This is a genomic window from Stenotrophomonas sp. HMSC10F06 (assembly GCF_001807865.1).
Taxonomy (GTDB): domain Bacteria; phylum Pseudomonadota; class Gammaproteobacteria; order Xanthomonadales; family Xanthomonadaceae; genus Stenotrophomonas; species Stenotrophomonas bentonitica_A.
The window spans coordinates 114,442-226,480 of sequence record NZ_KV791259.1 but is presented as its reverse complement, the minus strand read 5'-3'; the positions used below and the strand labels follow the sequence as shown (position 1 = coordinate 226,480).

The following is a 112,039-nucleotide window of genomic DNA, read 5'->3' as shown; positions in this document are numbered from 1 at the left end:
CGGCAATCTCGACGTGGTGGGCAAATTTGACACCAACCAGGATCTGACTCTCCGCGGTGCCGACTAAGACCTTCCAACGCGGTGACCTGATCGGTCACCCCTTCAACGATCCGGGCCTGCTCCAGCAGGCGCTGACGCATCGCAGTGCCGGCACGCCCAACAATGAGCGGCTGGAATTCCTCGGCGACAGCATCGTCAACATGATGGTGGCCCAGGCGCTCTACGAACGCTGGCCCAAGGCCGACGAGGGCGCGCTGACCCGCGCCCGTGCCGAACTGGTGCGCGAGGGCGCGCTGGCGGTGATCGCGCGCGAGCTGCACCTGGGCGAGCGCCTGATCCTGGGCCCGGGCGAGATGAAGACCGGCGGCCATCGCCGCGACTCCATCCTGGCCGATGCGCTGGAAGCGGTCGTCGCCGCGATCTACCTCGATGCCGGCTTCGCCGCCTGCCGGACCGTGGTGCTGCCCTGGTTCACCGCCTCGATGCAGGCCCTGCCGGCCACCGGCAAGCCGGAGAAAGACCCCAAGACCCGACTGCAGGAATGGCTGCAGGCGCGGCAGAAGGCATTGCCCCTGTACGAGCTGGTGTCAGAATCGGGTGACGATCACGCCAAGACCTTCCGGGTACGCTGCGGCGTAACCGACCCCGCTGTCAGCACCGAAGGCGAAGGTGCCTCGCGACGGCTGGCCGAACAACAGGCGGCTGCCGCCGCCCTCGAGCAACTGGATTCCAAGTGAACGAAGCAACCCCCCATCGTTCCGGCAGCGTGGCCGTCATCGGTCGCCCCAACGTCGGCAAATCCACCCTGACCAACGCCCTGGTGGGCGCCAAGGTCAGCATCGTCTCCAACCGGCCGCAGACCACGCGGCACCGGCTGCTCGGCATTGCCAGCTACCCGGAAGGGCAGATCGTGCTGGTCGACACCCCCGGCCTGCACCGTGCGCAGAAGCGCGCCATGAACCGGGTGATGAACCGCGCCGCGCGCGGCTCGCTCGAGGGCGTGGACGCCGGCATGCTGGTGATCGAAGCCGGCCGCTGGGACGAGGAAGACACGCTGGCCTTCAACGTGCTCAGCGACTCGGGGATCCCGGTGGTGCTGGTGGTCAACAAGATCGACCGGCTCAAGGACAAGGGCGCCCTGCTGCCGTTCCTGCAGCAGGTCACCGAGGGCCGCACGTTCGCCGCGGTGCACCCGATCTCGGCGCAGAAGCGCAATGGCCTGGAATCGCTGGTCCGCGACCTGATGAAGCTGTTGCCGGAAGCCCCGCCGATGTTCGGCGAGGACGAGATCACCGACCGCAGCCAGCGCTTCCTCGCCGGTGAGCTGGTGCGCGAGCAGCTGATGCGCCAGCTCGGCGAAGAACTGCCGTATGCGACCACGGTCGAGATCGAGCGCTTCGTCGAAGATGGCAACCTGCTGCGCATCGGTGCGGTGATCTGGGTCGAGCGCGAAGGCCAGAAGGCGATCGTGATCGGCAAGGCCGGCACCCGCCTGAAGGAGATCGGCGCCAAATCCCGCCTGCAGATGGAACGTCTGTTCGGCGCCAAGGTCTTCCTGGAAACCTGGGTCCGGGTGCGCGAAGGCTGGTCCGACGATGAAGCCGCGCTCAAGGCGTTCGGCTACGAATAAGCCGGCCCCTCCAACCCCGGGCGGTTGAACCATGCGCATCGAGGATGAGCCGGCGTTCGTGCTCCACGCCCGCCCGTGGCGGGAAACCAGTCTGCTCGTGGAGGTGCTGACCGAGCAGTACGGCCGGATCGGGGTGCTTGCCCGAGGCGTATCCAGCCCGCGCAGCCAGGCGCTGCGCGCGGCCCTGCAGCCATTGCAGTGGATCCGCCTGACCGCCGTGCAGCGGGGCGAGCTGGCCCAGCTGCGCGGGGCCGAGGCCCTGGACGCTGCGCCACGCCTGACCGGCCAGGCGATGCTGGCCGGGTTCTACATCAACGAACTGCTGATGCGGCTGGCGCCCCGCCAGGACCCGCTGCCCGAGCTTTACGACCATTACGCGCAGGTCCGCGCACGGCTGCGCGATGGCGAGCCGCTGGCCTGGACCCTGCGCCGTTTCGAGCGCGACCTGCTGGAGGCCCTGGGCTTCGGCTTCGATCTGCTGCACGGCAGCGATGAGGAGCCGGTCGACCCGGCCGCACGGTATGAGCTGGACCCGCAGGAGGGGCCGCGCCGGCTGCTCAGCGACCGCGGTGTGGATCAGCGCCGTGGCACCGCGACCGGCAGTGCGTTGCTGGCGCTGGCCGCCGATGAGCTGCCCGGGCCCGAGGATCTGGGCAGCCTGCGCCGGCCGATGCGCGCGGTGCTGATGCACCACCTGGGCGGGCGAGGGCTGAAATCCTGGGAAATGCTGGAGGACCTGGCGCGACGGGGCACCTGAGCGCCGGCGGCCCGCGGCGGCGTTGCGGGGGGACTCACGCGGCAACGCTGCACGCGCTGCCGCCCGTGCTCACTGCAGCAGGGCGTCGACCGCCACGCGAAAGCGGCTCTGCGCCCCGGTGGAGTCCGGGGCCTGGTGCAGCTGGCGGACCGCCCGGGCCAGGCGCGCGGCGCCGACAAATCCGCAGCTGGCCTGCAGCCGATGCAGCTGGCCGCGCAGGGCCCGCACATCGTCCTCGCGCAGGGCCTGGGCCACCGCGTCGCGAACCCCGGGCAACTCGGCCAGGAACAGCTCGCGCAACGCGATGAGGTGGTGGCGCTGCCCGTTCAGCGCGGCCAGGGCCGTGGTTTCGTCCCAGTCCTGGCGCTCGCCCTCCGCGTCCTCGGCGTCGGCAAGCACCGGGGCGGACAGGCTGCCAGCGGTATGCACCAACGCGCGGCGGACGGCCTTGAGCAGGTGCTCACGGCTCAGCGGCTTGACCAGGGTTTCACTGAAGCCGGCATCGCGCAGCCGCGAATGGATCGAGGTGTCGCCATCGGCGGTATGTGCCAGTGCCGGCGTGTCCGGCCGCGAGCGGCGCAGCTCCTGCAGCAGTTGGGTGCCGTTACCGTCGGGCAGGTTGACGTCGATCAGCCACAGATCATGTTGGTTGCCACGGGCGCGGTCCATGGCCGTGGCCAGGGAATCGGCGGTATCCACCTGCGCCGGCAGGGTTTCCAGCGCGGCCTTGAAGAAGCCGCGGCTGATGGTGTCGTCCTCGACGAGCAGGAATCGGGGCATGGGATCCCTCGGGGTCATCTGCATTGGGGCTGCCTCCATGTCAGCTGCGCCCATATTAAACGCGAAGTCCCCGCCTGCAAGCGGTTTCAGCGGGCGGCAAGTCAGTTGGCAGTTGGTATCTGCGACAATACGCACCCTTTTTGCCCGCAGCCTGTTGCCACGTGGCCCGAACCCGCTCCCGCCTCGACCGTACTCCCTTCCAGACCGACATCCTCGACCTCAGCCATGACGGCCGTGGCGTTGCCCGCCGCGACGGCGAGGGTGGCAAGGTCACCTTCATCACCGGCGCGCTGCCCGGTGAGGTGGTGACCGCCGAGCCGACCGCGCGCAATCGTCATTTCGATGAAGCCCGGACCATCGAGGTCGTACAGGCCTCGCCGCAGCGGGTGACCCCGCGCTGCCCGCATTTCGGCGTCTGTGCCGGCTGCGTGCTGCAGCACCTGGAAGAGTCGCAGCAGATCGTGGCCAAGCAGCGGGTGCTGATCGACAACCTGACCCGGATCGGCCACGTCACCCCGGGCACGGTGCTGCCGCCGCTGGTGGGCGACAGCTGGGGCTACCGCCGCAAAGGCCGCTTCTCGGTGCGCCGCGTCGAGAAGAAGGACAAGACCCTGGTCGGCTTCCGCGAGCTGGACCCGCGTTTCGTCGCGGACCTGAGCCAGTGCCTGACCGTCATTCCGGAAATCGGGATGAAGGTCGGCGTGCTCTCCGAGTTCATCGAGACCCTGGACGGCAAACGCGACATTCCCCAGATCGAATTCATCGCCGGCGATGACGCGATCATGCTGACCATCCGCCATATGCAGCCGCTCAGCGATGCCGACCGTGCCGCGTGGATCGCCTTCGGCCAGGCACACGGTTTTGCGATCTCGCTGCAGCCCGGTGGCGTGGAGTCGGTGCAGCCGCTGTGGCCGGCCGAGGTGCCGTTGTCGTTCAAGCTGGCGCCGTGGGATGTCGAGCTGGCGTTCCGCCCGCTGGATTTCATCCAGGTCAATGCCAAGCTCAACGTGCAGATGATCGCGCACGCGCTGGCCCTGCTCGATGCCGGTCCGGACGAGCGCGTGCTCGATCTGTTCTGCGGGCTGGGCAATTTCACCCTGCCGCTGGCGCGCACCGTGCGCAACGTGGTCGGCGTGGAGGGTGATGCCGGCCTGGTGGCGCGTGCGCGTGAGAACGCGGTGCGCAACGGGCTGGAGAATGCCGAGTTCCATGCCGCCGATCTGACCCAGGACCAGCGCCAGGCCTCGTGGATGCGCCAGGGCTTTGACAAGCTGCTGCTGGATCCGCCGCGCTCGGGCGCCATCGAAGTGCTGCAGCAGCTGCCGCTGAAGCAGTTCAAGCGCATCGTCTACGTAAGCTGCCATCCGGGCTCGCTGGCGCGCGATGCCGGCTACCTGGTCAACGAGCAGGGCTTCACCCTGGTCTCGGCCGGCGCGATGGACATGTTCCCGCACACCGCGCACGTGGAAAGCATCGCGGTGTTCGAAAAGCGCTGATCAGCGCCCGTCCCCGGGCGCGGCGTTCTGCCACTGGCCGTGTGCGTCGAACACATAGGTCTGCGGTTCGGTGCCGCGCTCGGTCGCATCCCCGGCGGTGACAGTGCAGCGGATCTCCGGCGCCTCGGTGCTGCGCAGTTCGCAGTCGTCGATCGCGAAGATCTGCAGGCGTTGCTGGAACGCGCGCAGTTCCTCGCGGGTGGCGGCATCGTCGATGGACGCAGCACGGCGATCAAGCTGCGCATTGAGCAGCTCGCGGACACGTTCGCGCGGGGGCACCGGCGCGTCGACATCGGCGCGCTGCATCGCCCAGCCCATGCCCTGCGGAACGAAGCGCAGCATGCGGTAGCGGTTCTTGAGGCCGATCTCCATGCCGACCAGGCAGTCGTATGCACCGGCGAGCGTGGTGCTTGTCCAGCACGGGCCATGTTCGAACCGGCGAGGGGTGAACATCGACTGCAGCAGCAGATCCTGGGTAGAGGTGGCCGGCGTCTTTTCCGCCTCGACCATGGCCATCACCGCCGCCTCGATCTGTGCAGGCGTGGGCGGCGAGGCGGCGAGCGCGCCCAACGGCAGCACGGTCAGCAGCAGGGCGGGGAAGAGCGGTTTCATCGGGGCGTCCTTGCAAGGCAGCCGGGCAGTATAGAAGCACGCCGTGGCCGCGGTGCCGCGATCGCCGCATACTGTGCGCATGGGCATTGAAATCGAACGCAAATACCTCGTCACCGGTGAGGGCTGGCGCACCGCTGCGCACGCGGTGATCCCGATGGCACAGGGCTATCTCAACGACGCCGCCTCGCTGGAGAGCGGCGCGCAGAAGGCATCGGTGCGCGTGCGCATCCAGGGCGCGCAGGCCTTCCTCAACATGAAGTCGCGCGAGATCGGGCACACCCGGCAGGAGTTCGATTATCCGATCCCGGTGGAGGATGCGCGCGCGTTGCTGGCGCTGTGCGTCGGCGGGCTGATCGACAAGCGCCGGCACCTGGTCGAGCACGACGGGCTGCTCTGGGAGGTGGACGAATTCCTCGGCGAGAACGCCGGGCTGGTGGTGGCCGAAGTGGAGCTCGAGCACGCCGAGCAGACGGTCACGCTGCCCGAGTGGGCAGGCGAGGAAGTCACCGACCAGGTGCGCTATTACAACCTGGCCTTGGCAGCGCACCCCTTTTCACGCTGGTCCAGCGCTGAACGCGGCTGATCCGCGGCCCTTGTGAAGCGGCCTTTCCGCCCACAATCTGGCCAGATGAAAATCGATATCTGGTCGGATGTGGTGTGCCCCTGGTGCTGGATCGGCAAGCACCGGTTCCAGCAGGGACTGGCGTTGCTCGGCGCTGACGCGCCCGAGGTGGAGGTGCATTGGCACCCGTTCATGCTCGATCCCGACGCCGGCACGGCCCCGGTACCGCTGCGCCAGGCGTACGCGGCCAAGTTCGGCAGTGCCGAGCGCACCGAACAGATCCTGACCCAGACCCAGGCCGCGGCGTGCGCCGAGGGCCTGCCGATGGATTTCAACCAGGGCCAGGTCCGGGTGACCACGCTGCCGGCGCACCGGCTGATGTGGCTGGCCGGGCGTGAAGGCGTCCAGGCCGAGGTCGGCGAGGCACTGTTCCGCGCGCATTTCGTGGAGGGCCGCAACCTGGCCGACCCCCAGACCCTGATCGCCGCCGGCGCCGCCGGCCGGCTCCAGGCCGAGCGCATCACCGCGCTGCTGGAAGGAGAGGAGGGGCTGGAGGAGATCCAGGCGCAGCTGGCGCAGGCGCAGCGCTTCGGCATTCAGTCCGTGCCCACCTTCGTGATCGACGATAAATACGCCATCCAGGGGGCCCAGCCACCGGAGGCGTTCGCCCAGGCCCTGCGCCAGATCGCGGCCGAACGCACGCCTGCAGGCCCTGCGGGGCACGGCGATGGCTGCGGCCCGGACGGTTGCGAGGTCTGACGCTGCGCGCGGGTTCTGCGACAATGCGGCAGTGCGCCATGGTGGCGCCCCGTATTGGAGACACCCCATGCTCGTGATCGGCGTTGCCGGGACCGAACTCACCGCCCAGGAACGCGAGTGGCTGCAGCACGACGCCGTGGCCGGCGTCATCCTGTTCAAGCGCAACTTCGCCTCGCGCGAGCAGATCGCCGAGCTCTCGGCGGCCATCCGCGCCGCCGCGCCGCGCCCGCAGCTGATCTGCGTGGACCAGGAAGGCGGCCGCGTGCAACGCTTCCGCGAGGGGTACAGCGCGCTGCCGCCGCTGCAGGGCTTCGATGCGCTGTATGCCTCCGATCGCGAGACCGCGCTGGCCCTGGCCGAGCAGCACGCCTGGCTGATGGCCAGTGAAGTGCGCGCCAGTGGCGTGGACCTCAGCTTCGCCCCCGTCGTCGATCTGGGCCGTGGCAACCTGGCGATCGGCAATCGCGCCTTCAGCGCGGACCCGCAGGTGGTCGCAGCGTTCACTGCCGCCTATGTGCGCGGCATGCACAGCGTTGGCATGGCCGCCACGCTCAAGCATTTCCCCGGGCACGGCACCGTGCTGGAAGACACCCATTTCCACGACGCCAGCGACCCGCGCTCGCTCGATGAACTGCGCGCGCTGGACCTGATCCCGTTCGCGGCCGGCATCGCCGCCGGCGCCGATGCGGTGATGATGGCCCACGTGGTCTACCCGCAGGTCGCGCCGGAGCCGGCCGGCTACTCGCCACGCTGGATCCAGCAGATCCTGCGCGAACAGATGGGCTTCCGCGGCGTGGTCTTCTCCGACGACATCGGCATGGCCGCTTCATTCGCCGCCGGTGGCGTGAAGGCGCGCGTGGATGCACACCTGGACGCCGGTTGCGACGTGGTGCTGGTCTGCCACCCCGAACTGGTGGAAGAATCGCTGCGCGCCGTCGAAGCTCGCACCCTCAACACCGCTGCGCTGCTCGGCCTGATCGGCCGCGGCGCGCTGGGCTGGGACGGCCTGCTGGCCGATTCCCGCCACGGCACCACCCAATCCCGTTTGCTTGACACCCTTGGAAGAACCGTCTGATGCCCAACCTCACCATTTCCCAGGCCCTGGCCCAGGCCGACCTGCTGGTCGACCGTCCCACCATCGACAAGGCCATCGCTGGCATCGCCGACGCCATCGCGCGCGACTACAAGGGCGAGGTCCCGCTGTTCCTGTCGATCATGCACGGCGCGCTGCCGTTCGCCGGCCAGCTCGCACTGGAACTGGGCGCACGCGGCCAGGACGTGCAGTTCGATTACCTGCACGCCACCCGCTACCGCGGTGAAACCACCGGCGGCGACCTGGTCTGGAAGCACAAGCCGGCCACCGCGCTGTTCGGCCGCCGCGTGCTGCTGGTCGATGACATCCTCGACGAGGGCTACACGCTGCAGGGCGTGCGCACCTGGTGCCTGGAGCAGGGCGCCACCGACGTGCGCATCGCCGCGCTGACGGTCAAGCTGCACGACCGCGCGCTGCCGGACGTCAAGGCCGACTACGCCGGCATCGACCTGCCGGACCGCTATGTGTTCGGTTTCGGCATGGACGTCAACGAAACGCTGCGCTGCGTGCCGGCCATCTACGCGATGAAGGAATGATGGAACACATTTCCCTTGCCGTCATCGGCGGCACCGGCGTCTACAAGCTGGCCCAGCTCGACGATGTGAGCAGCCACCAGGTCCAGACGCGCTACGGCACGCCGTCCGGCCCGATCCGCGTCGGCACGCTGCTGGGTCAGCGCGTGGCCTTCCTGGCCCGCCATGGTGAAGGCCACTCGCTGCCGCCGCACAAGATCAATTACCGCGCCAACCTGGCCGCGCTGCAGCAGATTGGCGCGCAGCGTGTGCTCGCGCTCAACACGGTCGGCGGCATCACCGAACTGTTCGGCCCGCGCGTGCTGGCCTGCCCGGACCAGCTGATCGATTACACCTGGGGCCGCATCTCCACCCTGTGCGAAGAGCCGGGCACCGACGTGCTGCACGTGGACTTCGGCCACCCGTACACGCCGATGCTGCGCAGCAAGGTGCTGGCCGCGGCGAAAGTGACCGGCGTGCGCCTGCAGGACGGTGGCTGCTACGGCGCGACCCAGGGCCCGCGGCTGGAAACCAATGCGGAAATCGCGCGCATGCGCCGCGATGGCTGCGATCTGGTCGGCATGACCGGCATGCCCGAAGCCAGCCTGGCCCGCGAGCTCGGCCTGGACTACGCCTGCCTGGCGATCGTGGCCAACTGGGCCGCCGGCTGTGGCGATGGCGATGAAATCACGATGGCCGAAGTGCTGGCCAATGTGGACGCCGCCTCCTCCGGCCTGCCCGAATTGATCGGTGAATTGGCACGGGGGTGATTGTCATTACCGTACAAGGTTTGCATACTCCGCCAGTGCGCTGGTTGAGCGTACACCACCCATTCATAGAAGAAGGTCTCGCATTACCATGCCGAACGGTACCGTCAAGTGGTTCAACGACGCCAAGGGATTTGGCTTTATCTCGCCGGAGGACGGCAGCGCCGACGTCTTCGCGCACTTCTCCGCGATCAACTCCAAGGGCTTCCGCAGTCTGCAGGAAGGCCAGAAGGTCACCTATGACGTGACCCAGGGCCCGAAGGGCGCCCAAGCCTCGAACATCGTGCCGGCTGAGTGATTTTCTCGGCTGCGCATTGAAAACCCCGCTTCGGCGGGGTTTTTTTTCATCAGTGAGTCCCCCATGACCCCTCGTCGCACCATCGCCATCGTCGGTTACGGCACCGCTGGCCAGGCCCTGTCGATCCTGCTTTCACGTGACCATCACCAGGTGCACGTGTTCGAGCGCGCGGCGCGGCCCGGTCCGGTCGGGGCCGGCTTCCTGCTCCAGCCGACCGGGCTGGAGGTGCTCTGGCAGATGGGGCTGCTGCCCGCGGTGATGCAGCACGGTGCCCCCGTGCGCCGCTTGCACGGCCAAACCCCGTGCGGGCGCACGGTGATGGACATGCGCTATGCCGACTTGAATCCAGCGCTGCACGGCGTGGGCATGCAGCGCGGTGCGCTGTTCTCGCTGCTGGCCGCTGCGTGGGAGCAGCCGGGCAATCTGCAGCCCGCTACGTCCATCGTCGAGGTGAACACCGCGCAGGGGCGCGTGCGTGACGCACAGGGGCGCTGGCATGGCCCCTATGATCTGGTGATCGCCGCCGATGGCGCGGCCTCGTCGCTGCGTGCGCAGGTGCAGGGCACATCGCTTGACCGCGAATACCCGTGGGGCGCGCTGTGGTGCCTGCTGCCGCGCGGCGATTGGCCGCACATCGATGAGCTGCGCCAACGCTATGTGGCGGCGCGCAAGATGATCGGGCTGCTGCCGGTGGGCACGCGACCCGGCAACGATGAGCCGCAGTTGAGCTTCTTCTGGAGCCTGCCACGCGACCGGTTCGCCCAGTGGGAGCGTGACGGCATGGCGCGCTGGCTGGATGAGATCGCCACATTGTGGCCGCAGGCGCACGCGCGGTTGGCGGGCGTGTGTGAACCCACACAGTTGGCTCGCGCCGGGTATCGCGACGCGGTGCTCGCGCGCTGGCACCGCGAGCGGCTGGTGCTGGTGGGGGACGCCGCCCACGCGATGAGCCCCCAGCTGGGGCAGGGCGTGAACATGGCGCTGATGGACGCACTGGCGTTGCGCGATGCACTGCGCGCGCACGCTGATCGCGACAATGCGCTGCAGGCCTACCAGGCACAGCGCCGCGCGCATGTAGCGATCTACCAGTACTGGAGCCGCTGGCTGACGCCGTTGTTCCAGTCCGAACGGGATGGCCTGGCGCGCGCCCGCGATGTGCTGTTCCAGCCGATGGGCCGCATCCCGGGCGGGCGTGGACACATGCTCCGCGTCCTCAGTGGAACGCAGCGCGGCTGGCTCGGCAGACTGCCGTTGTCGCCCGCGTTCATGCAGGCGATGCACGGGCTGCAGGACACGCGCGAGCGCGACAGCATCTGCTGATAGCCCCGCGTAGCAGTGCATCGCAGCGGATGTGAAGGCGTGAATAACATCCATTGACGGTGGACTCACCGCCCACGTGGGACAACACTCAGGCAAACGCAGCGTGCATGTGGTTCATCCATGCGCGACCTGCTGCTTCCACGGACGCGCTGTCCGATGCCTGATCGCTTGGAGCCCCGCGACTGCGGGGTGGTAGGGTGGGGCTGCGTTTGCGACCTACGGTCCGGTGGACCGATCGCAACCCAAGGAGATTGAAATGCTGTTCTCGGCCGAAACTCTGGAAAGTGAAATCCGCAAACTGCGCGGACTGCTGCAGATGCTGCATGAGGATCAGCCGGACGTGATGGAAGACGTGTTTGAGTTCCATGTCACCAGCCTCATCACGCACGCTGCGCCGGAACACCACCCGCGCATCCGCAGCGCTGCCCATGAGATGTTGACCGCGATCCAGCGGCAACCGGTGCGGCCCAATCCGAATGCACCGGATATCCGGTTGATGCCCAGCCTGCTGGCCTCCGCTGCCTGATGCAGGCAAGGTAACTGCGTCACCGACGTCGCGCGCTGTCCGGATCAGCGCGCCGGCAACGCGATGGCCTGGTCCTCGACGCAGGCCACCAGCCTTTCGCCCGAGGCCAGTACCGGTGCGATGCCGGCAGTGAAGCCCGAGAACGCCGGCAGTATCGTCATTCCCTCGCGCATCCAGAACGCTGGCCAACGCCGCTGCATGCCCGGCAAGCGGGCCAGCGGATGCAGGTGACCACACAGCACATGCAGCCCTGGCTGCGGCTGCGGTGCATGACGCAGCAGGAACGGTCCTTCCTGGATACGCTCGCCCAGCAGTTCGATGCCCAGGTCGGCCTTGGGCAGCACACGGTCATGATTGCCTTCCATTGCACCGATCCACAGCTGTGGATGCTGCTCGCGCCATCCCTGCCACTGGCGGTACCACGCAGCGCGGTGCGCAGCGCCATGCAGCACGTCGCCGAGTATCCACAGATGGCGGATGGCGCGCTGCTGCACCACGGTGCCCAGACGCTGCAGGTCATCGGAGGTGCCGCCACTGGGCAGGCCGATGCCCGAACGCCGGAACAGATCGGCTTTGCCCAGGTGAAGATCGGCGATCAACAGTGCATCGCGCGCCGGCCAGTACAGCGCACGCGCACCGAGCAGATGGACGCTTTCGCCGGCGAGGGTGATCGGCAGTTCAGGCGCCATGGCGCTTCTCCAGTTGCTGTGCGGCGCGCAGGACGCGGGTCTTCCAGTCTTCGTTGCTGAGCTGGCCGCGCAACCGTTCCGCCCAGAGCGGGAAAGACAACGGTCCCAGGCTGGTCGGATGCTGCACGCTCAGCGTTCGGGCCTGGCAGCTCGACAGAGCGCGGGCCAGGCTTCCCAGATCGAGTTGATCGTGCAGCACTTCGTGTTCGGCCAACGTCAGCAGGATGTGATCCGGATCGTGCTGGCGCAGCACGTCGTACAGCAGCCCGCTGGAGGCCTGCAGCTGGCGCAGGCTGCGCGGCGTGCGGCCGGGCAGTGCCGGTACGAGCATGCCTGACACCCGCGCGATATCGCGGAACTGGCGCCGCGCCAGTTCGCCCAGGTTGAGGCTCTCGCGCAGATCGGTGAGCAGTCCCTCCGGCGCCAGCAGGGTGCGTACGCGCGCTGCATCGAGTTCGACCGGGCGCGCCGGTGCGAGCACGAAGCCATAGTCGTTGGCCGCGTAGCCGAAGGTATTGCTGTGCTGTCGCGTCCAGCGCAATGCCATCAGCGCGGCCAGCCCTTCATTCACCTGGCGACCGGCGAAGGGATACACGAACACGAACTGGCCATCGCGACGCCGCACGTGTTCCACCAGCAGCAGCTCCGGACCTGGGAGGACGGACAGGCGCGTCTGCAGCGCGAGCAGCGGCGCCAGCCAGCGCATCTCCGGGCTGTCGGCAGGGCGGGCCAGCACCGTTTCCATTTCATGGCCCAGCGCGTCGGACAGTGGCAGCCGGCCGCCCTGCCAGCGCGGCACCACGCCATCGCCGCCCCGGGCCAGGCGCACATACGCGGTCAGGTTCTCCAGCCGCACCAGTTCCAGCAGGCGACCGGCGAACTGGAAGCGATCACCGGGGCGCAGCCGGCTGAGGAACTGCTCCTCCACCGCACCCAGCCGGCCGCCGCGCAGGAACTGCACCATGACACTGCCATCGCTGGTGATGGTGCCGATCGACAGCCGGTGCCGCAGCGCGACGCGACGGTCGTGCACGCGGTAGATGCCATCGTCATCGCGCACCACCTTGTGGAAGTCCGGGTACTGCGACAGCGCGCGGCCGCCCTGCACGATGAACTCGAGCACGCCCTCCCAGTGCGTGCTGTCCAGCCCGGCGAACGCGTGCGTGCGCCGCACCTGCTCCAGCAGCGCGTCCGGATCGAAGCCGCCGCCCAACGCGCAGCTCACCGCGTGCTGCGCCAACACATCCAGCGACAATCGCAGCGGCCGGCGGGCTTCGATGTGCCCCTGGGCCAGCGCGCGACGCGCGGCGGCATACTCCACCAGCTCCAGCGCGTGCGAGGGCACGCACACGATGTGCCCGGATTCGCCGGGGCGATGCCTGGCGCGCCCGGCACGCTGCAGCAGCCGCGCGATGCCCTTGGGGCTGCCGATCTGCAGCACCTGGTCGACACTGGGGAAATCGACGCCGAGATCCAGGCTGGAGGTGGCGACCACGCAGCGCAGGCGGCCTTCGCGCAGGCCCTGCTCGGCGGCGCGGCGCAACGCCGGGTCCAGTGAGCCATGATGCAGTGCGAGGGTATGCGGGTCTTCCGGCCACACTGCCGCCAGCGCCTGGTGCCAGAGTTCGGCATGGGCGCGGGTGTTGGTGAACAACAGGCTGGTGCGCACCGTGAGCAGCTTCTCCAGCACGCGCTGCAGCTGCGACAAGCCCAGGTGGCCGGCCCAGGGAAAACGCTCGCCCTGCGCGGGCAGCAGTGTTTCCACGCTGACCGGACGGGGGCGTGCGCCGGCCACCAGCGGCGCGTCGGGCACGTCGGGCAACAGCACCTCGCGCGCCTCCTCCAGATTGCCCAGCGTGGCCGACAGCCCCCATACCTGCAGGGCGGGCAGGGCGTCGCGCAGGCGGCGCAGATTCAACTGCAGCAGTACGCCGCGCTTGTTGCCCAGCAGTTCATGCCACTCATCCACGACCACGCAGCGCAGGTGCTGCAGGCGGGCCATCGTGTCGGGGTAGCTGAGCAGCAGGGCCAGTGATTCGGGCGTGGTCACCAGCACATCCAGCCGACCCTCGCGCGCCAGTCGCTTGTCGCGCGCGCTGGCATCGCCGGTGCGCAGGCCGACCTGCCAGTCCAGCCCGAGGGCATCCAAAGGCTCGCGCAGCGCGCGCGCGGTATCGGCGGCCAACGCCCGCAGCGGGGTGATCCACAGCACCTGCAGGACCGGCACTGGTGTCTTGGCACGGCCACGCGTGGTGCGTGGTGGCGGATCGTGCAGCGCCTGCAGCAGCGGCCCGCCGAACATCGCCAGCGTCTTGCCGCTACCGGTGGGTGTGTGCAGCAGGCCCGAGTCGCCCGCCAGGTAATGCTTCCACATCGCTTTCTGGAACGGCAGCGGCGCCCAGCCCCGGCTGGCGAACCACGCTGTCAGGCGGGCCATGGCCTCCCGTCGCGTCACCGCGCCAGTGCCTGCAGCTGGGCCAGCGTGTCCGCTTCGCTGGCCGGTTTGTCATGCCGCCAGCGCAGGATCCGCGGAAAGCGCACGGCGATGCCGGACTTGTGGCGCTTGCTGCGGTTCACCGCCTCGAAGCCGAGCTCGAACACCTGCTCGCCACGAACGCTGCGGACCGGCCCGAAGCGCTCGATCGTGTTCGCGCGGATCCAGCGGTCCAGCGCGAGGATTTCCTTGTCATCCAGGCCCGAGTACGCCTTGGCCACCGGCACCAGCGTCTGGCCATCCCACACGCCGAAGGTGTAATCGGTGTACAGCGTACTGCGGCGGCCATGGCCGGACTGGGCATAGATCATCACCGCATCGATGGTCAGCGGCGCGATCTTCCACTTCCACCAGTCGCCGCGCCGGCGTCCGGCCTGGTAAACCGACTCGGCGCGCTTGAGCATCAGCCCTTCCACGCCACGCTCGCGGGCCAGGTCGCGCTGCAGTGCCGCCGTGTGCCAGTCCGCCACGCTGAGCGCCGGTGACAGCCGCAGGCGCGGGTCGTCCAGCGTGGCCAGTACCTCGGCCAGGCGCGCCCGCCGTTGCGAGAGGGGCAGGGCGCGCAGGTCTTCACCGCCCAGCTCGAGCAGATCGTAGGCAAGCACGCGCACCGGCGTATCGCGCAGTGTCTTCGGGCCGGGCTTGAGTCGCTGGATGCGGGTCTGCAGGGCGGTGAAGGGCAGCGGCAGATCGTCGCCGTCCGCCCAGGCCAGCAGCTCGCCATCGATCACGCAGCCATCGGGCAACGCCATCGCTGCCGCCTCGATCTCGGGGAAGCGACCGTCCAGCCGCTCCTCGCCACGCGACCACAGCGCGACCTCACCCTGGCGGCGCAGCACCTGCAGGCGGATGCCATCCCACTTCCATTCCAGCAGCCAGTCGTCGATCGGGCCCAGCGTGTCGACCTCCGCCTCCAACGGCGATGCCAGGAAGAACGGGTAGGGTTGCTGGCGATCCTCGGGGCGCTCTTCGGGGGACAACAAGGCGGCCAGCAGGCCCGGCGCGGGCACCCAGCTGCCGAGCATGCGCTGGGCAATGCGTGCGATGTCGATGCCCGACCATTCGGCCAGCGCCTGCTGCACCAGCCGCTGTGACACGCCCACCCGCAGCGCGCCGGTCAGCAGCTTGTTGAACACCAGCCGCTCATCGAAGGCGAGCTGTTGCCACGCCCCGGTGACGGCGGCATGACGCACCGGCTCGGGCTGATTGGCCACCGGCAGCAGCTTCTGCTCGATCCAGTCGGCCAGCCCGATATCCGCGCCGGCCTGCGCCGGATCATTCATGAGCAGGGTCAGCGTCTCGGCCAGATCGCCAACCTGGTCATAGCTGTCGTCGACCAGCCAGGCGGGCGTATCGGACAACTCGGCCACCCACGCACGCAGCTCGGCGTTGCCGGCGATCTTCTGGCGCGCGCTGGTGACCTTGCCGCCGGCCAGCAGGAACAGGGCCCATGCGGCGTCGTGCGCGGGGGCCTGCTGGAAGTAGCGCACCAGCGCGGCGCGTTTGTCGCCGGTCGCGGTGCTGCGGTCCAGCTCGCTGTAGAGCGCGGCAAAGCGTTTCATTCTTCGTCCCCGTAGCCGGTGGCGAAGGCCTCGGCGGCGACGCCACGCTCGCGCAGGAAGCGGATCAGCGCGTCGGTGTTGCCGTGGGTGGCGATGACGCGGCGCGCACCGGTCTCGGCGATGGTGCGCAGCAGGTCAGGCCAATCGGCGTGATCGGAGACGACGAAACCGCGATCGTAATTGCGCCGGCGGCGGTTGCCGCGCACGCGCATCCATCCGGAGGCAAAGCCCAGCTGCGCGCGCTTGAAACGGCGCATCCACGCGCTGCCCGCCGCCGAGGGCGGCGCCAGGATCAGCTTGCCGGCGAACGCCGCCCCGCGTTCCTGCTCGCTGACCGGTTCGGTGGCCAGCATCGGGATTCCCGCCTCGCGATAGACCGCCACGCCGGTGGCGATCGCCCCATGCAGCAATGCCGGTTGGGTTTCCAACGGCAGCAGTTCGGCGAGGATCCGCTGAGCCTTGCCCAGTGCGTAGCACAGCAGCACGGCTGCCTCGCCACGCGCTTCGCACTCCCGCCGCCAGGCCACGATGTCCGCGGCGACCTGTGCGGTGTCCGGCCAGCGATACACCGGCAGGCCGAAGGTTGCTTCGGTGATGAAGGTATCGCACGGCACCACCTCGAACGGCGCGCAGCTCGGATCGTGCTGACGCTTGTAGTCGCCCGAGGCCACCCACACCCTGCCCGCATGCGCGATCCGCACCTGCGCCGAGCCGAGCACATGCCCGGCCGAGTGCAGGGAGACCTCGGTGTCGCCAAGGGTGAAGCGTTCACCATAGGCGTGCGCGGTGCAGTCCACATCGCCCAGCCGCCAACGCAGGATCGGCAGGGTCTGCGTGGTGCAGTGATAGTGACCCATGCCGTTGCGCGCATGGTCGCCGTGGCCATGCGTGATCACCGCGCGCGGCACCGGCCGCCATGGGTCGATATGGAAGTCACCGGCCGGGCAGTACAGCCCCTCCGGGCGCAGCACCACCAGGTCGTCGTTGTCGGCATCGGCGTTCATGCCTGCACTGTGCCGCCGCGCTCGTGCAGGAGGTGAGAATCCGCATGAACGGCGGCCTGCACGGGGATGCGGCAGAATCGGTGCATCTGTCTGCAAGGAGGTCGCCGTGATGACGTCTGCCTGGCCCGCGTTCGAGACGCACGAGGTGAGCAACCAGCCGCCGCCCTTCGGAGGCCGGAATCTCTGGGCCGACGACAGTGCACTGGCCGATGCCGTCCAGCGCGAGGGAGGTGGCGTTTTCGTGAGCCCGCTGGCGCGCTACGGCGGCCTCGCCGGCGATGCGCTGTACCGGCTCGGCTTCGATGCCAACCGCGACCGCCCGCGTCTGCGCACGCACGACGCGCAGGGCCATCGCATCGATACCGTCGAGTTCCATCCGGCGTACCACGAGTTGATGAGCACGGCCAAGACGCATGGCGTGGCGGGGCTGTCCTGGCATGACGGCCGCCCCGGCGCGCATGTCGCGCGCGCTGCCTTGAGCTACCTGCATCACCAGGCCGAGGCGGGCACCAGCTGTCCGTTGACGATGACCCATGCGGCGGTCGCGGTGCTGCGCCAAGCGCCGGCGCTCGCCGAATGGGCGGACAAGGCGGCGGCCCCGCACTACGACCCGCGTGACGTGCCGATTGCCGACAAGGCCGGGATCACCCTGGGCATGGGCATGACCGAGAAGCAGGGCGGTTCTGATGTGCGCAGCAACACCACGCGCGCCGAGCCGCAGGCCGATGGCAGCCATGCGCTGATCGGCCACAAGTGGTTCTTCTCCGCGCCGATGTCCGATGGCTTCCTGGTGCTCGCGCAGGCGCCGGGTGGGCTGAGCTGTTTCCTGATGCCGCGGCGCCTGGCCGACGGCAACCGCAACGCGTTCCGTCTGATGCGCCTGAAGGACAAGCTTGGCGACTGGTCCAACGCCTCCAGCGAGGTGGAACTGTGCGGGGCCTGGGCGCAGCGCGTGGGCGAGGAAGGGCGTGGGGTGGCCACCATCATCGGCATGGTGATGATGACGCGGCTGGACTGCATGCTTGGTGCCGCGGCGGAGATGCGCATGGCACTGGCGCAGGCACTGCACCACACCCGGCACCGCAGCAGTTTCGGCGCGCGGTTGAGCGAGCATCCGCTGATGGCCAATGTGCTGGCCGACCTGGCGATCGAATCCGAAGCGGCCACCGTGTTCGCCATGCGCGTGGCGCGTGCGGTCGACCAGGCCGGAGGCGATCCGCAGCAGGCGGCCTTCGCGCGCATCGCCACGGCGGTGGGCAAGTACTGGGTGTGCAAGCGGGCTGCCGTGTTCGTCAACGAAGCGCAGGAATGCCTGGGCGGCGCGGGCTATGTGGAGGAGTCGATGCTGCCGCGGTTGTACCGGCAGGCGCCATTGAATTCGATCTGGGAAGGCAGCGGCAACATCCAGTGCCTGGACGTGCTGCGTGCGCTGTCGCGCGAGCCGCAGGTACTGCAGGCGCTGCAGGTTGAGCTGGACGCGGTGGCCGGGACAGATGCCCTCTATGACGCCGCGTTGCGGGCACTGCGGGCGCAGTTGGCGACACCGCCGGAGCAGGCGCAGGCACGCCGGGTCACCGAGCGCCTGGCGCTGTTGTTGCAGGCCGCGGTGCTGCTGCGTGCGCAGAGCCCGAACGCGTCCGCCTTCATCCGCTCACGGCTGGGGGCCGAGCATGGGATGGCCTTCGGCACGCTGCCGGCCGACGTGGACTTCGCGGCCGTGCTGGGCCGCGCTCTGCCGTAAGCGGCCGCCAATGAAAACGCCCCCTCCGGAGAGGGGGCGTTGGTCACCACGCTGTGGCGGTGCGTAACGCCGACTCAGCGCTTGGCTTCGTTGGCGTTCTTCTTGGCATCATCGGCCACGTCGCGCGCCTTGTCGGCGACCTTCTGCGCGGCATCGGCGGTGGAATCGCTCGCGTGGGCCGCGGCATCCTTGGCCGCGACCTTGGCTTCGCCGGCGGCTTCGGAGGTGGCGGCGGCAGCACGGTCGAGTGCCTGCTGGGTATCGGCGGCAGCGCGCTCGGAGGCGGCGGCGGCATCGTCGGCAGCACTGCGGGTCGCCGCAGCGGCCTTGTCGACTGCTTCGCGGGCGGCAGCGTTGGTGCTGTCGGCGGCCTGGGCGGCATCACGGCGCGCCTGTTCGGCTTCCGGGCCCTTGCAGGCGGCCAGGCCGAGCAGCAGGGAAGCGGCCAGCAGGGAGGTGGTCAGCGGACGGATCTTCATGTGGCGCTCCAGAACGGCGATGGATGGGAGGCCAGCCTATTCATGCGCCTGTGAAGAACCGGTGGGTGGCGGCACGGCCACCAAAACGCGCCCAAAGAAAAAGCCGCTGGCGAACCAGCGGCTTCTTCAGACTTGCTTGAAGAAAGAAGTGATTACTTCTTGGCTTCTTCAGCAGCGTCCTTGGCCTGCTCAGCGGTGTTTTCCGCAGTCTTGGCAGCGTCCTTGGCCTGCTCAGCAGCAGCGTCGGTGGCAGCGCCAGCAGCCTGGGCAGCGGCATCAGCCGAAGCGTCAGCAGCGGTGGTGGCGGTGTCAGCAGCAGCCTGGGCAGCGTCAGCAGCCGGGGCGCCAGCAGCAGCGGCCTGGTCAGCAGCGGCCTGGGCGTCAGCGGCGGCTTCGTTGGCCGAAGCGGCGGCGTCAGCAGCCTGCTCCTGCTTCGAGCAGGCGGTCAGAGCCAGGCCCAGGGCCATTGCGATCAGCAGCTTGTTGATGCTCATTGTTGTGAATCCTCGTCGTTAGATTAGGCAACGCGCTATTGCGCGCCCGGCAACATGATGACAAGCCACGATTGGCTGTCAAGCGATCGCGCATTCAGTTTTGAGAAATGCGCGTTAAACCAAATCAAATCAATTCGATAGCGATGGCGGTCGCTTCGCCGCCGCCGATGCACAGGGTAGCAATTCCGCGCTTGGCCCCACGCGTGCGCAATGCGTTCACCAGCGTGACCACCAAGCGTGCGCCCGAGGCACCGATGGGATGGCCCAATGCGCAGGCCCCGCCATTGACATTGACCTTGTCGTGCGGGATGCCCAGCTCGCGGATCGGCGCCATCGCAACCACGGCGAAGGCTTCGTTGATCTCGAACAGGTCCACCTGGTCCAGCGTCCAGCCGGTCTTGTCCATCAGCTTCTGGATCGCACCGATCGGCGCGGTGGTGAACCACTCCGGCGCCTGCGAGTGGGTGGCGTGGCCGACGATGCGCGCCAGCGGCTGCAGGCCGCGGGCGGCGGCATCGTCCTCGGAGAGCAGCACCACGGCAGCGGCGCCGTCGGAGATGCTCGAGGAGCTGGCGGCGGTCACCGTGCCGTCTTTCTTGAAGGCCGGGCGCAGGGTCGGAATCTTGGCGATGTCCGAGCGGCCGGGCTGCTCGTCCTGCGCGTACTCGACCTCGCCCTTGCGGGTGCTGACCTTGACCGCGACGATTTCGCCATCGAAGGCGCCGTTGGCCTGCGCGGCCTGCGCGCGGCGGACCGATTCGATCGCGAAGGCATCCTGGTCCTCGCGGCTGACCTGGTACTTCTCCACGGTGCATTCGGCGAACTCGCCCATGGCCTTGCCGTCGTACGCATTGACCAGGCCGTCGTGGGCCATGTGATCCACGGCCTGGAAGTTGCCGAAGCGGTTGCCGGTGCGCGAGTTGGGGATCATGTGCGGGGCGTTGGACATCGATTCCATGCCGCCGGCGACCACGATGCTGGCCGAGCCGGCCTTGATCAGGTCATGCCCCAGCATGATGGCCTTCATGCCCGAACCGCACACCTTGTTCAGGGTGGTGGCGCCGGTGGACACCGGAATCCCGGCGGCGATCGCGGCCTGGCGGGCCGGCGCCTGGCCGAGGTTGGCCGGCAGCACGCAGCCCATGATCACTTCGGAAACATCCGCGGCCGGTACTCCGGACTGCTCCAGGGCCGCAGCGATCACGGTGGAGCCCAGGGTCGGGGAGGGCACGCCGTTGAACTGGCCCAGGAAGGAGCCGATGGCGGTGCGCTTGGCGGCGGCGATGACGATGTTGGACATGTGCAATCTCTTTGGTGCGTGAGCTAAGAGCGGAATGGGAACGCGGGCGTTGGAAGCCGACGCATTTCCCGGCAGACTGCGTGGGGGTCGGCCCAGTATAGAGGGTCGGCATTGACTGCCGGTGTCTGCCCGGGGGGCAGGCAGGTGGGGAAGGTCCATTCACTAGGGGAACAGGGATGAAGCAGGTTGTGATCGGCAGGTCGGCCTTGGCCGCGGCATTGGCATTGGCACTGAGTGCCTGCGGAGGTGGGGGCAGCAATGTCCGGGGGGATCTGGAGCCGTCGCCGCCCCCGACCACGCCCCCGTCGCCGCCGCCAACGACGCCCCCCACAACGCCGCCCCCCACAACGCCGCCGGTAACGCCTCCGCCTCCGGCCGTCGATGCACACCTGACGGTGATCAATGCGCGCGATGCGCAGTTCACCGGGAAGGGCATCCGCATCGGCGTTGTCGATTCCGGCGTGAGCCGCACCAATCCGGCGGTGTCCGGGCGGGTGGTGTCCAGCCGCGCCTACATCGATCCGCTGGTCAACAATCTCAACATCGATGACGTGGTCGGCCATGGCACGACGGTGGCCTCGCTGGCGGCGGGACGCGCGTTCGGCGCCTGGCCGGGCGGCGTCGCGCCGGAGGCGCTGATCGTCTCGGCACGGATCATCGCCGACAAGCGGCCTGCCGACGATGGCACGGGCAATGGCAACGAAGTGACCGGCGCGCTCGGTCTGGCCGGCGTCCACCAGGATCTGATCACCGACGGTGTGCGGATCATGAACAATTCGTGGGGCGGGCTGTATTGGACCAACACGGCCGCCACCGCACCCATCGCCGCGGAGTATCGCCCGTTCATCGTCGGCCACAACGGTCTGGTGGTGTTCGCGACCGGCAACGAGAGCCGCGCCAATCCGTCCAGCATGGCCGCGCTGCCCAGCCAGCCGGGCCCGGGCAATACCCGGCCGGCGGCGGATCTGGAGCGCGGGTGGCTTGCGGTGACCGCCGTGGACACCAACAAGCCCGATACCCTCGCGTCCTACGCCAATGCCTGTGGTGTGGCAGCCAATTACTGCCTGGCCGCGCCGGGCACGGCCGTCTTCCTCGATCCCAAGAACCCTGGCGGTCCGTTGCTGTACGGGTCTGGCACCTCTTACGCGGCGCCGCTGGTCTCCGGGGCCGCCGCGCTGGTCTGGGAAGCTTTCCCGACGTTGACCACGGACCAGGTCCGGCAGGTATTGCTGGGCACCGCGACCGATCTGGGCGCGGTCGGTACCGATGCGGTCTTCGGGCATGGCCTGCTCAACGTGGGTCGCGCCGTGCGCGGGCCGGGTCGGCTGGACTGGGGCGACTTCCATGCGGCGCTCGGCACCGCCTACACCGTCTGGTGGGGAGGCCTGTCGGGCGCGGGCGGGGTGGTCGTTGACGGCGGTGGCAACGTGGTCGACGGGATCGATGATCCGGGCATGACGCTCGGCGGGGAAAACCGCAATGCCGGGCAACTGCGCATCACCGGCGGGGCGACCGTAGCCATCAACGACCTGTATCAATCCGACATCGTGGTGGACGCCGACTCCTATCTTTACGCCTGGGATGTGATCACCAACGGGACGATCACCAACAACGGCGTCATGCAGATCAACTCCAACGCGAACCCGCGGATCGCAACGCAGTACAACGGCGATCTGTACAACAACGGCATCCTGTTCAACCGCGACCACGCCAACAGCACCCTCAGCGGCAACTTCATCCAGAGCGCGACGGGTGAGTTCTGGATGTTGCTGGGCACCGATCCGCTCCACATCGGCGGCCGGGCGACGCTGGATGGCGGACTGTTCGTCTATGGGTTGGCGGAGGGCTACGTCGCACGGCGGGAGCATGAGGTGCTGGTGGCCGACGGGGGCGTCAACGGACAGTTTTCCTCGCTGGGCTTCAATGCGGCCACGTTGCCACTGCTGCAGGCGACCGTGCACTACGACCCCAACCGCGTGTATCTGGACGTGGAGCCTACGTCGGTCACCACTGCTGCGGCGGCCCGCACATCCGATGTCGGCACACTGGCCTCGGCCGCACGTGTGGAAGCGGCGTTCCAGGCGCTCGATGCGCGCCTGCAGCCGTCGGCACCCTCGACCGCGATCGTGCTGGATCCCGACCTGACTGCAGCGGCGGGGGCGATCCAACAGACGCCCACCGACCAGGCGTTGAGCCAGATGCTGGACAGCTTGTCCGGCAAGGCGCATGGGCTGGCCGCTGCGATGACGTTCGATGCGATCGACATGAACCGTCGCGGTCTGTCGGCGCGTCTGGATGCAGCGATGGCCACGCCCCGTCTGCGCGGCGCATGGCACAGCGCGCTGGGCGAGGCGGGGCAGGGCAGCTTCGCCGGCACGGGGGCGCAGACCCAAGGCTGGATGATGGGTCAGGATCTGGCCTTGGGCAGCAGCGGCATGATGGGCGTCGCCTTCGGCGAGACGCGCAGCAACAGCAGTCGTGACTGGGGCGGTGACCGTGGCCGCGATCGTCAGTCGCAGGCGCAGGTATATGCCGGCTGGAATGTCGGCAACGGCTATGCCATCGGCCAGGTCGGGGTCGGTCAGTTCACCCGCAACATCGACCGGCAACTGCTGCTGGGCGCTGGGCAGTACGGCGTCAACGCGCGTTACGGCGGCCACTTCAGCACCGCCAGCATGGAGTCCGGCTACCGCTTCGGCTCGGCGGTGGCGGGGCTGACGCCCTACCTGGGCGCGGAATACGCCCGCGTGGACAGCGACAGCTTCAGCGAGGACGGCGGCTTTGGCTTCGGCCTGCGCGCCGAAGGCAACGTTGCCAGCCGCAGCCAGGCGCTGGCCGGCCTGCGGGCGGAGACGCGCTGGGGCAGCTGGTCGCTGCGCGGTTACGCCGAGTGGCAGCAACTGCTGTCCAGCACCGGGCTGGATCCGCAGGCGAGCTTCGTCGGCGTGGAGGCCTGGGCACCGTTGGCAGGCCTGCAGCCGGCCCGCTCGGGCGGCTTGCTCGGGCTCTCGGTGGAGTCGTGGCTGAGCCGCAGCAGTCGCCTGGCGTTCGGCTATGACCAGCGCTTCGGCCCGCGCGGCGATCTGCGCCAGGTGCAGCTGCGCTACTCGGCCGGGTTCTGACGGCCGGTCTCACTGCGACGTGTATGAAAAAAGAGGGCGCGATCGATGATCGCGCCCTCTTCGTTTGTCACGCCGGCTCAGTTGCCGCGCAGCGTGCCCCGCCGCGGCGTGCTGCGCCCCAGCGGCATTTTCAGCTTGCCGATGGAGAGGATGCGCGACTCGGCGATCTGGTCGGCGGCGCGTTGCGGGGCGATGCCCTCGCTCTGCGACAGCGCGAAGATGCGGCCGAGGTTGTGGTAGATGCTGCGGATCAGGCGCATCGCGCGCTCACGGTTGTAGCCGTCGATCTCCAGCGAAACGTTCATCACGCCACCGGCGTTGACCGCGTAATCCGGCGCATAGAGGATGCCGCGGGCATGCAGTTCATCACCCACTTCCAGGCTGGAGAGCTGGTTGTTGGCCGTGCCGCAGACGATCCTGCACTTCAGGCGCGGCAACGTGTCCGGATTGATCGCGCCTTCCAGCGCGCACGGCGCGAAGATGTCGGCGTTGACGTCGTAGATGTCCTCCGGCTTGACCGCTTCGGCACCGTACTCGGTGACGGCGCGATCCACGCGCGCGCTGTCCAGGTCGCTGACGTACAACTTGGCACCACGGTCGCGCAGCAGCTTCACCAGTTCCATGCCGATGTGCCCCAGGCCCTGCACCGCGATGCTGGCCTTGCCCACTTCCTCATGGCCCAGCTTGTGCTGCATCGCCGCCATCAGCGCCTGCAGCGCGCCATAGGCGGTGAAGGGGGCCGGGTCGCCGGAGCCGCCATGTACCTGGTGCACGCCGGTGACGTACTCGCTTTCCAGGTAGATGTTCTCCATGTCGTTGACATCGGTGCCCACGTCCTCGGCGGTGATGTAGCGGCCGCCTAGCGAATCGACATAGCGGCCGAACGCGCGGAACAGCACTTCGCTCTTGTCCCGCTTCGGATCGCCGATGATCACCGCCTTGCCGCCGCCCACGTTGAGCCCGGCCAGGGCGTTCTTGTAGGTCATGGTGCGGCTCAGGCGCAGCGCATCGGCCAGGGCCTCGTCGGTGCTGGCGTAGGGACGCATGCGCACACCGCCCAGGGCCGGGCCCAGGGTGGTGTTGTGGATGGCGATGATCGCCCTCAGACCGGCATCGCGGCTGTGGCAGAACACCACTTGTTCGTGACCGGTGGTTTCGAGGGTTTCAAATAACATGGTGGCTCCGATGGTGCGAACGGTGGCGAACAGCGGCGAACGCGCCAGCAAAAGGTGGGTTGTAAAACAAAAAAAGCGACGTCGTCGGGTCTCGGACGGGTCGCGCGGCGCCATTCTAGTCCATTCCGATGGAGGGTGCTGTCAGGGGATCTCCCGTCGCGCTGTCATTAAAGTTGCTGAAGCGCAGGCCGATGCCGTGGCAACGGTGTGGATGGCCGGTCATCGCAGGAAGGATCACGTGGGCGCAGTCGCAACAGGGCAGGTGCGGGACCCGGTGCATCCGGGGCGATGGGCATGAGCGTCGCGATCTGGGTGGGGGTTGCGGTGCTGGTGCTGCTGGGTGGGGTCGCGCTGCTCCGCCAGCGGCGTGTCGCGCCGGTACCCGCGACGGGGCGCGCAGCCGCCACGCAGGCGTGCGGAGCGTTGCCCGCGGGCAGCGTTCCGCCAGGCACCGACCCCGTGGCGGTGCTGCAGGCCGGGCTGCACACGCTGGCGCTGGTGCCCCGCAGTGGCGATGCTGCCGATGCAGCGGCCCCGCACGCGCTTGAGCTGCGCGATGCGGTCACCGCCTCGCTGCTGGCGCGGGACTGGTCGGCCCGCCACCTGCCTCGCCGCCCACAACTGCTGCCGCAGCTGATCCAGACCGTCAACGACAGCGACGCCTCGGCGCGCGCGATGGCCGGGATCATCAGCCAGGACCCGGTGCTGACCGGCAACCTGCTGCGCATCGCCAACAGCCCGGTCTACCGGGTACAGACACGCCCGGTGGAAACGCTGCAGCGGGCCGTCACCCTGGTAGGGACCGATGGCATCCGCCAGATCATCAGCGCGGTGCTGGTGCAGCCGGTGATGCAGCTGCAGTGCGATGCCTTTCCGCAGTTCAGCGCGGTGATCTGGGAGCACGCGCTGCTGGCATCGCGCGCCGCCGCCGATCACGCGCGCACGGTGACCCATGAAGATGGCTTCGCCGCGCAGTGGCTTGGTCTGACCCAGGGCCTGGGGGCGGCGCTGGTGATGCGGCACCTGCTCGATGCCTGCGCCGAGCACGGCGTGGCGGTGCCGCCGCGCGCGCTGGCGGCCGAACTGCTGGACAGCTGGACCCTGCCGGTGGCCAGCCGGATCGCCGCCGCATGGGAGCTGCCCAAGGCCGTGCACGATGCCTTGATCCGCCAGAGCGGCGGTGGGCTGGCGGCCAGCCTGCGCCTGGCGCGCGCGGCGGCCGCGGCCAGCCTGCTGTGCCGCCACGGCCAGATCGGCCAGGCCCAGGCGCTGGCCCTGCTGGAACAGCTGGACGACACGCCGCCGCACGCGCTGCAGTGGATCTGGCGGCGGGTCCACGGCCGGGCGGTGGAGACCGTGGACTGTGACGAGGCCGAGTACGACGTGGCCCGGGCGGGCTGAGCTAGAGCTGCGATTCCAGTGGCAGCCAGCTGATCGCACGCGCGCTGGCACGCAGCCAGAAACCGGCGTCCGGTTCGCGGTACAGCCAGTGCGGCGGCTGTGCATCGCGTTCCAGCCAGCGCACGTCGCCCTCCGGGCCCAGCGCCACCCAGTAACTCTGGCTCGGGCTGGCCAGGCGCAGATACTCCTGGCGCAGTTGCGCGGCAAGCACCGGATCGTTGAACAACACGCCCATCTCGGTGTTGAGGTACGCCGAGCGCGGATCCAGGTTGAACGAGCCGACGAAGCCACGCTGGTCATCGATCATGAACGCCTTGGTGTGCAGGCTGGCCCCGCTGCTGCCGAACAGGCCACCGCCATCCACGTTGCCGCGTGATTTGAGCTCGTACAGCTGCACGCCACTGCGCAGCAGCGGCGCACGGTAGTGCATGTAGCCGCTGTGCACGGCGGCCACGTCGTTGGCCGCCAGTGAGTTGGTGATCACCCCGACCTGGGCACCGCGCGCGACCATTGCGCCCAGCCCTTCGGTGCCGTCCTCGCCCGGGACGAAGTAGGGCGAGATCAACAGCGCCTTGTGCCGCGTGCTTTCCAGTTCCTCCACCAGCCGCGTCACCAGCCAGCCGGCCTGGTCGTCGCGGCGGTGCTTCATCGGCGGGTCCGAGGCGATTTCCACCTCGCCGCTCCAATGCAGGTCCAGTGCATCGCGGTAGTACGAGCGCTGCGCCTGCGAGCGCGCGACCCTCTCCAGGTAGGGCCTGGCACTGCCCAGGCGCGCTTCGTGCTCGCTTTCGCGGATCAGCAGGCGCAGCTGCGGCTCGGTGTAGAACGCCAGCGCGCGGATCGGCACGGCGGTATCACTGTTCCAGTAATCGTCGAAAATGGTGTTGGCCTGCTGTACCGCTTCGCCGGCGACCAGCAGGTCCAGGTCGCGGAAGTTCACGTCCGGGCGCGCGCTGAAATATTCCTCGCCGATGTTGCGGCCACCGACGATCGCCACGCGCCCGTCGGCGATCCACGACTTGTTGTGCATGCGGTGGTTGACGCTGAAAACGCGCTGGACCATCTCGACCAGCCGCCACAGCCCGCTGCGGTTGCGGAACGGGTTGTACAGGCGGATCTCGATGTTGGGGTGCGCATCGAGCGCCATCATCAGCGCGTCCTTGTCCTGGGCATTCATGTCATCGAGCAGGATGCGCACCCGCACGCCGCGCTCGGCGGCGCGGTACAGCTCGTTGGCCATCAGGTGGCCGATCAGGTCGTCCTGCCAGATGTAGTACTGCAGGTCCAGGCTGCGCCCGGCGTGCTGGGTGATCACCGCGCGCGCGGCGTAGGCATCGAGCCCATCGGAGAGGAAGGCCACGCCGGTCTGGCCGGGATGCTCGGCCTGCAGGCGGACCAGCTCGCGATCGATCGCGGTCTGGTCGGCCTGCGTGGGCAGCACCGTGGAGCGCTCGCCGAGCGCCTGCGGGGTAAGGTGATCGGCCAGCAGCAGGCCACTGAGCACCAGCAGCACCAGCAAGGCCACGATGATCCCCAGCCAGCGCAGCAGCCGGCGCCAGAACGGTCTTTTCTCGGTCATGCCCCGATCGTAAGCGGCAGGGGCGTGCAGGGCGAGTGCCGGGGCGGTCTAGAAGCGCTCGTCCGGCGCCAGGTAACGCCACTGGCCCGGGACCAGCTTGCCCATCGCCACGCGGCCGATGCGCAGGCGGCGGATGCTGACGACCTCCAGCCCGACCTGGCGGCACATGTCGCGCAGCTGGCCGGGATGCACCGGCTTGATTGCAAAGCGCAGGCGCGTTTCGTTCTGCCAGCTCACCTTGCACGGTGGCAGCGGCCAGTTGCGGAAGCTCAAGCCATGCGCGAGCCGCTTCATGCCGTAAGGCGCCAGCTCGCCACTTACTTCCACCAGGTACTCCTGCTCCAGCGTCGCGCCGCGGTCCTTCAGGTGCGAGATCACGCGCCCGTCCTGGCTGACCACGACCAGGCCGCTTTCGTCATCGGACAGCGGCATCACCAGTTGCAGGGCGTGGAAATGCCGCTGCAGCAGGGTCACCCCGGTGGCGTCGAGCTCACTGCGGCTTTCCGGTGTCACCAGCGCACACAGTTCGTCCGAACGCATGCCGGCCGGCTTGTGCAGCAGCATGCTCACGGTCTCGGTGCGGGTTGCCTCGGCGTTCTCGCGCAGCACGATCACTTCGTCGGTGACCAGGGTCTGCGGCTGCTCGACCACCTGGCCGTTGACGGTCACCCAGCCGCCCTCGATATAGCGCTGGGCGTCGCCACGGGAGCAGCCGATCAGGCTGGTCAGGCGTTTGTCGAGTCGGATCGGGTCGGTCATGGGGCAGGCAACATAAAACGGGAAGCGGGCGGGGAGTGTACTGGCTGGGGCCCGGCGCTGCGCGATGACGGCGGCCGTGGCTCAGGCCGCGGTGCGTTCCAGGTGGGTCAGGTACAGGCGCAGATCGAACTCCAGCTGGTGGTAATCCGCTTCCATGTGGGTACACAGCTGGTAGAACGCCTTGTTGTGGTCCGATTCCTTCAGGTGGGCCAGCTCGTGCACCACGATCATCTTCAGGAACGGCGCCGGCGCCTCGCGGAACACCGTGGCGATGCGGATCTCCCGGCTGGCCTTGAGCTTGCTGCCCTGTACCCGTGAGACGGTGGTGTGGGTGCCCAGGGCATGCTTGAGCACCTGCAGCCTGCTGTCGTAGATCACCTTGGACAACGGCGCGGACTGGCGCAGATAGCGCTCTTTCAGGCCCTGGGTGTAGTCGTAGAGCTGGCGGTCGTTGCGCACGGTGTGCAGCTGCGCATAGCGGCGCTCCAGCCACGGCCCCAGCCGGTCGCCCGCGATCAGCTCGCGCACCTGCTGCTGCAGGGCGTCGGGATAGCCGGCGAGGTACTTCAGGGCGGTCATGCGGGCGGTTGGGGCGGGGCGGGCAGACCAGTATGATGGCCCCCGGAATCCCGCAACAACAGATGCTAGGCGTATGGCGAAGGCAAATCCCCTCCAGGAGCAGCTGCTCAAGGCTGGGCTGGTCAAGAAATCCCAGGTCTCCCAGGCCGCCCGTGAACAGGTGAAAGCCCGCCACGGCAAGGCCCCGGTCGCGCCCAGCGAAAGCCAGCGCGAGGCCGAGCGCCTGCGTGCGGAAAAAGCCGAGCGTGATCGCGCGCTGGAAGCCGAGCGCAAGGCCAGGGCGCACGCGCAGGAGCTGCAGGCCCAGGTCCGCCAGATCATCGAGGCGCACAAGGTCAAGCGTGAGGGCGAGAGCGAATACCGCTTCAACGACGGCACCGTGATCCGCACCCTGCTGGTCAACAACGTGCTGCGCCGGCAACTGGCCTCGGGCAGCCTGGTGATCGCCCGCCACGGCGAGGGCTTCGAACTGCTGCCCCGCGCGGCGGCCGAGAAGGTCCGTGAGCGCGATGCGAGCGTGATCGTGCTCGACAACAGCCAGCCCGCCGGCAGCGAGCCGAGCACCGGCAACGCCGAGGATGATGCGTACTACGCCCAGTTCCAGGTGCCCGACGACCTGGTCTGGTAAGCGCTGCCTGAAGCGTTCACCCGGCGCCGTGCGCGTTCAGCCCCACGTCGGCTGGCCGCGTCGGGCCGGGTCTATGCTGGTGCCCTGACACCGGCATGGGAGACACATCATGGCGACAGGTTGGGCAGGCGACGGCGCCGTCCAGGATCAGATCGACGCCACCGTCGATGACGCCATCCAGCGGGCCCGCGCACAGCTGCGCGACGGCCCCGGGCTGACCCACTGCGAACACTGCGAGGCACCCATTCCCGAGGCGCGGCGCAAGGCCGTGCCCGGTGTGCGCCTGTGCGTGCGCTGCCAGGAAGAAGAAGACGCCGCCCAGCACGAAGGCAGCGGCTACAACCGCCGCGGCAGCAAGGACAGCCAGCTTCGGTAGGTGCCGACCGTTGGTCGGCACGCAATAACCCATACCGACCAGCGGTCGGTATCTACAACCGGCGTGGCACGCGCCCTCAACCGTCCCCCTGGATTCCGCCCGGTGCCTGCGACGGATCCCGCCAGCGGCGCACGGTGCGCTGGAAGAACATGTTGTTGGGCATCTGCAGCACCGTGCCTTCGTGGCCGCTGCCGGTTTCCTGCAGCGTGGTGTAGATCAGGTTGATGTCGATCACCCGGCCCTTGAGCCCGGGCTTCTCGCCGTTTTCCAGCAGCTCGATGTAATCGTGCAGGCGGAACGGGCGCGTGGTGAAGATCAGCAGCGTGCAGAAAATGTTGGACAACACGCTCCAGGCGGCGAAGAACGCCACCGCGCCCACCGCAGCGAAGCCGGTGAACGCCGTCCACAGTACCGTCGCCGAAACGCCCACGATGTTGAGCACGATCAGCAGTACGGTGAAATACACCACGAAGGTGAACACCCGGCGCGCGCCCATGATCATTTCCGGCGGCAGTGTGTAGTGGTCGCCGACCCGGCGGATCAGGCGCCGGGCGACCAGCCGCAGCAGCCAGGCCACCAGCAGCGTCACCAGGATCTGCAGGGCAGGGACCCCGTAGTGCAGCCATTCGTGGGTCCAGGCGGGCAGATGGTCTTTCATGGGGGCGGAATTCCTTTGCAGCGATAGTGCCGATCCCACCATGGTAATGCCGATGCGCGTCACCGCATCGTGGTATCGGCTTACTGCAGCGGCCTGCCGTACACATCCAATGCAGCAATCATCGCCGAGGCGCACAGCGGCGCGTTCTGCGCGTATTGCACACACACATCGGGTGCTGCGGGCGCCAACGACAGCTGTATCTGCAGCGGGCTCCACGGCAGCGTGCAGCTGGTGGCCAGCGAGAGCAGCACGGCCAGGCAACTGGAAGACATGGGGATACTCCTTGGCGAGCGCCGGTAGTGACATGGGATTGGATGCCGCTGCCACCGGAAAGGTTTAAAGGCCGCGCAGAAAAAGAAATCCAGCGGCGGCTTAAACCTTTTCCGTGCCCCCCGCATCCAACGGATATGCTCGACACGACCATGTCCCCTTCCAGCGCCCAGACCGAGGCCGACGCCGCCGATGACCACGCCCTGGTGCGTGCCGCGGCGGCCGGTGACGTCACCGCGTACGAGCGCATCTACCGGCGGCATTCGCCGCGCGTGTACGCCGTACTGTGGCGGCTGTGCGGCGGCCACGCGGCCCGTGCCGAGGATGCGCTGCAGGAGGCCTTCCTGCAGGCATGGCGCGCCCTGCCGGGGTTCCGCTTCGAAAGCAGCCTGGGCACCTGGCTGCACCGCCTGGGCGTGAACGCGGCACTGATGGAACTGCGCGCCAACGCCACCGGCGATGCGCGCGATGCCGGCGAGGAGGGCTGGGAGTCGCTGGCGACGCTGCCGGCCCAGGACCGCTGCGCCGGTACCTCCATGGACCTGGAGCGCGCGCTGGAAACACTGCCGCCCCGTGCCCGGGCAGTGCTGGTCCTGCACGACATAGAAGGCTGGAAACACCAGGAAATCGCCGACCAGCTGCAGATGGCGGTCGGCAGTTCCAAAGCACAGTTGCACCGTGCGCGTGGCCTGCTGCGCGCGCGCCTAGGAGAAACCGCATGAGCCCCCATGATTCCGATGACAACGCACTGAGCGCACGGCTGCGCGCCCTGCCGGCCGAGCGTCTCCCGCCGGCACGGGTGTGGCAGGGCATTGCCGCACAGTTGCCGGCGCAGACCCCGGCCCCGACCCCGGCGGCCGCCGTGGCAACGCTGTCGACACGCCGCCGGCGGGAGCGCTGGCCGCTGCGCATCGGGCTCGGCCTGGCCGCCGCGCTGGCGCTGCTGATGGTGGTGCCGACGCCGGTCCCGCATACGCCGGCACCCTCGTTGCTGCAGCGCCAGGCCGACGCCATGGCCGGTGAATACCAGCAGGCCATCGCCGCCTTGCCCAGTGACGGTGTCACCGAGGAGTGGCGCCCGGCCCTGCACGAACTCGATGCCAGTGCGGTCAACATCCGCGCCGCCATCGCTGAAAACCCCCGCTCGGGCTATCTGCTCGGGCAACTGCAGCGCACCTACGCGCTGCGCCTGCAACTCACCCAGCAGGCGGTGTTCTCCGCCGGCCTGCCCACCTGAAGGAGATCCCCATGCGTAGTCCTCTGTCCCTGATCGCGGCCCTGGCGCTGTGCCTGCCGCTGGTCGCCCAGGCCGCCACCAGCGTCAATGAGCGCCATCCACTGGGCGCCGGCGGGCGCGTGGAAATCAGCAACATCGCCGGCAAGGTCACCGTGCGTGGCTGGGATCGCAACGACGTGGCACTGACCGGTTCGATGGCCGACGGGCTCACCCTCAAGCAGGACAGGAGCAGCAACCGCGTGCGCTGGGAAGTGGAGTATCCGCGCGGCCGCAGCAACGGTGGGGCCACGCTGGAGCTGCGCGTTCCGCGCGCGGTGGAAGTGCAGCTGGGCACCGTCAGCGCCGACATCGACGTGGCCGACATCGACGTGCGTCGCCTGCAGGCCAACAGTGTCAGCGGCAGCATCACCGCGGCCGGGCGCAGCGGAGAAACCACCTTGAACACGGTCAGTGGCGGCATCCGCTCGCAGGTGCAGACCCCGCGGCTGGACGCGCGCACGGTCAGTGGCCAGTTGCTGGCGGGCGGCGGTGCCTCGGGCGAGGTGGCGGCCGAATCGGTCTCCGGCCGGGTCAACGTTACTGCCGGGCGGATCCAGCGGCTGGCGGTGGAAACCGTCTCGGGCAGCCTGGACGTGAGCGCGACCGGCATGGCGCCGGGCGGCAAGGTGACGATGCAGACGGTCAGCGGATCGGTCGCGCTGAAGCTGCCGGTGAATGTCTCGGCGCAGCTGAACGTCAAGACGTTCAGTGGGGGTATCCAGTCCGATGCCGGGCAGGTGGAGAAGCCGCGCTATGGTCCGGGCAGCAGCCTGGATGCGCGTCTGGGCTCGGGCGATGGGGATATTTCGATCAACTCCCATTCCGGGAGCGTGCGGGTCAGCCTGGGCCGCTGAGTGCGGCCACCGCACCGGCCGATGCCGGTGCGGTCGGCAGCAACGTCAGCCGGCTTTTTTCAGCGCCAGGGTATTGCCCAGCACTTCGATCTTGCCGCCACCTTTACGGAAGGCAGCCAGATCCGCAGCGATGCTCTGGCTGCTGACGGCGGAGTTGGACCCTTGCTTGCGGTCGACGCGAACGGTGTTGCTTGCCTTGGGGGAGGTCTTTGGCGTACGAGCCATGGATGCTCCTGCTATGGATGAAGCGTGGAAGAAAACGTCGACAGATCCTGCTGTTGTCGACGGTAGTCCTGCCGCACGAGGCGGCAATCATCGCCGCCCATGTCGAACTGGCGGCAGATCGCGGGTCGCTGCGAGTAGATCGTGCAGCGCAGGTGATACGGGTCGATCGCGGCGCACCAGCCTTCTTCGTTGCGTGCCATCACCGTGCCGCCACGCGCATCGGTGTCCAGCAGGTAGCCGGGCACGTTGTCGTCAGGCATGACGGTGACGGTGAGCCGACAACACACCGCATCGCAACGACGGCAGTCGATGGGGTCGGGCACGGACGATGTAAGGAGTGCAGCCAGGCGTTCGCCCAATCTGAAGATCTCTTGGCGGCTCGGGGTGCAGCAGGCTGTGAACGAGCCGGATCACAGCGATGAGCGATCCCGGCACCGCGGACGAATCCGGACGGTGGCAGCATCGAAGAGGACGGTGGCCTGGGAGGCCCGGAAGATGGTGCTTGTTGCGTCAAGCGCATTGCGCTTTGAAGCCGAAAGATGATAGCGCTTCCGGCGTAACGTTTTGTTAATAAGGCCGTTCACGCCTCTTCAGGCCTTGTGCGACAAGGCCTGGTGCAAAAAACAGGGTCAGTTGGCGGCGGCCAGCGCCAGCCCGTGGACCACACCGAAGGACGGATTGCCGCGGACCAGGGTCGAGCCCGGGAAGGCATTGGCGACGGCCTGCTGCAGGTAGCCGGCGCGCGACATGCCCCCGGTCAGGAACACCGCTGCCGGGTCGTGGCCGATATCGCTGCGGACCTGCTCGAGCAGGGCGGTCAGTTCGCCCAGATAGCCGCCGGCGGCGGTTTCCAGGCGCGAGGCATCAATCTGCACCTGCAGGCCGCGTTCGATGAACCCAAGCGCGCTGTCGTGACTGGACACACTGCTCAGGGCGATCTTGCAGCGTTCGACCTCGCGGTACAGGCGCGCCGTGTTGCCGGTGTCCTGCAGGGCAGTCAGGCGCGGGCCGAACGGCGCGTCCACATCGCGGTAGGTGTGCTGGCGGAAATCGCGCTGGCGGGTCATGTCCTGCACCATCGCCGCTTCCACGTAGTGATGCGCGGGCACGCGGGTGATACCGCGGCCGAACAGCGGCATGTAGCCGCCCAGGCTCAGCGCCAGGTCGATATCGGTACCGCCGCGGGCGATACCCCAGGCACGGTGGATGGTCGGGGCCTGGCCACCGCCCACCCGGGCATGGGCGATATCGGTGGTACCACCGCCGATGTCCACCACCACCGCGTCGTGTTCCTGCGGGCTTTCGGCGTGGTAATGCATGGCCGCGGCCGCGGGCTCTTCGAGGAAATCGATGCTGTCAAAGCCGGCGGCGATCGCCGCGCCGTGCAGGATCTCCAGCGCCTGGGCGTTGCCGGCTTCGCCGATGGAACTGCGGAACTGGACCGGACGGCCCAGCGTGGCGGTGCGGATCGGGGTGTCCAGCTGGCGCGAGGCGGTCAGGCGGATGTGCTCGAGGATGTGCGTGGCGATGCCGGCGATGGTCTGGCGCGCGCGCGGGTGCAGGTTGTAGCCGAGCATCGATTTCGGGCTCTGCACCAGGTTGCCTTCGTTCTCTTCGAAGTAGGCCTCCAGCGCGTCATCGCCGTAGACGGCGTTCTGCAGCAGGGTGGTGGAGCTGAGCGGGGCCCGCATCTGCTCTTCCATCCACTGCCGGCGCACCACGCGCAGGGCCTCCCGGCGCAGTGCATCAGGCGCGCGTTCCTGGCCGGCGGCGCGGGCATCGCGCGCGGCCGCGTCGACCAGCCGGGCCAGATCGTGCTCCAGCGCCGGGGTCAGTTCGAAGTCGTTCGGGTCGCGCATCACCTCGGGGAAATACACCGTGGTGCGGAACTGTTCGGCCTGGCCGAACTGGATCGGCACCACCTTGCCGTCGATCACCACGGCGGCGGCGGAGTTGCTGGTGCCAAAGTCGATGCCGAGTTTCATGCGGTGGGCCGGGCCGGTGATCAGGGGGCGCGCACTTTGCGGCAACGGGACCGCCGACGCAAGGGCAGGGGGTAACGGGCGGTTACAATGGCGGCCGTTTCGTTACCGAAGAGCTGTCGATGTCCGCCATTCCCGCCTGCCCGCAGTGCACCCTGGAAAACACCTATGCCGATGGCGCGCTGTTCATCTGCGCGGACTGCGGCCACGAGTGGGCGGCCGGTGACGGCGGCGGCGAGGCCCTGGTGGTACGCGACAGCAACGGCAACGTGCTGGCCGCCGGTGACACGGTCACCGTGATCAAGGACCTGAAGGTCAAGGGCTCCTCGATCCCGCTCAAACAGGGCACGGTGATCCGCAACATCCGCCTGGTCGAGGACGACGCCGAGCACATCGAGGGCAACTCGGAAAAGATCAAGGGCCTGGTCCTGAAGACCTGCTTCCTCAAGAAGGCCTGAGCCGGCTCAGTTGGCGTTGGTGCCGCGCTGGCGCCAACGCTGCAGGCTGTCCAGCTTGGCCTGGTAGCGGGACCTGAGCGCATCGCCGCTCTCCCCGGCCAGGTCCCGCGCGCGCTGCATTTCGATCGAGGCCCGGCGAGCATCGCCGGCCAGGAAATAGCTCCGGGCCAGCGCGAAGTGGAACGGATGCGCCGTCTCGTACAGATGCACCGCCCGGCGGTAGAAACGCACGGCTGCTGCATAGTCCCGGCGCTGCTCGGCCTGGGCGCCGAACATGTACTGGGCGAACGGATCGCTGCGCTGCACACGCGCCAGCCGGCTCGCCAGCAGCCCCGCCTGGCGGGTGTCGCCCATGCGGCGGTACAGGGCGCTGGCGTTGCTCAGGCTGGCGCCATGCCGCGGCTGCAGGCGCAGCGCGGTTTCATAGTCCCTGCGGGCCTGGTCCAGGTTGCCGATGCGTGCATCGAGGACGCCGAGGTTGTTCCAGGCCGCCACGAAGTCCGGTGCCATGCCGAGGGCTGCGCTGAAGTAGGCGCGGGCCGTATCGATATCGCCGGCGGTCATGTGGTCCGCGCCGCGGTTGTTGTAGAAATGGGCCAGCGTGCGCTGCCGGTTGATGCGCTGCGGGCCGAGGTGGTCGTAGAGCACGTTGTGGTCCAGATCGACGGTGCCGCTGCGCCCGTCCAGCACGATGCCCGCGTTGACGTGGCCCACGCTGTAGATCACCCCGGAAGCCTGGTACCAGCTCACCACCTGCGCCACTTCCTGGACATGCGCGTCGATGCCGGCCAGGTTGGCCAGGGTGACGAACAGCAGCGTAAAGGACAGGCAGTTGGCACGCCGCGTCTGCCAGGTTTCGGTGATCGTGTAGGTCGCCTCCGGGTCGTAGGCCAGGTGCAGCCCCTGTGCGTCGAAGATCATTTCCACCAGCCGCTGCAGGCGGCGCTCGCGCGAGTAGCCGGGATCGATGACCCGTTCGTGCAGCAGCGCCAGCAGCGGCGCGGGCACCTCCAGGATCTGCGCGGGCGTGGGCGGGGCGGCGGTCGCGCTTGGCCCGGCGGTGCTCACGGCGGGCGCGGGGTCGGCTGCCCAGGCCGGTGCGGCGGCCAGGGCCATGCACATCATCAGCAGGAATCTGCACGTGGTCATCGCCGTCACCTCGCAGGGCGCTGGGGTCCGTCGGGTCCAGTCTAGGCGCGTTGATGGGCCCCGGCATGCCGTTCATCGGCTGTCCGCGCCATCCACAGAGGATGTGGACCAGCGGTCGACAAACGTGTGGATAACCGCGCGCACCGCCTGCACGGCAACGGTTCTGGGAAGGTGGTCAAAAAACCACCGCCCGGCTTGCCAGCGTCGCGGCGACGGCCAATCATGGTGCATGCGCTTCGAACCGATTCCCCTGCCTGCCGGGCAGCGTGCCGAGCTGGAAACCGCCTACGCCCTGCCGCCGCGGGCGTACCACAACTGGTCGCACGTGCAGGCCGTCCTGCAGCACTGCAGCACCGTCGCCGAGGCCGGCCCGGGCTGGACCCGGCCGCGCGAGGTGCAGTTGGCCGCGCTGTACCACGACGCCATCTACGAGGCGGGACGGGGCGACAACGAAGCCCGTTCGGCGGCGCTGGCGCGCGAGGCGATCGCGCGCTGGTTGCCGGCGGCCGGGATCGATGCGGGCCGGGTGGTCGAGCTGATCGAACTGACCGCCCGCCACAGCAAGCTCGCGCCCGGCGATGTCGACCCCGAAGCGGCGCTGTTCCTGGATTGCGACATGGCCATTCTCGGGGCGCCGGCGGCAGTGTTCGACGCCTACGACCGCGGTATCGCCGAGGAATACGCCGGACACGTGCCGGGCTTTGTGTTCCGGCTCAACCGGCGGCGCTTTCTCAAGCAGGTGCTGGGGCAGCCGCGGATCTTCCTGAGCGACTTCTTCCACCAGCGGCTGGATGCGGCCGCGCGCGACAACCTGCGCCGGCGGGTCGGGCGCTGAAGCCCCGGCGCGAAGCATGCCCGTTACACTGTGTGCGCTGTTTTTTTACTCCCTGTGTGGCCATGCCTGTGTCCGTTCCAGCCTCCGATCCGCGTCCGCAGCCGCCGGAAGAACCCGGCCCCAACGAGTGCTGCGGCAGCGGCTGCCCGCTGTGCGTGCTGGATCTGTACAGCGATGAGCTGCAGCGTTACCGCGCTGCCCTGGCTGCATGGAAACAGCGCCACCCCGAGGCCACCGACTGACCCCAGGAGCCGCGATGTCGCTGCCGCTGCCACGCCCCTCCCGCTGGCCCGCCCAGCATCATGGACGCGTCGCCATGGCGACCCTGGTGGCGCTGGCGCTGTTCGTCGCCACCGCGCTGTGGACGCAATGGGCACGCGATGATCTGGACTGGGTGCAGGCCACCCTGAGCCTGTACCTGCATGGCCCCTGGGGGCTGGCCCTGCGCACCGCCTATTGCGTGCTGGCGCTGGCGATCATGCTGCTGGCGGTCTCGCTGCATGCCAACAGTCGTTCGCCGCGCCGCAGTGCGGCGGCGCCGCTGCTGTTCTGGGTCGCCGCGCTGGGCCTGATGGGGGTGGCGATCGGCGACAGCTGGCTGCCCGAGCGCGCGCCGCTGCTGGCGCCGCTGGTGCACGGGCTGTCGGCCAATACCGCGTTCCTGTGCGTGAGCGTGGCGATGCTGCTGCAGAGCTGGTACCTGCGCGCCGATCCGCGCTGGCGCACGTGGGCCGGGCCGGCCTGGTGGTGGGCCTGGCTGTGCTTCGTGCTGCTGTGGCTGCACGTGCTGTGGCGCGGCCCACCGCGCGGCGCTGGGCAGAAGCTGGTGATTGCAGTGGTGGTGGTGTGGCTGGTGTCGGTGGCCTGGCAGCTGTGGCGCCAGGCGCGCCGTGAGCCGCGCTGAGCGTCCGGCCACGGTCTGTACATGCCCTTGGCCGGGCAGGGGCGTATCGTTGGCACTCTATCCATGGGATGCGCGACGATGCGGCGAGCCGGTTTGGGGGTGATGCTGGGACTGGTGATGGCAGGGATGACGGGGGCGGCGCTGGCCGCGCCACCGCAGCAGCTCAGCCATGGTCGTTTCGAGAACGTGCCGGTCCATCTGCCCGACGGCCACCCGCAACGGGTGGTGGTGTGGTTCGACGGCGCGGCCGGCCGCGCCGACAGCCAGCAGCGGATCGACGCACTGCGTTCCGAGGGCGCGCTGGTCGCGCAGGTCGATGTCGCGCACCTGCGCCAGGTGCTGGCCCGCGAGAACAGCGGTGACTGCGCGTTCGGTGCGGGCGACGTCGAGAATTTCTCGCGCTGGTTCCAGGCTTATCTGCACGTGCCCGGCTACCACCTGCCGCTGATCGGCGGCGATGGTGAGGGGGCGGCGCTGGCCTACGCGGTGGCCGCCCAGGCCGACACCCAGGTGTTCGCCGGGCTGATCACCACGGGGTTCTGCCCGTCCGGCGTGCGCGAGCGCAAGGTCTGCGGGGCCGGCAGCAGCCATGGCCGCCTGCAGCCGACCGAGCTGAATTTCCCGTGGTTGAACGCGGCCGGCGATGTGCATTGCCCGGCGGGAGAGTCAGCCGCGTTCGTGCGCAAGGTCGGCATGGGGCGCCAGTTCGAGCGCACCGCGCAGGGCGACGCATTGCCCGGGCTGTTGGCGGCGGCCAAGGTGATCGGCGCCCAGAAGGGCGTCAGCCTGGCGCCGCCACCGGATGACCTCAACGGCCTGCCGGTGGTCGATGTGCCGACCACCAAAGCCGGTGACACCTTCGCCATTTTTGTCTCGGGCGATGGTGGCTGGGCGGGGCTGGACAAGGAAGTGGCCGCGTCGCTGAGCGAGGCCGGCGTGCCGGTGGTCGGCGTGGATTCACTGCGTTACTTCTGGACCGCGCGCACGCCGGAAGGGTTCGCCCGCGACCTGGAGCGCATCGCCACTCACTACAGCCGGCAGTGGCAGCGCCGCAACGTGGTGTTGGTCGGTTTCTCGCAGGGCGCCGACGTGTTGCCTGCGGCGATCAACCAGCTGTCACCGGCAACGCGGGAGGCGGTCTCGATGATCGCGCTGCTGTCGGTCGGCAAGAACGCCGATTATGAGTTCCATGTCAGCAACTGGCTCGGCGGCGGTGGCGACGGCCTGCCGATCGCGCCGGAAGTGGCCCGGCTGCCCGCCGGCAAAACACTGTGCGTGTATGGCGAAGAGGATCGCGATGCACTGTGTCCGTCGCTGCCTGCAGCGGGCAACGCGCAGATCATCAAGCTGCCCGGCGATCATCATTTCAAAGGTGACTACGATCGCCTCGCCGATACCATCGTGCAGCACCTGCCGGCGCGCTGAGCGCCGGCAGTCCCGGTGCGGCCTCAATCGTGCCGACGTGGATCCAGAGAGATCAGCCGGGTCGCATCGAGCAGGGCGGCGGGCAGGTGCACGCCGCCGGGCGCGGCCAGGTAGCGGGCGCGCCAGACCGGGGCGAACTTCGATTTGAAGCGGCGCAGGCCGCTGAAGCCGTAGAAGCGTTCACCGTGCCGCGCGACCACGTTGGCGAAACGGTTCCAGCGCCCGGCCAGGCGATGCTGGGCGAGCCCGGACAGCGGCGCCATGCCCAGCGAGAAGCGGTGGAAGCCCTGCGCGCGGCCCCACAGGAACAGTTCGATGAACAGGAAATCCATGGTGCCTTTGGGCGCATCGTCGACGTGCCGCATCAGGTCGACCGACAGTTCATTGCCGGCCGGCGCCTGCCATAGATTGGCGAAGGCCACGATGCGGCCCTCGGCCTCGACCAGCGCCACCGGGAAGCGGGACAGGTAGGCCGGGTCGAAGCTGCCCAGGGAGAAGCCCTTTTCATCACCGGCCTTGTCGTCCAGCCATTGCTGGGAGACCACCGACAGGGCCGGCAGCAGGGCCGGTACTTCCTCGGGGGGCGCGACGCGGAAGCTCAACCCGCCGCGCTTTCCGCGGTTCCAGGCCTGGCGCAGATCGGCGCGATCGCGGCCTTCCAGGGTGAAGTCCTGCAGCGGGACCATCGCCTCTTCGCCGAGTTTGACCAGGGTCAGGCCGAGATCGAGGTAGGTCTGCCAATGCGCTTCGCCCACCTGGTAGAACACCGGGCGCAGGCCGAGCCGGTCGGCTTCCTCGCGGAAGCGCCAGATCAGCGCACGCACCACCTCCGGCGGGCCGACCGGATCGCCCATCGCGATCAGCGAGCCGCCGTAGCGCTGCATCATCACGAAGCCGCGCTGCGCCTCGTCGCGCAGCACGGCCTTGTCCGCGGTGAGTACCAGGCAGGCCTGGGTGTCCTCGGCGGCGGCGAGGATCGGGGCGAGTGCGCCCAGCGTGGCGGCATCGGCGGCCGGCAGCGGGCTGCGCGTGCTGTGCAGCAACCGGGCCAGGCCGAAGATGGTCAGCGCGATCGCCACCAGCAACAGCGCCCGCAATGCACGCGGCGCGTTGCCCTGCAGCGCGAACTGCCACCACAGCTCGTTCTGGTATTCGACGTGGCTGTAGACGAAGAACAGCAGCCAGATCACCGCCACCAGCACCAGCCCGAGGTTGCGGATCCACGGCCACGACCAGGCCTCATCCAGCAGCGCGCCCTGGCGATAGAACTCGCGGCGCGAGGCCCACAGCGCGGCAGCCACGAGCAGCGCCGACAGCGCGATCAATACCTGCCCGCCGCGCAGCCAGATCGGCAGCGGGGACAGCACGCAGATGCCGAGTGCCAGCATCCACGCGGCATGGCTGCGCCGCTGCAGGCCCTGACCGATCAACAGCAGCGCGACACCGGCCAGACTGCCCAGCAGATGCGAGGTTTCCAGGATGGGCAGCGACGCGGTGATCAGGTGCCGACGAGGGGTCGGCAGGGTGCCGTCGATCACCAGCGCGGCGCCGACGCTGAACACCGCCAGCGCGATGATCTGCGGCAGCCACGGGCGCAGGGCGGTCCAGCCAACCCGGGTCGCACCGGCACCGGCGCGCAGCGGGCGACGCAGCGCGGGCGCCACCGCCAGCACCGTGGCCAGCAGCAGCGGCAGCACGTAGTAGGTCACGCGGTAGATCAATGCCGCCGCCAGCACCGCAGCGGGGGCTACCTGTGGCAACAGCTTCAACAGGCTCCACTCGAATACGCCCAGGCCGGCCGGCACGCTGGAGATCAGGCCGGCCAGCACCGCGACCAGGTACAGACCGACGAAACCGGGCAGCCCGGTCGGCGTATCCATCGGCAGCAGCACATAGAAGGCCGCGCTGGCCAGCACCAGTTCGACCACGCTCAGTGCCGTGACGCCGAGCATCGTGCGGCGATCCGGCAGCCACAACGCATGCCCGCGGATCCGGAAACTGCGGCCCTCGCGCCCCACCAGCAGCACCGTGCCGGCATAGGCCAGCAGGCCAAGGACGCCGATCACACGCACCGCCTGCACCGGGATCGGCAACGCCAGCGCGGCCGCGCCGGGCTCAAGCACGAAGGCCAGCGCCAGCAGCAGCCAGGCGCCGAACATGAAGCCCAGCGTGCTCATCAACACCACCTGGCCGATCTCGCCGAGCGTCAGCCCCGCGCGACCATAGCCACGCAGGCGCACCGCACCGCCGGTGAGCGCGGCAAAGCCCAGCGTCTGCCCCAGCGTATGGGCGAGGAAGGCGGTGATGCCGACCCGCGCTGGATGAAGGCGTTTGCCGCTGCGGCGCAGGCCGATCGCATCGAAGCCGATCAGGCAGGCGTAGCTGGCCAGGCCGAGCAGCACGGTCAATGCGATCTGGCCGGCGCCGAGATGACGGAACGCCTCGCGGATCGCGCGGTAACCGTGTTCGTCGAATTCGTTGGCCAGCCCGCGCAGGGCCAGGGCCAGGATCACCAGCGGGATGACGACGGTTGCGGCGCGACGCCAGGGGGCGCGGGCCGGCGTGGGAGCAGGGGCGGTGTCGGTCATCGGTACAGCGTGCTCCGGGATGGGCGATGAAAGAGTCAACGGCGGGCGTGCCTGCCGGGTCCGGCAAATCGTGCGCCTGATGCCGACGCTTGCCAAGCGGCGGCGCTGTGCGTGCTGTGGCTGCTTTGCGCACCGGCCCCGGCAGGCGCACGCTGCATCGGTGACAATGCGGTTTCATCCAGAGGAGCAAACGCCATGTTGGAACGTTTCGACGTAGGTCCGCGCATGTCCGAAATGACCGTCCACAACAAGGTCGCGTATCTGTCCGGGCAGATCCCCGAAGACACCAGCCAGGACATCACCGGCCAGACCCGTCAGGTGCTGGAAGAGATCGACAAGCTGCTGGCACTGGTGGCCAGTGACAAGCAGCACATCCTGCGCGCGGAAATCTTCCTGGCCGACATCGGCGATTTCGCCGGCATGAATGCCGCGTGGGATGAGTGGGTGGTGGCAGGCATGACCCCGGCGCGCGCGACCGTGGAAGCCAAGCTGGCCGACCCGAGCTGGAAAGTGGAGATCGTGGTGACGGCGGCCTTGCCGTAACCGCGCCGTGAAGCAGGGGCGCCATGGAGATCGACGCATTGCCATGCGCCCCGCTGTCGCCGCTGTCGCGAGCAGGGCCGCGGCCGGCCCTACCGCGTTACGCTGACCAGTGCGATGCAGTCCACTGGGCACGGCGGGATGCACAGTTCGCAGCCGGTGCACAGATCGGCGATGACGGTGTGCATGTACTTGGCACCGCCGACGATCGCATCGACCGGACACGCCTGGATGCACTTGGTGCAGCCGATGCAGTCCGCTTCGATCACCACCGCGACCTGCGGTGCCTTGTGTTCGCCGCGCGAGCGGTCGAACGGCAGCGCGATCACCCCCAGCACATCCGCCAACGCGCGTGCGCCGGCATCGCCGCCTGGCGGACAATGATCGACGCCCGCCTCGCCGCGTGCCATCGCCTCGGCATACGGGCGGCAGCCGTCGTAGCCGCATTGCCCGCATTGGGTCTGTGGCAACAGCCGGTCAAGGCGTTCGGTGAGGGTGTCGATGGGAAGACTCATGGCGTGGCGGTGGCTGCGCGGTGGGGCATCAGGCCCGGCTGTCCCGGGCGGGTGGGGCACTGGCCGGCGCCGTCCGGCGCGGCTTCATGGGTTTGCCGCGGTACCAGCGTTCGTGGGCGAGGGCGAGCATCGGGCGGTCCTCGCTGCTGTCGCCGTAGGCATGGATGCGCAGATAGCGCGGAAGGTCGAAGCGACGGCGGATCTGCGCCACCTTGTGCGGAGCACAGTCGCCCTGGGCATAGCGCCCGGTGAGGCGCCCGTCGCGGCTCTCCAGCCGGTTGCAGATCAGCTCCAGCCCCATCGCCTCGCACCACGGGCGCAGGTACAGGTCCAGCGAGCCGGACACGATCACCACCGTGTGCTGCTGCTTGAGGTGCCACTGGATCTGCTCGAGCATCTCAGGGCGCATCACGCCTGGCAGCACGTCACGCGCGTAGCCAGCGGCCTGCGCGGTGATGTCCTCCAGATGGCGATCGGTGAAGGTCAGGCGGGTGACGCGGCGGCGGAGCCGTTCGGCCGAGATCAGCTTCAGGCGATAGGCCAGCAGCCACGGGCCCACTTTCCACCAGGCCTGCGCGAGCTGTTCGGGGGTGGCCACACGGCGCAGGAAACGCCCGTAGGTATCGCAGGTGGTGACCGTGTGGTCGAAATCGAACAGCGCCAGTTCCAACCCACACCTCCAGGCAGAAAAGCGTGGCAGGGCGACCGGGTGACCGCCCTGCCGTCGCGGTCAGCGGACCGGCATGCCCGGCAGCGCGGCGCTGTCGGCGTCCAGCAGGGCGAGTGCGCCGCCGTCGAAACCGGCCGACAGGATCATGCCTTCGCTCAGGCCGAAGCGCATCTTGCGCGGGGCCAGGTTGGCGATGAACACCACGCTGCGGCCGACCAGCTGCTCCGGCTCGCCGTAGCTGGCGCGGATGCCGGAGAAGATCTGGCGCTTGCCCAGGTCACCGGCGTCGAGTTCGAAGCGCAGCAGCTTGTCCGAGCCCTCCACGAACTCGCAGACCAGCACCTTGCCGATACGCAGATCCAGCTTGGCGAAGTCGTCGATGCCGATGTAGGCCGGCGCGGCCTCGCCATCGGTGGCCACCGCCGGTGCCGGTGCGGCAGCGGGCTTGGCCGGCTTGGCCGGCTTGGCCGGGGCGGCGGGGGCCGGGGTGGCGGCCTGCAGGGTGTCCTTGGAAGCGTCGGTCATGGCGTCGATTTTTTTCGGGTCGATACGGGTGAACAGGGGCTCGTACACCGCGATGGTGTGCGCGGTCAGCGGGGTGGCGATGTCGGTCCAGGTCTGCACCGGCGCCGCCAGGAAGGCCTCGGCCTGCGCGGCGGTGGCCGGCAGCACCGGCTTGAGCGCGGTAACCAGCACGCGGAACAGGTTCAGGCCCTGGGTGCAGACCGACTGCAGCTGCGCATCGGCGCCGTCCTGCTTGGCGATCACCCACGGCTTTTCATCGTCGATGTAGCGGTTGGCTTCATCGGCCAACGCCATGGTCTGGCGCAGTGCACTGGCCGGATCGTTGCGCTCGTACGCCTCGCGGATCGGCGCCAGCGCGGCGACGAAGCGGTCGTACTGGGCGGCATCGGGCAGCGCAGCGGCCAGGCGGCCCTCGAAGCGCTTGCTGATGAAGCCCGCGCAGCGGCTGGCCAGGTTGACGAACTTGCCGACCAGGTCCGCGTTGACGCGCGCGATGAAGTCGCCCAGGTTCAGGTCGAGATCGTCCACGCCGCCGGAGGACTTGGCCGCGAAGTAATAGCGCAGCGCTTCCGGTTCCAGCCCGGCATCCAGGAAGGTGCGCGCCATCACGAAGGTCCCGCGCGACTTGGACATCTTCGCGCCATCCACGGTCAGGTAGCCGTTGACGTGCAGGCGGGTCGGGGCGCGGTGGCCGGTGCCGTGCAGCACCGCCGGCCAGAACAGGCCGTGGAAATTCACGATGTCCTTGCCGATGAAGTGGTGCAGCTCGGTGCTGGTGCCCGCGCGCAGGTGCGCCTCGAAGTCTTCGCCGGTCTTCGCGCACAGCGTCTGGAAGCTGGACAGATAGCCGATCGGCGCATCCAGCCAGACATAGAAGTACTTGCCCGGATGGCCGGGAATCTGGAAGCCGAAGTACGGCGCATCGCGCGAGATGTCCCACGCGCGCAGGCCACCGTCGGCATTGAGCCACTCACCCAGCTTGGCCTTCACGCCCGGCAGGGCGACGTCGCCGGCCAGCCACTCGCGCAGGAAGCTTTCGAAGCGGCCGACCTCGAAGAAGAAATGCTCCGAATCGCGGATTTCCGGCGTCGCGCCGGAGATCACCGATTTCGGGTCTTTCAGGTCGGTCGGGCTGTAGGTGGCGCCGCAGACTTCGCAGTTGTCGCCGTACTGGTCCGGGGTGCCACAGTTCGGGCAGATGCCCTTGATGTAGCGGTCCGGCAGGAACATGCCCTTGGCCGGGTCGTAGAACTGGGCCACGGAGCGGCGCGCGATGTGGCCTTCGGCCTCGAGCTTGAGGTAGAAGGCTTCGGTCAGCGCCTTGTTGGCCGCCGAGTTGGTCGAGTCGTAATGATCGAACGCGACGCCGAACGCGGCGAAATCGCGCTCATGGCTGGCCTGGATGCTGGCGATGAAGGCTTCAGGGGTCACGCCGGCCTTTTCGGCCGCGAGCATGATCGGGGTGCCATGGGTGTCATCGGCGCAGACGAACCAGGTCTTGCCGCCGCTCATTCGACGCGCGCGCACCCAGATGTCAGCCTGGATGTAGCCGACCAGGTGGCCCAGGTGCAGCGGGCCGTTGGCGTAGGGCAGGGCGGTGGTGACGAGAGCGGTGCGGGTCATGGTGAGCGCTGTTGCCAGGGGAACCGGGGATTATCGCATGCCAAAACGCAGTAACCCGGCCGAAGCCGGGTCACCGGGGCTGGAACCTGCGCGGGGCTTACTCGCGCACCCAGGTCTGGGCGCGGCAGATGAAGGCCACGCAGCCGGACACGTCCAGCTTGGCGCCACCGGTCTGCAGCTTCATCTTGGACTTGTAGGTCTTGCCGTTGCCCGGGTCCAGGATGGTGCCGCCGGACCAGGCGTTGGCGCCATCGGCCTTGAGGTTCCACAGGATGGTCATGCCCTTGACCGGCTTGTTCTTGTTGGCGCCCTCGCAGCCATCGCAGACCGGGTTGGGGCCCTTGTCCGAGTGCAGGATGTCCACGACCTTGCCGGTCAGGGTGCCGTTGGTAGCCTGGGTGATCTCCACGATCGACTTCACCTTGCCGGTCTTGTCATCGATGGTCTTCCAGCGGCCGACGGCGCCGTCGGCGGCGCTGGCCGACATCGCAGCCATCATCAGCGGCAGCGCCAGCAACAGGGTCTTGAAGGTCTTGCGCATGTTCCCCTCCCAGGGATGTCCGTGAACGCCGGCGCAGACGGCCGGTACAGAGCCGACTGTATACCCATTCGCTCCGGTACGGAACGTGCCCGGCGCACGGTTCAGCCGGCGTCGGCCGGGATCTCGTACAGCTCCAGCGGCAGGTCGTCGGGATCGGCGAAGAAGGTGAACCGGCGCCCGGTGTACGCGTCCACCCGGATCGGCTCGCAGGCCACCCCGGCCGCGGCCAGGCGTTCGATCATGGGCTCCAGCAGGTGCACGCGGAAGGCCAGGTGGCGCAGGCCCTGGGCCTCGGGGCGGCTGGGGCGCGGCGGCGCCCCCGGGAACGAGAACAGCTCCAGCTGGCTGCCGTCGGGCAGGGCCAGGTCGAGCTTCCAGGAATCGCGCGCCGCTCGGTAGTTCTCGGCGATCACCCGCAAACCGAGCACGCGGGTATAGAAATCCTTCGAGCGGGCGTAATCCGAGGCGATCAGGGCCACGTGGTGGATGCCGGTCAGCGGCGAGGTGTCCGAAGCGTTCATTGCAGGGTGTCCAGCCAGCGCCGGGCGATCTGCAGCGCCAGCGGATAGGGTTCGGGTGCGTTGCGGTTGCTGAGCACGATCACGGTGAGGCGCTGCGCCGGGTAGCGCAGGATCACGTTGCGGAAACCGATGCTCTCGCCGCTGTGCCAGTGTGCGCCGCCGTTGAGGCGCCAACCGAAGCTGTAGAACGGCACGTCCGGTTCGGCGGTGGGCGTGGCAGGGGAGAACATCTGCGTCAGCGATGTCGCTTTCAGCAGCCGCTGGTCATACAGCGCGGCATCCCACCGGGCCAGATCGTCCACCGAGGAATAGATGCCGCCATCCCCGAGCACCGCGCTCGTCACGCTCTGGTCGGTGCGCTGCCAGCGCCCGTCGACCTCGCTGTAGCCATAGGCGCGACGGGCGATATCGTCCACCCCGTCCTGATGGGCCACGCTGTCGCGCATGCCCAGCGGCAGGAAAATCCGCTGGCGCAGGAAGGTCGCGAAATCGCTGCCGGAGGCCTTGCCGACCACCAGCGCCAGCAGCGCGTAGCCGCTGTTGCTGTAGCGGTAGGCCGTGCCGGGTGTGAAGTACGTCCGGTCCTGAGCCTCCAGCAGATGCAGCACATCCTGGTCATGCACCTGCGCGGTCGCGTCGGCGGCCATCAGGTCTTCGTAGTCGAGCAGGCCGCTGGTGTGGCTGAGCAGCTGGCGCAGGGTGATCGCATCGGCGGCGGCCGGCAACGAGGGCAACCAGCGCTTCAGCGGATCATCCAGGGTCAGCGCGCCGTCCTCGGCCAGCAGCAGGATCGCCGCGGCGGTGAACTGCTTGCTGACCGAGGCCAGCCGGAAGTTGGTCTGTGCGGTCACGGCGGTGCGATCTTCCAGAACCGCCAGCCCGTAGCCGCGCCGGAACACCGGTTTGCCATCATGCAGGACCAGCACCGCCGCGCCCGGCACCTGGCCGTCGTAGCGCTGCATCAGGGCATCGATGCCCGGATCCGGCGGTGTCAGCGCCGGCGCGGCCATCACTGACCCGCTGCCGGCGATGCACATCGCGCCGATCCACCCACGTAGATGCCGCACGATGTGCATGTCCGGTTCCTTCTGCGGTCAGGGCGCGGGCGTTGCCGCACCGTTCTGGCTGGCGATCCAGCGGGCGATCTTGGCATCCAGGATATCCAGCGGCATCGAACCATCGCGCAGCACTTCCTCATGGAAGCGACGTGCATCGAAACGCGGCCCCAGTGCCGCCTTGGCCTTGTCGCGCAGCTCCATCATCTTCAGCTCGCCCAGGCCGTTGGCGAGGGTCTGCCCGGGCAGGGCCATGAAGCGCTCGACTTCGGCATTGGCATCGCTGGCACTCATGTCCGCGGTCTTGACCAGGTAGTCCACGGCCTGGCGCTTGCTCCAGCCCTGCGCGTGCACGCCGGTGTCGGCGGCCATGCGTGCGGCGCGGGTCAATGCGGCCTGGAGATAGCCGATGCGTTCGTACGGATCCTGATAGACGCCCAACTGCTCACCCAGCGACTCGGCGTACAGGCCCCAGCCTTCCACGAAGGCGATATCGCCGCCCAGGCGACGGAAGCGCGGCAGCTTGTCCAGCTCCTGCTGCAGGCCCAACTCCACGTGGTGGCCGGGAATGCCTTCGTGCAGGAACTGCATCGGTGCGGCCCAGCGGCGGCGGCTCGGCAGATCGCCGGTGTTGATGTACAGCACGCCTGGGCGCATGCCGTCCGGCAGCGGCTGCTGGTAGCTCACCGCGCCGGCGGTGGCGGCACGCTCGGGCTCCACCGCGCGGATCTCCATCGGCGCCTTGGGCAGCGTGCCGAGCAGGGTCGGCAGGCGCGCATTGACCTGGCTCTGCAGCTGCTTGTAGCGGTTGATCAGTGCATCGGCGTTGGCGTACTGGAAATCGCGGTCGGTGCGCATCGTGCGCAGCAGCTTCTGCTGCGAGCCGCGGATCCGGTTGTCTTTCATGATCGTGGCGATCTGTGCCTGCAGCGAGGCCACGCGCTGTTCGGCCAGTGCGTGGATCTGCTCGGGCGTCAGCGTGGAGGCCGTGCTCTGCACGATGGTCTGCGCATACCAGGCCTTGCCGCCGGGCAGGCCGGCCAAACCATCGGTGCTGCGCGCGGCGGGCAGGTACTCGGTGGCGATGTAGCCGCGCAGGGCGCGGTAGGACGGCATGATGCGCAACTCGATCATGCGCTTGTACTCGGCCGTGATGCGCACTTTGTCAGCCTCGGGGAAATCCTCGGGCAGATTGCGCACCGGCGCCCAGAAGATGCTTTCCTCGGCGGTGGGCTTGATCACCGCATCCAGCTGCGGCAGCACTTTTTCCATCAGGTCGCGCGGCTGCACCACGCCGGCAGCCATGCCTTGGCGCATGTTGGCGATGGCCTGTTCGAACAGTGCTGGGATGCCCAGCGAACGGCGCGACCAGCCGTCGTAATCCTGCACCGTGTTGAACGGCTGGGCGCCGGAGCCGGAGCCGAGAATGGCCATGATGCTGCCGAGGTTGTAGTACTGGCTCACCGGCAGCATCCAGCCCGGGAACTGTTCGGCCGCCAGCGACATGCGCGCATCGCGCACGAAGATTTCATAGCTCAGCAGGTCCTGGCCGGTCAGGCCATCCGGGCCGATCTTCTCGACCTTGCCCAGCCATTCCACGGTGAAATCATGCGACTGCTGGCGGTACGCGGCCGAGAGGATGTTGGGGAGTTGATCGTTGTGGCGGCTGTCGCCCTGGAAGGTGGCCTGCAGCGGGTTGAGCCGCATCGAGGCATCCCAGTACTCATCGTAGATCCGGTCCAGCTGCGCGGCCTTGCTCTGCTGGCGTACCAGCGGCTGGCGGGCAGGGGCGGCGGCCGGGCGTGCACGCGGCTTGGCCTTGGGCTTGGCGGCGGGCCGGGACTGGGCCGCGGCGGGCCGGGTGGCCTTTTTCTTGGCGGCTTCGGCCGGAGCGGCGGCACTGAAGGCCATCAGTACGGCGATGGCAAGCGCCAGGGCGCGGGCGGGGTGGGGCATCGGCTGTTTCCGTAAACGCACAGACGAGGGAGCTTGCCCGATTCGCCTGCGTACGGCCAGCATCGGCCCCCGGTCAGCTTTGTCATGTACGGCGCGCGGTCAGCTGCGGCAGCGCCAGGCTGCCGCCACGCTCAACGATCGCCGGCGCGGGTGAACGGCATGGTTTCCGGCGCGACCGCACCGCCGGAAATGATGAAGCTCATCGCCTGGTCCACGGTCCAGTCGGTCGGGGTCAGCAGCTCGACCGGCACGATTTCCAGATAGCCCGAGGTCGGATTGGGGGTGGTCGGCACGTACACTGCCGCCAGCTCGCGCCCACTGCCTTCTTCCTTCATCACCCGCGTGACCAGCCCGACCGACTTCATGTCCCGGTGCGGGAAATCGATCAGCACCACGCGCTGGGTGCTGCCCGGTTCGGTCTGCAGCATGTCCAGCAGTTTCTTGGCGCTGTCATAGATGATGCTGGCCAACGGGATGCGTTTGATCACCGCGCCGAACCAGCGCAGCAGGCGCTGGCCGATCACGCGGCGGCTGAGCACACCCACCGAGAGGATCACCAGCAACGTGGCGGCCAGGGCGATGATGTCCTGCATCCACTCGACCTTGATCCAGCCCAGGTAATGCGGGAAGGAGGCAGCGATCTGCTCGGATAACGGCACCACCAGCGGGCTGGAAATGCCCGAAAGCAGCACGAACACGAATTTGACCACCACCCAGGTCAGCCAGATCGGCAGCAGGGTCAGCAGACCGGTCAGGAACAGGCGCTGCAGGGAGGGACGCGGAACGAGTTGGGGGGCTTCGGGCGACATCCGCGCATTGTAGCGGGGGCGATGCCCGGTTTACGCTGCCCGTCCCCGCAGGACGCGGGCGCTGGGGAGAATGCTGTGTTGAAGAATGGACTGAAATGGGTGGGCATCTCGATCCTAAGCCTGATGGTGGCGGTCGCGGTGGTCTGGGCGGCCTCGCGGTTCTGGCCGCTGCTGGTTGAGCAGCGCGAGGCGATGCGGCTGCTGCAGGCGCCCGTGCCCACGAACGGCGGGAACGGCTTCTCCGCGTTGTGGACCCTGCGCTACGACGGACTGGATGCCAACGCACGCGAAGCGGTGCTGGCGCAGGATGTGGAGCGTTGGCGCACCGGCACGCCCGGCCAGCGGCCGGTGGACTCCAGCGCGGAAGGACGCTACCCCGCTACGCCGCTGCCCGCGCTGGCGCGGTGTGGCCGACGGGGCATGGGCTGTCTTGCGGCGGTGCGCGCCGACCCGGAGCGTTTCGCCGCCGCGCATGCCGGTCATGATGCGCTTCACAAGCGCGTGGCCGCGATTGCCGGCCATGGGCACTTCGTCTCCCCGTTCATGCCGTTCGATACCGACCCGATGGTGCCGCTGCCGGTCTTCCACCCGATGCTCGACCCGGTATCGGCGCATGCGCTTGCCCACGTGCGTGGTGACAGTGGTGCCGCACTCGCTGGTGCCTGTGCGGACATCCTCAGTGGGCGCCGGATGACGGGGCAGGGCGATACGCTGATCACCAGCATGATCGGCGCGGCGGTGGTGGAGACCAACGCGCGGCTGCTGGCCGACATCCTGGTCGAACTGCCCGCCGATGCGACGCTGCCTGCGGCCTGTGAGGCCGCACTGACGCCCATGACGTCTGGCGAGCAGAGCCTGTGCATGGCGATGCGCGGTGAGTTCGCGCTGGCCGGGGCGGGGTTGCGCCTGGCCAGCGGAGACCCCAAAGGCAATCGCCTGCTGCTGGATGTGCCGCGTACCCAGGCGCGCATGGCGCCGCGCTACGCGTGGGCGTGCGCTGCCAGTGCCGAGCTGGTGGCCGCGCGCGATGCGCCCGCCCCGATTCCCGGGCCGGCGCAGGATCGCTTTGCGTGCATCGCCAATCCGCTGGGCTGCAGCCTGGCCAATCTTCCCGGGCCGGACATGCAGCAGTACGCGGGCCGCCCGCAGGACGCCGCCGCGATGCTGCGCCTGGTGGCGGCACAGCGCTGGCTGCGCCAGCAGCCTGGCGAGGCATCCGTGGCACTTGAGAGGTTGCCGGAGGCGCTGCGTTCGCCCACCCGCACCCCGGTGCTCAGCGACGATGGCCTGTGGCTGCAGGTGGACCGGCGCGTGGTGAGGGACGAGGGCGGGCTGACCCTGCAGGTGCCGATGCAGGCGCCGGCACATTGAACCGCGCGCGGTGCGGCGGCGGTTCAGCCCCCCTCGGCGTCCGCCAGCGGTTCGAAGCTGCTGCCGTCGCCCACCGTCTCCAGGGTCCAGCGGCGCGGTGAGGTAAGCGTTTCCCAACGCACCGTTTCGCGGTCGGCGTCGGTGCTGCCCTCGGCGTGGCGCACCCGGCGGGTCGAGTAATTGATGCTCAGGTCTTCGGTCTGCCCGGAATTGCGCATCAACGAACTGCGGTCGTAGCCGATCAGCGCGAAGGCGCCATCCTGCCAGCGGAAGGTGAAGCTGGCCGAGCCGGTGGACCAGCTGCCGGCGTTGGAAAAGAAGAACAGGGTGGTGCGCAGGGTGCCGCGCACGATCGAGACGCCCGCGCCGTCCTCGAATACGTCGGACAGGTTCGGCGCCTCATGGCGGGTGATCAGCGTGTGGTTCTGCGCGGCGAGCGCGTAGCCGTCCTGCGTGGCCCAGGCGATGGCAAGCAGGCGCGGATTGCTGTCCAGCGGGCTGATCCCGAAGCCATCGTGTTCGACGATGTTGCGCGGGTCCTGCTGGCGCAGCACCAGTACCAGGTCATCGCGCCTGTCACCGTTGAGGTCGCCGCTCAACTGCTGCTCGATACGCCAGCCGGCGGGCACGAAGCCGGCCGCGGAGGTGGCACTGGCCGGCAGCACCGGGTAGTCGACCGGCGGGATCCGCAGTTCCTGGCCAACGGCGGGCAGGGCGGTGAGCAGCAGGGTGATCAGAAGCGGCAGGCGCATGGTCGTCCGTGGGGTGGAGCCGGCGCGCGAGCATAGCAGCGCGCTGTCGTTCACCCCGCGCGCTGGCGCGCCCCGGGCTTGAGGCGCAGGTAGACCTGCTTGCGCACGCGCGCGATGACCTCGCCCTGGGCATCGACGATGTCATTGCTGAACCAGTGCAGGTATTTCCCGCCGTCGGCGGTGGCTGCGCGCAACTGGTCCAGCAGTGGCTCGTCCAGACGGAACTCGGCCGCCACCGTGCCGCGGCCCGGCTTGAGGAATTCGATCTCGCCGGCGCGGTCCCAGACGTAGTAATCGCGCCCCAGGTTCTGCATCACGGTGAGCATCCAGAACGGATCGGTCATCGCGAACAGGCTGCCACCGAAGTGGGTGCCGACGTAGTTGCGGTTCCACGGGCGCATGCGCAGCTCGACGCGCACATGGCGGTAGTCCGGGCTGACATCGGTCACGTGGATGCCGGTGAACAGGAACGGCGGCCACAGGTTGATGCCGTGGCGGAAGACAGCGGCCTTCATTCGGGTCACGTCACGCTGGGGAGGTGGCCGGAGTCTACCATTCGCTTGCGTATGGTGCTTGGCGGTGGGCTCAGCCCGGGCCGCCGTCATCGGCCGCATAGCCGTTCCGCCCGGCCGCCTTGGCCTGGTACAGCGCCGCATCGGCTCCTTCGAAGAAGTGACGCGGTTCGGTGCCCGGTGTCGGCACCCGGGTGAACACGCCGGCGCTCAGGGTGATATGCGTGGTGGCACCGCGGCCGGCGGGAATTTCCAGCGCCTGCGCCCGTGCGACCAGGTCCTGCACCACCTGCACTGCGCCATCCGGCGTGGTGTCGGGCAGGATCAGCGCGAACTCGTCGCCGCCAAAGCGCGCGGCCATGTCGCGCGGCCGGCGCGCGTGCGCCCGGATCTCCTGCGCGATCCGGCGCAGCACGGTGTCACCGGCCTGGTGACCAAAATCGTCGTTGTGGCGCTTGAAGTGATCCACGTCGATCAACACCAGGCTCAGCGGCCGTCCGCTGCGGCAGCCGGCATCGTGCTCGGCCTGCAGGGTCTGCTCGAAGCGCAGCCGGTTGCCCAGCCCGGTGAGCGCATCGCTGTTGGCCTGGCGACGCCAGGCGCTGACCCGCCACAGCGTCCAGGCCAGCAGCACGGCCAGCATGCCGGTCAGGGCCGCAGCCGGTGCGAACCACAGGTTGCCCGCACGCAGCAGCACGAAGCTGAGCAGCAGCGTCAGCGGGAGGGCGAGCACGCCGGTGAGCCATGCCCGCGGCAGCGTCAACAACAGGCAGCACAGCGCGACCAGCACCCCGGTGAGGGCGCTCTGCCATGCCGACGGCAGCGGGTTGATGACCTTGTCGGCCAGCAGCATCGAAGCGACGTTGGCCTGGTACTCGCTGCCACTCATCCAGCGCTCGCGGGTGGTGGGCGTCAGCAGGCGCGGCGCGATCCCGCTGGCGGTCGTTCCGACCAGCACCCGGCGCCCGCGCAGCAGGGCCGTATCAACCTCGCCGTTGAGCACGTCGGCATAGGAAACCTGCGGGAAGCGCTCGGGCGGGCCGGCGTAGCGCACGCGCACATAGTGGTCGCGCCGCCATTGATAGGGCGAGGCCAGATCGGGCTGGGGGTCATGCAGGCCCGGCAGCGGGCCGCGCGTGTCGGCCAGCGCCAGCCCCAGTGCCGGCCAGTGCGGTGAGCCGATCCCGGCGGTGAGGTACAGGCCACGGGCGACGCCGTCGCCGTCGACTTCGATATCGCTGTGCCCCAGGCTGGCCGCGTTGGCGGCGATCAGCGGGATCGGCAGCAGTTCCTCGGCCATGCGCGGGCCACTGGCCGGGGCCGCCAGTACCGGCAGTACCACGTGCCCGTTGCGGCGGATCGCCGCGGCCAGCTCGGCATCCTGGGCGCTGTCCTGCCGGTCCGGCTCGGACAGCATCAGGTCCAGCACCACGCGCTCGGCGCGGGCGTCGGTGAGCCGGTCCAGCAGGCGCGCGTGGGTGCCGCGCGGCCACGGCCACTGGCCCAGCTGCTGCAGGCTGTTGTCGTCGATCGCCACGATCAGCAGGCGGGCGTCGGGGGTGTACTCCCCCCCGCCGACGTAGGCGTCGTAGACCGCCTCGTCCTGCTTCCAGAACCATTGCCAGTGACTGGCCGCGACCGCCAGCGCACCGACCAGCGCGGCCAGCAGGAGGCGGTGGGGCCAAGGCAGATGCAGCGGCGTCACAGCAGCAGCCACAACAGCAGCGCACTGCCCCCGGTGGCGTAGCAGGTGCGGCACGGCAGGGCGATCTGCTGTGCCGGCGAGAACGGCCCCGCGTAACCGTCGTCGTCGATGTACTGCACGCGCACATGCAGGGTGCCGCGCCAGGGGCGCTTGATCGACACCTCCGGCTGGTCCAGTTCGCGATCCAGCAGCGGCGCACTGAAATCGCCGCGGCGGTCCAGCTGCACGCGATAGCGCTGGCCCGGTTCGCCCGCCTGCCAGCGCAGGGTCAGCTGGCCCTGGGCGGCTTCCGGCGGTTGCAGCGCCGGGTCGACCGGCTCGTCGGTGATGGTCAGCGGCAGCGGCTGGCCGAAGCGGCCGCGGTCGCCGTTGCGATCCACCGACGCCACGCGCCAGACATAGTCCCCCGGGGCCAGATCCAGGATGGGACGCAGGTGGGTGGCGCGGGTGTCCTGTTCAAGCAGGAGAGTGAGGAACTGCGGATCGCGGGCGATCTGCAGCACCGTGCGCTCGGCCTCGGCCACCCGGGTCCACTCGAAGCGGGGGCGCGCGCTGTTGAGGGTCTGCCCATGCAGCGGGCGCACGGTCAGCGGCGGGACCGGCTGATCGCGCACCAGGAAGTCCTGCCTGGCGTCCAGGCCTTCGACCTGCACCGCGCTGACCGCCCGTACCAGCAGGCGCAGCTCGCCTGGCGGCAGGTCGGGCAGGCTGAGCGTTGTGGCAGCGGTATCACGCCCGAACAGCAGCACCTCGGGTTGATCGGCGCGGACCACCTCGACCCGGTATCCGGCAGCATCGCTGACCGGCTGCCAGGCCACGGTCGCCGGCAGGGTGACGAGCCGCTGCGGCTCGGTCGCCATCACGGGCGCGGGCAGCAACGCCTCCAGGCCGGCCGGGCGCGTGTCCAGCGAGGGGCTGCGGGTGGCCTGGCCGCGGGTGACCAGGCGCTGGCCACGGCGGTTGCCGACCTGCACGCGGCCTTCCAGCACTTCGGTCGCCGCGCCACGGCCGTCCTGGCCGGCGCTGACCCGGAACACGGTGCCGCGCACGCTGCTGGTCGCGGTCGGTGCATCGATGATGTAACGCGAGGCCGGTCCGTTGGCAGGGGTCACCCGGTTGCTGGCGCGGCCCTGTTCCAGCCGCAGGCGGGTATCGACCATGCCGGTGTGCCCGTAGCGCGAGAGCTGATCGAAGCGCAGGCGCGAGCGCTCGCGCAGCTGAAGACGCGAATCATCGGCGAACACCACGGTGACGCTGGCGTCCTCGCCGGTGACCAGCTCCTGGCCGATCCGCAGCAGATCGCCTTCGATCACATCGCGACGCGGCTGGCCGTCGGCCTGGCTCTGCACCGGGCCGCGCACGGCGAGCACGCGTGCCGGCGCGGGCTGCACCTGCAGCCAGGCCACCGGGAAGCGCAGCTGGCTGCCGGGGGGCAGGCGGTAGGGATCGGCGATGCCGTTATGCGACTGCAGCTGTTCCCAGGCAATGGACGGCTTGAGGTAGCGGGCACTCAGGTCCCAGATCGTGTCGCCGGGACGCACCCGGTAGGTCCAGTCCTGTGCCAGCAGCGGCGCGGCGGACAGCAGCAACGCCACCAGCACCACAAGGCGGGCAGCCAAAGGGAAACGAAGCAATCGGGTCAATCTCACGGTCATTCACGGCCCTGCAAGGCGGGGCGCAGCCAAGTAGGCCGCCATGGCCCAGACCTCATCCTCCCCGATGGATCGCAGCCTCCAGTGGGCCGCGGCGGCATTATTGCCCGGGAGCCGTGCAGGGTTTGTGAACGTGATTCACGTCACACATCAAAGCTGCCAGTTGGGATAGGCAGGTTCGACTGGCCAGCGCCCCGAGAGGCGCTGGCCGCCGGCGATCAGAACAGCAGCGACGCCATGCGGCGGCGGTACTGGCCGACCAGATCTTCATCCTCGATCACCTTGAAGGCATCGATCAGCAGTTTGCGCGGACGCCCGTCGTCATAGGTGCGATCCCGGCGCAGCATGTCCAGGAACTGCTCCAGCGCAGCGGCGTCCTGGCCGGACAGCAGCAGCTGCACGCCGCGCAGGTGGCGGGCCTGCAGGTCGTCGCTGTTGGCCGCAATGCGCGCGTCCAGCACCTCCGCGGCCGGAGCCTCCTGCAGCGCACTGGCGAACTCCAGGCGGGCACGGGCGCGCACGGCGCGGTCATCGGTGGATAGATTGGCCGGGAGCGCATCGATCAGCGCGGTGGCCTCGGCGGTGGCGCCGGTCTGCAGCAGGGCCAGGGCGAGGTCGAGCTTGAGTTCTTCCTTGTCCGGCTCGGCGGCGATCGCCGCGCGCAGCACGTCGACCTGGGCCTGCGGATCCAGCGGAGGCGCCTCGACGGCTTCTTCCTCGTCCGGGGCCGCCTCCAGCGGGACCACGCCATGCTGGGTCAGGAACTCGCGCAGTTGACCCTCCGGCACCGCACCGGGGAAGCCGTCCACGATCTGCCCGCCCTTGACCAGGAACACGGTGGGCACCGAACGGATCTGGAACGCGGCCGCGATCTGCTGTTCCTTGTCGACATCGACCTTGGCCAGCTCGAAGGCACCGTGGTATTCGCCCGCCAGCTTTTCCAGCATCGGGCCCAGGGTCTTGCAGGGGCCGCACCAGGTGGCCCAGAAATCGACCAGCACGGGGGTCTGCAGGGACTTCTGCAGGACCTCGGTCTCGAAGGTCTCGGTGGTGGCGTCAAAAACGTGGGGCAGATCGCTCATGGTTTCAAATCAACCGGGAAACTGGAGAGCAAGTGTATGGTGCCGGCCGCGACCGGACGCAACCCCGGCCGACGGATCGGCCTGGAAGCGGCGACAATACGGGCCTTGTAATGCAGCCGGGTGAGCAACATGCAGGGAATCCAACGTTGGGAAGGGGCGCTCGGCATTGCTGCCGCCGTGTTGTTCGTGGGCGCGGTGCTGGGTTTCGGCGCGGCGCTGCCGCTGTTCGATCCGATCGGCCACCCGGTGGCGCTGCTGGGCGCGATGGGGGTGCCGCATGCGCTGGCCTTCAATATCGTCGGGTTCGCGTTGCCCGGCCTGCTGGCCAGCCTGGTGGCGCTGCGCCTGCTGCTCCGGGTGCCGCGCACGGCGCCGTGGTCGATGCGCGTTGGCGCCCAGCTGCTGATGCTGGCCGGGGTCGGCTTCACCGCGATGGGCGTGCTGCCGCTGGATACCAGCGACCTGGACAACCCGGCCAGCCAATACCACGCCAGCGCGTGGATGGTCTGGGTGCTGGCCTTCGTGCCCGGGGCGGTGATGTCCGGGATCGGCGCGCTGCGGCTGCCGGCGTGGCGCGCGGTGGGTGCGCTGCACCTGGCCTGCGGGCTGGGCGTGCTGCTGGCGGCGTTCGCCCTGCAGGCCCTGCTGCCGGCACCGCTGGCCCAGCGCGTGGCCTTCGGTGCGTGGCTGGTCTGGCTGGTGGCGGTGCTGCCGCTGGCCCCGGGCGCGCGCCGTGCCTGAGCGCGGTTCACCTGCCGCTGCGCCCCGGCACCGCGCCGGGGCCAGGGCAGGGCGATGACGTATTCGGCCAATCCCCAGTCAATTCAATGAGATGACGGGTTTGGGCGCTGCGGTGGGCCACCTCGATTGGAGCCCTATGCCGCACTGCGGTACCCTGTGCCGCTTTGCCGCCGCACTAGCGTTTTTATGACCAGCGTCGAACCCAACGTTTACGATCCGCAGCAGGTTGAATCCGCCGCCCAGCAGTACTGGGATGCCACCCGTGCCTTCGAGGTCACCGAGACCTCGGACAAGCCGAAGTTCTACTGCCTCTCGATGCTGCCGTATCCGTCCGGTGCGCTGCACATGGGCCACGTGCGCAATTACACGATCGGTGACGTGATCAGCCGCTACAAGCGGATGACCGGCCACAACGTGCTGCAGCCGATGGGCTGGGATGCGTTCGGTCTGCCGGCCGAAAATGCGGCGATCAAGAACAAGACCGCGCCGGCCAAGTGGACCTACGCCAACATCGAGCACATGCGTGGCCAGTTCAAGGCCATGGGCTATGCGATCGACTGGTCGCGCGAGTTCGCCACCTGCACGCCCGAGTACTACGTGCACGAGCAGCGCATGTTCACCCGCCTGATGCGCAAGGGCCTGGCCTACCGCCGCAACGCGGTGGTGAACTGGGACCCGATCGATCAGACCGTGCTGGCCAACGAGCAGGTCATCGATGGCCGCGGCTGGCGTTCCGGCGCGCTGGTGGAAAAGCGCGAGATCCCGCAGTGGTTCCTGCGCATCACCGATTACGCCCAGGAACTGCTGGACGGCCTGGATGAACTGCCGGGTTGGCCCGACTCGGTCAAGACCATGCAGCGCAACTGGATCGGCCGCTCGGAAGGGCTGGAGATACAGTTCGACGTGCGCGATGCCGACGGCAGCACGCTGGACCCGCTGCGCGTGTTCACCACCCGTCCGGACACCGTGATGGGCGTGACCTTCGTGTCCATCGCCGGTGAGCATCCGCTGGCCCAGCACGCGGCCAAATCCAACCCGGCGCTCGCGGCGCTGCTGGCCGAGATGAAGCAGGGCGGCGTCTCCGAAGCCGAACTGGAAACCCAGGAAAAGCGCGGGATGGATACCGGCCTGCGCGCCATCCATCCGGTCACCGGCGCCCAGGTGCCGGTGTGGGTCGCCAACTTCGTGCTGATGGGCTACGGCACCGGCGCGGTGATGGCCGTTCCGGGCCATGACCAGCGCGATAACGAATTCGCCAACAAGTACGGCCTGCCGATCCGCCAGGTCATCGCGTTGAAGTCGCTGCGCAAGGAAGAAAGCGCTTACGACGCCACGCGCTGGCAGGACTGGTATGGCGACAAGACCCGCGACACCGAACTGGTCAACTCCGAAGAGTTCGACGGGCTGGATTTCCAGGGCGCCTTCGAAGCACTGGCCGAGCGCTTCGAGCGCAAGGCCCAGGGCCAGCGCCGCGTGAACTACCGCCTGCGCGACTGGGGCGTCAGCCGTCAGCGCTACTGGGGCTGCCCGATCCCGGTGATCTACTGCCCGAAGTGCGGCGCCTTGCCGGTGCCGGAAGAGCAGCTGCCCGTGGTCCTGCCGGAGAACGTCAATTTCGTCGGCACCGGTTCGCCGATCAAGGCCGATCCGGAATGGCGCAAGACCACCTGCCCGGACTGCGGCGGCGCGGCCGAGCGCGAGACCGACACCTTCGATACCTTCATGGAGTCGAGCTGGTACTACGCGCGCTACACCTCCCCGGGTGCCCGCGACGCGGTGGACAAGCGCGGCAACTACTGGCTGCCGGTGGACCAGTACATCGGCGGCATCGAACACGCGATCCTGCACCTGATGTACTTCCGTTTCTTCCACAAACTGCTGCGTGACGCGCGCATGGTGGACAGCAACGAACCGGCGCAGAACCTGCTGTGCCAGGGCATGGTGATCGCCGAGACCTACTACCGCCAGAACCCGGACGGCTCCAAGGACTGGATCAACCCGGCCGACGTGGATGTGCAGCGCGACGAGCGCGGCCGCATCGTCGGCGCGACCCTGATCGCCGACGGCCAGCCGGTGGTGATCGGTGGCACCGAGAAGATGTCCAAGTCCAAGAACAACGGCGTGGACCCGCAGGTGATGGTGAGCAAGTACGGTGCCGACACCGTGCGCCTGTTCTCGATGTTCGCCGCGCCGCCGGAACAGTCGCTGGAGTGGAACGAAGCCGGCGTGGACGGCATGGCCCGCTTCCTGCGCCGTTTGTGGGCGCAGGTGCAGAAGCACGCCGCCGACGGTGCCGCCCCGGCGCTGGACGTGGCCGCGCTCAACGCCGAGCAGAAGGCGCTGCGCCGCAAGACCCACGAAACCATCGGCAAGGTCGGCGACGACTACGGCCGCCGCCACAGCTTCAACACCGCCATCGCCGCGGTGATGGAACTGATGAACGCGCTGGCCAAGTTCGATGACGTCAGCGAGCAGGGCCGTGCGGTCCGCCAGGAAGCGCTGCGCGCCACCGTGCTGCTGCTCAACCCGATCACCCCGCATGCCAGCCATGCGCTGTGGCAGGTGCTGGGCCACGCCGAGGAACTGCTGGAAGACCAGGCGTTCCCGCAGGCCGATCCGGCCGCGCTGGTGCGCGATGCGGTGACGCTGGCCGTGCAGGTCAACGGCAAGCTGCGCGGCACCATCGAGGTCGCTGCCGATGCCCCGCGTGATCAGATCGAAGCGCTGGGCCTGGCCGAGCCGAACGCGGCCAAGTTCCTGGAAGGTCTGACCGTGCGCAAGATCATCATCGTGCCGGGCAAGATCGTGAACATCGTGGCCGCTGCGCAGGGCTGATGCTGTCGTGCCGCCGGGTGCCTGCGCGCCCGGTGGCACGGATCTCCAGGGGCAGGGTCCGGACGCGCCATGCAGGCCGCCCGGTATCAAGTCCTGTTCACGCGGCATCCGGCACGATCACTGCTTGTTGCCGCGACCGCCCGGCTCCTACAGACTGTGTCCATGACCCGATTCCTGCTTGCCCTTGTCCTGACCGCAACCCTCGCCGGCTGCGGCTTCCATCTGCGCAACAAGCTGATGCTGCCAGCCGATACCGCGGCGGTGCAGGTGGTGTCCACCGCGCCCTACAGCGAACTGGTCAAGCTGCTGCGTCGTGGCCTGCAGGCCTCGGGCGCGCAGATTGCCGACAGCGACAGCACCGAACCGGCCGCACAGCTCCAGGTGCTGTCCGAGCGTTGGGGCGATCTGCCGATCGCGATCGATGCCCAGGGCCGTGCCCAGGAATACAGCCTGCGCTACGCGGTGATCTTCATCTTCCGCCGCGAAGACGGCAGCGAGCTGGTGCCGCAGCAGGTGATCGAGCTCTCGCGCGATTACGTGTCGCCGCCGACCGACGCCACCGGTACCACCACCGAGCGCGAGATCCTCGCCGACGAACTGCGTCGTGAAATGTCGGCCTCGATCATGCGCCGCATCGACAGCGTGGTCCGTGCCGAGCTGGAGCACGGCCGTGCCCCGGCCAAGCCCGGCACGACGCCGGCCACCCCCCCGGCCACGCCGGCGGTGCCGGCCGACGTGCCGCAGGGGCACTGAGCCCGGTCCGCCCGCGGATCGGCCTGCCCGGATGGAACTTCGTCCCGAACAGCTTGCCAGCCAACCGGCCAGCCAGCCGCTGGCACCGGTGTATCTGATCGCCGGGCCGGAAACACTGCGCGTGCTGGAAGCGGCCGACGCCGTGCGTGCGCGGGCACGCGCCGATGGTGTCAACGAACGCGAAGTGTTCGATGCCGATGGCCGTGACTTCGACTGGAACCAGCTCGACGCCAGCTTCAACGCGCCCAGCCTGTTCAGTGCCCGGCGCCTGATGGAACTGCGGCTGCCCAGCGGCAAGCCGGGCAAGGAAGGCGCTGAAGTGATCAGCCAGTTCTGTGCCAACCCGGCGCCGGACGTGATCCTGCTGATCACCTGCAACGAATGGAGCAAGGCCCACCAGACCAAGTGGGCCGATGCGGTGGGCCGTGCCGGGGTGATCTCGGTGGCGTGGGCGATCAAGCCGCATGAACTCACCGAGTGGATCGAGCGCCGCCTGCGTGGCAAGGGCCTGCGCGCGGATCCGCAGGCCGTGCAGCGCCTGGCCGAGCGGGTGGAGGGCAATCTGCTGGCCGCCGCCCAGGAAATCGACAAGCTGGCCTTGTTGGCCGACGGCCAGACGCTGGACGTGGACACGATGGAGTCGCTGGTGGCCGATGCCGCCCGCTATGACGTGTTCCGGCTGGTGGAAGCCACCTTCTCCGGCCAGCCTGCCGCGGTGCTGCGCATGATCGCCGGGCTGCGTGCCGAAGGCGAAGCCGTGGCGGCCCTGACCCCGATCGTGATCCGCGAGCTGCTCTCCACCGCCGGCCTAGCGCGGGTGCAGGCGCGCGGTGGCAACCTGGCCGCGGAAATGAAGAGCCGCGGCATCTGGGAGTCGCGGCAGGCGCCGTTCAAGCGCGCCCTGCAGCGCCATCCCGAGGTCAAGCGCTGGGAGCGCTTCGTGGCCGAGGCCGGGCTGGTGGACCGCATCGCCAAGGGGCGCGCCGATGGCGATGCCTGGCTGGCGTTGGAGCGGCTGTTGATCGCCGTGTCCGAAGCCCGTGCCGTGCGCCTGCTCGCCCGGGCCTGAGCCCATGGGGCTGCGCATCTATTACGGCGGGACCTTCGATCCCGTTCATCTGGGCCACCTGGCCATTGCCCGCGCCGCGCGCGACCAGCTGCAGGTGGCCGTGCGCCTGCTGCCGGCCGCCGATCCGCCGCACCGCGCTGCCCCTGGCGCCGATGCCGCGCAGCGCTTGGCCATGCTGGCCCTGGCCGTCGGCGACGAACCGGGCCTGCTGCTGGACCGGCACGAGCTGGACCGCGCCGAGCGCCAGCCCGGCGTACCGTCCTACACCGTGGATACCCTGCGCGAGCTGCGCGCCGAACTGGGCCCGCGCCAGCCCATCGCCTGGCTGGTGGGGGCCGACAGCCTGTTGGCCCTGCCCAGCTGGCACGAGTGGGGCGCGCTGTTCGAGCTGGCGCATTTCATCGTGGCCGACCGCCCGGGCAGCCCGCTGGCGGGCACGCTCGACCTGGTCCTGGCCAAGGCCCTGGAAGGGCGCTGGGCCAGCCACGAGCGCGCGCTGTTCACCGCCCCGGCCGGGCGCCTGCTGCGTCTGCAGGCCCCGTTGCGCGAGGAATCGGCCACCGCCGTACGCGCGCAGATCCAGGCCGACGGTTCCTGGCAGGCGCTGCTGCCGGCGCCGGTGGCCGACTACATCCTCGGTCACCGCCTGTACGGCGCAACACCGTCGTGAATACGCGCGGCCCCGCCGCCCCGTATAATCGGCCCCACATTTATCGAGTTGACCCGCTTTGAGCAACCAAGCCCAGCCCCAGACCATCAAGGTCCAACTGCCCAATCCGGCGCCCTCCGTCATGCAGCTGCTCGAGTGCGTGCGCGGGGCCACCGAAGAACTGAAGGCCAAGGATCTCGTTGAGATCGACGTCATCGGCCGCTCCAGCGTCGCCGATTACATGGTGATCGCCTCGGGCACCTCCAGCCGTCACGTCAAGTCGATTGCCGATGAAGTGGTGAAGTTCGCCAAGAAGCTGGGTGTGATGCCGCTGGGCGTGGAAGGCGAGCGCGAAGCCGAATGGGTGCTGGTCGACCTGGGCGACGTGATCGTCCACGTGATGCTGCCGCGCGTGCGTGAGTTCTACGCGCTCGAGCGCCTGTGGACCGTGGGCGACCAGCCGCCGATCGAGCTGCTCGACGATGCGGACGACGACTACGACGCGCGCTGATCGCAGCGTGCCCGGTCACGACAACGGCGCCGATGGCGCCGTTGTCTTTTGCGGCGCCGCCTGCGGTAGCTGCGGAGGACACCGATGAAAGCCAGGTTGATCGCCACCGGCGAGCGCGCGCCATCCTGGGTCGCGCAGGGGTTTGCCGAGTACCAGAAGCGGCTCTCGCACTGGCTGCCGTTCGAGCTGGTCGAGATCGAGCCCGGCCTGCGCGGCAAGGGTCGCGATGCGCGCCGCGCGACCGATGACGAAGGCAAGCGGGTGATCGCCGCGCTGCCGAAGAATGCCTATGTGGTCGCGCTCGATGTGCCGGGCCGCCAACTCAGTTCCGAGCAGCTGGCCCAGCGCCTGGAGCATTGGCGAGGGCAGGGCAGGGACCTGGCGTTCCTGATCGGCGGGCCGGAAGGCCACTCGGCCGAGGTGTCGGCGATGGCCGACGAGAAATGGTCGATCGGGCCGCTGACGCTGCCGCACATGCTGGTGCGCCTGGTCGTGGCCGAACAGCTGTACCGCGCTGCGGCCATGCTGGCCAATCATCCGTATCACCGTGCGTGAAATAGTTGTCGCCAGACGGGTTACATCTCGCGAAAAACGGGCTACAATGCGCACCCCGCCCGAATAGCTCAGCCGGTTAGAGCACTTGACTGTTAATCAGGGGGTCGTTGGTTCGAGTCCAACTTCGGGCGCCAAGATTTGAAAAAAGCCTCGCAGCGATGCGGGGCTTTTTTTTGCCTGCGATGTGCGCAACTCGCGTGGCCGAGCAACAAAAAGCCCGGGCACTGCCCGGGCTCCTTGTTCCCCAAGTGCGGCTACCTCATTCGAAGGTGTACTTGGCACCGACGGTGAAGTAACGGCCGATCGCACCGCTGAAGTGCAGCGGGTTGTAGTTCACGCCACCGTAGGTGGTCGGATCCAGCGGAGCGATGCGGTCGAACAGGTTCTGCACCGATGCATTCAGTTCGAAGGCCTCGGTGATGTTCCAGCGACCGGAGAGGTCGAAGGTGGTGAACGAGGAAATCTTGGTGACGTCCGTGCCGTCGGCATAGGCGAACTGATACGAGCCGTCCGGACCGCGGAAGTCGGTGTTCTCCATCTTGGAGATGTAGTTGGCCACGCCGCTGACGCTCCACGGGCCCTGCTTCCAGGTGGTACCGAAGTTGATGCGGTCCTTCGGGGTGCCGATGCAGTTGGTGACGTCGCAGTTGCCGTGGGTACCGGCATAGTCGACGGTCACGTCGGCATCGGTGCGCTCGAACTTGAGCACGTGGCTCCACTGCAGGTCCATTTCCAGCTGGCCCGGACCGATGTCGAAGGTCTGGCGGATGTCGGTATCGATGCCGCGCACGCGGGTGGATGCCGCATTGATGTACTGCGTATTGACCGCCAGGATGCTGCCGGTGCCCGGAACGCCATTGAGCAGGTTGTTGTCACGCAGCACATTGCCCGCGGCAATCGCTTCGGCCGTACTGCCCTGGGCGATTTCGTTGGTGCGCTTGATCTGCCACGCGTCGACCGTCATCGAGGTGCTGGAGGTCGGCTGCAGCACCAGGCCCACCGAGTAGCTCTTGGACTCTTCCGGCTTCAGGTCGGCGTTGGGGCGGGTGATGATGGCGACCGGCAGTGCGCCGCAATCGTCATCGTTCGCGCCCGGGGCCGGGTTGCCGCCGGGGCAGCGCACGGGATCGGAAGCGTTGGAGAACGCGGCCAGGCCACCGTCGCCGTTCTCGGCCGGGTTGGGGGCACGGAAGCCTTCGGCATAGCTGCCGCGGACGGCGATCCAGTCGGCCGGGGTCCACTTGATCCCGACCTTCGGCGTCGCCTTGCCTTCGCCGCTCTCATACTTGTCGTAGCGGACCGCGCCAGACAGTTCCAACTGCTCCAGCACCGGGGCGGACAGCTCGACATAGCCGGCGTACACGTTCTGCGTACCGTCGTAGGCCGAGTAGCCCAGGCCGATGATCTGGCCCTGGTCGGTGAAGGTCTGCGGGGTCAGGCTGTTGCTGGTCTTGCGCCATTCGGTACCCAGCGCCAGACCCAGCGGGCCACCCTTGAGGTCGGCCAGGCTGCGCGACACGGTGAAGTCGAACATGTCCAGGCTGGACTTGGCGCGGGCGCTGATGTCCGGCGAGATGTAGTCATACAGGGCCTGCGAGTTCAGCCCCGCGTTGTCGCCGATGCGCCACACGCCTGCCGGGCAGGCCGGATTGCCGAGCACGCAACGCACGGCGTCGTAGTTCAGGAAGCCGGTACGCTTGTTGACCAGGTCGGTGCCCGAATGCAGGTAGGCCGTGTCGTAGCTCCACTCGCCCCAGTTGCCCTTGACGCCGACCAGGAAGCGGTTGAACTCGTTGGTGTTCTCGGTCACACGCGGGCCGACATCCCAGGCCGAGTAGCGCAGGCGCGAGGCCTGGCCGGGGATCGGGTTGTCCGGGTGGGTCGGGCTGAGCACGGTGGCGCCATCGCCGCTGTTGGCGTTGACCGGGCCACCGGGATAGCCCCAGCCACCGGAAACGCCGGAGGGCGTGTTGCTGAAGGTGGTTTCCTTCTTGGAGTAGCCGATTTCGGTGTAGATCTCACCGCCCTCGCCGAAGGCGAAGCTGGCGCGACCAAATACGTTGACGTACTTCTCTTCCGGGGTCAGGTCACGGTACAGCTGGGCCGGATCCCACAGGCAGCCCTGCTGCTGGGCGGTGACATCGTTCTGGCCGGGGATGGTGGTCAAACCGGCGCAGCCCGGCAGCGCGACGAGGAAGGCCGGGTCGTCATCCGTCACCGCACGGTCGTCGAACACCGAACCGTTCGGACCCACACCGCCACGGGTACCGCCGGAGAGCGCGGCGCCACCCAGGAACTGGGCGTTGTTGCCATAGCCCCACGGGCGGATATCACCGGTGCCGATCCACTTGCGGTTCTTGCGGTCGCTGACCTTGATCGCGTCGGTCTTGCCCACGTCCAGACTGAAGAACGCGTTCCAGCCATCGGTGGCCAGGTCGCCGGTGCCGGCGGTCAGGGTGGCCTTCTTGGCATCGCCGTCGCTGTCGCCGGACAGGCCGTAGGAGGCGCGCAGGATGGCGCCGTTGAAGTCGCTGCGCAGGATGATGTTGACCACGCCGGCGATGGCGTCCGAACCGTAGATCGCAGAAGCGCCGTCCTTCAGGACTTCAATGCGCTCGACCGCATCCAGCGGAATGGTGCTCAGGTCGGTGAAGACTTTCTGGCCGTCATCGGCCAGGCCGTAGGTCGCCATGCGGCGGCCGTTCAACAGCACCAGCGTGGAGCCGGCGCCCAGGCCGCGCAGCGAGATGCCGGCGCCACCGCCGGCAAACCCGTTGCCGAAGGTCTTGGGAATGGAGCCTGACCCGTCCGCGGTCAGGGTCTGCAGATACTCGGCGACCGTGGTCTTGCCGGTACGGTCGATCTCCTGGCGGGTGACCACCTGGACGGGGGAGGGAGTTTCGGTATTCGTGCGGGGGATGTTCGACCCGGTGACGGTGATCCGGTCAAGGTTGGTCGCCTGCTCCTGCGCGAACGCGGAGGACGACGCCATGGCCCCTACCAGCAGCAGCGCGCCGCTGGTCAGGATCGTGGAAATGGAATGGGCCAGGGTATTGCGGCGGCTGTCGTCGCGGCGTTGGGTCGGGTGTTTCACAGCTTCTCTCCTGACTGGGAAAACCTAGATGTCAATAAGTCGACACCAGAACGGTGGCAACGGCGCCAATCTAGGTTTCCGGCAGGTGACGCAAGTGTGAAAAATTGCTTAATTCGGGAACGATGGCGTGAGGGGGTTGTATGAATGGGGAGAGCCCCGTCGCGGTGCTCTCCGGACGCCTCAACGCGGCAACGAGAATTCCACCGACACCCGGCCATCGGCCTCGACGACCTGACCATCGACGATGGCGGTGCGCCGCAGACTGCAGTCGGGCTATGACCGCGGACAGCATGACGGCGCCCTAAGGCGCCGTCATGCCAGGCAGGAGCGGACGTGGGTCCGCTCTGCTGCGACGTGTTACCGGCCCAGATCGAACACCACGTCCAGGTTGACCGACACGGTCGATTCGCCCGGCGACACCGGCGTGGAGACATCGGCCGCCATCGGCGCGGCCGCCGCACGCATCATCACCGGGCGGAAGTTGCCGCCACCGCTTTCGGAGATGCTCACGATCCGGCGCACGCGCAGGCCCAGCGACTTGGCATATGTTTCGGCGCGGGCCTGGGCCTTCTTCAGTGCGGCCAGGCGGGCTTCGTCGTAGACCGGCTCGGGCTGGTCGATCTCGAACTGCGGGCCGTTGATCTGGTTGGCGCCCTGCGCGGCCAGTGCATCAAGCACTTTGCCGAGCTTGGCGATGTCGCGCACCTTCAGGCTGACCGTATTGCTGGCCTGGTAGCCGGTGATCTTTGGCGCCTCGTTGTCGGCGTAACGGTACTGCGGGCTCAGGTTGACGCCGCTGGTCTGCACATCGCGCTCGGCAATGCCGGCGGCCTTGATCGCGGCAAGCACCTTGGTCATCTGCTCGGCGTTCTGGCGCATGGCGGTGTTGCCGTCCACGGCCTGGGTGACGACACCGGCCGACAGCGTGGCCACGTCCGGCACGCGCCTGGCCTCGGCATTGGCCGAAATGTTGAGCAGGGTGCCGTCGGCCGGCACGGCGATGGCGGGCTGGGACTGGGCGTGGGCGGTCATCGAAGCTCCCAGGGCAAGGGACAGGGCGAGCAGCAACGGGGACAGGGACGGGCGGCGCATGTACATCTCCTTGTGAAGACGTTGAGGTTGGTGTCGGGGCGATGAACGCGTCGTGAGGTTTGATGGGGTTGATGACGATTGGAGGGTGTTGCTTGCGATTCAGACAGTAGCCTCAGGTTATGCTTCCTCGATGCTTTATCTCGCCTCTCGATCCCCCCGACGAAACGAACTGCTTGCGCGCCTGGACCGACCGTTCCAGGCGCTCGATCTTCACGTGCCCGAAGTCCGTGCGCCCGCCGAGTCGGCCGCCGATTACGTGCAGCGGGTCGCCGCCGACAAGGCGCGTGCCGGGCTGGCGCTGGTCGCCCATGACCCGGACGCGGTGGTGCTCGGCTCGGACACCGAGGTGGTGCTGGATGGGCGCGTGTTCGGCAAGCCGGTCGATGCCGACGATGCGCGCGCGATGCTGCGCGCGCTGGCCGGGCACACCCACCAGGTGATGACCGCCGTGGCGCTGGTCGCCGCCGGCCGGGAGCAGGGCGTACTGGTGGTCTCGGAGGTGACGTTCGCGGCGATCGACGAGGACCGGATCGCCGCCTACGTGGCCACGGGCGAGCCGATGGACAAAGCCGGCGCCTATGCGATCCAGGGCGGCGCCGAACGATATATCCGCCACCTGGCGGGAAGCTATTCGGGTGTGATGGGTTTGCCCCTGCAACAGACCGAGCAGTTGCTGCAGGCGTTTGAACTGAAGGGAGTCGCCCATGTCTGAAGAAATCCTGGTCAATGTCACCCCGCGGGAAACCCGCGTCGCCGTCATCGAAAACGGCATGCTGCAGGAGCTGCATATCGAACGCGGCTGGCGCCGTGGCGTGGTCGGCAACATTTATAAAGGCAAGGTCCAGCGGGTGATGCCCGGCATGCAGGCGGCGTTCGTGGAGGTCGGGCTGGAGCGCGCCGCGTTCCTGCACGCCAACGACGTGATCCGCCCGGCCCCGGTGGCCAGCGCCGATACCGAAGGCACCACCCTGCCGCCGCCGTCCTCGGTGCCGATCGTGGAGTTGCTGCGCGACGGCCAGGACATCGTGGTGCAGGTGGTCAAGGATCCGATCGGGACCAAGGGGGCCCGGCTGACCACGCAGATCAGCATTCCCTCGCGCTACATGGTGCTGCTGCCGCAGTCCAAGGTGGTGGGCGTGTCGGCCCGGATCGAAGACGAGGCCGAGCGCGCGCGCCTGAAGACCCTGGTGACTGAACTGTCGGCCCAGCACGGCGGTTACGGCTATATCGTGCGCACCAACGCCGAAGGCCAGCCGGCCGAAGCGATCGCCGAGGACGTGGCCTACCTGTCGCGGGTCTGGAACGTGGTCGAGCGCCGTGGCCGCGATGCCGCCCCGTGCAGCGTGATCTATGAAGACCTGAGCCTGCCGCTGCGCTCGGTGCGCGACCTGATCCGCAAGGACGTGGACAAGGTCAAGGTCGACTCCAAGGAGACCTTCAACCAGTTGCAGGCATTCGTGGCCAAGTACATGCCGGTGCTGGCCGAGAAGCTGGAGCTGTACAGCGGCGATCGCCCGATCTTCGACATGTTCGGGGTCGAGGACGAGATCGGCCGGGCGCTGGACAAGCAGGTGCCGCTCAAGTCCGGTGGCTATCTGGTGATCGACCAGACCGAGGCGATGACCACGATCGACGTCAACACCGGTTCGTTCCTGGGCCAGCGCAATCTCGAAGAGACGGTGTTCCGCACCAATCTTGAAGCGGCGCAGGCCGTGGCGCGCCAACTGCGGCTGCGCAACCTGGGCGGCATCATCATCATCGACTTCATCGACATGGATGACGCCGAGCATCGCCGTCAGGTGCTGCGCACGCTGGAGAAGGCGCTGGCCCGCGACCATGCCAAGACCACCGTCTACGATTTCTCGCCGCTGGGCCTGGTCGAGATGACGCGCAAGCGCACCGTGGAAAGCCTGGAGCGCCAGCTGTCCGAGCCGTGCCCGGAGTGCAGCGGGCGGGGTTCGATCAAGACCGCCGAGACGGTGACCTATGAGATCTTCCGCGAGATCACCCGGGCGGTGCGCCAGTTCGATGCGGCCCGCCTGCTGGTGATTGCCTCCTCGAAGGTGGTCGCGCGCATCACCGACGAGGAGTCCTCGGCGGTGGCCGAACTGGAGGAGTTCCTGGGCAAGAGCATCCGCTTCCAGGCGGACGAGCAGTACCTGCAGGAGCAGTTCGATGTCGTGCTGCTCTGACCGCGGCCGGTCCGGCGTTCCCAGGTTCCGATGAGCACACCGCTGCGCCTGCGCCTGCGCCGGATCCGCCGCCATGCCGTGTATGCGGTGGCGGTCCTGCTCGTGGGCGTGGCCCTGCTGGTCGGCACCGCCAGCCAGCTGCTGCCGCTGGCCGAGCGCCATCCGGACAGGGTGGCGGCATGGCTGAGCGCGCGTGCCGGCCAGCCGGTGCGTTTCGATGCGCTGGATACCGCCTGGACCCGGCGTGGGCCGCTGCTGCAGCTCAAAGGGCTGCGGATCGGTGAAGGGCAGGGCCTGCGCATCGGCGAGGCCGAGGTGCTGGTGTCAATGTATGCCGGGCTGCTGCCGGGTCACTCGCTGACCGAGCTGCGCCTGCGTGGCCTGGCGCTGGTGCTGCAGCGCGCCGATGACGGCCGCTGGTCGGTGCAGGGGCTGCCGCAGTCGGCTGCGGGTGATCCGCTGGAAACGCTGCGCCGCTTGGGCGAGCTGCAGGTGATCGGCGGGCGGCTGCGGGTCGATGCGCCCTCGCTGGGCGTGAACGCCTCGCTGCCGCGGATCGACCTTCGCCTGCGCGTCAACGGCCAGCGCCTTCGCGTGGGCGCCCGTGCCTGGGCCGATCCCGCCGCCCAGCCGCTTACAGCGGTGCTGGAGTTCGAGCGCAAGCGCGGCGATGGGCAGGCGTGGCTGTCGGCCGATCCGGCCGATTTCCGTGCGTGGTCCTCGCTGCTGCAGTTCGGCGGCATCGGTCTGCAGCAGGGCACCGGTGAATTCAATGCATGGGTGGATCTGCGCGATCACCGGGTGGTGATGGTCACCACGGATGCGGACCTGCAGAACGTGCAGGTCCGCGGCGTGAAGCTTGCAGACGGCACCCACCCGCAGCTGGCGCTGGACACGCTGGAGCTGCGCGCGCGCTGGCGCTGGGTGCATGGCGGCTGGCGCGCCGATGCGCCGCGCCTGCGGATCGGCATGGAAGGCAGCACCCAGCAACTGGATGGGCTGCTGCTGGCTGGCGGGCAGCATTTCGCGCTGGCCGGCGACAACATCGATGCCACCGCGCTGCTGCGCGGCCTGGCGCTGACCGACAGGATCGACCCCGGCCTGCGCGAGTGGCTGCATGACGCCGCGCCGCAGGTCCGGATGACCCGCGTGCGGGTGGCGGGCGAACAGGGCGGCCCGCTGTCGGTCGAAGGCGACCTGGAAGACATCCGTTTTGCCGCGGTCGGGCATTCGCCGGGGCTCAGTGGCGTGGGCGGCCGCTTCGATGGCGACGCCGATGGCTTCATCCTGGAGCTGCAGCCGCAGCGGGTCATGCACTTCGATTGGCCGAGCGGATTCGGCGAGCGCCACGATGTGCGCCTGGCGGGGCAGCTGGTCGGCTGGCGTGATGAAGCCGGTGGCTGGCGCATCGGCACCCCGGCCCTGCGCGTGCAGGGCACCGATTACGCGGCCGATGTACGCGGCGGGATCTGGTTCCAGAACAACGGCACGCGCCCGTGGCTGGAGCTGGCGGCCAAGATCGACGATGTACCGATGACCGCCGCCAAACGCTTCTGGATCCATTCCAAGATGAGCAAGGCCGCCACCGATTGGCTGGACGCCGCGCTGGTCTCCGGGCAGGTGCGCGGCGGCGTGGGCCTGGTGACCGGTGATCTGGAAGACTGGCCCTTCGACAAGAACAATGGCCGCTTCGAAGCGACCGGACATATCGACGCTGGCAGCATCCGTTTCCAGCACGACTGGCCGGCGATGAACAAGGTCGATGCCGACATCGCCTTCATTGGTCCGGGCTTCGAACTGCATGGCAAGGGCGACCTGGCGGGCGTGGCGGTGGACCACTTCGACGCCGGCATCCCGGATTTCGGCGTGACCGATCTGTACGTCAAGGCGACCAGCCGCAGCGATGCCGGTGCACTGCTGGCCATGCTCAAGCAGAGCCCGCTGCAGGCCACCTACGGCGAGACCCTGGACAACCTGACCGCGAAGGGACCGGCTGCGGTCACCTTCGATCTGCTGCAGCCGCTGCACCACGACGAAGGGGGCGGCCATCTGCAGGGCACGGTCGATCTCAACGGTGCGACGCTCACCGAGAAGCGTTTCGACCTGGTCTTCGAGAACATGCGCGGCCAGGCCCGTTACGGCCATGGCGGCTTCGATGCGGAACAGCTTGCCGTGCGGCATCAAGGCCAGGACGGGCTGCTCAGCCTGCGCGCCGGCGAGTTCGTGCACGACCCGCAGCAGGCCTTTGAATCCGAGTTGACCGCTTCGCTGGCCGCGGGTGCGCTGCTGGACCGCGCGCCGGAATTGAACTGGCTCAAACCCTATATCCAGGGTACTTCGCGCTGGACCATCGGGGTGACCCTGCCCAAGGTCGCCGCCGGCAGCAAGGTCGAGCCGCCGACCGTGCTCAAGCTGCATTCGGACCTGGTCGGGACCACGCTGGAGCTGCCCGCGCCGCTGGACAAACCGGCCGCCACGCCGCTGGCCACGGCCGTGACCGCGCAGCTTCCGATGGGCAGTGGCCGCGTGGACGTGGCGTTCGGCCAGCGCCTGGCGCTGGCTGCCCGTACCCATGACAACCAGACCGGCGTACAGGTCACGCTCGGCAGTGACCATGTGGATCGGGATCCCCCCGCCAGCGGGCTGGTGGTCAACGGCCGCAGCGGCTCCTTGGATGCGCTGGAATGGATCGGCCTGGCCCGTTCGCCCGAGGGGGGCGATGACAAGGACCCGATGCCGCTGCGCCATGTGGATGTGCAGGTCGGCCAGCTGTTGCTGGCCGGTGGGGTGTTCGAGCAGACCCGGCTGCAGCTGCGTCCGACCGGCAACAGCGTGGATGTGCGCCTGGATGGCCCCTCGCTGGCGGGCAGCCTGAGCGTGCCCAATGCCGATGGCGGCACCATCGTCGGCAAGCTCAGCCGCGTCCACTGGCAATCGCTGCCCACGCCGGTCAAGGCGCCCAGTGATGGCGCCCCGATCCTGCTGCCGCCGGACGTGGCGTTGCCTGCACGGGTCCAGGCCAGTGCCAATGACACCAACCCGGCCAAGGTGCCGCCGCTGTCGCTGGATATCGAGGACCTGCAGTTCGGCAAGGCCAGGCTCGGCCAGGCGGTGCTGCGCACCCGCCCGATGGCCAACGGCCTGAGCGTGGACCAGCTGCAGTTCCGCGCGCCCAAGCAGGAGATCGACGTCAATGGCCGCTGGATGGGCATGGGCGCGGCTGCGCGCAGCCAGTTCAACGTGCAGGTCAGGAGTGAGGACCTGGGCGGGCTGATGCAGAACCTGGATTACGGCGGCCAGCTGCGTGGCGGGCAGGGCCAGCTGAGCATGACTGCCGGGTGGCAGGGGGGGCCGTCGGATTTCCAGCTGGGCGCGCTGCAGGGGCAGCTCGACGTGCATGCCCGCAACGGCCAGCTGCTGGAGCTCGAGCCGGGCGCCGGCCGGGTGCTCGGGCTGCTGAGCGTGGCCCAGCTGCCGCGCCGGTTGATGTTCGATTTCCGCGATTTCTTCTCCAAGGGCTTCGCCTTCAACCAGGTCGAAGGCAGCGTGGCCTTCGGCAACGGCATGGCCACCACCGACAAGGTGCTGATCGAAGGCCCGGCGGCGAACATCACCATCCGCGGCCAGACCGATCTGCGCCAGCAGCGCTTTGACCAGACCATCGACGTCAATCCGCGCGCGGGCAACCTGCTGACCGTCGTTGGCGCGGTGGCCGGCGGTCCGGTGGGCGCCGCGGTAGGCGCGGCGGCCAACGCGGTGCTGTCCAAGCCGCTGGGCGAGATCGGCGCCAAGACCTACCGCGTGACCGGCCCCTGGGCCGAACCCAAGGTCGAGGTGATCGACCGCGACACCGCGCCCAGGCCGGCGCCGGCCGCACCCCCGGCGCGCTGACCCCTTTCCCGCGCCCGGGTTGCGATAGCGCCCGGCGCCCATAGATCAAAGAGCATGAACAACAACGCACTTTCGCTGGCCACCGACCGTCTGCTGCTGCCCGCCGGGCTGGATGCAGGCGGTCTGGAACGCACGTTCGGTACCCTGTTGGGGCCGGGCATCGATTTCGGGGATCTCTATTTCCAGCACGCGCGCCGCGAGAGCTGGAGCGTGGAGGATGGCATCGTCAAGGACGGTGCGCATTCGATCGAACAGGGCGTGGGCGTGCGCGCCATCGCCGGTGAAAAGACCGGTTTCGCCTATTCCGACGACATCCACAGCGATGCGCTGCTGGCCGCCGCCCAGTCGGCCCGCGCGATTTCCCGCGAGGGCGGGGCGCAGTCGGCCCGCTCGCTGGTGCGTGGCAGCGGCCGCGCGCTGTACCCGGCGCTGGACCCCATCGATGGCATGGGCAACGAGGCCAAGGTCGAGATGCTCAAACGCCTGGACCGCTACCTGCGCGCCGCCGACCCGCGCGTGCAGCAGGTGATGGTCAGCCTCTCCGGGGGTGTGGACACGGTGCTGATCGCACGCAGCGATGGCGTGCTTGCCGCCGACATCCGCCCGCTGGTGCGGTTGAACGTGCAGGTGATCGTCGAGCAGCACGGCCGTCGCGAATCCGGTTACTGCGGCGGCGGCGGCCGCTACAGCTATGAAGAGCTGTTCGCCGAGGGGCGCCCGGAGGGCTTCGCCCGCGAGGCGCTGCGCCAGGCACTGGTGAACCTGGAGGCGATCCCGGCCCCGGCCGGCGTGATGACCGTGGTGCTCGGCCCGGGCTGGCCCGGCGTGCTGCTGCACGAAGCGGTCGGCCACGGCCTGGAAGGCGACTTCAACCGCAAGGGCACCAGCGTCTACGCCGGCCGGATCGGCGAGCGCGTGGCCGCGCCGGGCGTGACCATCGTCGACGACGGCACCCTGGACGGGCGCCGCGGCTCGTTGAACATCGATGACGAAGGCCACCCGACCCAGTGCACCACGCTGATCGAAGACGGCATCCTGGTCGGCTACATGCAGGACTCGCTCAACGCGCGCCTGATGGGCGTGGCGCCGACCGGCAACGGCCGCCGTGAGTCGTTCGCGCACATGACCATGCCGCGCATGACCAACACCTACATGCGCGCCGGCCAGCACGATCCGGAAGAGATGATCCGCTCGGTCAAGCGTGGCCTGTACGCGGTCAACTTCGGTGGCGGCCAGGTCGACATCACCAGCGGCAAGTACGTGTTCTCGGCTACCGAGGCCTACCTGATCGAAGACGGAAAAATCACCGCGCCGGTGAAGGGCGCGACCCTGATCGGCAATGGCCCGGAAACCATGCAGAAAGTGCGCATGATCGGCAACGATCTGGCCCTGGACGAAGGCGTGGGCATCTGCGGCAAGGATGGCCAGAGCGTGCCGGTCGGCGTGGGCCAGCCGTCCCTGCTGATCGATGGCATCACCGTGGGCGGCACCCAGGCCTGAGCCGGGATGCGTGCCCTCGTGCTGCCCGACGACGCGGCCGCCAGCCTGGTGCTGGCGGTGCCGCGTGAGCGCCGAGGCTCAGTCCTCGGCGTTCTCGTCGCCGTCGGTATCGGTATCGACCGCGTCGTCCAGGTCATCGTCGGACGAGGCGTTCACGCCCTCCAGGCCGAGCGCGGCCGGCAGCAGCAGCGTACGCAGCACCTGGAAGATCTCCCGGTAGGCGCGCGGCGGCTTGTTCTTGGCCTTCTCGGCCTGGGCGTTGCGCACCAGCGTGCGCAGCTCCTGGCGGTCGGCATGCGGGTACTCGTCCAGCAGCGCACCCAGCGCCTTGTCGCCGTCCTTGAGCAGGCGCTCGCGCCAGTCTTCAACGCGGTGCATGGTGGCCACTTCACGGCGCGAGGTCTCGCTGTTGGCATCCAGCGCGTTGCGGATCGCATCCAGCACGGCGTCGTCTTCGCGGCGCATGTGCTTGGCCAGGAACGCCAGCTGGCGCTTGTGGGCGATATGAGCGGTGATGCGCTTGGCCTCGGCGATGTGCGGCAGCAGGTCTTCGGGCACCGGCAGGCGCGCCAGCTGGGCCGGGGTCAGCGAGACCAGCTTCTCGCCCAGGGCCAGCACGTCCAGCGCAGCCCGGCGGTTCTGGCTGCGGCTGATATCAAGGAATTCACCGGTTTCTTCGTCGCGTCCGCGCATCGTCTTATTTCCACATCCGTAAACTGTGCCGGCGTCGCGCCGGGCACTCACCTGTACAGGATAAAGCATTGAACGTGATCTCCCCTGAAGTCTCCCCGGCCGACGACAGCCTGCAGCGCCTGGAGCAGCTGGCCGACATCTCCCAGCGCCTGCTGGAGCGGGCCAAGGCCCTGGGCGCCACCCAGGCCGAGGTCAGCTGCAGCGATGAGCGCGGGCTGGATGTGAACGTGCGCCTGGGCGAGGTCGAAACGGTCGAGTCCACCCGTGACCGCGGCATCGCCGTGACCGTCTACTTCGGCCAGCGCAAGGGCAGTGCCAGCACCGCCGACCTGCGCGAGAGCAGCCTGGAGTCGACCGTGGCCCAGGCCTGCGCGATCGCCCGTCACACCGAGGACGACGAAGCCGCCGGGCTGGCCGAGGCGGCGCTCATGGCCCGCCAGTTCCCGGATCTGGACGGCTGGCACCCCTGGGAGCTCAGCGCCGATGCGGCGCTGGACCTGGCGCTGGCCTGCGAAGCGGCCGGCCGTGAGGCCGACACCCGCATCAGCAATTCCGACGGTGCCTCCGCCGCGACTGCGCAGAGCCTGTCGGTGTATGCCAACTCGCACGGCTTCATCGGCCGCGAGCGCAGCAGCCACCACTCGATCGGCTGCGCGCTGATCGCGGGCCAGGGCGATGGCATGCAGCGCGATGGCTGGTACAGCAGCGCCCTGGCCCGGGAAGACCTGGAGGATGCCGCCTCGATCGGCCGCCGCGCCGCCGAGCGCACCGTCGCCCGCCTGGAGCCGCGCTCGATGACCACCGCGCAGATGCCGGTGCTGTATTCGCCGGAGGTGGCCCGCTCGCTGATCGGGCATCTGCTCGGCGCCGTCTCCGGCGGGGCGCTGTACCGCCGCGCCAGCTTCCTGCTCGACAGCGTTGGCACCCGGCTGTTCCCGGCGTGGTTCGGCATTGAAGAACTGCCGCTGCTGCGCCGCGGGCTGCGTTCGGCCGCCTTCGACGGCGATGGCGTGGCCACGCGCAATTCGGCGCTGATCCGCGATGGCGTGCTGGAGCGTTACATCCTGGGCAGCTATTCGGCGCGCAAGCTGGGCCTGCCGACCACCGCCAACGCCGGTGGCGTGCACAACCTCAAAGTCACCGCCAACGCGGACGATCTGGTCTCGATCGCCCGGCAGATGGGCAATGGCCTGCTGGTCACCGAACTGATGGGGCAGGGCGTCAACAGCGTGACCGGTGATTACTCGCGCGGCGCCGGCGGGTTCCGCGTGGAGAACGGCGAGATCAGCTACCCGGTGGACGGCATCACCATCGCCGGCAACCTCAAAGAGATGTTCGCCAGCATCGAAGCGGTGGGTGCCGACATCGACACCCGCTCGCACGTGCACACCGGTTCGATCCTTGTAGGACGAATGACCGTTGCCGGTAACGATTGACGTATTCTATTGGGGCTGCCCTGGCAGGCGGGGAGCCTGCCGCGTGCAATGCCCATTACCTCGAACAAGGAGTTTCACGTGAGCGATTTCGACAACGTCACCACCCCGCCGCCGCCGGTGAGCGCCCCGGCACCGGCCGATCAGCGCACCATGGCGCTGGTGGCCCACCTGCTGGGCATCTTCACCTGGTTCCTCGGCCCGCTGATCATCTGGCTGATCAACAAGGACGACAGCAGCAAGCGCTTCGTCACCGACCAGGCCAAGGAAGCGCTGAACTTCCAGATCACCATCACCATCGCGATGCTGATCTGCATCGTGCTGACCATCGTCATCATCGGCGGCCTGCTGGCGCCGATCGTCGGCCTGCTCAACGTGATCTTCTGCATCATCGCAGCGGTCAAGGCCAACAACGGCGAAGCCTACCGTTATCCGTTCGCCCTGCGCCTGATCAAGTAATCGATCCGCAGCGCTGGAACGAAAAACGCCCGGGATTCCCGGGCGTTTTTCTGTGTCCTGGCGTTGTGCAACCACGCCATGCGTGGCTGCCGGCACGGTCGCTCAGTGATCCCGCTCGACCGCCAGCTTCGCCAGCGCACGCAGTGCATCTGCCGGCTCGCCATACCCGGCCAGGCCATCGAACATCTGCTCGCTCAGCGTGCGCAGATGCGCCTTCGCCCCGTCCATGCCGAGCAGTGCCGGGAAGGTCGACTTGGCCTGTGCCTCGTCCTTGCCGGCGGTCTTGCCGAGCTGTTCGGAACTGGCTTCGACATCGAGGATGTCATCGCGCACCTGGAACGCCAGGCCGAGCGCCGAGGCGACCGTATCCAGCGTTGCCAGATCGGCGGCGGGTGCCTGGCCACACAGCGCGCCCATGCGCACCGCCGCGCGGATCAGTGCGCCGGTCTTGAGCGCGTGCATGCGCTCAAGAGCCTGCAGCGGCTGTTGATGACCGGTGGCGTCGATATCCAGCGCCTGGCCGCCACACATGCCGGCGGCACCGGAGGCGTGGGCCAGCGTCTGCAGGCAGGCCACGCGCAGTGACGCGGGCAGCGGCGCATCGGCGATCAGGCCGAACGCGCGCGTCTGCAGGGCATCACCGGCGAGGATCGCGGTGGCTTCATCAAAGGCGATGTGCGTGGTCGGGCGGCCGCGACGCAGGGCGTCATCGTCCATTGCCGGCAGATCGTCATGCACCAGCGAATACGCGTGGATCAGCTCCACCGCCATCGCCGGGGCGTCCAGCGCGTTCTCGTCGGCGCCGAAAATCCGGCCGCCGGCATACACCAGCAGCGGGCGCATGCGCTTGCCGCCCCCGAGCACCGCATAGCGCATCGCCTGGTGCAGTCCACGCGGGGCATCGGACGGGGAGGGCAGGCTGGCGTCGAGCTGGCTTTCGATCCGGTCGCGCCAACGCGCGAACGTGGCCTCAACCGTCATGGCTGGGCGGGTCGAATGGCACCGCGGTGTCGGGCTGGGCCGGATCGCTGAGCAGGCGCACGCGCAGTTCGGCCTGTTCCAGCGCCTGCTGGCACTGGCGGTACAGGCCGACGCCACGTTCGTAGGCGCTGAGCGATTGCTCCAGGCTCATTTCGCCGGTTTCCATCTTCTCCACCAGCTGCTCCAGCTCTTCCAGCGACTGCTCGAAGTGGGCGACCGGGGAGGTTTCATTGGGGGACTTCTTTGCCATGTGCCAAGTGTGGGCTGCTGGCCGGGCGGGGTCAATTCAGGCCGCGCCGGGTGTCCACTGCAACTGCGCGTGATGGGCCAGCAGCCATGGTTGCAGGGCGGCACCGATGACCCGGTCACCGGCGGCCAGCAATGTGTCCTCGTCGAACAGCAGCGGCAACTGGCGGCGCTGCCACGGCGGCAGGCCCTGCTGCTGCAGCAGGTCTTTGAGCGCATGGGAATGCGTGCGCCCGGGCAGCTGGATGCGCTCGCCGCCGCGGCGTGCGCGGATCTGCACCGGGCTATCGAAACCGGCGTCCGTGCCAAGCAGGCGCAGCTCGCCACCGTCTGGCAATGCCAGCGGCGCGCGGCCATCCCAGTGCACGCTCCAGTCGGCCGGCAAGGCCAGGCTGGCCGAGAGCAGGTGCAGTTGCCCGCGCCAGCGGCGGATGCGTGCCCCCTGCCAGGCGAACTGCGCATCGGCGTGGTGGGCAGCCGGGAGCAGCTCGCGTTCGACCGCCTCCACGCCCGCTGCCGGCAGCGGCGGCAGGCCACTGCCGCGCACCCAGTGCCGCAGCAACCGGGCGCGGCGCTCGAGCGGCTGGCGCAGCAGCCGCGCGCAGTCGATCACACCGGGGCCGACGCTGCAGCGTTCCAATGCGTCGCGGTCGGCACTGTCGAGCAGGTGCTGGGACTGCGCGCACAAGGCGGCACTCCGGGCGAATGCCGCATCGGCCTGCGGCCAGCGCTGGCGCAGTTGCGGCAGCACGTGCAGCCGCAGGAAGTTGCGATCGGCGTCATCGCTGGCATTGCTGGGATCTTCGATCCACTCCAGCCCCTCGGCCTGCGCATGTGCGCGCAACGCACTGCGCGGAACCTCCAGCAAGGGCCGCCACACGGTGCCGGCGCCAAACGCGCTGGTGACCTGCATGGAGGCCAACCCATCCACGCCGGAGCCGCGCAGCGCACGCATCAGGAAGGTCTCGGCCTGGTCATCGCGGTGATGGGCCAGGGCCAGGTGTTCACCAGGCAGCAGCTGCGAAGCGAACGCCTCACGGCGCGCATGCCGCGCGGCGGCTTCCAGGCCTTGTCCCTGGTGACGCGGCACCTGCACGCGGATCACCCGCAGCGGGATGTTCCAGCGCGCACAGAGCTGCGTGCAGTGCACGGTCCAGGCGTCAGCCTGTTCCTGCAGGCCGTGATGGATATGCACGGCGCGCAGGCCGGCCGTCCGCTGTGCCGGCGAGGTGGCCAGCCAGTGCAGCAGGACGGTGGAATCGAGCCCACCGCTGAAGCCGACCAGCACAGGGTGGACGACAGAGGGCGGTGGCGGCAGCAGGGAGGTCATGGGAAGTGCGATCTCAGGCAGACCGGCAGTATCGGTGCTGCGTGGCGACGTTGCCACGCGGGAATCACGGTGTGCCGGCATCCATCGCCGGGCGCCCCTGCCGATCGATGCGATACCAGGTGCCGCCAACCATCGCGATGTGGCCGTGGTCGTCCGGCGTGCCCGGACGGCAGCCTTCGCAGACGCGGGCCACCCCGTCATCGAAGGCCCAGCCAAAATCGAACGTGCCCGGAAAGGCTTGGCGCAACTGGGTATCGAAGTAACCGATGCGCTGCCCGACACGCCCACGGACCAACCCCTCCACAACGTAGTCCGGGCCGTTGTCGAAGGTGATCACCGGCAACTGACGACCATCGGCACGGACGTAGTGGAATCCACCGCCGGCGTAGACCGCTGCCAGCCCGTCCTGATCGTAGGACAGCGACGCCAGGGACGCCGCGTCGAGTTCCAGATGCCCATCGAGCCACTGGCAACCGGGCAGCGGCTGCAGCCCATCTTCCTGGGTCAGGGCGGTGCAGCCGGTGCCGGTGTCGGTGCCGGCGGCCAAGGCCAGCGGCGATGCGAACAGACCGGCCACCAGCAGCAGGGGCCGCGCGAGGCGGCCCCTGTTTGCTGCATTGCGAAGCAGTCGATGCATTACTTGCTGTCGCCCGCTTGGCGCTCGAACGCGGTCGGCTTGGGCAGCTCGACCGGCACGCCCTTGGCATCGCAGGTGCCGGCTTCGCACAGGCGCTGGCGCAGGCGCGGGGTGGCCTGCACGATCATGTGGTAGATCGCGTTCTGCTCCATCGTGCCGCGGACCGCCTTGCTGCCCGGGCCACGTGCCCAGATGCCGACGTCTTCGCCGCCATGCGATTCGCTCTTGGCCGGGACCAGCGCTTCCTGCATGTAATCGGGATGCTCGGTATCCACCGCGGTCAGGTCCGGCCGACCCGTGGTCGGATCGAAGCTGCTCGGGTTGTGCGGGTAGCGCTTCGGGCCGACCGGCTGCTGGTTGGTGGCACCGGTGTAGCCCGGGCCGTTGGCGTAGGTCAGCGTGGTGTAGGGCAGGCCGAGGCCATCGCGGGCCAGGTCCAGCTTGCCGGCACCGTCTTCGCCCCCCTTGTCCTTGACTTTGCCCAGGATCGGGTTGCCACGGGCCGGGTAACCAACGAAGTTCAGCGTGTGGGAGTGATCGGCGGTGACGATGATCAACGTGTCCTGGTCGGAGGTGGCCTCGACCGCGGCGCGCACCGCATCGGACAGCGCCACCGTATCGGTCAGCGCCCGGTAAGCGTTGCCGCTGTGGTTGGCGTGATCGATGCGCGCGCCCTCGATCATCAGCACATAGCCTTCCTGATGGCGCGACAGATTGGCGATCGCCGCCTTGGTCAGCTCGGCCAGGCTCGGCTCACCGGCCGGGTCGTCCTTGCGCTCGGCTTCGTAGCGCATGTGGTCCGGCTCGAACAGGCCCAGGATGGCCGGCGCATTGGCCGCCGCCTGCAGCTGCCTGGCGTTCCATACGTACGCGCCCTGCGGGTGCGCCTGCTGCCATTCGGTCACCAGGCTGCGCCCGTCCAGGCGCTGGCCGACCTTGTCGTCGTACTCCGGATCGCGTTCTTCGACCGTGGTGAATTCACCGCGGCCGCCGCCGAGGGCGACCAGCGGGCCGCGCCCGAAGCGCGAGGTCGACAACAGCTGCTGGGCGATATCGCGGCAGCCGGCGGCCTTGGCCTCGTCCGGCACGTCGGTGTCGTTCTCCCAGTTGCGCTCCGGCGAGTGCGCGTAGGTCGCTGCCGGGGTGGCATGGGTCAGGCGGGCGGTGGAGACCACGCCGGTCGCCATGCCGGCACTGTCGGCCAGCTGCAGCCAGGTCAGCAGCCCCTTGTCGAGGCTGTCGGCGCAGTCATTGCGGGTGCCCGCGCTGACGCCGATCGCGCCCATGTGGGTCTTCACGCCGGTGGTGATCGCGGTCATGGTGCCGGCCGAATCCGGCGTCTGCGAATCGGTGTTGTAGGTCTTGCTGAACGCGGTGGCCGGGAAGCGCTCCCAGGACAACAGGTTCTCCTCGCCCGGATGCCCGTTGCGCTGCCCCTCGAAGATGCGCGCCGCGGCCACCGTGGTCAGGCTCATGCCGTCACCCAGGAACAGGATGACGTTCTTGGCCTTGCCGTCCATCGCACCGGTGCTGGCCGCGCGCGCCGCACCGCTGCGGTACCACCACTGCGGGGTCTCCCCGGCGGGGTGGGCAATGGCCGGCACATCGACCTGGACCGCGCCGGCAGAGGCGCTGGAGGAGGGAGCGGTAGTGGCGCAGGCGCCAAGCAGCAGGGTGGTGACGGCAGCCACCAGAGGCGTGAAACGGGACATGGATGAATGCATCTCACATGTGAAACGGGCGTTCATTATGCAGAACGCCGCAAGGCACGCCGATGACACGCTGATTTTCCGTGTACGCCTCGTGCCACGGCCCCGCTTGGGCTAAGGTGCCTAGCTGTCAAATCATCTCTGGAACGCACATGAAGCTGGTCTCTGCCTGGCTGCGGATCCCCTTCTGGCAACGGGTCCTCGGCGGCTTCGTGCTGGGCGCACTGGCCGGCTGGCTGCTCGGCCCGGCGGCCGAAACCTGGTTCGGCCCGCTCGGCGATCTCTACGTCACCCTGATCAAGATGATCGCGGTGCCGCTGGTGTTCTTCGCCGTGATCAACGCCATTTCCTCGCTGCACGGGCAGAAGTCCGTGGCAGCCTTGGGCGGGCGCACCTTCCTGTGGTTCATCATCACCGCTGCCCTGGCCGTGTGCGTGGGCCTGGGCGTTGGCACCCTCATGCAGCCGGGCAGCGGCGCGCTCAGCCTGAGCATGGACCACGGCTACACCCCGCGCGAAGTACCCAGCGTGATCAAGGTGCTGATGGATGTCGTGCCCTCCAACGTCTTCTACGCGTTGACCGGCATCGGCACCCGCATCAATGGCGCCGGTGAAACCGTGCTGGCCGCGGGCCGCGGCTCGATCCTCCCGGTGATCTTCTTCGCCGGCCTGCTCGGCTTTGCCATGGTCAAGCTCGGCGACAAGGTCAGCGAGGCACGCAAGCTGACCGGGCAGATGAGCGAGATCATGATCCAGGTGACCCGCTTCGTGCTGGAGATCACCCCGCTGGGCACCTTCGGCCTGATCGCCGGCCTGGTCGGCAGCTACGGCTTTGAGAAACTGCTGCCGCTCGGCAACTTCGTGCTCGCCCTGTACATCGCCTGCGCCCTGCACATCGTCGTGGTCTACGGCAGCCTGCTGCTCATGCACGGCCTGAACCCGCTCAAGTTCTTCCGCGGCGCCGCCCCCGGCATGCAGGTCGCCTTCGTCAGCTCTTCCAGCTTCGCCGCCATGCCGGCCGCGATGCGCTCGATCACCCACAACCTCGGCGTCAACAAGGACTACGCCTCCTTCGCCGTCCCCCTCGGCGCCAGCATCAAGATGGACGGCTGCGGGGCGATCTATCCGGCCCTGTGCGCCGTCTTCATCGCCCAGTACACCGGCGTGCCGCTCACCCCCGAGCAGTACATTGTGGTCCTGATCGCCTCGGTCCTGGGCAGCTTCGGCACCGCCGGCGTCCCCGGCACCGCCGTCGTGATGGCCACCGTCGTCCTCAGCGCCGCCAATCTCCCGCTGGAAACCATCGGCTACCTCTACGCCATCGACCGCATCCTCGACATGATGCGCACCATGACCAACGTCACCGGCCAGATGCTGGTCCCGGTCATCGTCGCCAAGGAAACCGGCCTGCTCGACCGCGAGATCTACGACAACCCATCCACCAACCTCGGCGTGGATGAAGGCGAAGAACGAACGTCCTGATGCAGGCACGGACGCAGCACCCAAAGACCGGCGAGAGCCGGTCTTTTTTTGCTTGTGTGCAACTGCTTTCGCATCGTCGCTTCTTCCTGCCAAACAGGCAGATGTCTGGCGGGCTGGCGAGGCTTGGCATCGCCGGCCCTCACGACAAAGCGACTGGCTGAGGCTTTACAAGCAAACCCGGGGCGAGCCTGAATCCGCACCGTAACCCCCTGTATCACCCGGTGTAACACCCGTGATACACCCGCACCCCGCTTGACTCTCAGCGCAACGCCGTCCATCGCCAAACCTATTCATACGCACAAACGCTAACGCCGCTGTAACAGCAATGTTGCGTGCGATTAACCCGCGCCGCAGGAAAACCCCGGAAACACGGCCATTGGGAACTTGGCACGAATGCTGCTCCACCCCTCCGCATGTCATCGGAGGTCGCCATGGACAGCGTTGCCGCACACCGCACACGACACATCACCCTGTGGCTGCTCGCCGCCGCACTCGCCGTGCCGGCCGCCGCCAACGCCTCCGGCGCACGCCAGGGCGTCAAGGCCCAGCCCGGCGAAATCGTCCTCCTGCGTGACGTCTCCGCACGACCGGCCTATCGCCCCGCACCTCCGGGCATGGCCCTCATCGCAGACCCCTCGCCGCGCCGCGAAATCGGCCACGCCCTCGGCACCTCCACCGGCATGGATGAACTCAGCGACGACGATTACGCCTCGCTGGGCTCCAACACCGGTGCCGGCATTCCGCGCAACGCCACCACCATCGAGCGCGTCACCGGGCATACCGTCAACGGCACGCTCGGCAAGGTCACCGACAGCGGCATGCTGTCCAGCGGCCAGTTCAGCAACACCATCGGCGGCCCCATGGGCGCGGTCGGCAACGCGACCCGCGGCATAGGCGACCAGGTGCGCGGCGCGCTCGCCCAGTTCCCGCTCGGCCAGCCTGCGGGCGGGCCCGGCAAATGAACACCGTCCTGCGCACCGCACTGCTCACGGGCCTGATGCTCGCGCCGTTGGCCGCGCATGCCCAGCAGGGCAACGACTACGCCGCGATGCTGTCCTATCTCAACCAGAGCCGCATCGACGGCCGCACCCTGGCCGGCGCCGATGGCGCCATGACCGTCAACATGGCCGCCGGTGATCTCAATCAGCAGGCCAACCTGATGGGCATCGCCAACGGCCGCAACGCCCACATCAACGTCGATGCGCGCCAGCAGCAGTCCAACAACCTCAGCATCAGCGACACCGCCATGGACGCCAGCGCCACGATCGGCGGCCAGGCACTGAACGGCGCCAGCGGCGTCGCATCGATCAACCAGGCCAGCGGTAATGGCAACGCGACGCTCAACGTCGTCACCGCCACGCTGGCGCAACAGGGCATACGCGAAACGAACGACGAGGCCTTGGCCGCGTCGGGCGCGCTCGCGTCAGCAGGGGGGCAGGGGGCCGTCAACAGCGGTCGGTCGGCCGGAACTCGCAGGGTGGCGGTCGAAGCCTCCGCACTGCAGGGATTCGACGGCGTCCTGCAACTCAATCAGATCGCGGGATCCGGCAACGCCACCGCAAACCAACTGAGCATTTCGGTGCAGTCCACCCCGTGAGTAGTCACATCCACCCGATTGTCTGTGATGAGAGAGAGGGCACCATGAACACCAACATGAAACGGACCGTACTGGCCATCGCCGTCGCCGCTGCATCCGCCTCCGCCGGCGCCAATGGCTGGGGCAATGACCGCGACAACCAGAACCAGAGCGCCAACATCAACCACCTGCACAACGTGGCTGAAACGCGCACCAATACCAATACCGATACCAACACCGAAACCAATACCACCACCAACACCGATACCGATTCGCGCACCTGGAACCGGACCTGGAACAACACCCGCAACAACAACAGCACCACCAACACCACCATCAACGACAACGTGACGAGCAACACCAACGTCACCAGCAACCGCGACGTGACCAGCAACCGCAACGTCACCGAGAACGTCAACAAGACCAGCAACATCCAGGCCGACGAACGCCAGGAAAAGAACAATCACGGCGTCGACGTCAACATCGAAAAGGACCTGCGCCTGAGCTCGGACATCAGCTTCTCGGGTGATCCGGAAATCACCGGTTCGATCGACATCGATTCGGCCGCCATCGCCGTCATCGACAACCGCCAGTCGGTCACCAACAATCTGGCCGGCAACACCCTGGTGACCAACAGCGCCTCGATCGCCGACGACGTCGGTGCCGATGCCTCGGGCAACCTGGGCTTCAACGTCGCCGCCGGTGACAACAACGCCCAGGACAATGCGGCGTCGCTGTCCGCCGCCGATGCCTCCTTCAGCTTCGGCATGGCCGATGCGGAAGTCTTCGTCAACCAGTTCGGCGGTGGCAACACCACGATCAACTCCGGCGTGACCAACGCTGCGGGCCTGGGTGGCAATGCCTTCAGCGGTGCGTCGGGCAACATCGGCGCCAACGTCGCTTCCGGCAACAACAACGAGCAGAAGAACGCGCTCGCCGCATCGGTCGCCACCAGCGCCTATGCGACCTCGAGCATCAGCTCCAACCAGGTGTCCTCCGGCAACACCGTCAGCAACGCCGGCTACCTGCAGTCGATGACCGACACCGTGGACGTGAACCTGAGCGGTCGCGTCGCCGGCGCCACGTTGGCAGTGGGTGCGGGTCGTTACAGCGGCACGGGTAGTGCCTACCAGAAAGACAACTACTACCTGGACAGCTGGAGCGGCGCGCTGGATCACCCGAGCGGCAGCGCGAACGGCCACATCGATCTGGATAGCGATATCCAGAATGCCACCGCCAACCCGAATCGTCCGGGCGTGGGCGGCATTGCCTTCGATACCGATGAGCGCGGCACCAGCCAGTTCGTCGAACTGGGCGTGGCCGATCTCTACGCGAGCCTGAGCGGCACCGTCTCCACCACCCGCTGGGTGAACGTGGATGCGACCAACACCGCGGCGTTGTCCGGCAGTGCGTTCTCCGGCGCCTCCGGCAACATCGGGGTGAACGTGGCCTCCGGTACCGGCAACCTGCAGGCCAACAGCCTGGCTCTGGCGGTTGCGCAGCCCTCCACCGGCGGCGGTGGCGGCGGCGGTCCGGAACAGTAAGAAGGTTGTCCGTTTTCGCAGGCAGTACGCGTTGAGCGCAACAAACCCGGTCATCCGCCAATGACCGGGCTCCCCGGGAGCCCCTGTCCCTTCTCCCCCTTGGGGCAGGGGCTCCTTCCTGAGCCGGAGTAGACGATGTCCACACGTATGCGCACCTGGATGCTGGCCTGGGCACTGTCGATGCTGATGATGCCCATCGGGCTGGTGCGGGCCGGCGACATCGGCTTCAGCGGGGTGCTGCCCAACGGGGCGGTGCTCACCCAGCGCGTGGAGAGCATGCAGGAACGGCGCTTCCGCAACGTGGTAAGGCAACACACCGATTACAGCTGTGGCGCGGCAGCCCTTGCCACGATCCTGCGCTACGCCTACCACCTGGAGGCGGATGAGGGCACGGTGATCGAAGGGATGATGGGGGTCTCGGATCCACAACTGGTCCACCAGCGCGGTTTCTCGCTGCTGGACATCAAGCGTTACGTCGAATCGATGGGCATGCGTGGGCGCGGCTACCGCGTCAATGAAGAGCGCCTGCGCTCACTGCGCGTGCCCGGGCTGGTGCTGATGGATGTGCGGGGCTTCCGCCACTTCGTGGTCCTCAAACAGGTCCGTGGCGATCTGGTGGATGTGGCCGACCCGATTCTGGGCAACCGCAGCATTCCCGTCAGCGAATTTCTCCAGGCGTGGCCGTCGCGCGCCGTGTTTGTCGTGATCGGCAGTGACTTCGATCGCAACACGGTGCTGCTGCAGCCCGGTGAACGGCCGAGTGCCCGTTCGCTGTACGCCAGGCAGGGACCGATCACCGACGCGGAACTGGTCGATTTCGGATTCACCCATGCCGATCTGTTTTAAGGAGGCAACATGAACATCGCAACCTGGACGCCCGGCATCGTGCTGCTTGCCCTGCTGGGCATCGCACCGGCACATGCCGATGACAGCCGGCCCGGCAAGGGATTGAGCGAAATCCCCGATCCGGAGTTGAACCTCATGCGTGGCCGCTACACCGTTGGTGGCAACACCGTGGCGTGGTTCGGGGTCACCATGGTCTCGCAATGGCAGACCGCCGGTGGGCAGTCGGCACAGAGCGCGCTGAAGCTGGGCATGGACTTCAGCCACGGCGGCAACGCGCCGAAGATCAGCTTCGCGCCCAGCGTGAGTGTCACCGCCGCGGATGCGCCACTGCCCGTGACACCCGGGCGCAGCGTGGACGCCAGCGGCCTGCAGAACGTGGCCGGCCTGAGCCAGAGCATCCAGGTCGCCGGTGACGGCAACCTGGCCAGCAACGCCACCCAGCTGACCGTGCGCGATGGCACCGCGCCAACGCCCACCGGCGAAGGCGTGAACCTGGCCAGCGTGCACCAGGGCGGGGTCAGTGCGCTGGCTCAACTGGAAGGCAACACGGCCAAGGTGCAGTTGCAGATCGAGGGTGTCGGCGCGGTCCAGCAATGGATCCGCAACGGCAGCGTCGGGCAGAGCATCGCGCTGGGCAGTGATGGGCAATCGGTCACCAACCGGCTGCAGATCGACCTTGTCAGGCAGTCAATGGCCAACAACGTGCCGCTCAACCAGAACGTGGCGCAGGCGATGACGCTGGTACGCGGGGTAGGCATGGGGCCGGGCCAGTGATCCATCGGCACGGCAGGGGGAGCGTCAACACAACAGTGGGCCAAGGCAATGCACACGATGATCCGCGCAACACCGCTGGCGCTGGCGGCGCTGGCACTGATGGCGGCTGCGTCCGCCCAGGCACAGGCGCAACAGCCTGCGCCGGTTGACGAGGCAGACGTCAAGGCACTGATGGCGCAGCTGGAAAGCCTCAAGGCCAACTACGCGCAGGAAGTACGTCGCCTGCGCGAGCTGGACATGCAGGTGCAGGCCATGCAGGCACGGCTGACCGGCAAGACCGCGCCGGTGGCCTCCAGCGCGCCTCCCCCGCAGCAGGCCCTGCCGGCGGGCACCCCGGCCGCACCGGCCAGTGCCGATGGCTATGCCAGCTCGGCGGCCGAAGCGCAGCAGGCCAAGCAGGAGTCGCGGCGCAGCGTGGATGATGTCAAACAGCAGCAGGCCGCACTCTTCAGCCGCCGCTTCACGATTGAAAACAGCCTTTCCTACGCCCGCTACGACCGCAAGCAGCTCAGCCTCAACGGCTTCCTGGCGCTGGATGCGATCTTCCTCGGCAACATCGCCATCGAGAACGTGGAGTCGGACACGCTGACCTACAACCTGGCCGCGCGCTGGGGCATCAGCCCGCGCCTGACCTTGAACCTGGACGTGCCGTACCTGGCGCGCAAGACGGTGTTCCAGAAGGGCGGTGCCGGTGGCTCGGCCGCGGCCATCGCGCAGGAAGAGACGACGGGCAACGGCATCGGCGACGTTGGCCTGAGCGCCAACTACCGGCTGTTCGCCGAACGCGGGCGGCTGCCCGAAACCGTGCTCACCGTGGGCGCGACCGCGCCGACCGGGCGGGCGCCGTACGGGCTGGACTGGAAGGTGCTCGAGCGCGATGACGATGACTTCATCCGCTTTGCCGTGCCCGAGCAGCAACCGACCGGCAACGGCGTGTGGCAGGCCAACGTCGGCCTGTCGGCCGTGAAGACCGCCGACCCGGCGATCCTGTTCGCCAATATCGGTTACATCCATTCCTTCCCGCGCAGCTTCGATGACATTGATGCCAACCCGGACACCACCAACCCGGGCGACGTAAAGCTTGGAGGCTCCTATTACTTCGGCGCCGGCGTGGCGTTCGCGTTCAATGAGCGCACCAGCCTGAGCATCTCCTTCAGTGACAAGCTGAGCGCGCGTGCCTCCACGCGCTACAAGAACGGGCAGTGGTTGAAGGTGATCGGCAGCGACGCCAATGCAGGCACGCTCAACCTGGGCATCACCTATGCGCTCAACCAGAAAACGACCCTGGTCAGCCTGCTGGGTATCGGCCTGACCCCGGATGCACCGGACTTCACCCTGGCCTTCAAAGTGCCGTACAGCCTGTGAGCGCGCCCGCTCACACGCTGCGCCCTGCGGCTCAGCGCAGTTCGGGCAGCGCGAGCTGGTGCTTGCGGCACAACCGGTAGACCGTCACCCGCGAGACCTGCATGTGACGGGCGCAGGCGGTGACGTTGAAATCGTGCTGGCGCAGTGCATGCAGCAGCGTTTCGCGTTCGGCGATCTGCTTTGCGCCGTGCAGGCCGCGTTCGGTGCTGGCCAGAAGCGGCTGACTCAACTCCAGGTCCGCCGCCGTGATCAGCTCGGCATCGCTGACGATCGCCGCACGCTGGACCCGATTGAGCAGCTCGCGCACGTTGCCCGGCCAGCCGAAGCGTTCGAGCGCCTGCACCGCCTCGGCCGTGAAGCCGCGCGCGCGGGTGACATGGCGATGCCGGAAGCTGCTGAGGAAATGGTGGGCGAGCAGTGCGATATCACTGCCGCGCTCACGAAGCGGCGGCAACGGCAGGCGCAGCACATTGAGCCGATAGAACAGGTCGCGACGGAAATGGCCTTGTTCGACCGCCTTCTCCAGATCCACGTGAGTGGCCGCGAGCACGCGCACATCGACCTCCAGCGGCCGGTTGCTGCCGACGCGTTCGACCGTGCCTTCCTGCAGCACCCGCAGCAGGTTGGTCTGCGCATCCAGCGGCAGGTCGCCGATCTCGTCCAGGAACACGGTGCCGCCACTGGCCGATTCGAACAGGCCCAGGCGCCGCGTCGCCGCACCGGTGAAGGCGCCGCGCTCATGGCCGAACAGTTCGGACTGGACCAGCGCAGCCGGAATGGCGCCGCAGTTCACTGCCAGGAACGGGCGCGCATGCCGTGCCGACAGCGCATGCAGCGCTTGGGCGGCAAGTTCCTTGCCGGTCCCGGTCTCGCCGGTGATGAGCACCGGCAGGTCCACCGGCGCGTACTTGCGGATGGCCGCACGGGTGACCTGCAGCACCGCGCTGTCGCCGATCAGGGACTGAGGGCCATGGGCGGCGGGCAGGGATTCGGCGCCGGCCAGCTGCTGCAGCCGCTGCACGACGCGCGGCAGGTCGATCGGGGCGACATAGGTATCCACGCACGCCGCCAGCAGCGCATCGAGCACCGGCGAGGAGCGCAGCGGCGCAGCAGGCAACAGCGCCAGCAGGCTCATGTGGCGGTGATCGACCAGCAATTGCTGCAGGTGGGCCAGGTTGGCCGGCACCACCGTGCGCAGGTCAAGCAGGCCGACCACCTGGTCGCTGCCGCGCATGCCGATCCCGGCGCATTGTTCGGGGGCCACGCTGCGGACCTGCCAGCCGGCCGCAGCCAGCGTCGCCCGTTCAAGCGCGAGGGGTTGCCCAAACCAGATCACACACCGGGCAGGAAAATCGGGGACAGCCGCCATGCGTCACCTTGTCGACGAGAATCGCGGGCGGTGTCTGCTGCCTGATCGGTTGCCACGGACGTGCCGCCCCACGTCCGGGTCCGTCCCCCGCCGCAGCACGTGTGCGCCGGGCGCGTCGCCGGTCGGGAAAAAGACCGTGACAGAGAAGGGAACGCGGGTTGGGGCGATCAGCGGCCACTGCCGCGGCCCAACGAAAAAGGCCGCTGCAGGGCAGCGGCCTTCGATCCGGTGGTCCCGCAGGGCGGGTCAGAGGTCGACGCGGCGGGCCTGCATGAACTTGCCACCCCAGTAGCCGCTGACCAGGCTGTCCACACGGACGTCCTTGCCAGTGCTCGGGGCGTGCAGGAAGCGGCCTTCACCCACATAGATGCCGACATGGTCCACACGGCCCTTGCGGCCGAAGAACACCAGGTCGCCAGCGGCCAGGGCGTTGCGATCGTTGATCAGCTGGGCAGCGCCGTCATGGGCCATTTCGCGCGAGACACGCGGCAGCTCGACACCCAGCGCGGTACGGAACACATAGCCGACCAGGCCACTGCAGTCGAAACCGCTGTCCGGCGAGGTGCCGCCCCAACGGTACGGGGTGCCCAGCAGGGTCATCGCACGGCGCAGCAGGGACTGGACCTTGCCGTTTTCGGCGGCGTCGCCGGCCACGGTAATCGCGCCGGTGCTGGCATCGTAATTGGCGAGCAGGCGGCTCAGATCGCCGGCGAACATCGCCGAACGGTCCATGAGGGGGATGGTGTCGTTGGCCGCCAGGTGCGGAAGCAGGGCGGCGAGGGTGGCGCTGGCAGCGGCATCGGCCTTGCTGCGGGCCGGCGCATCAGCCTTGGGCTTGGCCGGCGCGGAGGAATCGGGGGCAACAGTGACAGGGGTTGCAGAAGCTTCGGGGGCGATCGTCGGTGCGGACTGCGCCCAGGCCGGAAGGCTGGCCAGGCAGAGCGCTGCAGCGAGGAAAGCGGGTCGGGCACGTCGCCGGGTTGCGGCGGTCTGGCCTTTGCAAGTCAGGTCGTCTGTCGTCACGCGGCGGTCACTGAATAAAAACGATGGGTGATGATGCCGTGTAAGCGCAGTGATTAGGTACAAATTCCGTTAATTTTTCGTTTACAACTATGTGATTCGCGTCACAAATTTGTACCTTACCCCTGTTCAGCTTAGTTAAGGACGCGTTTCGCGCCGGTGTAGTGGTCCTTCCAATACGGTCCGCCCAGCGAGTCCAGCCGGACCGTGCCGCCGGTGCTGGGGGCGTGCACGAAGCGGCCTTCGCCCACATAGATGCCGACATGGAAGACATTGCCCTTGTTGCCGAAAAAGACCAGATCGCCGGGCGCCAGCTGCTTGGGATCGATCTTCGGTCCCTGCACGGCGGCCAGATCGCGCGAGGTGCGTGGCAGGCGAAGATCCAGCATCTCGCGATAGACGTAGGCGACCAGGCCGCTGCAGTCGAAACCGGATTCGGGCGTGTTGCCACCGTAGCGGTAGGGCGTGCCGACCAGGCCGATCGCACGCATCAGCACCGAGTTGGCGGCCTGCGGATCGTTGGGGGTGACGTTGGGCCAGACCTGGGCCGAGGCGGGCGGCGGGGCCGGGCGGGTGGTCTTGCCGCCGCCGCAGGCGCTCAGCAGGGCGATGATCGCCAGCAGGGCCACGTGGCCGGGCAGGCGGGTCAGGCGCGAAACTGGCGTCATGTGCATGTTGTCCGGATAATGCGCGACCTTAGAAGGCCGTCATGATGGCGGCGTATCCGGCAGGCCACAACCCGCCTCACCCGTCTGCCCTCGGCAGTCTCCAGACCAGAGTTGCGCATGAAGATCGAAAAAGACCGCGTCGTCCGTTTCCATTACACCGTCGCCGAGCAGGGCCAGGAGCCGATCGAGAGCTCCAGGGACCGTGATCCGCTGGCGATCCTGATCGGCCACGGCAACATCATCCCCGGCCTGGAAAACGCCATGATGGACAAGGAAGCCGGCGCCACCTTCGAGGTGGACGTCAAGGCGACCGACGCCTACGGCGAGCGCCGCGAAGGCCTGACCCAGCGCGTGCCCAAGAAGCACTTCGGTACCAGCAAGCTGGTCCCGGGCCAGCAGGTCGTGCTGCAGACCAACTTCGGCCCGCGCGCGGTGACCGTGGAGAAGGTCGGCATGAGCGTGGTCGACGTCGACCTGAACCACCCGATGGCCGGCAAGGACCTGCACTTCAACGTCGAGATCGTCGACGTGCGCGAAGCCAGCAAGGAAGAAATCGAGCACGGCCACGTGCACGGCGACGGCGGCCACCAGCACTGAGTGCTGCGCCCCCTCGTTGATCCAACGGCCCGCTTCGGCGGGCCGTTTTCGTTTCCGCGGCAGGCCGCCGTGCGCACGGCATAATGACGGACCTGGTCAGCGGATTGCCTGTGAACGCAGCTTCTTCTCCTTTGCAGCCGGTGGGCGCGCATGAGCGCATCGCCGTCATCGATATCCTGCGCGGGTTCGCGTTGCTGGGCATCCTGCTGATGAACATGGAGGCGTTCAGCGGTCCGCTGGACCTGTCCTTCACCGGCATCGATCCGCACTGGCAGGGCGCGGACTACTGGGCCGACGCGGCGATCTACGTTCTGGTCCAGGGCAAGTTCTTCACCCTGTTCTCGCTGCTGTTCGGCGCCGGCTTTTCCGTCATGGCGCAGCGCGCCGAAACGGCTGGCCGCGCGTTCGCACCGTTCTATCTGCGCCGCAGCGCCGCCCTGCTGCTGATCGGCCTGTGCCATGCGCTGCTGGTGTGGTCCGGCGACATCCTGGTGATCTACGCGTTGATCTCGCTGCTGTTGCTCGCCTGCCGCGAAGCGCCGCGCAGTTGGCTGCCGGCGATGGGCGCGATCAGCTACCTGGGCGCGGCCGGGCTGGTGCTGGTGCTGGGTGCACTGATGAGTTGGATGGCCAGCATGGAGCACGCGCAGGACCCGCTGCGCGAGGCCATCGCCCAGGCCCAGCGCACGATCGAACTGCAACGGCAGGCGTACGCGCACGGCACGTGGGGCGAGGCCGTCGGCCAACGCCTGCGCGACCTCGGCGCGATGCTCTCGGGCATCTTCGTGATCGGTCCGGAAGTGCTGGGCATGTTCCTGATCGGCAGTTGGTTCGCCCGTAGCGGCGCGCTGGCCGAGCCGGAACGGTTCGCGCGGCTGTATGCGCGGCTGCGCTGGATCGCCCTGCCGGTCGGCCTGGTGTTGATGCTGGGCAGTGCAATCTGGCATCCGTACCAGGCCCCTGGCACGCTGGATCTTGCCGGTGGCGTGGCCTACGCCGTGAGTGCATTGGCCGGGCTGCTGATGTGCCTGGGGTACCTGGCCTGGATCGTGCACTGGCGCGCGCGGCTGCAGTTGCTGGCGCCGATGGGGCGGATGGCGTTGACCCACTACATCGGGCAGTCGCTGGTCTGCACCTGGGTGTTCTATGGATACGGACTGGGCGCGTTCGAGGCGATGCCCCGGCTGTGGCAGATCCCCTTTGCGCTGGCGCTGTTCGCGCTGCAGGTCGGCATCAGCCATGTGTGGCTGCGCTGCTTCCGCTTCGGGCCGCTGGAGTGGATCTGGCGCGCGATGACCTATCTGCAGTGGCCGCCGCTGCGCCGGACCTGACCCCGTCGCGCCGAGCCCCTCACGTCTGGATCGCGGCCGGTCATGGCATGCTGGGAATGCGCATGAGCGTCGGCACCGGCGGTTGATGGCAGAGCTGATCAACTGCCCGCGCGCCGGCGATCGATCCTGCCCCTTACCGAGTTGAGCGATGCCAATGACGACGCAATACGACTATGACCTGATCGTGCTGGGCGGTGGTTCCGGCGGCCTGGCCGCGGCTTTCCGCGCTGCGCAGCATGGGCAGCGGGTGGCGATGCTGGAGCCGGGCGAACTCGGTGGCACCTGTGTCAACGTCGGCTGTGTCCCCAAGAAGGCGATGTGGCTGGCCGCCGATCTGTCTGCACGCATCGGCCTTGCCGCGGCGATGGGATTCGATGTCCCGGTACGCCCCTCGCTGGATTGGAAAGAACTGGTGGTACACCGCCAGGCCTACATCGCCAACATCCATGCCAGCTATCTCAAGCGCCTGGATGAGAACAAGGTGGTGCGCGTGCCTCGCCGTGGTCGGCTGGTCGACGCGCACACCGTGGAATGCAGCGATGGTGTACGCATCAGCGCCGCGCACATCCTGATCGCCACCGGCGCGCATCCGCAGCGCCCGGACATTCCCGGCGCCGAGCTTGGCCTGGTTTCCGATGATTTCTTCAACCTGTGCAGCGCGCCCGAACGCGTCGCGATCGTCGGCGGCGGCTACATCGCCGTCGAGCTGGCCGGGCTGCTGCAGGCCCTTGGCAGCCGCGTGACCCTGCTGGTCCGTGGCGAGCGCCTGCTGGAGCGCTTCGATGCGGAGCTTACCGGACAACTTGCCGAGAATCTGCGCCATCAAGGCGTGCAGGTCCACTTCGGCTACCGCCTGCGCGAGCTGCGCCGTGACGGCGATGCCATTGTGGCGTTCGGGCACGATGGACCCGCAGATGGCCAATTCGATGCCGTGTTCTTTGCCACCGGCCGGCGCGGCAACAGTGCCGATCTCGGGCTGGAGGCGGTCGGCGTGGTGGTGGGCGACAAGGGCGAGGTCGAGGTCGATGCGTGGCAGACCACCGCGGTACCCAGCGTGCACGCGGTGGGTGACATCGCCGGCAAGGTCGGCCTGACCCCGGTGGCGATCGCCGCGGCGCGCAAGCTGATGGACCGCCTGTTCGGTGGCCAGCCCCAGGCGAAGATGGACTATGAGAACGTGGCCAGCGTGGTGTTCTCGCATCCGGCGCTCGGCGCCGTGGGGCTGAGTGAAGAGGAGGCGTGTGCGAAGTACGGCGACGTGCGCGTGTACCGCAGCAACTTCCGCCCGATGCTGCAGGCGCTGGCCGACGGCACCCAGCGCAGCGTGTTCAAGCTGGTCTGCGTGGGCGAGGAGGAGCGCGTGGTCGGTGTGCACCTGCTGGGCGAGTCTGCCGATGAAATCCTGCAGGGGTTTGCCCTGGCGGTGAAGATGGGCGTGACCAAGGCCCAGTTCGACGACACCGTGGCGATCCATCCGACCTCGGCAGAAGAAGTCGTACTGATGCGCTGAAAGCGCGCCAGCGGCGTGTCGCCGCCGAAGCCGCGCCCGGGATCCAGGTAGTGCCACGCCATGCGTGGCAACCGCGCACGAAGCGGCACAGCCTTCCGCAGGCGCCGGGTCTTTCGGTCGGCCGAGCCCTTTTCGCCGTTGAAACAGGATCGGAGCGCCGTTCCCGCAGCGTCTGCAGGCGCAGAACACCCGCCGCCACGCATGCGACAATGGCCGCCCCACCTGCTGCCCAGCCGCCTCCGTGCGGCTGTTCGCCGTCCTGATGTCGTCACCCGCTTCCTCGCTCCCCACGTCCTCCAGTCGCATCGCCGCCGGCGGCATCGCCTTGGCCGCGATCGGGGCCATTGCCGCCTCGGGCAAGGCGGTCATCGTCAAACTTGCGTACCGGCACGGGGTGGATGCCACCACGCTGCTGGCACTGCGGATGCTGATGGCCTTTCCGTTGTTCGCGGTGCTGGCGGTATGGTCGGCGCGGCGCGCGCCGGCATTGTCCTGGGGCGACCGCGGGCGCGTGGTGTGGCTGGGCTTCACCGGCTACTACCTGTCCAGCCTGCTGGACTTCCAGGGCCTGCAGTACATCAGTGTCACCCTGGAGCGGCTGATCCTGTATTTGAACCCCACGCTGGTGCTGCTGATCAGCCTGGTCCTGCTGAAGAAGCGCCCTGGTCGCTGGCAGGTGGCGGCACTGGTGCTCAGCTATCTCGGCGTGCTGCTGGCCTTTGGCCATGACCTGCAGCTGGAAGGCGGGCGCATCGTGCTGGGCAGTGCACTGGTGTTCGCCAGTGCGCTGAGCTATGCGCTGTATCTGTTCGGCAGCGGCCAGGTGGTGGCGCGGATCGGCGCGATCCGCCTGACCGCCTACGCCAGCTGCGTAGCCTGCGTGCTGTGCGTGCTGCACTTCGCGGTGCTGCACCCGATGTCCGCCCTGGGCCAGGCACCCCCGCCGGTGTACTGGCTGTCGCTGATCAATGCGACGGTCTGCACGGTGCTGCCCGTGATGGCGATCATGCTGGCGGTGAAGCGGATCGGCTCGTCGCTGGCCGCGCAGGTCGGTATGCTCGGTCCGGTCTCCACCATCGTGATGAGTCTATGGCTGCTCGACGAACCCATGGGAACGTGGCAGATCCTCGGCACGGCCCTGGTCCTGCTCGGCGTGCTGCTGGTCAGCCGGGTCCGCGCGTGAACGCCGCTGCCATGGGCGATGACGCGGCCGCGCAGGCACGGGCGCGGATCCTGGCGGTGATCCATGCGATTCCGCGCGGGCAGGTGATGGGCTACGGCCAGGTCGCCGCCAAGGCCGGGCTGCCGGGCAGGGCGCGGCTGACCGCACGCGTGCTCGGCATGAATGACGACCCCGACCTGCCGTGGCACCGCGTGCTGCGCTCGGACGGGCGCATTGCGATGCCGGAAGGCTCGGCCGGCTGGAAGGAGCAGAGCCAGCGGTTGCGTGCCGAGGGCGTGGTGGTGGAGCGCGGCCGGGTCAAGGGAATGCCGGTGGCCGGTGGCAACGATCTGGATGCCGCCCTGTGGGGGCCGGGCTGACGCTGCCTGCGGGTTGAACGCGGGCGCTGGCGCGCAGATCGCAGCGGGGTGCTGCGGCTATGATGGAGGCAGTTCCAAAGGATGCCCCCATGTTTCCGCGACTGCCTACTGTCACCAAAGCGCTGTTGATCGCCAACGCCGTGCTGTTCCTGCTGCAGCAGCCATTCCTGCTCGGCAACGGCACCTTCGAGCCTTTCATGCTGCAGCCCCTGGGCGGCGGCTTCGATCCGTTCTCGCCGGGCGGCAACTTCCAGCCCTGGCAGCTGCTGACCTATGGCTTCCTGCATGGCAGCTTCGGCCATCTGTTCTTCAACATGCTCGCGCTCTTCATGTTCGGCGCGCCGCTGGAACAGACCTGGGGTGAGAAGCGCTTCCTGATCTATTACCTGGTGTGCGTCGCCGGTGCCGGGCTGTGCCAGCTGCTGGTCGGCATGATGCTGGCCGATCCGGCCACGGTGCTGGGTGCGTCCGGTGGTGTGTTCGGCCTGCTGCTGGCCTACGGCATGCTGTTCCCCAACCAGCGGGTGATGCTGCTGTTCCCGCCCATCCCGATGAAGGCGCGCACGTTCGTGATCGTGTTCGGTGCAATGGAGCTGATGCTGGGCGCCACCGGCTGGCAGCCGGGCGTGGCCCATTTCGCCCACCTGGGCGGCATGCTGTTCGGCTGGCTGCTGATCCGCTATTGGCGCGGCCAACCGCCGTTCAACAACCGGCGACCGCCGGGCCCGCCGAAGCGGCCCAACCATCTGCGAAGCATCAAGTAACGCAAATAACAGGGACGGAGGTAGTTAATAACCACCTCCGTCCCCGTTAAATGAAAAGGGCGCCCAATGGGCGCCCTTTTCGTTGCTGCCTTGCTGGGCTCAGCGCCAGACCTTGATCTGGTCGTTGTCCACGCGCTGCATCGGCTGGCCCGGCTTGCAGGTGAACGTGGCACCGAAGGCCGGCAGGTTGGACAGCGGGCCGTTGGTGCGCCAGCGGCCCGGGGCCAGGATGTCCGAGCTCAGGCGCTGGGCGGCGACGTTCGGCGAGAGCTGCTGCGGCCACAGGCTCGCCCAGGCACGGAAGAAGCCCTGCTGTGCGGCCGGCTTGGCGGCCGGCTCAACGGCCTTGTAGGCCTCCCACGCCAGTTCGAGGCCGGCCAGGTCGGCCAGGTTCTCTTCACGGGTGAGTTCACCGTTGACCTTGGCGCCCTTCACGCCCGGGTAGTCATAGCCGCTGTACTGCGCGGCCACGCGGTTGCCGAACAGGGTCCAGGCGGTCTTGTCGGCCGGGGTCCACCAGCTGCGCAGTTCGCCCTTGGCATCCACCAGCGCGCCCTTGGCGTCGATCGCGCGGGTCAGCTCGTGCGCGACCAGCGCGCCGTAGCTGCCGAACAGGTCGGCGGTATCGCCCTTGGCATTGAACACCGGGCCCTGCAGCACGGCGGCGGTGACGATCAGGCGGTTCTGCGCGATGTCGTAGGCCAGGGCCGGCTGCTGCGGCAGCACGTCCCAGCGACGGTCGGCGTTGCCCTTGCCGATGCGCTTCATCTCTTCGCGGTGGCGCCAGGTCGAGGCGATCAGCATGTTGCCGCCAAAGCTGCCACGGCCCATCGGCTGCACGGTGTAGTCCAGATCGCGCAGCGGGGTGCCGATCTCGATCTTCAGCGCGGCCAGCTTGGCCTGCGCTTCGGTCTTGGCCTCATCGCTCATCCAGGTGCTGCGCTTGACCGCATCGATCTGCACTTCGCGGATCTTGTCCACCACCAGCGCCGCCTTGCGACGGTCGTCGGCCGAGAGGTGCTTGGCGGCGTACTCGCGGCCGACCATCGGGCCGGCGGCGACGTTGATCGCATCCAGCACCTGCTCCCAGCGTGCCGGCGGCAGGGTCTGGCCACGCATCACGCGGCCGCGGAACTCGAACTCGGCATCGCGGTAGGCCTTGGACAGGTACGGGGCCATCGCATCACCCACTCGCCAGCGCAGGTAGACCTTCCACTGCTCCGGCTTGAGCCGGGTGACCATGCCGTCGAGCTGCTTGAACAGCGCCGGATCGGACAGCGAGACCAGGTCGTCATTGACGCCCTGTGCCTTCAGGAAGGCCTCCAGCTGCAGGTTGCGGTAACGGCTGTTGAGCTCCTTGGTGGAGATCGGCGCGTAGTTGTTGAACGGGTTGTTGATGCCAGCCAGCGACTGCGCATTGCGCGCCAGTTCGGTTTCCAGTGCGATCACCGACTGCGATTCGGCATCGAGCTTGTCCGCCGGGGTGCCGGTCAGCGCCAGCACCTGCTTGACGTAGGTGCGGTAGCGCGCCATCAGCGCGACGGTGTCGGCATCGGTACGGGTGTAGAACGCCGGATCCGGCAAGCCCATGCCGCCCTGCATGAAGTAGCCGATGTGGCGGTCCAGTGCCTTCAGGTCCACGTCCGGGGCGAAGTTGAAGGCCACCGGGATGCCCACCTGGTGCAGCGCGGCGATCGAGGCCGGCACGTCCTTGGCCTTCTTGATCGCGTTGATGCGGGTCAGCAGCGGGGCGATCGGGTTGGAGCCATCGGCTTCCACGGCGGCTTCGTCGAGGCCGCTGGCCCAGAAGTCGCCGAGCAGCTTCTGCACGTTGCCCTGCGGCGCGGTCATCGCGCCATCCAGCAGTTCACGCTGCTGCTGGCGTGCGCGGTCGGCCAGCTGGCCCAGTGCGGTGGTGGCACCGGTCTGCGGCACCGGATTGGCTTTCAGCCAGGTCGCATTGGTGGCCTCGTAGAAGTCGCTGCACTGGGCGCTGACAGCCGGCGCACGGGCGGCGGCCTTCTTCTTCGGCGCGGCGTGCGCATCGGGAGCAGCGACCAGGGTGACCAGGCTGATGCCCAGGGCAATGGCAAGCGGACGGAAGTTGGGCATGTAAAGCAAATCCATCGAGGATTGAAGATCGCGCGAGTGTATCAAGCCGCGATGCATGGCGGCATGCAAGGAAGGGCAGGCAGGCGGCACCGTGGGCCAAGCGGGGGCTGAGGCACAAAAAAGCCCCGCCGGAGCGGGGCAGGAGAGAGCACGGCCAAGCCAACCAGGGCCCGGCCAGGTGGCCGGGGCCCTGCAGGGTGGATCAGAAGTCGTATCGAGCGCTCAGGCGGACCTGGCGCGGGGAGTTGTAGTTCAGTGGCTGGTTGTAACGCGGATCCGGGGTCACCCGGTCGGTCGCGTAATTGCTGTAGTACGACCCGGCAACCTGGCGATTGAGCACGTTCAGAACGTCCGCCTGCAGGCTCAACTTGTTGTCCGCCCAGTTCGGCGTGTAGGCCAGGGACAGGTTGAGGTTGAAGCCCCACGGCGTGGTGCCGTTGTCGCCGCGTGGCGAGAACCGGTAGTCAGCTGAGGGCGGAATGTAGCCGGCACTCCCCGGGGCGGTGCCGCTGCCGGCCAGGCCACAGAAGTGGTAGTACGCGCCGTTGTACAGGCCCTGGTCCGCAGTTGGGTAATAGCTGGTGCACGAACGCGGGCGGCCGGAATCGATCAGCAGGGAGCCACCGACGCGCCACTCGGGCGTGATCCGGTAGGAACCGTAGGCCTTGATCTGGTGCGCACGGTGGTTCGGCAGCGGGCCATTGGCGCCGACCATCAGCTGCGGCAGATCCCAGTCCTGGGTCACCGAGACGTCGGTCTGACCGCCCGCGCCGGTATCGAGATCCGATGCCAGCTGGCCTTCGGTATTGCCGTAGTTGCGGGCGAAGGTGTAATTCACCTTGCCGTAGAACCTTTCACCGATCGAGCCTTCCAGGAACAGGTCAAGCGCGTAGTACCGGCGCTTGAGCTTGGGCAGATCGAGTTCGGCGGCGGAGTAGGTGTGCTTTGCCAGCGTACCGTCGGCCTGCTCTTCCCAGAACGTGTTGCCTACCCCCGGGTTGAAGATGAAGCAGCCGCCTCCCAGTGCCGGGGTGCAGGTGTCATCGATCGCACTTTTCAGGTCACGGTAGGTCACCTTGGCACCCCATACGGCGTTCTCGCCCCAGGCCTGTTCCATGCCGACGATGAATTCGTCCTGGTAATGCGATTTCAGGTCGACCGCGGCAACCGTGCGCGGATCGGGTGCATCGCCGCATTCCAGGTTGGAGGAGATGGCGTTCGGGTTGCCGGGGCAGGTATAGCCCAGGCTCGGATCGACGGGAACGTTGACCAGTCCGGTCGGCGTACCATCGGCAGCAACGCCGGTATAGGTGAAGTACTCCATCGTATACAGCGAGCCGGAGGCCGCGCGGACCGCAACGTTGTTGGGCAGGGCCAGGTGATAACGGCCCGCATTGGCGAACAGCTTCAACGAAGCATCGCCATGGACATCCCAGACGCCACCCAGGCGCGGTGCCCACTGGTTGTCCTGCTTGACGTACACCTCATCGGCGCTGGTGAAGTTCTTGAAGGTCTCGTTGCGCAGGCCCAGCGTCAGCAGGACGTTGTCGCTGACCTGCCAACGGTCCTCGAGGAACTGCGCGGACTGTTCGGTTCTTACCTTGGCGATCTGGGTGTAGTACTGCTGGCGAACGTAGTACCCCTGGCTGCCCAGGCCACCGGCCGAGGCCGGCGAACCGACGCCGTGGGAAGCATCGATGGCGGCATTGGGGTTGTTGGAACGGCTGTACACCCAGATGAACCCGCCGCCGTACTCGCTGCCGGTGTACGACTCTGCTTCCATGACATCCAGGCCGGCGCGCAGGTCATGGTTGCCCAGGCGATAGCCCACGTCCAGGCGCCAGCCCTTGGTTTCATCGTAAGCACCTGGGACGTTGACCGTGGCGGCCGTCCAGCAGCCGGCATAGTTTGCGGCCGGAATGCCGGGTGCGCGTGCGGTGGCCACGGCGGACGTGCGCGGGCAGGCCGGATCGTAGCCCCACGGATTCTGGCTGTGATCGATCTTCTGGGTGCCGTACAGCGCCGACACCGTGAGGTCATCGGTCAGATAGCCGGTGTACTTGCCGATGTACAGTTTGGACTTGTCCTCGTTGCTCGTGCCCGCGTTCTGCTCGTTGCCGTGGGTGAAATCGGCGTAGTTGAAGGTATAGCCGGCGCTGTCGTACTTGGTGACGTCGGAGATGCCGGTGAACTCAAGCAGGTGATTGTCAGTGATGTTCCAATCGATCTTCGCTGCCCAACGCGGATACTCGTAGGAGTATTCCTGCCATGCGTTGGTGGTCGTTGCAGCGGCCTGGCTCGTCGATGCCACGCCGGCACCCTCACGCTTGGTCACCTCGACATTGGCGTAGATGAACAGTTTGTCCTTGACGATCGGGCCGCCGACGTACGCGCCGGTGGTCTGGGTCCAGCTCTGGTTCTTGTTCCGCAGCTGGTACAGCTGGCCATCCGTGCGCTTGGTCGGATCCGGATTGTCCGCACCGTAGAAACCGGTATCGGCGAAGTTGCTGTTGCGCGGGCTTGCACGCAGGGTTTCCGGGCTCCAGTAGGCGTAACCGCCGCCACTCCATTCATTCGTGCCGCGCTTGGTGACGATGTTGACGACACCACCAGTGGCACGACCGAATTCGGCGCCGTAGCCACCGGTCAGGACCTGCTGCTGCGAGATCGCATCGAAGGGAAGCGTGGTGAAGCCGATCGACGACAGCGGGTTGGTCACTGCGAAACCATTGATGTAGAACGCGTTTTCGGACGATGCGGCACCGCCGAAGCTGGGGACCGTGACGCCACCGGAGGTGTAGCTCGCGTTGGAAATCACGCTGGGCGCCAGCAGCGCCACGCTGGCGATATCACGGCCGACCGCGATCTCCTTCAGCTGTTCCGAGGTGAATACCGTGCGGGTGTCGGTCTGGCTGACGTCGATCTTGGGCACGGCCGTCGCCCTGACCTCAATGCGGTCCAGCTGCTGGACGCCGGTGCCGGAGAAGGAAACCTCGGTGCCACTGGCGATCACGACCTGCACCCGTTCGCGGACTGCGATCACCTGGCCATCTTTCTCGACGGTCACCTTGTAATTGCCGTTCGGCAGATCGCTGGCACGGTAGCGACCATTGCGGTCGACGGTCACGGTACGGCTGGTACCGGTGTCCAGGTTCTGCACGCTGATGGTGCTGCCGGGTTCGCCGGTACCGTAGATATTGCCGGTAACGGACTGCGCGTGCGCTGCCCCGGCCAGGCACAGGCCCAGCGCGATGGTCAGGGTGGCCCGACGAAGCGGCATGGCTTGCTTGATCATCAACTTCCCCCATTCAATTGAAAGAATTAACGGGTGCTTAATGAAGCCCCGTTAGCTGAATATCAAATAAACCATCTGGTTGCAACAATTCTGTCATTCAATTTTTACATCAGAGACAAAAACACCCGTTCGTTACGCATGCGGCCGTAGATCGGGAAAACGACAAAGGCCCGGGTTTCCCCGGGCCTTTGCATGGGTAACGCTCAATAAAGGGCGCTTGTTACCAGATAACGACCTGCTGGTCGCCAGCGCGCACCATCGGCGAGCCGGCCTTGCACTGGAAGGCCGCGGCGAAGGTGGGCAGGTTCGACGGGGCACCCATCGCGCGGAACTGCGCCGGGGCATGCGGGTCGGTCGCCAGACGGACCTTCATGTTCTCCGGGGTGTACTTGGTGCGCCACACGGTGGCCCAGTTGAAGAAGAAGCGCTGGTCACGGGTGAAGCCGTCGACCTTCGGATCTTCCTTGCCGGCCGAGGCCTTCTGCAGGGCGTCGTAGGCGGTGGCCAGGCCACCCAGGTCGGCGATGTTCTCGCCCAGGGTCAGCTTGCCGTTGACCGGCTGGCCGTCCACCTTGTAACCGTCGAACTGCTTGATCAGCTTGCCGGTCAGGCCGCTGAAGTTCTTGGTGTCCGCCTCGGTCCACCAGTTCTCGAAGTTGCCGGTCGGCCCGAAGCGGCTGCCCTGGTCGTCGTAACCGTGGGTCATTTCGTGGCCGATCACCGCACCGATGCCGCCGTAGTTCAGCGCGTCATCGGCCTTTGGGTCGAAGAACGGCGGCTGCAGGATGGCGGCCGGGAAGACGATCTCGTTCTGCAGCGGGTTGTAGTAGGCATTGACCGTCTGCGGGGTCATGCCCCACTCCGTCTTGTCCACCGGCTGGCCGATCTTGGACAGCGCGAACTTGTAGTTGAACGCATTGGCGGCGCGGACGTTGCCCAGGTAGCTGTCGCGGCCGGTGGTCAGGCCGCTCCAGTCACGCCACTTGTCCGGGTAGCCGATCTTCGGGGTGAAGGTTTCCCACTTGGCGATGGCCTTGGCCTTGGTCTCATCGCTCATCCAGGTCAGCCCCTGGATGCGCTCCTTGAGGGCGGCGGCCAGGTTCTTCACCAGCTCTTCCATCTTGGCCTTGGCTTCGGGGGAGAAGGCGACCTTCACGTACAGCTGGCCGAACGCATCACCGGCATCGTTTTCGATGGTGCCCAGCACGCGCTTCCAGCGCGGCTTCTGCTCCTTCTGACCGTTCAGGGTCTTGCCGTAGAAATTGTAGTTCTCATTGACGAAGGCATCGGCCAGGTACGGCGAGGCGCTGTCCACGGTATGGAAGCGCAGGTAGGCACGCCACACCGACGGATCGGTGTCACCCAGTGCCTTGCTCACTTCCTGGTGGAAGCTGGGCATGGCCAGCGAGAACTTCTCCGGGGCGGCGATGCCCTGGGCCTTGAAGAATTCGGTCCAGCTGAAGTTCGGGGTCAGCTTGTCCGCGTCGGCCACGGTGACCGGGTTGTAGAACAGCGAGACATCGCGCGAGAGCTCGACGCTGGACTTGGACGCCTTGGCCAGGCGCGTTTCGAACTTGACCACATCGGCGGCCTGCTTCTCAGCGTCGGCCGTGGCCACGCCGGCCAGTTCCAGCACCTTGGCCACGTGGGCCCGGTAAGCCTTGAGCTTGTCGGCGTTCTTGGCGTCGGTGTAATAGGTGGTGTCCGGCAGGCCCAGGCCGCCCTGGCTGGCGTAGGCCAGGTTCATGCTGGAATTCTTGAAGTCCGCTTCCGGACCGAAGCCGAACAGCACGTTCTCGCCCTTGGCGGCGCTGGTGCGCAGGTAGTTGGCGATCGCGTCCTTGTCCTGCAGGCCGTCAATGGCGGCCAGGTCGGCCTTGATCGGCTCGATGCCCTGGGCGTTGATCTTGGCTTCGTCCATGCCGGTGGCCCAGAAATCGCCGACGATCTTCTCGATGCCGGCCGGGTTCTTGACCGCCGCGACCTGCTCGGCGAGCTGGTGCTGCACGGCGACCGAGCGCTCGTCCAGGATGGTGAAGGCGCCCCAGCTGGTGCGGTCGGCCGGGATCTCATTGGCGGCCAGCCACTTGCTGTTGACGTAGTCACCGAACGCGCCACAGGCGTCCATGCTGGTGTCCAGGTCGGACGGGTGGAAGGCGTTGTAGGCCGGCAGCTTGCTCTCGTCGAGCTTGTACTCGGTAGCGGCCGGGGCCGCCGGCGCGGCAGTGGAGGCTGCGCTGTCCGTGGCCGGGGTTTCGTTCTTGCCGCAGCCGACCAGCGCGGCCGAAACGGCCAGGGTCAGCAGTACCAGTTTGGGTGTACGTGCGATCACGTGATTGGCCTCCAGGCCGGAAAAGTCGTGCAGGAATGGCCCCGAAGAGCCTGTGGGCCAGACGATACGCCGCCGGCCCGGCCTGCAAGGGTGTCGAAGGTCATGGCCGATGGCAAGAGGCCTGATCCGGTCAACTGCGGACGTGGCCCCGGCCGGCAGCGGCCAAGGAAAAGCCCCGCCTTGCGGCGGGGCCTGGGGGTGTCATCCCGGGTTCGGCTCAGTTGGTCTTGGTGCCGAAATCGTACTTGGCCTGCACATACACCGCGCGTCCGTACGGGTTGTAGATGCTGCTGTTGTACGGCGAGGCGATGTTGCCGGCGTAGCTGTGGGCTTGGCCGTCGGGCATCTTGTTGAAGACGTTGTTGACCATCAGCGACAGGGTCAGGTTGTCCAGCGCCCGGTAGTTCACACTGAGGTTGTAGGTGGTGTAGGAGCCCCACTTGCCGGCTTTGTAACCGGACGGGTGGACGTAGTCGAAGCTCTCGCCCAGGTAGGACATGTAGTTCGGCGTCTTGCCGATGTAGTTGAAGTACAGCGTGGTGGTCCAGCGGTCCTTGGCCCAGCCCACCGAACCATCGGTACGGACCTTGGCGTAGGCGTCGTAGTACCACATCGCATACGGGTCGCGCAGCAGATCCAGATAGTCGTCGCCCGGCTGCGGCTGCAGCTCGCGCTTGAGGATGTTGGTGTAGTTGCTGGCGAACTGCAGCGAGCCGAAGCGGCCGATGTCCTGCACGTACTTGAAGCTTGCCGTCAGGGCCTGCAGGTTCTGGCGCGCGACGTTGAGCTTGGGCGTGAAGATCTGCTCGATGTTGCCGGCCGCATCGCGGGTGATCCAGTCGGCGACGTTCTCGCAGCTTGCCGAGGTCGGGTTGCCCTGGCCATTGCGGCAGTAGTACTCCGCGCGCAGCAGCTGGTCCGAGCTCAGGGTGTCGACTTCGTTGTCGATCTTCCAGTTGTAGTAGTCGACCGAGACCGAGAGGTTGTTCATCGGCGCCCAGACCACGCCGGCGTTCCAGACATCGGCGGTGATCGGTTCCAGCTCCGTGTTGCCCGCCTGCACGCCGAACACCGACTCATTGCCGTACGGGCAGGCGAGGGTGTCGGCCGGGGCGTAGCCGAGCTGGCCGCAACGGTAGTAGTCGACCGCGCCGTTGGCGTAATACCCGCTCTCGCCCTGGAAGGCGTCGGGCAGGGTCGGCGCACGGAACGCGGTGCCGTACTTGCCACGGAACAGCAGGCTTTCGATCGGACGGAACTCCACGCCGACGCTGTAGGTGGCCTTGTCGACGGTGTTGTCGGCGATCTTGTAGGCGTCGTAGCGACCCGAGCCGGTCACGGTGAGCGAGTCGATCAGCGGCAGGCGCAGTTCGGAGGTCACCGCGTAGTTGCTGCGATGGCCATTACCGGCCACCGAGGTGGTGCCCCACACGCTGCCGTCCATCAAGCGCTCATCCGGACGGTAGTCCCAGCCTTCGCTGCCGGCTTCGGCGACCACGGCAAAGCCTGCATCGCCACCGGGCAGGGTGAACAGCGAGCCGTTGGTGAGCTGGAAGCGGCCCAGGTTCTGCCAGGTCTTGCTCTGGTTGTAGGTGTAGCCGGTGAAGGTCTGGAAATCGCCGGCTGGCAGCTGCGAATAGAACGCGCCCCAGTTCGGGCTGTAGATGTTGTAGCCGTCATCGGTGGTGCCCAGCACCGGGCCGAGCACGCGGTTCTCGAAGTAGCTGTCGATGTCATCGGCCCAGCGTACGAAGCCGCGCTCGGTCAGCTTGTATTCGCCGCGGCTGAAGCTGGCGCTGTAATCCCAGTTGCCGAACGTGCCACGCCCGCCCAGGGTGACCTGGTAGGCCTTGTTGCGGTCGGTGTTGAGGATGTCCTTGTAGCCGTTCGGCCCGATGTCCTCAGGCGCGAACGCGCGCTGCAGGTTCATGTACTGATCGGTGTCCTGGTCATAGAACGCGCCGAAGCTCAGGTCGCTGCCCCAGAACGTATACCCCGAACCCGGCGTGTACTTGACCTCTTCCAGGCTGTACAGCGCATCGGCGAACAGGGTGAAGTTGTCGTTCACATCGAACGTCATCGAGCTGTAGAACTGGCTGCTCTCCTTGTCGTTCTTCAGCGTGCGGTAGCCGGCGCCGTAGGCCGAGCCGCAGGACTCGCCGGCCGCGCGCGTGCCCAGCACGGTGGTGCCGCCGAACTGACCGGCGACGCTGGCGCAACGGGTCGGGTCCATCATCACGAACGCGTTGTTGTCGGCGGGCAGATAGACCAGGAAATCGTTGGCGGGCACCTGCGCGCTGTAGCCGACGCGGTTGTTGGTGCGGGTCAGGTCGCGCTGGTAGCCCCAGATCGGGTTGCTCTTTTCGTACTGCACGTTGACCAGTGCATTGAAGCGGTCATCGGCGCTGTTGAAGCCCCTGGCGCCGCTGACGCGGATGTTGTTGCCGCCGCCTTCGGTGGTGGCGCCGCCGCGGACATTGAGCACGCCGCCATCCATGCGCTCCTTGAGGATGATGTTGACCACGCCGGCGATGGCGTCAGAGCCGTACAGCGAGGACTGGCCGCCGGGCAGGATCTCGATGCGCTCGACGATGTC

At 67.9% G+C, this 112,039-nt stretch carries 102 protein-coding genes and 1 tRNA gene (1 of these 103 cut by a window edge); 55 read left to right on the top strand and 48 right to left on the bottom strand.

Annotation, left to right across the window (positions count from 1 at the left end):
• The 4 genes in view from HMPREF3113_RS04670 to recO are tightly spaced (at most 31 nt apart) and all read left to right on the top strand, a layout consistent with a single transcriptional unit that may run on beyond the window.
• On the top strand, positions 1–67 hold the 3' end of the coding sequence (locus HMPREF3113_RS04670; protein ID WP_046273302.1) for a DUF4845 domain-containing protein. The gene continues 317 nt to the left of window position 1, outside the view; the window shows 67 of its 384 coding nt (coding positions 318–384); its start codon lies beyond the left edge, outside the window; it ends in the stop codon at positions 65–67.
• Positions 57–737, top strand: coding sequence for a ribonuclease III (gene rnc, locus HMPREF3113_RS04665; protein WP_070471054.1), 681 nt, complete (start codon positions 57–59; stop codon positions 735–737). Before HMPREF3113_RS04670 ends, rnc begins: the two co-directional genes overlap by 11 nt.
• A complete protein-coding gene (gene era, locus HMPREF3113_RS04660) occupies positions 734–1,630 on the top strand; it encodes a GTPase Era (RefSeq protein ID WP_019183449.1) in 897 nt (298 codons plus the stop codon). The genes rnc and era overlap by 4 nt, the downstream gene beginning before the upstream one ends.
• A gap of 31 nt (positions 1,631–1,661) precedes the next feature.
• Positions 1,662–2,387: a DNA repair protein RecO gene (recO, locus tag HMPREF3113_RS04655; protein ID WP_070471053.1), complete on the top strand. Its 726-nt coding sequence runs from the start codon at positions 1,662–1,664 to the stop codon at positions 2,385–2,387.
• A gap of 69 nt (positions 2,388–2,456) precedes the next feature.
• Here recO and HMPREF3113_RS04650 read toward each other — a convergent pair whose 3' ends face one another.
• The gene (locus HMPREF3113_RS04650) at positions 2,457–3,191 is read right to left on the bottom strand and encodes an Hpt domain-containing response regulator (RefSeq protein ID WP_070471051.1); all 735 of its coding nucleotides are present in this window, start codon (positions 3,189–3,191) and stop codon (positions 2,457–2,459) included.
• A 137-nt stretch (positions 3,192–3,328) separates the two neighbouring features.
• On the opposite strand from HMPREF3113_RS04650, the gene rlmD reads away from it, so the two are divergent.
• Positions 3,329–4,663 carry a 23S rRNA (uracil(1939)-C(5))-methyltransferase RlmD gene (rlmD, locus tag HMPREF3113_RS04645; RefSeq protein ID WP_070425663.1) on the top strand — a complete coding sequence of 445 codons (1,335 nt, stop codon included), beginning with the start codon at positions 3,329–3,331 and terminating at the stop codon, positions 4,661–4,663.
• On the opposite strand, the gene HMPREF3113_RS04640 is transcribed toward rlmD, so the two are convergent.
• Positions 4,664–5,275, bottom strand: a complete 612-nt coding sequence (locus tag HMPREF3113_RS04640; protein WP_070471049.1) for a hypothetical protein — start codon at positions 5,273–5,275, stop codon at positions 4,664–4,666.
• 79 nt (positions 5,276–5,354) lie between these two features.
• Between HMPREF3113_RS04640 and HMPREF3113_RS04635 the strand changes: the two genes are divergently transcribed.
• From HMPREF3113_RS04635 to HMPREF3113_RS04600, 8 genes are all read left to right on the top strand, one after another.
• The gene (locus tag HMPREF3113_RS04635; RefSeq protein WP_026069817.1) at positions 5,355–5,858 is read left to right on the top strand and encodes a CYTH domain-containing protein; all 504 of its coding nucleotides are present in this window, start codon (positions 5,355–5,357) and stop codon (positions 5,856–5,858) included.
• A gap of 45 nt (positions 5,859–5,903) precedes the next feature.
• Positions 5,904–6,596 (top strand): DsbA family oxidoreductase, encoded by a 693-nt coding sequence (locus HMPREF3113_RS04630; protein ID WP_070471047.1) that lies wholly within the window; start codon positions 5,904–5,906, stop codon positions 6,594–6,596.
• 67 nt (positions 6,597–6,663) lie between these two features.
• Complete coding sequence (nagZ, locus tag HMPREF3113_RS04625) at positions 6,664–7,671, top strand: beta-N-acetylhexosaminidase (RefSeq protein ID WP_070471045.1); 1,008 nt, start codon at positions 6,664–6,666, stop codon at positions 7,669–7,671.
• Entirely contained in the window at positions 7,671–8,225 is a 555-nt protein-coding gene (locus HMPREF3113_RS04620; RefSeq protein WP_019183441.1) for a hypoxanthine-guanine phosphoribosyltransferase, read from the top strand. Before nagZ ends, HMPREF3113_RS04620 begins: the two co-directional genes overlap by 1 nt.
• Positions 8,225–8,971, top strand: coding sequence for an S-methyl-5'-thioinosine phosphorylase (locus tag HMPREF3113_RS04615; protein ID WP_070425660.1), 747 nt, complete (start codon positions 8,225–8,227; stop codon positions 8,969–8,971). The genes HMPREF3113_RS04620 and HMPREF3113_RS04615 overlap by 1 nt, the downstream gene beginning before the upstream one ends.
• Positions 8,972–9,059: 88 nt before the next feature.
• Positions 9,060–9,266 (top strand): transcription antiterminator/RNA stability regulator CspE, encoded by a 207-nt coding sequence (locus HMPREF3113_RS04610; RefSeq protein WP_019183439.1) that lies wholly within the window; start codon positions 9,060–9,062, stop codon positions 9,264–9,266.
• 63 nt (positions 9,267–9,329) lie between these two features.
• Complete coding sequence (locus HMPREF3113_RS04605) at positions 9,330–10,586, top strand: FAD-dependent oxidoreductase (RefSeq protein ID WP_070471044.1); 1,257 nt, start codon at positions 9,330–9,332, stop codon at positions 10,584–10,586.
• Positions 10,587–10,842: 256 nt separating this feature from the next.
• Entirely contained in the window at positions 10,843–11,112 is a 270-nt protein-coding gene (locus tag HMPREF3113_RS04600) for a hypothetical protein (protein WP_019183437.1), read from the top strand.
• Positions 11,113–11,156: 44 nt separating this feature from the next.
• Here HMPREF3113_RS04600 and pdeM read toward each other — a convergent pair whose 3' ends face one another.
• From pdeM to HMPREF3113_RS04580, 4 genes are read right to left on the bottom strand one after another with little or no spacing between them, the layout of a single operon-like run.
• Complete coding sequence (gene pdeM / locus HMPREF3113_RS04595; RefSeq protein WP_070471042.1) at positions 11,157–11,801, bottom strand: ligase-associated DNA damage response endonuclease PdeM; 645 nt, start codon at positions 11,799–11,801, stop codon at positions 11,157–11,159.
• The gene (locus HMPREF3113_RS04590) at positions 11,791–14,238 is read right to left on the bottom strand and encodes a ligase-associated DNA damage response DEXH box helicase (protein ID WP_070471039.1); all 2,448 of its coding nucleotides are present in this window, start codon (positions 14,236–14,238) and stop codon (positions 11,791–11,793) included. Before HMPREF3113_RS04590 ends, pdeM begins: the two co-directional genes overlap by 11 nt.
• A 14-nt stretch (positions 14,239–14,252) precedes the next feature.
• Positions 14,253–15,857: an ATP-dependent DNA ligase gene (locus tag HMPREF3113_RS04585; protein ID WP_070471037.1), complete on the bottom strand. Its 1,605-nt coding sequence runs from the start codon at positions 15,855–15,857 to the stop codon at positions 14,253–14,255.
• Positions 15,854–16,861, bottom strand: coding sequence for a ligase-associated DNA damage response exonuclease (locus tag HMPREF3113_RS04580; RefSeq protein WP_046273294.1), 1,008 nt, complete (start codon positions 16,859–16,861; stop codon positions 15,854–15,856). Before HMPREF3113_RS04580 ends, HMPREF3113_RS04585 begins: the two co-directional genes overlap by 4 nt.
• Positions 16,862–16,970: 109 nt before the next feature.
• Between HMPREF3113_RS04580 and HMPREF3113_RS04575 the strand changes: the two genes are divergently transcribed.
• Positions 16,971–18,602 (top strand): isovaleryl-CoA dehydrogenase, encoded by a 1,632-nt coding sequence (locus HMPREF3113_RS04575; protein ID WP_070471034.1) that lies wholly within the window; start codon positions 16,971–16,973, stop codon positions 18,600–18,602.
• Positions 18,603–18,676: 74 nt separating this feature from the next.
• Here HMPREF3113_RS04575 and HMPREF3113_RS04570 read toward each other — a convergent pair whose 3' ends face one another.
• The 3 genes from HMPREF3113_RS04570 to HMPREF3113_RS04560 all read right to left on the bottom strand — a co-directional run bounded on the left by HMPREF3113_RS04570 (position 18,677) and on the right by HMPREF3113_RS04560 (position 20,875).
• The gene (locus tag HMPREF3113_RS04570) at positions 18,677–19,081 is read right to left on the bottom strand and encodes a hypothetical protein (RefSeq protein ID WP_070425654.1); all 405 of its coding nucleotides are present in this window, start codon (positions 19,079–19,081) and stop codon (positions 18,677–18,679) included.
• 152 nt (positions 19,082–19,233) lie between these two features.
• On the bottom strand, positions 19,234–19,575 hold the full coding sequence (locus tag HMPREF3113_RS04565; protein WP_019183430.1) for a hypothetical protein: 342 nt from the start codon (positions 19,573–19,575) through the stop codon (positions 19,234–19,236).
• A 124-nt stretch (positions 19,576–19,699) separates the two neighbouring features.
• On the bottom strand, positions 19,700–20,875 hold the full coding sequence (locus HMPREF3113_RS04560; RefSeq protein WP_019183429.1) for a thiolase family protein: 1,176 nt from the start codon (positions 20,873–20,875) through the stop codon (positions 19,700–19,702).
• A gap of 176 nt (positions 20,876–21,051) precedes the next feature.
• On the opposite strand from HMPREF3113_RS04560, the gene HMPREF3113_RS04555 reads away from it, so the two are divergent.
• The gene (locus HMPREF3113_RS04555) at positions 21,052–23,997 is read left to right on the top strand and encodes an autotransporter serine protease (RefSeq protein ID WP_070471032.1); all 2,946 of its coding nucleotides are present in this window, start codon (positions 21,052–21,054) and stop codon (positions 23,995–23,997) included.
• Positions 23,998–24,074: 77 nt separating this feature from the next.
• Here the strand turns inward: HMPREF3113_RS04555 and HMPREF3113_RS04550 are convergent, their stop codons facing one another.
• Positions 24,075–25,172: a Glu/Leu/Phe/Val dehydrogenase dimerization domain-containing protein gene (locus HMPREF3113_RS04550; protein WP_026069816.1), complete on the bottom strand. Its 1,098-nt coding sequence runs from the start codon at positions 25,170–25,172 to the stop codon at positions 24,075–24,077.
• A gap of 288 nt (positions 25,173–25,460) precedes the next feature.
• Between HMPREF3113_RS04550 and HMPREF3113_RS04545 the strand changes: the two genes are divergently transcribed.
• Positions 25,461–26,573, top strand: a complete 1,113-nt coding sequence (locus HMPREF3113_RS04545; RefSeq protein WP_102788092.1) for an HDOD domain-containing protein — start codon at positions 25,461–25,463, stop codon at positions 26,571–26,573.
• 1 nt (position 26,574) lies between these two features.
• Here HMPREF3113_RS04545 and HMPREF3113_RS04540 read toward each other — a convergent pair whose 3' ends face one another.
• The 3 genes from HMPREF3113_RS04540 to HMPREF3113_RS04530 form a co-directional block, all read right to left on the bottom strand.
• A complete protein-coding gene (locus tag HMPREF3113_RS04540) occupies positions 26,575–28,152 on the bottom strand; it encodes a phospholipase D family protein (protein WP_070471030.1) in 1,578 nt (525 codons plus the stop codon).
• A 48-nt stretch (positions 28,153–28,200) separates the two neighbouring features.
• A complete protein-coding gene (locus HMPREF3113_RS04535; RefSeq protein WP_019183424.1) occupies positions 28,201–28,911 on the bottom strand; it encodes an rRNA pseudouridine synthase in 711 nt (236 codons plus the stop codon).
• A gap of 81 nt (positions 28,912–28,992) precedes the next feature.
• On the bottom strand, positions 28,993–29,490 hold the full coding sequence (locus tag HMPREF3113_RS04530) for a M48 family metallopeptidase (protein WP_019183423.1): 498 nt from the start codon (positions 29,488–29,490) through the stop codon (positions 28,993–28,995).
• 73 nt (positions 29,491–29,563) lie between these two features.
• Here HMPREF3113_RS04530 and HMPREF3113_RS04525 point away from each other — a divergent pair, with 73 nt between their 5' ends.
• Both HMPREF3113_RS04525 and HMPREF3113_RS04520 read left to right on the top strand, forming a co-directional pair.
• Positions 29,564–30,118, top strand: coding sequence for a DUF2058 domain-containing protein (locus HMPREF3113_RS04525; protein ID WP_019183422.1), 555 nt, complete (start codon positions 29,564–29,566; stop codon positions 30,116–30,118).
• Between the two features lie 109 nt (positions 30,119–30,227).
• Positions 30,228–30,494: a DksA/TraR family C4-type zinc finger protein gene (locus HMPREF3113_RS04520; protein ID WP_019183421.1), complete on the top strand. Its 267-nt coding sequence runs from the start codon at positions 30,228–30,230 to the stop codon at positions 30,492–30,494.
• A 76-nt stretch (positions 30,495–30,570) separates the two neighbouring features.
• On the opposite strand, the gene HMPREF3113_RS04515 is transcribed toward HMPREF3113_RS04520, so the two are convergent.
• Both HMPREF3113_RS04515 and HMPREF3113_RS04510 read right to left on the bottom strand, forming a co-directional pair.
• Complete coding sequence (locus HMPREF3113_RS04515; protein ID WP_019183420.1) at positions 30,571–31,152, bottom strand: mechanosensitive ion channel family protein; 582 nt, start codon at positions 31,150–31,152, stop codon at positions 30,571–30,573.
• Positions 31,153–31,232: 80 nt separating this feature from the next.
• Positions 31,233–31,424, bottom strand: a complete 192-nt coding sequence (locus tag HMPREF3113_RS04510) for a hypothetical protein (protein ID WP_019183419.1) — start codon at positions 31,422–31,424, stop codon at positions 31,233–31,235.
• Positions 31,425–31,559: 135 nt separating this feature from the next.
• On the opposite strand from HMPREF3113_RS04510, the gene HMPREF3113_RS04505 reads away from it, so the two are divergent.
• From HMPREF3113_RS04505 to HMPREF3113_RS04495, 3 genes are read left to right on the top strand one after another with little or no spacing between them, the layout of a single operon-like run.
• Entirely contained in the window at positions 31,560–32,144 is a 585-nt protein-coding gene (locus tag HMPREF3113_RS04505) for an RNA polymerase sigma factor (RefSeq protein WP_070471028.1), read from the top strand.
• Entirely contained in the window at positions 32,141–32,659 is a 519-nt protein-coding gene (locus HMPREF3113_RS04500; protein WP_070471026.1) for a hypothetical protein, read from the top strand. Before HMPREF3113_RS04505 ends, HMPREF3113_RS04500 begins: the two co-directional genes overlap by 4 nt.
• An 11-nt stretch (positions 32,660–32,670) precedes the next feature.
• The gene (locus HMPREF3113_RS04495) at positions 32,671–33,552 is read left to right on the top strand and encodes a DUF4097 family beta strand repeat-containing protein (protein WP_019183416.1); all 882 of its coding nucleotides are present in this window, start codon (positions 32,671–32,673) and stop codon (positions 33,550–33,552) included.
• A 45-nt stretch (positions 33,553–33,597) separates the two neighbouring features.
• Here HMPREF3113_RS04495 and HMPREF3113_RS04490 read toward each other — a convergent pair whose 3' ends face one another.
• From HMPREF3113_RS04490 to HMPREF3113_RS04480, 3 genes are all read right to left on the bottom strand, one after another.
• Complete coding sequence (locus HMPREF3113_RS04490; protein ID WP_019183415.1) at positions 33,598–33,777, bottom strand: hypothetical protein; 180 nt, start codon at positions 33,775–33,777, stop codon at positions 33,598–33,600.
• A gap of 11 nt (positions 33,778–33,788) precedes the next feature.
• Positions 33,789–34,100 carry a YkgJ family cysteine cluster protein gene (locus HMPREF3113_RS04485; protein WP_254665239.1) on the bottom strand — a complete coding sequence of 104 codons (312 nt, stop codon included), beginning with the start codon at positions 34,098–34,100 and terminating at the stop codon, positions 33,789–33,791.
• A gap of 306 nt (positions 34,101–34,406) precedes the next feature.
• On the bottom strand, positions 34,407–35,762 hold the full coding sequence (locus HMPREF3113_RS04480; protein ID WP_070471023.1) for an Hsp70 family protein: 1,356 nt from the start codon (positions 35,760–35,762) through the stop codon (positions 34,407–34,409).
• 119 nt (positions 35,763–35,881) lie between these two features.
• On the opposite strand from HMPREF3113_RS04480, the gene HMPREF3113_RS04475 reads away from it, so the two are divergent.
• Positions 35,882–36,217, top strand: coding sequence for a zinc ribbon domain-containing protein YjdM (locus HMPREF3113_RS04475; RefSeq protein ID WP_019183411.1), 336 nt, complete (start codon positions 35,882–35,884; stop codon positions 36,215–36,217).
• A 6-nt stretch (positions 36,218–36,223) separates the two neighbouring features.
• Here the strand turns inward: HMPREF3113_RS04475 and HMPREF3113_RS04470 are convergent, their stop codons facing one another.
• Positions 36,224–37,366, bottom strand: coding sequence for a tetratricopeptide repeat protein (locus tag HMPREF3113_RS04470; RefSeq protein WP_070471021.1), 1,143 nt, complete (start codon positions 37,364–37,366; stop codon positions 36,224–36,226).
• A 229-nt stretch (positions 37,367–37,595) separates the two neighbouring features.
• Here HMPREF3113_RS04470 and HMPREF3113_RS04465 point away from each other — a divergent pair, with 229 nt between their 5' ends.
• From HMPREF3113_RS04465 to HMPREF3113_RS04450, 4 genes are all read left to right on the top strand, one after another.
• Positions 37,596–38,201: an HD domain-containing protein gene (locus tag HMPREF3113_RS04465; RefSeq protein ID WP_070471019.1), complete on the top strand. Its 606-nt coding sequence runs from the start codon at positions 37,596–37,598 to the stop codon at positions 38,199–38,201.
• 62 nt (positions 38,202–38,263) lie between these two features.
• Complete coding sequence (locus tag HMPREF3113_RS04460; protein ID WP_037553198.1) at positions 38,264–38,443, top strand: oxidoreductase-like domain-containing protein; 180 nt, start codon at positions 38,264–38,266, stop codon at positions 38,441–38,443.
• Between the two features lie 74 nt (positions 38,444–38,517).
• Positions 38,518–39,105, top strand: a complete 588-nt coding sequence (locus tag HMPREF3113_RS04455; RefSeq protein WP_102788259.1) for a DUF998 domain-containing protein — start codon at positions 38,518–38,520, stop codon at positions 39,103–39,105.
• A gap of 78 nt (positions 39,106–39,183) precedes the next feature.
• The gene (locus HMPREF3113_RS04450) at positions 39,184–40,530 is read left to right on the top strand and encodes a virulence factor family protein (RefSeq protein ID WP_070471014.1); all 1,347 of its coding nucleotides are present in this window, start codon (positions 39,184–39,186) and stop codon (positions 40,528–40,530) included.
• 23 nt (positions 40,531–40,553) lie between these two features.
• Here the strand turns inward: HMPREF3113_RS04450 and mprF are convergent, their stop codons facing one another.
• On the bottom strand, positions 40,554–43,118 hold the full coding sequence (gene mprF / locus HMPREF3113_RS04445) for a bifunctional lysylphosphatidylglycerol flippase/synthetase MprF (protein ID WP_070471012.1): 2,565 nt from the start codon (positions 43,116–43,118) through the stop codon (positions 40,554–40,556).
• A gap of 195 nt (positions 43,119–43,313) precedes the next feature.
• Here mprF and HMPREF3113_RS04440 point away from each other — a divergent pair, with 195 nt between their 5' ends.
• The gene (locus HMPREF3113_RS04440; RefSeq protein ID WP_019183404.1) at positions 43,314–43,661 is read left to right on the top strand and encodes a RidA family protein; all 348 of its coding nucleotides are present in this window, start codon (positions 43,314–43,316) and stop codon (positions 43,659–43,661) included.
• Positions 43,662–43,750: 89 nt separating this feature from the next.
• On the opposite strand, the gene rnfB is transcribed toward HMPREF3113_RS04440, so the two are convergent.
• The 8 genes from rnfB to HMPREF3113_RS04400 all read right to left on the bottom strand — a co-directional run bounded on the left by rnfB (position 43,751) and on the right by HMPREF3113_RS04400 (position 51,873).
• Positions 43,751–44,173 (bottom strand): Rnf electron transport complex subunit RnfB, encoded by a 423-nt coding sequence (rnfB, locus tag HMPREF3113_RS04435; protein WP_070471010.1) that lies wholly within the window; start codon positions 44,171–44,173, stop codon positions 43,751–43,753.
• Positions 44,174–44,201: 28 nt separating this feature from the next.
• Entirely contained in the window at positions 44,202–44,843 is a 642-nt protein-coding gene (locus tag HMPREF3113_RS04430) for an HAD-IB family phosphatase (protein WP_070471008.1), read from the bottom strand.
• Between the two features lie 60 nt (positions 44,844–44,903).
• On the bottom strand, positions 44,904–46,991 hold the full coding sequence (metG, locus tag HMPREF3113_RS04425; protein WP_070471006.1) for a methionine--tRNA ligase: 2,088 nt from the start codon (positions 46,989–46,991) through the stop codon (positions 44,904–44,906).
• Between the two features lie 97 nt (positions 46,992–47,088).
• A complete protein-coding gene (locus HMPREF3113_RS04420; protein ID WP_070425636.1) occupies positions 47,089–47,532 on the bottom strand; it encodes a DUF2147 domain-containing protein in 444 nt (147 codons plus the stop codon).
• 101 nt (positions 47,533–47,633) lie between these two features.
• Positions 47,634–48,053: an SMU1112c/YaeR family gloxylase I-like metalloprotein gene (locus tag HMPREF3113_RS04415; protein ID WP_070471004.1), complete on the bottom strand. Its 420-nt coding sequence runs from the start codon at positions 48,051–48,053 to the stop codon at positions 47,634–47,636.
• The gene (locus HMPREF3113_RS04410) at positions 48,050–49,129 is read right to left on the bottom strand and encodes a serine hydrolase domain-containing protein (RefSeq protein ID WP_083298718.1); all 1,080 of its coding nucleotides are present in this window, start codon (positions 49,127–49,129) and stop codon (positions 48,050–48,052) included. Before HMPREF3113_RS04410 ends, HMPREF3113_RS04415 begins: the two co-directional genes overlap by 4 nt.
• Positions 49,130–49,147: 18 nt before the next feature.
• A complete protein-coding gene (locus tag HMPREF3113_RS04405) occupies positions 49,148–51,064 on the bottom strand; it encodes a DUF885 domain-containing protein (protein ID WP_070471001.1) in 1,917 nt (638 codons plus the stop codon).
• 131 nt (positions 51,065–51,195) lie between these two features.
• Positions 51,196–51,873 carry a DUF502 domain-containing protein gene (locus tag HMPREF3113_RS04400; protein WP_070425632.1) on the bottom strand — a complete coding sequence of 226 codons (678 nt, stop codon included), beginning with the start codon at positions 51,871–51,873 and terminating at the stop codon, positions 51,196–51,198.
• 78 nt (positions 51,874–51,951) lie between these two features.
• Between HMPREF3113_RS04400 and HMPREF3113_RS04395 the strand changes: the two genes are divergently transcribed.
• Positions 51,952–53,244 (top strand): hypothetical protein, encoded by a 1,293-nt coding sequence (locus HMPREF3113_RS04395; protein ID WP_139146290.1) that lies wholly within the window; start codon positions 51,952–51,954, stop codon positions 53,242–53,244.
• Between the two features lie 23 nt (positions 53,245–53,267).
• Here HMPREF3113_RS04395 and HMPREF3113_RS04390 read toward each other — a convergent pair whose 3' ends face one another.
• The 5 genes from HMPREF3113_RS04390 to trxA all read right to left on the bottom strand — a co-directional run bounded on the left by HMPREF3113_RS04390 (position 53,268) and on the right by trxA (position 58,947).
• Positions 53,268–53,996: a hypothetical protein gene (locus HMPREF3113_RS04390; protein WP_046273277.1), complete on the bottom strand. Its 729-nt coding sequence runs from the start codon at positions 53,994–53,996 to the stop codon at positions 53,268–53,270.
• A gap of 50 nt (positions 53,997–54,046) precedes the next feature.
• Complete coding sequence (locus HMPREF3113_RS04385) at positions 54,047–54,511, bottom strand: DUF4442 domain-containing protein (RefSeq protein ID WP_019183393.1); 465 nt, start codon at positions 54,509–54,511, stop codon at positions 54,047–54,049.
• 70 nt (positions 54,512–54,581) lie between these two features.
• Positions 54,582–56,213, bottom strand: a complete 1,632-nt coding sequence (locus HMPREF3113_RS04380) for a CHASE2 domain-containing protein (RefSeq protein ID WP_070470996.1) — start codon at positions 56,211–56,213, stop codon at positions 54,582–54,584.
• The gene (locus HMPREF3113_RS04375; RefSeq protein WP_070470994.1) at positions 56,210–57,868 is read right to left on the bottom strand and encodes a FecR family protein; all 1,659 of its coding nucleotides are present in this window, start codon (positions 57,866–57,868) and stop codon (positions 56,210–56,212) included. The genes HMPREF3113_RS04380 and HMPREF3113_RS04375 overlap by 4 nt, the downstream gene beginning before the upstream one ends.
• Before the next feature lie 215 nt (positions 57,869–58,083).
• On the bottom strand, positions 58,084–58,947 hold the full coding sequence (trxA, locus tag HMPREF3113_RS04370; RefSeq protein ID WP_070470992.1) for a thioredoxin: 864 nt from the start codon (positions 58,945–58,947) through the stop codon (positions 58,084–58,086).
• Positions 58,948–59,076: 129 nt separating this feature from the next.
• On the opposite strand from trxA, the gene HMPREF3113_RS04365 reads away from it, so the two are divergent.
• From HMPREF3113_RS04365 to HMPREF3113_RS04330, 8 genes are all read left to right on the top strand, one after another.
• Positions 59,077–59,688, top strand: a complete 612-nt coding sequence (locus tag HMPREF3113_RS04365; RefSeq protein ID WP_046273321.1) for a DUF998 domain-containing protein — start codon at positions 59,077–59,079, stop codon at positions 59,686–59,688.
• Between the two features lie 186 nt (positions 59,689–59,874).
• Positions 59,875–62,523, top strand: a complete 2,649-nt coding sequence (gene leuS / locus HMPREF3113_RS04360; protein WP_070470989.1) for a leucine--tRNA ligase — start codon at positions 59,875–59,877, stop codon at positions 62,521–62,523.
• A 162-nt stretch (positions 62,524–62,685) separates the two neighbouring features.
• Positions 62,686–63,276, top strand: coding sequence for an LPS-assembly lipoprotein LptE (gene lptE, locus HMPREF3113_RS04355; protein WP_070470987.1), 591 nt, complete (start codon positions 62,686–62,688; stop codon positions 63,274–63,276).
• 31 nt (positions 63,277–63,307) lie between these two features.
• Complete coding sequence (gene holA / locus HMPREF3113_RS04350) at positions 63,308–64,345, top strand: DNA polymerase III subunit delta (protein ID WP_070425626.1); 1,038 nt, start codon at positions 63,308–63,310, stop codon at positions 64,343–64,345.
• 4 nt (positions 64,346–64,349) lie between these two features.
• Positions 64,350–65,015 carry a nicotinate-nucleotide adenylyltransferase gene (gene nadD / locus HMPREF3113_RS04345; RefSeq protein WP_070470985.1) on the top strand — a complete coding sequence of 222 codons (666 nt, stop codon included), beginning with the start codon at positions 64,350–64,352 and terminating at the stop codon, positions 65,013–65,015.
• Positions 65,016–65,136: 121 nt separating this feature from the next.
• Entirely contained in the window at positions 65,137–65,505 is a 369-nt protein-coding gene (gene rsfS / locus HMPREF3113_RS04340; RefSeq protein WP_087947504.1) for a ribosome silencing factor, read from the top strand.
• A gap of 84 nt (positions 65,506–65,589) precedes the next feature.
• Positions 65,590–66,060: a 23S rRNA (pseudouridine(1915)-N(3))-methyltransferase RlmH gene (gene rlmH, locus HMPREF3113_RS04335; protein WP_019183383.1), complete on the top strand. Its 471-nt coding sequence runs from the start codon at positions 65,590–65,592 to the stop codon at positions 66,058–66,060.
• 57 nt (positions 66,061–66,117) lie between these two features.
• Positions 66,118–66,194: transfer RNA gene (locus HMPREF3113_RS04330), tRNA-Asn, on the top strand.
• Positions 66,195–66,319: 125 nt separating this feature from the next.
• On the opposite strand, the gene HMPREF3113_RS04325 is transcribed toward HMPREF3113_RS04330, so the two are convergent.
• The gene (locus HMPREF3113_RS04325; protein WP_070470983.1) at positions 66,320–69,154 is read right to left on the bottom strand and encodes a TonB-dependent receptor; all 2,835 of its coding nucleotides are present in this window, start codon (positions 69,152–69,154) and stop codon (positions 66,320–66,322) included.
• A gap of 357 nt (positions 69,155–69,511) precedes the next feature.
• Positions 69,512–70,246, bottom strand: coding sequence for an SIMPL domain-containing protein (locus HMPREF3113_RS04320; protein ID WP_070427441.1), 735 nt, complete (start codon positions 70,244–70,246; stop codon positions 69,512–69,514).
• Positions 70,247–70,376: 130 nt separating this feature from the next.
• Between HMPREF3113_RS04320 and HMPREF3113_RS04315 the strand changes: the two genes are divergently transcribed.
• The 4 genes from HMPREF3113_RS04315 to tldD are packed head-to-tail and all read left to right on the top strand — an operon-like array spanning position 70,377 to position 77,829.
• A complete protein-coding gene (locus tag HMPREF3113_RS04315; RefSeq protein ID WP_070470981.1) occupies positions 70,377–70,958 on the top strand; it encodes a Maf-like protein in 582 nt (193 codons plus the stop codon).
• A complete protein-coding gene (rng, locus tag HMPREF3113_RS04310; RefSeq protein ID WP_019182611.1) occupies positions 70,951–72,438 on the top strand; it encodes a ribonuclease G in 1,488 nt (495 codons plus the stop codon). Before HMPREF3113_RS04315 ends, rng begins: the two co-directional genes overlap by 8 nt.
• Before the next feature lie 30 nt (positions 72,439–72,468).
• Positions 72,469–76,329 carry a YhdP family protein gene (locus tag HMPREF3113_RS04305; RefSeq protein ID WP_070470979.1) on the top strand — a complete coding sequence of 1,287 codons (3,861 nt, stop codon included), beginning with the start codon at positions 72,469–72,471 and terminating at the stop codon, positions 76,327–76,329.
• Between the two features lie 54 nt (positions 76,330–76,383).
• Positions 76,384–77,829 carry a metalloprotease TldD gene (tldD, locus tag HMPREF3113_RS04300; protein WP_070470976.1) on the top strand — a complete coding sequence of 482 codons (1,446 nt, stop codon included), beginning with the start codon at positions 76,384–76,386 and terminating at the stop codon, positions 77,827–77,829.
• 78 nt (positions 77,830–77,907) lie between these two features.
• Here tldD and yjgA read toward each other — a convergent pair whose 3' ends face one another.
• Positions 77,908–78,522 carry a ribosome biogenesis factor YjgA gene (gene yjgA, locus HMPREF3113_RS04295; RefSeq protein WP_019182614.1) on the bottom strand — a complete coding sequence of 205 codons (615 nt, stop codon included), beginning with the start codon at positions 78,520–78,522 and terminating at the stop codon, positions 77,908–77,910.
• 68 nt (positions 78,523–78,590) lie between these two features.
• On the opposite strand from yjgA, the gene pmbA reads away from it, so the two are divergent.
• Positions 78,591–79,958 carry a metalloprotease PmbA gene (gene pmbA, locus HMPREF3113_RS04290; RefSeq protein WP_046273264.1) on the top strand — a complete coding sequence of 456 codons (1,368 nt, stop codon included), beginning with the start codon at positions 78,591–78,593 and terminating at the stop codon, positions 79,956–79,958.
• Positions 79,959–80,006: 48 nt separating this feature from the next.
• Positions 80,007–80,414 carry a DUF4870 domain-containing protein gene (locus tag HMPREF3113_RS04285; RefSeq protein ID WP_254427757.1) on the top strand — a complete coding sequence of 136 codons (408 nt, stop codon included), beginning with the start codon at positions 80,007–80,009 and terminating at the stop codon, positions 80,412–80,414.
• A 102-nt stretch (positions 80,415–80,516) separates the two neighbouring features.
• On the opposite strand, the gene HMPREF3113_RS04280 is transcribed toward HMPREF3113_RS04285, so the two are convergent.
• From HMPREF3113_RS04280 to HMPREF3113_RS04260, 5 genes are all read right to left on the bottom strand, one after another.
• The gene (locus tag HMPREF3113_RS04280; RefSeq protein ID WP_070470974.1) at positions 80,517–81,395 is read right to left on the bottom strand and encodes a polyprenyl synthetase family protein; all 879 of its coding nucleotides are present in this window, start codon (positions 81,393–81,395) and stop codon (positions 80,517–80,519) included.
• Positions 81,385–81,645 carry an exodeoxyribonuclease VII small subunit gene (locus HMPREF3113_RS04275; RefSeq protein WP_019182618.1) on the bottom strand — a complete coding sequence of 87 codons (261 nt, stop codon included), beginning with the start codon at positions 81,643–81,645 and terminating at the stop codon, positions 81,385–81,387. The genes HMPREF3113_RS04280 and HMPREF3113_RS04275 overlap by 11 nt, the downstream gene beginning before the upstream one ends.
• Before the next feature lie 36 nt (positions 81,646–81,681).
• A complete protein-coding gene (gene tilS / locus HMPREF3113_RS04270) occupies positions 81,682–82,971 on the bottom strand; it encodes a tRNA lysidine(34) synthetase TilS (RefSeq protein WP_046273262.1) in 1,290 nt (429 codons plus the stop codon).
• A 64-nt stretch (positions 82,972–83,035) separates the two neighbouring features.
• A complete protein-coding gene (locus HMPREF3113_RS04265; RefSeq protein ID WP_070470972.1) occupies positions 83,036–83,608 on the bottom strand; it encodes a hypothetical protein in 573 nt (190 codons plus the stop codon).
• Positions 83,608–85,320 (bottom strand): alkaline phosphatase, encoded by a 1,713-nt coding sequence (locus HMPREF3113_RS04260; RefSeq protein WP_070470970.1) that lies wholly within the window; start codon positions 85,318–85,320, stop codon positions 83,608–83,610. The genes HMPREF3113_RS04265 and HMPREF3113_RS04260 overlap by 1 nt, the downstream gene beginning before the upstream one ends.
• 149 nt (positions 85,321–85,469) lie before the next feature.
• On the opposite strand from HMPREF3113_RS04260, the gene HMPREF3113_RS04255 reads away from it, so the two are divergent.
• The 7 genes from HMPREF3113_RS04255 (at position 85,470) to HMPREF3113_RS04225 (ending at position 92,903) form a co-directional block, all read left to right on the top strand.
• The gene (locus tag HMPREF3113_RS04255) at positions 85,470–86,798 is read left to right on the top strand and encodes a dicarboxylate/amino acid:cation symporter (RefSeq protein ID WP_070470968.1); all 1,329 of its coding nucleotides are present in this window, start codon (positions 85,470–85,472) and stop codon (positions 86,796–86,798) included.
• Positions 86,799–87,229: 431 nt separating this feature from the next.
• The gene (locus HMPREF3113_RS04250) at positions 87,230–87,760 is read left to right on the top strand and encodes a hypothetical protein (protein ID WP_070425617.1); all 531 of its coding nucleotides are present in this window, start codon (positions 87,230–87,232) and stop codon (positions 87,758–87,760) included.
• Positions 87,757–88,395: a hypothetical protein gene (locus HMPREF3113_RS04245; RefSeq protein ID WP_046273258.1), complete on the top strand. Its 639-nt coding sequence runs from the start codon at positions 87,757–87,759 to the stop codon at positions 88,393–88,395. Before HMPREF3113_RS04250 ends, HMPREF3113_RS04245 begins: the two co-directional genes overlap by 4 nt.
• 56 nt (positions 88,396–88,451) lie before the next feature.
• Positions 88,452–89,918, top strand: a complete 1,467-nt coding sequence (locus tag HMPREF3113_RS04240; RefSeq protein ID WP_254427756.1) for an adhesin — start codon at positions 88,452–88,454, stop codon at positions 89,916–89,918.
• Between the two features lie 159 nt (positions 89,919–90,077).
• Positions 90,078–90,764 carry a C39 family peptidase gene (locus tag HMPREF3113_RS04235; protein ID WP_070471074.1) on the top strand — a complete coding sequence of 229 codons (687 nt, stop codon included), beginning with the start codon at positions 90,078–90,080 and terminating at the stop codon, positions 90,762–90,764.
• A 9-nt stretch (positions 90,765–90,773) separates the two neighbouring features.
• A complete protein-coding gene (locus HMPREF3113_RS04230) occupies positions 90,774–91,538 on the top strand; it encodes a hypothetical protein (protein ID WP_019182627.1) in 765 nt (254 codons plus the stop codon).
• A gap of 48 nt (positions 91,539–91,586) precedes the next feature.
• Entirely contained in the window at positions 91,587–92,903 is a 1,317-nt protein-coding gene (locus HMPREF3113_RS04225) for a hypothetical protein (protein WP_019182628.1), read from the top strand.
• 31 nt (positions 92,904–92,934) lie between these two features.
• Here the strand turns inward: HMPREF3113_RS04225 and HMPREF3113_RS04220 are convergent, their stop codons facing one another.
• From HMPREF3113_RS04220 to HMPREF3113_RS04210, 3 genes are all read right to left on the bottom strand, one after another.
• Complete coding sequence (locus HMPREF3113_RS04220; protein WP_070470967.1) at positions 92,935–94,272, bottom strand: sigma-54 interaction domain-containing protein; 1,338 nt, start codon at positions 94,270–94,272, stop codon at positions 92,935–92,937.
• A gap of 246 nt (positions 94,273–94,518) precedes the next feature.
• Positions 94,519–95,280, bottom strand: a complete 762-nt coding sequence (locus HMPREF3113_RS04215) for a C40 family peptidase (RefSeq protein ID WP_235318920.1) — start codon at positions 95,278–95,280, stop codon at positions 94,519–94,521.
• 146 nt (positions 95,281–95,426) lie between these two features.
• A complete protein-coding gene (locus tag HMPREF3113_RS04210) occupies positions 95,427–95,966 on the bottom strand; it encodes a C40 family peptidase (RefSeq protein WP_070470965.1) in 540 nt (179 codons plus the stop codon).
• Positions 95,967–96,077: 111 nt separating this feature from the next.
• Here HMPREF3113_RS04210 and HMPREF3113_RS04205 point away from each other — a divergent pair, with 111 nt between their 5' ends.
• From HMPREF3113_RS04205 to HMPREF3113_RS04180, 6 genes are all read left to right on the top strand, one after another.
• A complete protein-coding gene (locus HMPREF3113_RS04205; protein WP_019182632.1) occupies positions 96,078–96,557 on the top strand; it encodes an FKBP-type peptidyl-prolyl cis-trans isomerase in 480 nt (159 codons plus the stop codon).
• A gap of 83 nt (positions 96,558–96,640) precedes the next feature.
• The gene (locus HMPREF3113_RS04200; RefSeq protein WP_070425613.1) at positions 96,641–97,888 is read left to right on the top strand and encodes a DUF418 domain-containing protein; all 1,248 of its coding nucleotides are present in this window, start codon (positions 96,641–96,643) and stop codon (positions 97,886–97,888) included.
• A 154-nt stretch (positions 97,889–98,042) separates the two neighbouring features.
• The gene (gene gorA, locus HMPREF3113_RS04195) at positions 98,043–99,398 is read left to right on the top strand and encodes a glutathione-disulfide reductase (RefSeq protein ID WP_070470963.1); all 1,356 of its coding nucleotides are present in this window, start codon (positions 98,043–98,045) and stop codon (positions 99,396–99,398) included.
• Between the two features lie 262 nt (positions 99,399–99,660).
• Entirely contained in the window at positions 99,661–100,581 is a 921-nt protein-coding gene (locus HMPREF3113_RS04190) for a DMT family transporter (protein ID WP_026069690.1), read from the top strand.
• 11 nt (positions 100,582–100,592) lie between these two features.
• Positions 100,593–100,940: an MGMT family protein gene (locus HMPREF3113_RS04185; protein ID WP_083298717.1), complete on the top strand. Its 348-nt coding sequence runs from the start codon at positions 100,593–100,595 to the stop codon at positions 100,938–100,940.
• An 89-nt stretch (positions 100,941–101,029) separates the two neighbouring features.
• Positions 101,030–101,704: a rhomboid family intramembrane serine protease gene (locus HMPREF3113_RS04180; RefSeq protein ID WP_070470961.1), complete on the top strand. Its 675-nt coding sequence runs from the start codon at positions 101,030–101,032 to the stop codon at positions 101,702–101,704.
• A gap of 99 nt (positions 101,705–101,803) precedes the next feature.
• On the opposite strand, the gene HMPREF3113_RS04175 is transcribed toward HMPREF3113_RS04180, so the two are convergent.
• From HMPREF3113_RS04175 to HMPREF3113_RS04160, 4 genes are all read right to left on the bottom strand, one after another.
• The gene (locus HMPREF3113_RS04175) at positions 101,804–103,816 is read right to left on the bottom strand and encodes a M13 family metallopeptidase (protein ID WP_026069692.1); all 2,013 of its coding nucleotides are present in this window, start codon (positions 103,814–103,816) and stop codon (positions 101,804–101,806) included.
• Positions 103,817–104,018: 202 nt separating this feature from the next.
• Positions 104,019–107,111: a TonB-dependent receptor gene (locus tag HMPREF3113_RS04170; protein ID WP_070470959.1), complete on the bottom strand. Its 3,093-nt coding sequence runs from the start codon at positions 107,109–107,111 to the stop codon at positions 104,019–104,021.
• A gap of 220 nt (positions 107,112–107,331) precedes the next feature.
• A complete protein-coding gene (locus HMPREF3113_RS04165; protein WP_175440329.1) occupies positions 107,332–109,440 on the bottom strand; it encodes a M13 family metallopeptidase in 2,109 nt (702 codons plus the stop codon).
• 220 nt (positions 109,441–109,660) lie between these two features.
• Positions 109,661–112,039: TonB-dependent receptor domain-containing protein (locus tag HMPREF3113_RS04160; RefSeq protein ID WP_254665237.1), on the bottom strand; the 2,379-nt coding region annotated here is incomplete at its 5' end.

Coding starts and splice junctions, on each gene's coding strand:
- recO (WP_070471053.1), top strand. CDS start 1,662: ATGCGCATCGAGGATGAGCCGGCGTTCGTGCTCCACGCCCGCCCGTGG.
- HMPREF3113_RS04650 (WP_070471051.1), bottom strand. CDS start 3,191: ATGCAGATGACCCCGAGGGATCCCATGCCCCGATTCCTGCTCGTCGAG.
- HMPREF3113_RS04640 (WP_070471049.1), bottom strand. CDS start 5,275: ATGAAACCGCTCTTCCCCGCCCTGCTGCTGACCGTGCTGCCGTTGGGC.
- HMPREF3113_RS04635 (WP_026069817.1), top strand. CDS start 5,355: ATGGGCATTGAAATCGAACGCAAATACCTCGTCACCGGTGAGGGCTGG.
- HMPREF3113_RS04630 (WP_070471047.1), top strand. CDS start 5,904: ATGAAAATCGATATCTGGTCGGATGTGGTGTGCCCCTGGTGCTGGATC.
- nagZ (WP_070471045.1), top strand. CDS start 6,664: ATGCTCGTGATCGGCGTTGCCGGGACCGAACTCACCGCCCAGGAACGC.
- HMPREF3113_RS04620 (WP_019183441.1), top strand. CDS start 7,671: ATGCCCAACCTCACCATTTCCCAGGCCCTGGCCCAGGCCGACCTGCTG.
- HMPREF3113_RS04615 (WP_070425660.1), top strand. CDS start 8,225: ATGGAACACATTTCCCTTGCCGTCATCGGCGGCACCGGCGTCTACAAG.
- HMPREF3113_RS04610 (WP_019183439.1), top strand. CDS start 9,060: ATGCCGAACGGTACCGTCAAGTGGTTCAACGACGCCAAGGGATTTGGC.
- HMPREF3113_RS04605 (WP_070471044.1), top strand. CDS start 9,330: ATGACCCCTCGTCGCACCATCGCCATCGTCGGTTACGGCACCGCTGGC.
- HMPREF3113_RS04600 (WP_019183437.1), top strand. CDS start 10,843: ATGCTGTTCTCGGCCGAAACTCTGGAAAGTGAAATCCGCAAACTGCGC.
- pdeM (WP_070471042.1), bottom strand. CDS start 11,801: ATGGCGCCTGAACTGCCGATCACCCTCGCCGGCGAAAGCGTCCATCTG.
- HMPREF3113_RS04590 (WP_070471039.1), bottom strand. CDS start 14,238: ATGGCCCGCCTGACAGCGTGGTTCGCCAGCCGGGGCTGGGCGCCGCTG.
- HMPREF3113_RS04585 (WP_070471037.1), bottom strand. CDS start 15,857: ATGAAACGCTTTGCCGCGCTCTACAGCGAGCTGGACCGCAGCACCGCG.
- HMPREF3113_RS04580 (WP_046273294.1), bottom strand. CDS start 16,861: ATGAACGCCGATGCCGACAACGACGACCTGGTGGTGCTGCGCCCGGAG.
- HMPREF3113_RS04575 (WP_070471034.1), top strand. CDS start 16,971: ATGACGTCTGCCTGGCCCGCGTTCGAGACGCACGAGGTGAGCAACCAG.
- HMPREF3113_RS04570 (WP_070425654.1), bottom strand. CDS start 19,081: ATGAAGATCCGTCCGCTGACCACCTCCCTGCTGGCCGCTTCCCTGCTG.
- HMPREF3113_RS04565 (WP_019183430.1), bottom strand. CDS start 19,575: ATGAGCATCAACAAGCTGCTGATCGCAATGGCCCTGGGCCTGGCTCTG.
- HMPREF3113_RS04560 (WP_019183429.1), bottom strand. CDS start 20,875: ATGTCCAACATCGTCATCGCCGCCGCCAAGCGCACCGCCATCGGCTCC.
- HMPREF3113_RS04555 (WP_070471032.1), top strand. CDS start 21,052: ATGAAGCAGGTTGTGATCGGCAGGTCGGCCTTGGCCGCGGCATTGGCA.
- HMPREF3113_RS04550 (WP_026069816.1), bottom strand. CDS start 25,172: ATGTTATTTGAAACCCTCGAAACCACCGGTCACGAACAAGTGGTGTTC.
- HMPREF3113_RS04545 (WP_102788092.1), top strand. CDS start 25,461: ATGGGCATGAGCGTCGCGATCTGGGTGGGGGTTGCGGTGCTGGTGCTG.
- HMPREF3113_RS04540 (WP_070471030.1), bottom strand. CDS start 28,152: ATGACCGAGAAAAGACCGTTCTGGCGCCGGCTGCTGCGCTGGCTGGGG.
- HMPREF3113_RS04535 (WP_019183424.1), bottom strand. CDS start 28,911: ATGACCGACCCGATCCGACTCGACAAACGCCTGACCAGCCTGATCGGC.
- HMPREF3113_RS04530 (WP_019183423.1), bottom strand. CDS start 29,490: ATGACCGCCCTGAAGTACCTCGCCGGCTATCCCGACGCCCTGCAGCAG.
- HMPREF3113_RS04525 (WP_019183422.1), top strand. CDS start 29,564: ATGGCGAAGGCAAATCCCCTCCAGGAGCAGCTGCTCAAGGCTGGGCTG.
- HMPREF3113_RS04520 (WP_019183421.1), top strand. CDS start 30,228: ATGGCGACAGGTTGGGCAGGCGACGGCGCCGTCCAGGATCAGATCGAC.
- HMPREF3113_RS04515 (WP_019183420.1), bottom strand. CDS start 31,152: ATGAAAGACCATCTGCCCGCCTGGACCCACGAATGGCTGCACTACGGG.
- HMPREF3113_RS04510 (WP_019183419.1), bottom strand. CDS start 31,424: ATGTCTTCCAGTTGCCTGGCCGTGCTGCTCTCGCTGGCCACCAGCTGC.
- HMPREF3113_RS04505 (WP_070471028.1), top strand. CDS start 31,560: ATGCTCGACACGACCATGTCCCCTTCCAGCGCCCAGACCGAGGCCGAC.
- HMPREF3113_RS04500 (WP_070471026.1), top strand. CDS start 32,141: ATGAGCCCCCATGATTCCGATGACAACGCACTGAGCGCACGGCTGCGC.
- HMPREF3113_RS04495 (WP_019183416.1), top strand. CDS start 32,671: ATGCGTAGTCCTCTGTCCCTGATCGCGGCCCTGGCGCTGTGCCTGCCG.
- HMPREF3113_RS04490 (WP_019183415.1), bottom strand. CDS start 33,777: ATGGCTCGTACGCCAAAGACCTCCCCCAAGGCAAGCAACACCGTTCGC.
- HMPREF3113_RS04480 (WP_070471023.1), bottom strand. CDS start 35,762: ATGAAACTCGGCATCGACTTTGGCACCAGCAACTCCGCCGCCGCCGTG.
- HMPREF3113_RS04475 (WP_019183411.1), top strand. CDS start 35,882: ATGTCCGCCATTCCCGCCTGCCCGCAGTGCACCCTGGAAAACACCTAT.
- HMPREF3113_RS04470 (WP_070471021.1), bottom strand. CDS start 37,366: ATGACCACGTGCAGATTCCTGCTGATGATGTGCATGGCCCTGGCCGCC.
- HMPREF3113_RS04465 (WP_070471019.1), top strand. CDS start 37,596: ATGCGCTTCGAACCGATTCCCCTGCCTGCCGGGCAGCGTGCCGAGCTG.
- HMPREF3113_RS04460 (WP_037553198.1), top strand. CDS start 38,264: ATGCCTGTGTCCGTTCCAGCCTCCGATCCGCGTCCGCAGCCGCCGGAA.
- HMPREF3113_RS04455 (WP_102788259.1), top strand. CDS start 38,518: ATGGCGACCCTGGTGGCGCTGGCGCTGTTCGTCGCCACCGCGCTGTGG.
- HMPREF3113_RS04450 (WP_070471014.1), top strand. CDS start 39,184: ATGCGGCGAGCCGGTTTGGGGGTGATGCTGGGACTGGTGATGGCAGGG.
- mprF (WP_070471012.1), bottom strand. CDS start 43,118: ATGACCGACACCGCCCCTGCTCCCACGCCGGCCCGCGCCCCCTGGCGT.
- HMPREF3113_RS04440 (WP_019183404.1), top strand. CDS start 43,314: ATGTTGGAACGTTTCGACGTAGGTCCGCGCATGTCCGAAATGACCGTC.
- rnfB (WP_070471010.1), bottom strand. CDS start 44,173: ATGAGTCTTCCCATCGACACCCTCACCGAACGCCTTGACCGGCTGTTG.
- metG (WP_070471006.1), bottom strand. CDS start 46,991: ATGACCCGCACCGCTCTCGTCACCACCGCCCTGCCCTACGCCAACGGC.
- HMPREF3113_RS04420 (WP_070425636.1), bottom strand. CDS start 47,532: ATGCGCAAGACCTTCAAGACCCTGTTGCTGGCGCTGCCGCTGATGATG.
- HMPREF3113_RS04415 (WP_070471004.1), bottom strand. CDS start 48,053: ATGAACGCTTCGGACACCTCGCCGCTGACCGGCATCCACCACGTGGCC.
- HMPREF3113_RS04410 (WP_083298718.1), bottom strand. CDS start 49,129: ATGCACATCGTGCGGCATCTACGTGGGTGGATCGGCGCGATGTGCATC.
- HMPREF3113_RS04405 (WP_070471001.1), bottom strand. CDS start 51,064: ATGCCCCACCCCGCCCGCGCCCTGGCGCTTGCCATCGCCGTACTGATG.
- HMPREF3113_RS04400 (WP_070425632.1), bottom strand. CDS start 51,873: ATGTCGCCCGAAGCCCCCCAACTCGTTCCGCGTCCCTCCCTGCAGCGC.
- HMPREF3113_RS04390 (WP_046273277.1), bottom strand. CDS start 53,996: ATGCGCCTGCCGCTTCTGATCACCCTGCTGCTCACCGCCCTGCCCGCC.
- HMPREF3113_RS04385 (WP_019183393.1), bottom strand. CDS start 54,511: ATGAAGGCCGCTGTCTTCCGCCACGGCATCAACCTGTGGCCGCCGTTC.
- HMPREF3113_RS04375 (WP_070470994.1), bottom strand. CDS start 57,868: ATGACCGTGAGATTGACCCGATTGCTTCGTTTCCCTTTGGCTGCCCGC.
- trxA (WP_070470992.1), bottom strand. CDS start 58,947: ATGAGCGATCTGCCCCACGTTTTTGACGCCACCACCGAGACCTTCGAG.
- HMPREF3113_RS04365 (WP_046273321.1), top strand. CDS start 59,077: ATGCAGGGAATCCAACGTTGGGAAGGGGCGCTCGGCATTGCTGCCGCC.
- leuS (WP_070470989.1), top strand. CDS start 59,875: ATGACCAGCGTCGAACCCAACGTTTACGATCCGCAGCAGGTTGAATCC.
- lptE (WP_070470987.1), top strand. CDS start 62,686: ATGACCCGATTCCTGCTTGCCCTTGTCCTGACCGCAACCCTCGCCGGC.
- holA (WP_070425626.1), top strand. CDS start 63,308: ATGGAACTTCGTCCCGAACAGCTTGCCAGCCAACCGGCCAGCCAGCCG.
- nadD (WP_070470985.1), top strand. CDS start 64,350: ATGGGGCTGCGCATCTATTACGGCGGGACCTTCGATCCCGTTCATCTG.
- rsfS (WP_087947504.1), top strand. CDS start 65,137: ATGCAGCTGCTCGAGTGCGTGCGCGGGGCCACCGAAGAACTGAAGGCC.
- rlmH (WP_019183383.1), top strand. CDS start 65,590: ATGAAAGCCAGGTTGATCGCCACCGGCGAGCGCGCGCCATCCTGGGTC.
- HMPREF3113_RS04320 (WP_070427441.1), bottom strand. CDS start 70,246: ATGCGCCGCCCGTCCCTGTCCCCGTTGCTGCTCGCCCTGTCCCTTGCC.
- HMPREF3113_RS04315 (WP_070470981.1), top strand. CDS start 70,377: ATGCTTTATCTCGCCTCTCGATCCCCCCGACGAAACGAACTGCTTGCG.
- rng (WP_019182611.1), top strand. CDS start 70,951: ATGTCTGAAGAAATCCTGGTCAATGTCACCCCGCGGGAAACCCGCGTC.
- HMPREF3113_RS04305 (WP_070470979.1), top strand. CDS start 72,469: ATGAGCACACCGCTGCGCCTGCGCCTGCGCCGGATCCGCCGCCATGCC.
- tldD (WP_070470976.1), top strand. CDS start 76,384: ATGAACAACAACGCACTTTCGCTGGCCACCGACCGTCTGCTGCTGCCC.
- yjgA (WP_019182614.1), bottom strand. CDS start 78,522: ATGCGCGGACGCGACGAAGAAACCGGTGAATTCCTTGATATCAGCCGC.
- HMPREF3113_RS04285 (WP_254427757.1), top strand. CDS start 80,007: ATGCCCATTACCTCGAACAAGGAGTTTCACGTGAGCGATTTCGACAAC.
- HMPREF3113_RS04280 (WP_070470974.1), bottom strand. CDS start 81,395: ATGACGGTTGAGGCCACGTTCGCGCGTTGGCGCGACCGGATCGAAAGC.
- HMPREF3113_RS04275 (WP_019182618.1), bottom strand. CDS start 81,645: ATGGCAAAGAAGTCCCCCAATGAAACCTCCCCGGTCGCCCACTTCGAG.
- tilS (WP_046273262.1), bottom strand. CDS start 82,971: ATGACCTCCCTGCTGCCGCCACCGCCCTCTGTCGTCCACCCTGTGCTG.
- HMPREF3113_RS04265 (WP_070470972.1), bottom strand. CDS start 83,608: ATGCATCGACTGCTTCGCAATGCAGCAAACAGGGGCCGCCTCGCGCGG.
- HMPREF3113_RS04260 (WP_070470970.1), bottom strand. CDS start 85,320: ATGTCCCGTTTCACGCCTCTGGTGGCTGCCGTCACCACCCTGCTGCTT.
- HMPREF3113_RS04255 (WP_070470968.1), top strand. CDS start 85,470: ATGAAGCTGGTCTCTGCCTGGCTGCGGATCCCCTTCTGGCAACGGGTC.
- HMPREF3113_RS04250 (WP_070425617.1), top strand. CDS start 87,230: ATGGACAGCGTTGCCGCACACCGCACACGACACATCACCCTGTGGCTG.
- HMPREF3113_RS04245 (WP_046273258.1), top strand. CDS start 87,757: ATGAACACCGTCCTGCGCACCGCACTGCTCACGGGCCTGATGCTCGCG.
- HMPREF3113_RS04240 (WP_254427756.1), top strand. CDS start 88,452: ATGAAACGGACCGTACTGGCCATCGCCGTCGCCGCTGCATCCGCCTCC.
- HMPREF3113_RS04235 (WP_070471074.1), top strand. CDS start 90,078: ATGCTGGCCTGGGCACTGTCGATGCTGATGATGCCCATCGGGCTGGTG.
- HMPREF3113_RS04230 (WP_019182627.1), top strand. CDS start 90,774: ATGAACATCGCAACCTGGACGCCCGGCATCGTGCTGCTTGCCCTGCTG.
- HMPREF3113_RS04225 (WP_019182628.1), top strand. CDS start 91,587: ATGCACACGATGATCCGCGCAACACCGCTGGCGCTGGCGGCGCTGGCA.
- HMPREF3113_RS04220 (WP_070470967.1), bottom strand. CDS start 94,272: ATGGCGGCTGTCCCCGATTTTCCTGCCCGGTGTGTGATCTGGTTTGGG.
- HMPREF3113_RS04210 (WP_070470965.1), bottom strand. CDS start 95,966: ATGCACATGACGCCAGTTTCGCGCCTGACCCGCCTGCCCGGCCACGTG.
- HMPREF3113_RS04205 (WP_019182632.1), top strand. CDS start 96,078: ATGAAGATCGAAAAAGACCGCGTCGTCCGTTTCCATTACACCGTCGCC.
- HMPREF3113_RS04200 (WP_070425613.1), top strand. CDS start 96,641: ATGACGGACCTGGTCAGCGGATTGCCTGTGAACGCAGCTTCTTCTCCT.
- gorA (WP_070470963.1), top strand. CDS start 98,043: ATGACGACGCAATACGACTATGACCTGATCGTGCTGGGCGGTGGTTCC.
- HMPREF3113_RS04190 (WP_026069690.1), top strand. CDS start 99,661: ATGTCGTCACCCGCTTCCTCGCTCCCCACGTCCTCCAGTCGCATCGCC.
- HMPREF3113_RS04185 (WP_083298717.1), top strand. CDS start 100,593: ATGGGCGATGACGCGGCCGCGCAGGCACGGGCGCGGATCCTGGCGGTG.
- HMPREF3113_RS04180 (WP_070470961.1), top strand. CDS start 101,030: ATGTTTCCGCGACTGCCTACTGTCACCAAAGCGCTGTTGATCGCCAAC.
- HMPREF3113_RS04175 (WP_026069692.1), bottom strand. CDS start 103,816: ATGCCCAACTTCCGTCCGCTTGCCATTGCCCTGGGCATCAGCCTGGTC.
- HMPREF3113_RS04170 (WP_070470959.1), bottom strand. CDS start 107,111: ATGATCAAGCAAGCCATGCCGCTTCGTCGGGCCACCCTGACCATCGCG.